General features: G+C 70.1%; 102 protein-coding genes, 3 pseudogenes and 2 riboswitches (2 of these 107 cut by a window edge). Of the genes and pseudogenes, 47 read left to right on the top strand and 58 right to left on the bottom strand.

Going from position 1 to position 112,684, the window contains the following annotated elements; translation table 11 throughout:
- Together ACZ68L_RS22325 and ACZ68L_RS22320 are read left to right on the top strand one after the other, a co-directional pair.
- Window positions 1-307 carry the 3' portion of a DDE-type integrase/transposase/recombinase gene (locus ACZ68L_RS22325; RefSeq protein ID WP_469579497.1) on the top strand. It extends 137 nt beyond the left edge of the window, so only the last 307 of its 444 coding nucleotides appear in the window; the start codon falls outside the window, past its left edge; it ends in the stop codon at window positions 305-307.
- Window positions 267-575 (top strand): integrase core domain-containing protein, encoded by a 309-nt coding sequence (locus ACZ68L_RS22320; RefSeq protein ID WP_469579495.1) that lies wholly within the window; start codon window positions 267-269, stop codon window positions 573-575. Before ACZ68L_RS22325 ends, ACZ68L_RS22320 begins: the two co-directional genes overlap by 41 nt.
- Window positions 576-905: 330 nt before the next feature.
- On the opposite strand, the gene ACZ68L_RS22315 is transcribed toward ACZ68L_RS22320, so the two are convergent.
- Window positions 906-1,871, bottom strand: coding sequence for a pirin family protein (locus ACZ68L_RS22315; RefSeq protein WP_469579492.1), 966 nt, complete (start codon window positions 1,869-1,871; stop codon window positions 906-908).
- Window positions 1,872-2,038: 167 nt separating this feature from the next.
- Between ACZ68L_RS22315 and ACZ68L_RS22310 the strand changes: the two genes are divergently transcribed.
- Entirely contained in the window at window positions 2,039-2,413 is a 375-nt protein-coding gene (locus ACZ68L_RS22310) for a tetratricopeptide repeat protein (protein ID WP_469579489.1), read from the top strand.
- Window positions 2,414-2,428: 15 nt separating this feature from the next.
- Here ACZ68L_RS22310 and ACZ68L_RS22305 read toward each other — a convergent pair.
- Both ACZ68L_RS22305 and ACZ68L_RS22300 read right to left on the bottom strand, forming a co-directional pair.
- Window positions 2,429-3,156, bottom strand: a pseudogene (locus ACZ68L_RS22305) (TetR/AcrR family transcriptional regulator).
- 60 nt (window positions 3,157-3,216) lie between these two features.
- Complete coding sequence (locus ACZ68L_RS22300) at window positions 3,217-3,963, bottom strand: SDR family oxidoreductase (RefSeq protein WP_469579486.1); 747 nt, start codon at window positions 3,961-3,963, stop codon at window positions 3,217-3,219.
- A gap of 228 nt (window positions 3,964-4,191) precedes the next feature.
- On the opposite strand from ACZ68L_RS22300, the gene ACZ68L_RS22295 reads away from it, so the two are divergent.
- Entirely contained in the window at window positions 4,192-4,701 is a 510-nt protein-coding gene (locus ACZ68L_RS22295) for a GNAT family N-acetyltransferase (protein WP_469579483.1), read from the top strand.
- A gap of 113 nt (window positions 4,702-4,814) precedes the next feature.
- On the opposite strand, the gene ACZ68L_RS22290 is transcribed toward ACZ68L_RS22295, so the two are convergent.
- Together ACZ68L_RS22290 and ACZ68L_RS22285 are read right to left on the bottom strand one after the other, a co-directional pair.
- Entirely contained in the window at window positions 4,815-5,585 is a 771-nt protein-coding gene (locus ACZ68L_RS22290; protein ID WP_469579481.1) for a CbtA family protein, read from the bottom strand.
- Between the two features lie 28 nt (window positions 5,586-5,613).
- Window positions 5,614-5,829, bottom strand: coding sequence for a CbtB domain-containing protein (locus ACZ68L_RS22285; protein ID WP_376270763.1), 216 nt, complete (start codon window positions 5,827-5,829; stop codon window positions 5,614-5,616).
- A 45-nt stretch (window positions 5,830-5,874) separates the two neighbouring features.
- Window positions 5,875-5,968, bottom strand: a riboswitch (adenosylcobalamin (AdoCbl) riboswitch).
- A gap of 122 nt (window positions 5,969-6,090) precedes the next feature.
- Between ACZ68L_RS22285 and ACZ68L_RS22280 the strand changes: the two genes are divergently transcribed.
- The gene (locus ACZ68L_RS22280; RefSeq protein WP_469579478.1) at window positions 6,091-6,720 is read left to right on the top strand and encodes a histidine phosphatase family protein; all 630 of its coding nucleotides are present in this window, start codon (window positions 6,091-6,093) and stop codon (window positions 6,718-6,720) included.
- 25 nt (window positions 6,721-6,745) lie between these two features.
- A riboswitch (cobalamin riboswitch) is annotated at window positions 6,746-6,963 on the top strand.
- A 165-nt stretch (window positions 6,964-7,128) separates the two neighbouring features.
- Window positions 7,129-9,453: a 5-methyltetrahydropteroyltriglutamate--homocysteine S-methyltransferase gene (gene metE / locus ACZ68L_RS22275; protein WP_469579476.1), complete on the top strand. Its 2,325-nt coding sequence runs from the start codon at window positions 7,129-7,131 to the stop codon at window positions 9,451-9,453.
- Window positions 9,454-9,851: 398 nt separating this feature from the next.
- On the opposite strand, the gene ACZ68L_RS22270 is transcribed toward metE, so the two are convergent.
- Window positions 9,852-11,294: a dihydrolipoyl dehydrogenase family protein gene (locus ACZ68L_RS22270; RefSeq protein ID WP_469579475.1), complete on the bottom strand. Its 1,443-nt coding sequence runs from the start codon at window positions 11,292-11,294 to the stop codon at window positions 9,852-9,854.
- A gap of 115 nt (window positions 11,295-11,409) precedes the next feature.
- On the opposite strand from ACZ68L_RS22270, the gene trxA reads away from it, so the two are divergent.
- Window positions 11,410-11,781 carry a thioredoxin gene (gene trxA / locus ACZ68L_RS22265; protein ID WP_469579474.1) on the top strand — a complete coding sequence of 124 codons (372 nt, stop codon included), beginning with the start codon at window positions 11,410-11,412 and terminating at the stop codon, window positions 11,779-11,781.
- Between the two features lie 79 nt (window positions 11,782-11,860).
- Here the strand turns inward: trxA and ACZ68L_RS22260 are convergent, their stop codons facing one another.
- Window positions 11,861-12,166, bottom strand: a complete 306-nt coding sequence (locus tag ACZ68L_RS22260) for a hypothetical protein (protein ID WP_469579471.1) — start codon at window positions 12,164-12,166, stop codon at window positions 11,861-11,863.
- Between the two features lie 63 nt (window positions 12,167-12,229).
- Window positions 12,230-13,252: a LacI family DNA-binding transcriptional regulator gene (locus tag ACZ68L_RS22255; protein ID WP_469579467.1), complete on the bottom strand. Its 1,023-nt coding sequence runs from the start codon at window positions 13,250-13,252 to the stop codon at window positions 12,230-12,232.
- Between the two features lie 273 nt (window positions 13,253-13,525).
- On the opposite strand from ACZ68L_RS22255, the gene ACZ68L_RS22250 reads away from it, so the two are divergent.
- The gene (locus tag ACZ68L_RS22250) at window positions 13,526-13,993 is read left to right on the top strand and encodes a type II toxin-antitoxin system PemK/MazF family toxin (RefSeq protein WP_469579464.1); all 468 of its coding nucleotides are present in this window, start codon (window positions 13,526-13,528) and stop codon (window positions 13,991-13,993) included.
- A 15-nt stretch (window positions 13,994-14,008) separates the two neighbouring features.
- Here the strand turns inward: ACZ68L_RS22250 and ACZ68L_RS22245 are convergent, their stop codons facing one another.
- Entirely contained in the window at window positions 14,009-14,845 is an 837-nt protein-coding gene (locus tag ACZ68L_RS22245) for a TIGR02452 family protein (protein WP_469579461.1), read from the bottom strand.
- 150 nt (window positions 14,846-14,995) lie between these two features.
- Here ACZ68L_RS22245 and egtA point away from each other — a divergent pair, with 150 nt between their 5' ends.
- Genes egtA through egtD form a run of 4 tightly spaced genes read left to right on the top strand, consistent with a single transcriptional unit; the run spans window position 14,996 to window position 19,369 of the window.
- A complete protein-coding gene (gene egtA / locus ACZ68L_RS22240; RefSeq protein ID WP_469579460.1) occupies window positions 14,996-16,312 on the top strand; it encodes an ergothioneine biosynthesis glutamate--cysteine ligase EgtA in 1,317 nt (438 codons plus the stop codon).
- Complete coding sequence (egtB, locus tag ACZ68L_RS22235; protein ID WP_469579459.1) at window positions 16,309-17,655, top strand: ergothioneine biosynthesis protein EgtB; 1,347 nt, start codon at window positions 16,309-16,311, stop codon at window positions 17,653-17,655. The genes egtA and egtB overlap by 4 nt, the downstream gene beginning before the upstream one ends.
- The gene (egtC, locus tag ACZ68L_RS22230; protein WP_469579458.1) at window positions 17,655-18,410 is read left to right on the top strand and encodes an ergothioneine biosynthesis protein EgtC; all 756 of its coding nucleotides are present in this window, start codon (window positions 17,655-17,657) and stop codon (window positions 18,408-18,410) included. The genes egtB and egtC overlap by 1 nt, the downstream gene beginning before the upstream one ends.
- The gene (gene egtD, locus ACZ68L_RS22225; RefSeq protein WP_469579457.1) at window positions 18,407-19,369 is read left to right on the top strand and encodes an L-histidine N(alpha)-methyltransferase; all 963 of its coding nucleotides are present in this window, start codon (window positions 18,407-18,409) and stop codon (window positions 19,367-19,369) included. The genes egtC and egtD overlap by 4 nt, the downstream gene beginning before the upstream one ends.
- Here egtD and ACZ68L_RS22220 read toward each other — a convergent pair.
- From ACZ68L_RS22220 to ACZ68L_RS22210, 3 genes are all read right to left on the bottom strand, one after another.
- A complete protein-coding gene (locus tag ACZ68L_RS22220; RefSeq protein ID WP_469579456.1) occupies window positions 19,312-20,199 on the bottom strand; it encodes a lysophospholipid acyltransferase family protein in 888 nt (295 codons plus the stop codon). The two genes, egtD and ACZ68L_RS22220, sit on opposite strands and share 58 nt — an antisense overlap.
- Window positions 20,196-21,014 carry a GNAT family N-acetyltransferase gene (locus ACZ68L_RS22215; RefSeq protein WP_469579455.1) on the bottom strand — a complete coding sequence of 273 codons (819 nt, stop codon included), beginning with the start codon at window positions 21,012-21,014 and terminating at the stop codon, window positions 20,196-20,198. The genes ACZ68L_RS22220 and ACZ68L_RS22215 overlap by 4 nt, the downstream gene beginning before the upstream one ends.
- Window positions 21,015-21,208: 194 nt before the next feature.
- Window positions 21,209-22,465, bottom strand: coding sequence for an extracellular solute-binding protein (locus ACZ68L_RS22210; protein ID WP_469579453.1), 1,257 nt, complete (start codon window positions 22,463-22,465; stop codon window positions 21,209-21,211).
- Between the two features lie 201 nt (window positions 22,466-22,666).
- Between ACZ68L_RS22210 and ACZ68L_RS22205 the strand changes: the two genes are divergently transcribed.
- Window positions 22,667-22,882, top strand: a complete 216-nt coding sequence (locus tag ACZ68L_RS22205) for a dodecin (RefSeq protein WP_351084395.1) — start codon at window positions 22,667-22,669, stop codon at window positions 22,880-22,882.
- Between the two features lie 72 nt (window positions 22,883-22,954).
- Here the strand turns inward: ACZ68L_RS22205 and ACZ68L_RS22200 are convergent, their stop codons facing one another.
- Both ACZ68L_RS22200 and ACZ68L_RS22195 read right to left on the bottom strand, forming a co-directional pair.
- Window positions 22,955-23,443, bottom strand: a complete 489-nt coding sequence (locus tag ACZ68L_RS22200) for a phosphatase domain-containing protein (protein ID WP_469579451.1) — start codon at window positions 23,441-23,443, stop codon at window positions 22,955-22,957.
- Window positions 23,444-23,456: 13 nt separating this feature from the next.
- Window positions 23,457-24,536: a hypothetical protein gene (locus ACZ68L_RS22195; RefSeq protein ID WP_469579449.1), complete on the bottom strand. Its 1,080-nt coding sequence runs from the start codon at window positions 24,534-24,536 to the stop codon at window positions 23,457-23,459.
- A 280-nt stretch (window positions 24,537-24,816) separates the two neighbouring features.
- Between ACZ68L_RS22195 and ACZ68L_RS22190 the strand changes: the two genes are divergently transcribed.
- From ACZ68L_RS22190 to ACZ68L_RS22180, 3 genes are all read left to right on the top strand, one after another.
- Window positions 24,817-26,187: a polysaccharide pyruvyl transferase family protein gene (locus ACZ68L_RS22190; protein ID WP_469579447.1), complete on the top strand. Its 1,371-nt coding sequence runs from the start codon at window positions 24,817-24,819 to the stop codon at window positions 26,185-26,187.
- A gap of 292 nt (window positions 26,188-26,479) precedes the next feature.
- Complete coding sequence (gene uvrA, locus ACZ68L_RS22185) at window positions 26,480-28,903, top strand: excinuclease ABC subunit UvrA (RefSeq protein ID WP_469579444.1); 2,424 nt, start codon at window positions 26,480-26,482, stop codon at window positions 28,901-28,903.
- A 238-nt stretch (window positions 28,904-29,141) separates the two neighbouring features.
- Window positions 29,142-30,905 carry a glycosyl hydrolase family 18 protein gene (locus ACZ68L_RS22180; RefSeq protein ID WP_469579442.1) on the top strand — a complete coding sequence of 588 codons (1,764 nt, stop codon included), beginning with the start codon at window positions 29,142-29,144 and terminating at the stop codon, window positions 30,903-30,905.
- A 72-nt stretch (window positions 30,906-30,977) separates the two neighbouring features.
- Here the strand turns inward: ACZ68L_RS22180 and ACZ68L_RS22175 are convergent, their stop codons facing one another.
- The 3 genes from ACZ68L_RS22175 to ACZ68L_RS22165 are packed head-to-tail and all read right to left on the bottom strand — an operon-like array spanning window position 30,978 to window position 34,379.
- Window positions 30,978-31,724 carry a succinate dehydrogenase/fumarate reductase iron-sulfur subunit gene (locus ACZ68L_RS22175; protein ID WP_072488934.1) on the bottom strand — a complete coding sequence of 249 codons (747 nt, stop codon included), beginning with the start codon at window positions 31,722-31,724 and terminating at the stop codon, window positions 30,978-30,980.
- Window positions 31,721-33,670, bottom strand: a complete 1,950-nt coding sequence (locus ACZ68L_RS22170; protein ID WP_469579440.1) for a fumarate reductase/succinate dehydrogenase flavoprotein subunit — start codon at window positions 33,668-33,670, stop codon at window positions 31,721-31,723. The genes ACZ68L_RS22175 and ACZ68L_RS22170 overlap by 4 nt, the downstream gene beginning before the upstream one ends.
- A 1-nt stretch (window position 33,671) precedes the next feature.
- Window positions 33,672-34,379: a succinate dehydrogenase gene (locus tag ACZ68L_RS22165; protein ID WP_469579438.1), complete on the bottom strand. Its 708-nt coding sequence runs from the start codon at window positions 34,377-34,379 to the stop codon at window positions 33,672-33,674.
- A gap of 95 nt (window positions 34,380-34,474) precedes the next feature.
- On the opposite strand from ACZ68L_RS22165, the gene ACZ68L_RS22160 reads away from it, so the two are divergent.
- Window positions 34,475-35,365: a LysR family transcriptional regulator gene (locus tag ACZ68L_RS22160; RefSeq protein ID WP_469579435.1), complete on the top strand. Its 891-nt coding sequence runs from the start codon at window positions 34,475-34,477 to the stop codon at window positions 35,363-35,365.
- A 49-nt stretch (window positions 35,366-35,414) separates the two neighbouring features.
- On the opposite strand, the gene ACZ68L_RS22155 is transcribed toward ACZ68L_RS22160, so the two are convergent.
- The 3 genes from ACZ68L_RS22155 to ACZ68L_RS22145 all read right to left on the bottom strand — a co-directional run bounded on the left by ACZ68L_RS22155 (window position 35,415) and on the right by ACZ68L_RS22145 (window position 39,053).
- Window positions 35,415-37,589 carry a putative bifunctional diguanylate cyclase/phosphodiesterase gene (locus tag ACZ68L_RS22155; protein ID WP_469579432.1) on the bottom strand — a complete coding sequence of 725 codons (2,175 nt, stop codon included), beginning with the start codon at window positions 37,587-37,589 and terminating at the stop codon, window positions 35,415-35,417.
- A complete protein-coding gene (locus ACZ68L_RS22150) occupies window positions 37,586-38,404 on the bottom strand; it encodes an SAM-dependent methyltransferase (RefSeq protein WP_469579431.1) in 819 nt (272 codons plus the stop codon). The genes ACZ68L_RS22155 and ACZ68L_RS22150 overlap by 4 nt, the downstream gene beginning before the upstream one ends.
- 394 nt (window positions 38,405-38,798) lie before the next feature.
- A complete protein-coding gene (locus ACZ68L_RS22145) occupies window positions 38,799-39,053 on the bottom strand; it encodes a hypothetical protein (protein WP_469579429.1) in 255 nt (84 codons plus the stop codon).
- A gap of 683 nt (window positions 39,054-39,736) precedes the next feature.
- Here ACZ68L_RS22145 and ACZ68L_RS22140 point away from each other — a divergent pair.
- The 4 genes from ACZ68L_RS22140 to ACZ68L_RS22125 all read left to right on the top strand — a co-directional run bounded on the left by ACZ68L_RS22140 (window position 39,737) and on the right by ACZ68L_RS22125 (window position 41,981).
- Window positions 39,737-39,868 carry a hypothetical protein gene (locus ACZ68L_RS22140; RefSeq protein ID WP_351084420.1) on the top strand — a complete coding sequence of 44 codons (132 nt, stop codon included), beginning with the start codon at window positions 39,737-39,739 and terminating at the stop codon, window positions 39,866-39,868.
- Between the two features lie 15 nt (window positions 39,869-39,883).
- Entirely contained in the window at window positions 39,884-40,651 is a 768-nt protein-coding gene (locus ACZ68L_RS22135) for a bestrophin-like domain (protein WP_469579427.1), read from the top strand.
- A 181-nt stretch (window positions 40,652-40,832) separates the two neighbouring features.
- Window positions 40,833-41,366, top strand: a complete 534-nt coding sequence (locus ACZ68L_RS22130) for a hypothetical protein (protein ID WP_469579425.1) — start codon at window positions 40,833-40,835, stop codon at window positions 41,364-41,366.
- Window positions 41,367-41,729: 363 nt separating this feature from the next.
- A complete protein-coding gene (locus ACZ68L_RS22125) occupies window positions 41,730-41,981 on the top strand; it encodes a hypothetical protein (protein WP_469579423.1) in 252 nt (83 codons plus the stop codon).
- On the opposite strand, the gene ACZ68L_RS22120 is transcribed toward ACZ68L_RS22125, so the two are convergent.
- Window positions 41,959-42,801, bottom strand: coding sequence for a polysaccharide deacetylase family protein (locus ACZ68L_RS22120; RefSeq protein ID WP_469579422.1), 843 nt, complete (start codon window positions 42,799-42,801; stop codon window positions 41,959-41,961). The two genes, ACZ68L_RS22125 and ACZ68L_RS22120, sit on opposite strands and share 23 nt — an antisense overlap.
- Before the next feature lie 165 nt (window positions 42,802-42,966).
- Between ACZ68L_RS22120 and ACZ68L_RS22115 the strand changes: the two genes are divergently transcribed.
- The 3 genes from ACZ68L_RS22115 (at window position 42,967) to ACZ68L_RS22105 (ending at window position 45,847) form a co-directional block, all read left to right on the top strand.
- A complete protein-coding gene (locus ACZ68L_RS22115) occupies window positions 42,967-43,428 on the top strand; it encodes a universal stress protein (RefSeq protein WP_361444688.1) in 462 nt (153 codons plus the stop codon).
- 109 nt (window positions 43,429-43,537) lie between these two features.
- Window positions 43,538-44,986, top strand: a complete 1,449-nt coding sequence (locus ACZ68L_RS22110; protein ID WP_469579420.1) for an amino acid permease — start codon at window positions 43,538-43,540, stop codon at window positions 44,984-44,986.
- 291 nt (window positions 44,987-45,277) lie between these two features.
- The gene (locus ACZ68L_RS22105) at window positions 45,278-45,847 is read left to right on the top strand and encodes a sigma-70 family RNA polymerase sigma factor (RefSeq protein WP_469579419.1); all 570 of its coding nucleotides are present in this window, start codon (window positions 45,278-45,280) and stop codon (window positions 45,845-45,847) included.
- On the opposite strand, the gene ACZ68L_RS22100 is transcribed toward ACZ68L_RS22105, so the two are convergent.
- Window positions 45,781-45,978, bottom strand: coding sequence for a zf-HC2 domain-containing protein (locus ACZ68L_RS22100; RefSeq protein ID WP_469579417.1), 198 nt, complete (start codon window positions 45,976-45,978; stop codon window positions 45,781-45,783). The two genes, ACZ68L_RS22105 and ACZ68L_RS22100, sit on opposite strands and share 67 nt — an antisense overlap.
- Window positions 45,979-46,103: 125 nt before the next feature.
- Between ACZ68L_RS22100 and ACZ68L_RS22095 the strand changes: the two genes are divergently transcribed.
- On the top strand, window positions 46,104-46,622 hold the full coding sequence (locus tag ACZ68L_RS22095) for a hypothetical protein (RefSeq protein ID WP_469579415.1): 519 nt from the start codon (window positions 46,104-46,106) through the stop codon (window positions 46,620-46,622).
- 19 nt (window positions 46,623-46,641) lie between these two features.
- Here ACZ68L_RS22095 and ACZ68L_RS22090 read toward each other — a convergent pair whose 3' ends face one another.
- From ACZ68L_RS22090 to ACZ68L_RS22045, 10 genes and pseudogenes are all read right to left on the bottom strand, one after another.
- A complete protein-coding gene (locus ACZ68L_RS22090; RefSeq protein ID WP_469579413.1) occupies window positions 46,642-47,862 on the bottom strand; it encodes a sensor histidine kinase in 1,221 nt (406 codons plus the stop codon).
- Entirely contained in the window at window positions 47,859-49,340 is a 1,482-nt protein-coding gene (locus tag ACZ68L_RS22085) for a sodium/solute symporter (RefSeq protein ID WP_469579412.1), read from the bottom strand. Before ACZ68L_RS22085 ends, ACZ68L_RS22090 begins: the two co-directional genes overlap by 4 nt.
- Window positions 49,337-49,699: a hypothetical protein gene (locus ACZ68L_RS22080; protein ID WP_361444668.1), complete on the bottom strand. Its 363-nt coding sequence runs from the start codon at window positions 49,697-49,699 to the stop codon at window positions 49,337-49,339. The genes ACZ68L_RS22085 and ACZ68L_RS22080 overlap by 4 nt, the downstream gene beginning before the upstream one ends.
- A 64-nt stretch (window positions 49,700-49,763) precedes the next feature.
- Window positions 49,764-50,516, bottom strand: a complete 753-nt coding sequence (locus tag ACZ68L_RS22075; RefSeq protein ID WP_469579409.1) for a LytR/AlgR family response regulator transcription factor — start codon at window positions 50,514-50,516, stop codon at window positions 49,764-49,766.
- 85 nt (window positions 50,517-50,601) lie between these two features.
- Window positions 50,602-50,872: pseudogene (locus ACZ68L_RS22070) on the bottom strand (DNA-formamidopyrimidine glycosylase family protein); the annotation flags it as partial.
- Between the two features lie 36 nt (window positions 50,873-50,908).
- Window positions 50,909-51,763, bottom strand: coding sequence for an amidohydrolase family protein (locus tag ACZ68L_RS22065; RefSeq protein WP_469579408.1), 855 nt, complete (start codon window positions 51,761-51,763; stop codon window positions 50,909-50,911).
- A 1-nt stretch (window position 51,764) separates the two neighbouring features.
- Window positions 51,765-52,076, bottom strand: coding sequence for an L-rhamnose mutarotase (locus tag ACZ68L_RS22060; RefSeq protein ID WP_469579406.1), 312 nt, complete (start codon window positions 52,074-52,076; stop codon window positions 51,765-51,767).
- A 1-nt stretch (window position 52,077) separates the two neighbouring features.
- A complete protein-coding gene (locus tag ACZ68L_RS22055; RefSeq protein ID WP_469579509.1) occupies window positions 52,078-53,064 on the bottom strand; it encodes an aldo/keto reductase in 987 nt (328 codons plus the stop codon).
- A 144-nt stretch (window positions 53,065-53,208) separates the two neighbouring features.
- Window positions 53,209-54,585 carry a wax ester/triacylglycerol synthase family O-acyltransferase gene (locus ACZ68L_RS22050; RefSeq protein ID WP_469579404.1) on the bottom strand — a complete coding sequence of 459 codons (1,377 nt, stop codon included), beginning with the start codon at window positions 54,583-54,585 and terminating at the stop codon, window positions 53,209-53,211.
- Window positions 54,586-54,705: 120 nt separating this feature from the next.
- Complete coding sequence (locus ACZ68L_RS22045; protein ID WP_469579403.1) at window positions 54,706-56,772, bottom strand: SpoIIE family protein phosphatase; 2,067 nt, start codon at window positions 56,770-56,772, stop codon at window positions 54,706-54,708.
- Between the two features lie 261 nt (window positions 56,773-57,033).
- Between ACZ68L_RS22045 and ACZ68L_RS22040 the strand changes: the two genes are divergently transcribed.
- Window positions 57,034-58,401 (top strand): FAD-dependent oxidoreductase, encoded by a 1,368-nt coding sequence (locus ACZ68L_RS22040; protein ID WP_469579401.1) that lies wholly within the window; start codon window positions 57,034-57,036, stop codon window positions 58,399-58,401.
- Window positions 58,402-58,495: 94 nt separating this feature from the next.
- Here the strand turns inward: ACZ68L_RS22040 and ACZ68L_RS22035 are convergent, their stop codons facing one another.
- Window positions 58,496-59,539, bottom strand: a complete 1,044-nt coding sequence (locus ACZ68L_RS22035) for a chitinase (RefSeq protein ID WP_469579399.1) — start codon at window positions 59,537-59,539, stop codon at window positions 58,496-58,498.
- 258 nt (window positions 59,540-59,797) lie between these two features.
- Here ACZ68L_RS22035 and ACZ68L_RS22030 point away from each other — a divergent pair, with 258 nt between their 5' ends.
- The 6 genes from ACZ68L_RS22030 to ACZ68L_RS22005 all read left to right on the top strand — a co-directional run bounded on the left by ACZ68L_RS22030 (window position 59,798) and on the right by ACZ68L_RS22005 (window position 66,345).
- The gene (locus ACZ68L_RS22030; protein WP_469579397.1) at window positions 59,798-60,853 is read left to right on the top strand and encodes an iron-siderophore ABC transporter substrate-binding protein; all 1,056 of its coding nucleotides are present in this window, start codon (window positions 59,798-59,800) and stop codon (window positions 60,851-60,853) included.
- A gap of 11 nt (window positions 60,854-60,864) precedes the next feature.
- Window positions 60,865-61,890: a FecCD family ABC transporter permease gene (locus ACZ68L_RS22025; protein WP_469579395.1), complete on the top strand. Its 1,026-nt coding sequence runs from the start codon at window positions 60,865-60,867 to the stop codon at window positions 61,888-61,890.
- 10 nt (window positions 61,891-61,900) lie between these two features.
- Entirely contained in the window at window positions 61,901-62,965 is a 1,065-nt protein-coding gene (locus ACZ68L_RS22020; RefSeq protein ID WP_469579393.1) for a FecCD family ABC transporter permease, read from the top strand.
- A 551-nt stretch (window positions 62,966-63,516) separates the two neighbouring features.
- Window positions 63,517-64,371 carry a YndJ family protein gene (locus tag ACZ68L_RS22015; RefSeq protein WP_469579391.1) on the top strand — a complete coding sequence of 285 codons (855 nt, stop codon included), beginning with the start codon at window positions 63,517-63,519 and terminating at the stop codon, window positions 64,369-64,371.
- Window positions 64,368-64,892 carry a DUF1990 family protein gene (locus tag ACZ68L_RS22010; protein ID WP_469579389.1) on the top strand — a complete coding sequence of 175 codons (525 nt, stop codon included), beginning with the start codon at window positions 64,368-64,370 and terminating at the stop codon, window positions 64,890-64,892. The genes ACZ68L_RS22015 and ACZ68L_RS22010 overlap by 4 nt, the downstream gene beginning before the upstream one ends.
- A gap of 37 nt (window positions 64,893-64,929) precedes the next feature.
- Window positions 64,930-66,345 (top strand): lipase maturation factor family protein, encoded by a 1,416-nt coding sequence (locus ACZ68L_RS22005; protein WP_469579388.1) that lies wholly within the window; start codon window positions 64,930-64,932, stop codon window positions 66,343-66,345.
- Window positions 66,346-66,357: 12 nt separating this feature from the next.
- Here ACZ68L_RS22005 and ACZ68L_RS22000 read toward each other — a convergent pair whose 3' ends face one another.
- From ACZ68L_RS22000 to ACZ68L_RS21955, 10 genes are all read right to left on the bottom strand, one after another.
- Window positions 66,358-68,724, bottom strand: a complete 2,367-nt coding sequence (locus ACZ68L_RS22000) for an alpha-L-fucosidase (protein WP_469579386.1) — start codon at window positions 68,722-68,724, stop codon at window positions 66,358-66,360.
- Between the two features lie 303 nt (window positions 68,725-69,027).
- Entirely contained in the window at window positions 69,028-70,377 is a 1,350-nt protein-coding gene (locus ACZ68L_RS21995) for an ammonium transporter (RefSeq protein WP_469579384.1), read from the bottom strand.
- Between the two features lie 44 nt (window positions 70,378-70,421).
- Complete coding sequence (locus tag ACZ68L_RS21990) at window positions 70,422-71,387, bottom strand: urease accessory protein UreD (RefSeq protein ID WP_469579383.1); 966 nt, start codon at window positions 71,385-71,387, stop codon at window positions 70,422-70,424.
- Window position 71,388: 1 nt separating this feature from the next.
- Window positions 71,389-72,009 carry an urease accessory protein UreG gene (ureG, locus tag ACZ68L_RS21985; protein WP_469579382.1) on the bottom strand — a complete coding sequence of 207 codons (621 nt, stop codon included), beginning with the start codon at window positions 72,007-72,009 and terminating at the stop codon, window positions 71,389-71,391.
- A 29-nt stretch (window positions 72,010-72,038) separates the two neighbouring features.
- On the bottom strand, window positions 72,039-72,809 hold the full coding sequence (locus ACZ68L_RS21980; RefSeq protein WP_469579379.1) for an urease accessory protein UreF: 771 nt from the start codon (window positions 72,807-72,809) through the stop codon (window positions 72,039-72,041).
- Window positions 72,810-72,816: 7 nt separating this feature from the next.
- Complete coding sequence (gene ureC / locus ACZ68L_RS21975; RefSeq protein ID WP_469579378.1) at window positions 72,817-74,541, bottom strand: urease subunit alpha; 1,725 nt, start codon at window positions 74,539-74,541, stop codon at window positions 72,817-72,819.
- Entirely contained in the window at window positions 74,541-75,110 is a 570-nt protein-coding gene (locus ACZ68L_RS21970) for an urease subunit beta (protein ID WP_469579376.1), read from the bottom strand. The genes ureC and ACZ68L_RS21970 overlap by 1 nt, the downstream gene beginning before the upstream one ends.
- Window positions 75,107-75,958, bottom strand: coding sequence for a cobalamin biosynthesis protein CbiX (locus ACZ68L_RS21965; RefSeq protein WP_469579374.1), 852 nt, complete (start codon window positions 75,956-75,958; stop codon window positions 75,107-75,109). The genes ACZ68L_RS21970 and ACZ68L_RS21965 overlap by 4 nt, the downstream gene beginning before the upstream one ends.
- A gap of 5 nt (window positions 75,959-75,963) precedes the next feature.
- Window positions 75,964-76,269, bottom strand: a complete 306-nt coding sequence (locus ACZ68L_RS21960) for an urease subunit gamma (protein WP_266750742.1) — start codon at window positions 76,267-76,269, stop codon at window positions 75,964-75,966.
- Between the two features lie 61 nt (window positions 76,270-76,330).
- A complete protein-coding gene (locus tag ACZ68L_RS21955; RefSeq protein WP_469579373.1) occupies window positions 76,331-77,293 on the bottom strand; it encodes an urea transporter in 963 nt (320 codons plus the stop codon).
- Between the two features lie 198 nt (window positions 77,294-77,491).
- Here ACZ68L_RS21955 and ACZ68L_RS21950 point away from each other — a divergent pair, with 198 nt between their 5' ends.
- Window positions 77,492-77,959, top strand: coding sequence for a fluoride efflux transporter FluC (locus ACZ68L_RS21950; protein ID WP_469579371.1), 468 nt, complete (start codon window positions 77,492-77,494; stop codon window positions 77,957-77,959).
- Window positions 77,959-78,333, top strand: coding sequence for a fluoride efflux transporter FluC (locus ACZ68L_RS21945; RefSeq protein WP_469579370.1), 375 nt, complete (start codon window positions 77,959-77,961; stop codon window positions 78,331-78,333). The genes ACZ68L_RS21950 and ACZ68L_RS21945 overlap by 1 nt, the downstream gene beginning before the upstream one ends.
- A gap of 91 nt (window positions 78,334-78,424) precedes the next feature.
- Here the strand turns inward: ACZ68L_RS21945 and ACZ68L_RS21940 are convergent, their stop codons facing one another.
- Window positions 78,425-78,601 (bottom strand): hypothetical protein, encoded by a 177-nt coding sequence (locus tag ACZ68L_RS21940; protein WP_361444592.1) that lies wholly within the window; start codon window positions 78,599-78,601, stop codon window positions 78,425-78,427.
- Between the two features lie 347 nt (window positions 78,602-78,948).
- Complete coding sequence (locus ACZ68L_RS21935) at window positions 78,949-80,433, bottom strand: SDR family NAD(P)-dependent oxidoreductase (protein WP_469579368.1); 1,485 nt, start codon at window positions 80,431-80,433, stop codon at window positions 78,949-78,951.
- 320 nt (window positions 80,434-80,753) lie between these two features.
- On the opposite strand from ACZ68L_RS21935, the gene ACZ68L_RS21930 reads away from it, so the two are divergent.
- From ACZ68L_RS21930 to ACZ68L_RS21920, 3 genes are all read left to right on the top strand, one after another.
- Entirely contained in the window at window positions 80,754-82,016 is a 1,263-nt protein-coding gene (locus ACZ68L_RS21930) for a PP2C family protein-serine/threonine phosphatase (RefSeq protein WP_469579366.1), read from the top strand.
- Entirely contained in the window at window positions 82,013-83,638 is a 1,626-nt protein-coding gene (locus ACZ68L_RS21925; RefSeq protein WP_469579364.1) for a sensor histidine kinase, read from the top strand. The genes ACZ68L_RS21930 and ACZ68L_RS21925 overlap by 4 nt, the downstream gene beginning before the upstream one ends.
- Before the next feature lie 99 nt (window positions 83,639-83,737).
- Window positions 83,738-84,193: an ATP-binding protein gene (locus ACZ68L_RS21920; protein WP_469579363.1), complete on the top strand. Its 456-nt coding sequence runs from the start codon at window positions 83,738-83,740 to the stop codon at window positions 84,191-84,193.
- A 191-nt stretch (window positions 84,194-84,384) separates the two neighbouring features.
- Here the strand turns inward: ACZ68L_RS21920 and ACZ68L_RS21915 are convergent, their stop codons facing one another.
- Both ACZ68L_RS21915 and ACZ68L_RS21910 read right to left on the bottom strand, forming a co-directional pair.
- On the bottom strand, window positions 84,385-86,994 hold the full coding sequence (locus tag ACZ68L_RS21915; protein WP_469579361.1) for a PA14 domain-containing protein: 2,610 nt from the start codon (window positions 86,992-86,994) through the stop codon (window positions 84,385-84,387).
- Between the two features lie 345 nt (window positions 86,995-87,339).
- Window positions 87,340-88,305 (bottom strand): phosphotransferase family protein, encoded by a 966-nt coding sequence (locus ACZ68L_RS21910; RefSeq protein WP_469579507.1) that lies wholly within the window; start codon window positions 88,303-88,305, stop codon window positions 87,340-87,342.
- Between the two features lie 492 nt (window positions 88,306-88,797).
- Between ACZ68L_RS21910 and ACZ68L_RS21905 the strand changes: the two genes are divergently transcribed.
- Window positions 88,798-90,444: an APC family permease gene (locus ACZ68L_RS21905; RefSeq protein ID WP_469579360.1), complete on the top strand. Its 1,647-nt coding sequence runs from the start codon at window positions 88,798-88,800 to the stop codon at window positions 90,442-90,444.
- Window positions 90,445-90,527: 83 nt separating this feature from the next.
- Here ACZ68L_RS21905 and ACZ68L_RS21900 read toward each other — a convergent pair whose 3' ends face one another.
- Window positions 90,528-91,211 carry a (2Fe-2S)-binding protein gene (locus ACZ68L_RS21900; RefSeq protein ID WP_469579359.1) on the bottom strand — a complete coding sequence of 228 codons (684 nt, stop codon included), beginning with the start codon at window positions 91,209-91,211 and terminating at the stop codon, window positions 90,528-90,530.
- 221 nt (window positions 91,212-91,432) lie between these two features.
- On the opposite strand from ACZ68L_RS21900, the gene ACZ68L_RS21895 reads away from it, so the two are divergent.
- Entirely contained in the window at window positions 91,433-92,605 is a 1,173-nt protein-coding gene (locus ACZ68L_RS21895; protein WP_469579357.1) for a DMT family transporter, read from the top strand.
- On the opposite strand, the gene ACZ68L_RS21890 is transcribed toward ACZ68L_RS21895, so the two are convergent.
- Window positions 92,575-93,897, bottom strand: coding sequence for a transglycosylase family protein (locus ACZ68L_RS21890; RefSeq protein ID WP_469579355.1), 1,323 nt, complete (start codon window positions 93,895-93,897; stop codon window positions 92,575-92,577). The genes ACZ68L_RS21895 and ACZ68L_RS21890 overlap by 31 nt on opposite strands.
- A 297-nt stretch (window positions 93,898-94,194) precedes the next feature.
- A complete protein-coding gene (locus tag ACZ68L_RS21885) occupies window positions 94,195-95,085 on the bottom strand; it encodes a sigma-70 family RNA polymerase sigma factor (protein ID WP_469579353.1) in 891 nt (296 codons plus the stop codon).
- 73 nt (window positions 95,086-95,158) lie between these two features.
- Between ACZ68L_RS21885 and ACZ68L_RS21880 the strand changes: the two genes are divergently transcribed.
- The 4 genes from ACZ68L_RS21880 to ACZ68L_RS21865 all read left to right on the top strand — a co-directional run bounded on the left by ACZ68L_RS21880 (window position 95,159) and on the right by ACZ68L_RS21865 (window position 99,664).
- Window positions 95,159-95,908 carry an FMN-dependent NADH-azoreductase gene (locus tag ACZ68L_RS21880; RefSeq protein WP_469579351.1) on the top strand — a complete coding sequence of 250 codons (750 nt, stop codon included), beginning with the start codon at window positions 95,159-95,161 and terminating at the stop codon, window positions 95,906-95,908.
- Window positions 95,909-96,023: 115 nt separating this feature from the next.
- On the top strand, window positions 96,024-97,466 hold the full coding sequence (gndA, locus tag ACZ68L_RS21875) for an NADP-dependent phosphogluconate dehydrogenase (protein ID WP_469579350.1): 1,443 nt from the start codon (window positions 96,024-96,026) through the stop codon (window positions 97,464-97,466).
- A 330-nt stretch (window positions 97,467-97,796) separates the two neighbouring features.
- Window positions 97,797-98,867, top strand: a complete 1,071-nt coding sequence (locus ACZ68L_RS21870) for a Dyp-type peroxidase (RefSeq protein ID WP_469579348.1) — start codon at window positions 97,797-97,799, stop codon at window positions 98,865-98,867.
- Window positions 98,867-99,664: a family 1 encapsulin nanocompartment shell protein gene (locus ACZ68L_RS21865; RefSeq protein WP_469579346.1), complete on the top strand. Its 798-nt coding sequence runs from the start codon at window positions 98,867-98,869 to the stop codon at window positions 99,662-99,664. Before ACZ68L_RS21870 ends, ACZ68L_RS21865 begins: the two co-directional genes overlap by 1 nt.
- A 7-nt stretch (window positions 99,665-99,671) precedes the next feature.
- Here the strand turns inward: ACZ68L_RS21865 and ACZ68L_RS21860 are convergent, their stop codons facing one another.
- On the bottom strand, window positions 99,672-101,084 hold the full coding sequence (locus tag ACZ68L_RS21860) for a M64 family metallopeptidase (RefSeq protein ID WP_469579345.1): 1,413 nt from the start codon (window positions 101,082-101,084) through the stop codon (window positions 99,672-99,674).
- Between the two features lie 205 nt (window positions 101,085-101,289).
- Between ACZ68L_RS21860 and ACZ68L_RS21855 the strand changes: the two genes are divergently transcribed.
- The gene (locus tag ACZ68L_RS21855; RefSeq protein WP_469579343.1) at window positions 101,290-102,882 is read left to right on the top strand and encodes a tetratricopeptide repeat protein; all 1,593 of its coding nucleotides are present in this window, start codon (window positions 101,290-101,292) and stop codon (window positions 102,880-102,882) included.
- An 842-nt stretch (window positions 102,883-103,724) separates the two neighbouring features.
- Here the strand turns inward: ACZ68L_RS21855 and ACZ68L_RS21850 are convergent.
- From ACZ68L_RS21850 to panD, 3 genes are read right to left on the bottom strand one after another with little or no spacing between them, the layout of a single operon-like run.
- Window positions 103,725-104,351: an aspartate/glutamate racemase family protein gene (locus tag ACZ68L_RS21850; RefSeq protein ID WP_469579341.1), complete on the bottom strand. Its 627-nt coding sequence runs from the start codon at window positions 104,349-104,351 to the stop codon at window positions 103,725-103,727.
- 33 nt (window positions 104,352-104,384) lie between these two features.
- A complete protein-coding gene (locus tag ACZ68L_RS21845; protein WP_469579339.1) occupies window positions 104,385-104,747 on the bottom strand; it encodes a GNAT family N-acetyltransferase in 363 nt (120 codons plus the stop codon).
- A 30-nt stretch (window positions 104,748-104,777) separates the two neighbouring features.
- Window positions 104,778-105,203 carry an aspartate 1-decarboxylase gene (gene panD, locus ACZ68L_RS21840; RefSeq protein ID WP_469579337.1) on the bottom strand — a complete coding sequence of 142 codons (426 nt, stop codon included), beginning with the start codon at window positions 105,201-105,203 and terminating at the stop codon, window positions 104,778-104,780.
- A 587-nt stretch (window positions 105,204-105,790) separates the two neighbouring features.
- On the opposite strand from panD, the gene ACZ68L_RS21835 reads away from it, so the two are divergent.
- Window positions 105,791-105,916 (top strand): hypothetical protein, encoded by a 126-nt coding sequence (locus ACZ68L_RS21835; protein ID WP_469579335.1) that lies wholly within the window; start codon window positions 105,791-105,793, stop codon window positions 105,914-105,916.
- Between the two features lie 178 nt (window positions 105,917-106,094).
- On the opposite strand, the gene ACZ68L_RS21830 is transcribed toward ACZ68L_RS21835, so the two are convergent.
- Both ACZ68L_RS21830 and ACZ68L_RS21825 read right to left on the bottom strand, forming a co-directional pair.
- Window positions 106,095-107,159, bottom strand: coding sequence for an SMP-30/gluconolactonase/LRE family protein (locus tag ACZ68L_RS21830; RefSeq protein ID WP_469579333.1), 1,065 nt, complete (start codon window positions 107,157-107,159; stop codon window positions 106,095-106,097).
- 194 nt (window positions 107,160-107,353) lie between these two features.
- The gene (locus ACZ68L_RS21825) at window positions 107,354-108,919 is read right to left on the bottom strand and encodes an AMP-binding protein (protein WP_469579332.1); all 1,566 of its coding nucleotides are present in this window, start codon (window positions 108,917-108,919) and stop codon (window positions 107,354-107,356) included.
- Between the two features lie 197 nt (window positions 108,920-109,116).
- Between ACZ68L_RS21825 and ACZ68L_RS21820 the strand changes: the two are divergent.
- A pseudogene (locus ACZ68L_RS21820) lies at window positions 109,117-109,857 on the top strand (SDR family NAD(P)-dependent oxidoreductase).
- Window positions 109,858-109,911: 54 nt separating this feature from the next.
- A complete protein-coding gene (locus tag ACZ68L_RS21815; RefSeq protein WP_469579330.1) occupies window positions 109,912-110,790 on the top strand; it encodes a cyclase family protein in 879 nt (292 codons plus the stop codon).
- 241 nt (window positions 110,791-111,031) lie between these two features.
- Here ACZ68L_RS21815 and ACZ68L_RS21810 read toward each other — a convergent pair whose 3' ends face one another.
- The gene (locus ACZ68L_RS21810) at window positions 111,032-111,706 is read right to left on the bottom strand and encodes a FadR/GntR family transcriptional regulator (RefSeq protein WP_469579329.1); all 675 of its coding nucleotides are present in this window, start codon (window positions 111,704-111,706) and stop codon (window positions 111,032-111,034) included.
- Between the two features lie 277 nt (window positions 111,707-111,983).
- Window positions 111,984-112,684, bottom strand: partial view of a TIGR03617 family F420-dependent LLM class oxidoreductase gene (locus ACZ68L_RS21805; protein ID WP_469579328.1) — the 3' portion only. 355 nt of this gene lie beyond the right edge of the window; only the last 701 of its 1,056 coding nucleotides appear in the window; its start codon lies beyond the right edge, outside the window; it ends in the stop codon at window positions 111,984-111,986.

The raw sequence follows: 112,684 nt of genomic DNA, 5'->3' as shown, positions 1-112,684 counted from the left end.
CGACCTGGTGTGGTGCGGGGACATGACGGAGATCGACACCGGCGAGGGAAAGCTGTATCTGGCCACGGTCATCGACCTGTTCTCCCGCCGCCTGCTCGGCTATGCGATGGGAGCCCGCCACGACGCCGACCTGGTCGTCGCTGCCCTGCACATGGCCGCGGCGACCCGCGGCGGGGACATCTGTGGTGTGATCTTCCACAGTGATCGCGGCAGCGAGCGCGGCCGCCTTCGCCGAGGTCTGCCGCCGGCACGGCATCCGCCGCAGCATGGGCCGGGTCGGCTCGAGCTTCGACAACGCCGTCAGTGAAGCTTTCAACAGCGTGCTCAAGGTCGAGTACGTCCACCGGCACACCTTCGCCACCCGCTCCGAGGCCCGAATCCGAATCGCGACCTGGATCACCGATTTCTACAACGCACGTCGGCTACACAGCGTGTGCGACTGGAAGAGCCCGATCGACTACGAACACGACTATTGGGCCGGCTTCACCGATAGACAGCACGGTCATAGGCGCGGCTCCGGGAAGCAGACGGTCAGCATTGTGGGATCACCACAACGCCCCGCTTGCCGTAGATGACTTCCCACCCCCGGTAGGCCATGCGCAATCACCGGCGCGCTCACTCCACCACCACAAGTCAGTAACGCCCCGGCCCCGTGGAGCCAGCCCGCTCATCACAGACAGCAGACCAGCCGGAACGCGAACCAGCGGAGCCTGACACCCCATCAGCTAAGTCAGCATTGAGTCAGCATTAGGTCTACTAAAGCTACTCACGCACGGCCACACCTTGGAATCCCGGCCTCGCGCGGCGGAAGCTTCCAGAGAGGCACGGAACCGATTCCGCTTTTGAGCAAGCAACCGAGCTGCACAACCAGGGCGCACGCTGGACCCCGACCACATCAATGCAGCTCAGCGCACCCTTCCCCGCGGTTTCAGCGCCACCGGCGGCAGTTCGGGAGCGGGGAGCCGGCCCCCGTCATAGCTGTCCACTTCCCCAAACCGGGCACTGTTCATCCAGTCCGCACGCGCCTGTGCGATATCCTCGTGTGACCGCCCGATGAAGTTCCACCACATCACGATCTCCTCCTCGAAGGGCTCGCCACCGAGCAGCATGAGGCCCGCCTCGGTGTCCGCGCGCAAGGGGAGTTCGGAACGGCCGCAGCCGAGGTAGAGCATGGAACCGGGCAGCACGGGTACGCCGTCGACCTCGGCCTGGCCGGACATCGAGAGCACCGCGTACTCGAAGTCCGGATCAAGCGGCAGGCGGGCCTCGGCACCGGCGGACAGGGACAGGTCGGCGCCGACGATCGGGGTGTAGGCGGTGCCGGGCGAAGTGGCGCCGTCGAGTTCACCGAGGATCAGGGTCGCGGTGAGGCCGGGCGCGGAGACGGTCGGCAGTTCGGTGTGGTGCTGGAAGTGCGGCTCGACGTTCCGGTGGGCGTCCGGCAGGGCGACCCAGAGCTGGGCGCCGTGGAGAAACCTCGCGTGGGACTTCGGGCTCTCCTCGGAGTGACTGATGGCCCGGCCGGAGGTCATCAGCCCCAGCTCGCGCGGGCGGATCGTCCGCAGGCTGCCGAGGCTGTCCCGGTGCAGGACCTCACCGTCATGCAGCCAGCTGACCGTCTGCAGACCCATGTGCGGGTGGGGCGGCACCTGCATTCCGGGCTCGCCGGCGATGTCGTCGGGACCGTAATGATCGACAAAGGCCCACGCGCCGACCATCCTGCGGCCCAGATTCGGCAGCAGTCTGCGTACCTCGGTGGACTCACCCAGCTGGACGTGGCGGGGGGTGAGGAGTTCCCGTACGGGCTCGGCGACGACGAAGCCCCGGCCTCCGCAGACGGAGAGTGCGGCCTGGCGATCGAGATTGCTCATGGCGCTCAACCTATTCCCGTGCGGGCCCGGGGTGCCGGTACCCACGCCGATACTTTAGTGGAATATTCAACTAGTGTGCCATGTTCGGGTCAGTGAAGCGTGGCCGGGCGTATGGCTGGGTCAGCGGCAGGGCGGGGCCGGGGACGGCCCGTGAACGAGGAGGTCAAGTGAGCGACACCTATTTCGAGTTCGGTACGGCCGCCGACCGTTGGGACCGTGCGCAGATGTTCTTCGAGGCGAAGGAGTACATGACTGCGGCCCGGATTCTGGAAGGGCTGGTCGAGGAGGTACCGGAGCAGGTCTCCCCGCGTCTGCTGCTGGCCCGGACCTACTACCACTCGGCGCGGCTCGGCAGGGCCGAGACGGAACTGCGGGCGGTTCTGGAGCGCGACCCGGTGGAGCCCTACGCCCGGCTGATGCTGGGCCGCACGCTTGAGCGTCAGGGACGGAGCGCGGAGGCGACCGGCCATCTGCGAATGGCGGCGGCATTCTCCGGAGACTTCGACTTCGACGTCGACGGGGACCGGAGGACCGGCGCCTGACGGTCGCGAGGGGTCTCAGCGGTCGCGAGGGGCGTTCGACAGACGGTTCAGCCATTCCGTCAGGAGGGCGCCCTCTGCCGCGGTGAGTCCCGGGTCGGGCGACTGCCGCAGCAGTGCGTTCAGCCGGGCCGCGGTGGCCGGCAAGTGTGGCTCGGACGCGGCGGCCCCCGCGTGGTCCGTGTCGGCGGCGGTGCCGGACACGTCCGGGGTGAAGACCGCGGCGTGCACGGCGTCGCGGACCCGTCGCGACATGCTCGCGTCGCCGAAGGTCGCGGGGCGGGCGACGAGCATCAGCGCCACGCCCACATGGGCCGACATCACCATTTGCGCGGCCAGCTCGGGAGCCATCCGGAGCTTGCCCACCGCCGCGGCCCGTTCCAGGTCCCTGGTGAGGATCTGGTGGGACTCCAGGGCCGCGGCCGGTGGGGTGCGCATGGCCGGTGAATTCATCAGCCGGTAGAGATTGGGGTTCTGCAGGGCGAACTCGACGTGACTGTCCCAGCCGTCGCGCGGGTCCTCGACGGGGTCCGCGCTCTCGCCACGCTGCCGCTTCGTCGCCAGGTACGTGTCGAAGCCGTGGTCCACCACCGCGGACAGCAGGCCTTCCTTGTCCCCGAAGTGGCGGTGGAGCGCCGGGGCCCCACCTGCGCGGCCTCGCACACGGCCCGGGTGGAGATGTCCCCGTTCGGGGACTCCGCGACCAGACGCGCCGCCACTTCCAGGATTCGTGCTCGTGTGCTCATCGCACGGACGCTATCAAGCGGATGAGGCGGGGCGACGGCGGGCGGCGTCACCCCCGCCGCTCAGACGATGCCGCCGTTGGCGCGCAGCACCTGACCGTTGACCCAGCGGGCCGGGCCGGCCAGGAAGGAGACCACCCCGGCGATGTCCTTGGGGGTGCCCAGCCGCTCCAGCGGTGGCTGACCGGCCAGCTTCGCGATGGTCTGCTCGTCCTTGCCGTCCAGGAACAGTGCGGTGGCGGTCGGTCCGGGTGCCACGGCGTTGACCGTGATGTCCCGCCCGCGCAGCTCCCGGGCAAGGATCAGGGTCACGGCCTCGACAGCGCCCTTGGTCGCGGCGTAGGCGCTGTAGCCGGGCATGGCCAGCGACAGCACGGAGCTGGAAAAGTTGATGACCGCCCCGCCCTCGCGCAGGCGGCGGGCCGCCTGCTGGTCGACGACGAACGTTCCGCGGATGTTGGTGCGGTACATCCGGTCCAGCGCCTCCAGGTCGGTGTCGACCAGCGGCGCCGGCGTCATGCCGCCGGCCGCGTGCACGACCACGTCGACTCCCCCGAAGGTTTCCTCGGCCGTGTCGAAAAGGGCCGAGACCGCGACCTCGTCGGCCACGTCGGCGCGGAAAGTGATGGCCTGGCCGCCCTCCTCGGTGATCGCCGCCGCCGCCGACTCGGCCTCGGTCCGGTTTCCCGCGTAGTTGATGACGACGGCGAAACCGTCCAACGCCAGCCGCTCGGCGCTCTCGCGGCCGATGCCCCGGGATCCCCCGGTGACGATCGCCACCCGGCGCGCGGTGGTGGGCTGCTCGCTCATGACGGTGCTCCCCGTTCCAGGCGGCTGGTGCGTTCACCAACCCGACGTGATCAACGCCAACACCAGGAAGTTAGCAACGCTACCTCGTTCGTAGCAGCGCTACGCGCAGCGCTCTCCCGGCCCCACAGGACCCCGCACGACCCCGTCCCGCCGCTCGCCGCTCGCCGGACACTCGTCCCGGACAATCCGGATGCCGTCCGCCCGCCCCTCGTGATACTTCACTCGGTCATGACCGATCTTGAGACTCCCCGCCTCCTGCTCCGCCTGATGAGCGCCTCCGACGCCTTGCGGGTAATGGCGGGCACACCGGGCGAGGGGGCCGACTGGGCGCCGGGATACCCGTCCGCCGGCGAGACGGCCGCGGCGGAGCGCTTCCTCGACGCCTGCGCGACGACGGGTGATCCCAGCCCGTTCGGCTCGTACGAGATATGTCGCCGTGAGGACGGAGTCGTGATCGGCGGGCTGGGATTCCACGGCGCCCCGGACGAGAACGGGCACGTCACGATCGGCTACGGCCTCGTTCCCTCGGTTCAGGGAAGGGGTTACGCCTCCGAGGCGCTGCGGGCGCTGCTGCTGTTCGCCCGCGAGCAGGGGGTGATCTGTGTCCACGGTGACACCGACCTGGACAACCTCGCGTCGCAGCACGTCATGACAGCCGTCGGCATGCGCCTGGTGAAGGAGGACGCGAAGCTGAAGTACTACCGGATCGACTGGGGTCGACAGGGCAAGGAGCAGTGAGTACGCGACCGTCCGTTCCCCGGGGACGGCCGCGCCTGGCAGGACGGCGGAACCCGCCGGGGAGGCTCCCGGCGGGTTCCGATGTCCGCTGGTGGTGAGTAGTGGTACGCCGGTCAGCCGGCTGCGGCGGCCCGGTTCGCCGTACCGCCTCCCGTCGCGACGGTGCCGGCCCTCGGTACGAGAAGCCGTTCCGTCAGGTGGCCGAAGACGAGACCAAAGGTCACCCAGAGGGTGGCCTGTACCGCGAGGGTGGCGAGCCGGAACTCCCAGAGCAGGGTAGCCGGGAAATCCCTTCCCACCTCGTTGAACGACGGCAGGAACGCATAGGCGACCCCGATCACGACCGCGTAGGCGGCCGATGCGGCGATCGTCGCGTTCCAGTTGCCCAGGCGGGGAGCCAGCCGCTTGCCGAGGATGACGGCGGCGACCGCCAGCAGCACACTGAGGGCGACCATCAGGAAGAACAGGGCGGTGCGGCGGCCGATGGTGTCGGGGTTGCCGACGGCCGGCGGGTTGGCCGGGTACTTCAGGAACGGCACGACGTACACCGTCAGCAGGGCGGCACCCGCGATCAGGGCCGCCGTGGCCCGTGGGCCGAATCGGCCGATCCGGCCCAGGGCGTAGCAGAAGACGAGGGCGGCGATCCCGCCGATCGCCACACCGAAGACGAGCACACCGGTGGCAAGACCCGCGGTGGACTGCACGGCGCGGCTGACGAGTTCCTCACCGCCGCCGTGGTCATGACTGTGCGACTCTTCGAGGGCGATGGCCGCGTCCACCCGGGACTCACCGAGCAGGTAGGCGACGAGCAGCGCGAGCGCGCCCGCGGCGAGGCCGGCCAGCATGCCGCGGACGAGCAGGGCTCTGACAGATATGGAGTTCATGAGGTCTTCCCCAGGATCGGACGGTACGTCAGTGGCAGGGGAAACCGAGGAGATGGCGACCGTCGTGGACCCACTCGTGGACACCCTCGCCGGAGATGACCGCGGTGGCGCCCTGTTCCGCGCCGACGAAGTACAGCAGTACGAGCATGAGGATGCCGAAGAAGACCGCCCAAGGGGCGATGGACTTCAGGGAGATGGGGGTGATCGCCGGTACGGCGGTGGCGGGGGCAGCACTCTGTGCCATGGCAGAACCTCCTGAGGGAACACGCGTCCCGATCGTGGTGCCTGAGACGAAGGTGCTGGGTCTGACTTCCCGTACGGGTACGGGTACACAGTGGCGCGACCGTGCCGGATTCTCACCGGACTTCCGTCACACCTTCGTCATGTCCGTCGGACGATACCTCCTGGGAGCGGGCAGGGCCACGGTCCCGTCGGCGGGGCCGCGACGCCCGCATGCCATGGTGAGCGCACGCGAGAGGCCACGGTTCAGGGAGTTGACCGGTTCATGACGGTACAGGTGATGCTGATCTCACCGGCACTCAACGCCGCGCTGCGCGAGGCCCGCTTCGACGACGACGCCGCGCTCGACGCGGCCGGGGCCCGGCGGGCCCGCGCCGCCGCGGCGGCGGTGCCCTCGGCCGATCGGTATGTGCGCGGGCCGTCCGAACGGTGTGCCGGGACCGCCGACGCGCTGGGGTTGCGCGCCAGGCCCGAACCCGCGGTCCGTGGCTGGGACATGGGCCGCTGGAGCGGGCGGCGGCTGGCCGAGGTGAGCGGCGTCGAGCCGGACGCGGTGTCGCTCTGGATGACCGATCCGTCGGCGGCCCCGCACGGCGGCGAATCGTTGCTGGAGTTCTGCGCCAGGATCGGCGGCCTGCTGGACTCACTGGAGTCCGGGTACGGCGAGGAGGGCGGCCGTGTGCTGGCGGTCGTCGAGCCCGCCGTGGTGCGGGCGGTGGTCGTACGGGCGCTCGCTCTGCCGGCGGAGGCGTTCTGGCGGCTGGATGTCGCCCCGCTCACCCTGACCGGACTCAGCGGTCGGTCGGGACGGTGGAACCTGCGCTGCGGTCAGCCGCTGTCCCCCGCTCCGCGGCACCGGCATCCTCGCTCCGCCACCACTCCCCGGGACAACTGAGGTGCCGGCGACCGTAGTCAGCGCATAGTCTGATGGGGCAGCTGGTTCGCCCTGTCCGCCAGACAGGCGCGTCGCAAGAGGGAACCCGGTGGGAATCCGGGACTGCCCCGCAGCGGTGAGTGGGAACGACCGCCGTCATCAAGCACTGGACCCGAGACGGGCTCCGGGAAGCGACGGCCAGTAGGTGTCTCGTACGCGAGACGTGCCCGCGAGTCCGAAGACCTGCCACTGCCCGTGCGCGTCGGACGCGCACGGTGATCCCGGTGACCTCGTGGGCGGGTCGGCGTACGGATCGGGCAGGGCAGGCGCGTCGGCACGACGCGACGGTTCGGTCCGCTCCGTCCTCCCTTCGCGCCTTCGGCACGTCCCGGGGTCGTACCAGGACACACGCTCGCGAAGGAGAGTTCCGTGACCAGCAAGTCCGCAGCCGCGGCAGCCCGGGCCACCGTGTACGGCTGTCCCCGCCAAGGGGGAGACCGGGAACTGAAGAGGGCCGTCGAGGGGTACTGGAAGGGCCGTGTCACCGCGGCCGGCCTGCGGGAGACCGCCGCCGGCCTGCGCCGCGCCAACTGGCTCCGGCTCGTCGACGACGGCATCCACGAGGTACCGACCGGTGACTTCTCGTACTACGACCACGTACTGGACACCAGCGTGATGGTGGGTGCCGTACCCGCCAGGCACCGCGACGCCGTCGAAGCCGACGGGCTGGACGGCTATTTCGCGATGGCGCGCGGTACGCAGGACGTGGCGCCGCTCGAAATGACCAAGTGGTTCGACACGAACTACCACTACCTGGTGCCGGAGCTCGGTCCCGACACTGTCTTCACCGCCGACTCCACCAAGCAGGTCGCGGAGTTCGAGGAGGCGCTGGCCCTCGGGCTCAGCCCCCGGCCGGTGCTCGTCGGCCCGGTGACATATCTGTTGCTGGCCAAGCCCGCTCCGGGCGTCGCCGCCGACTTCGAACCGCTGACCCTGCTCGACCGGCTGCTGCCGGTGTACGCGGAGGTGCTGGCCGATCTGCGCGCGGCCGGTGCCCGGTGGGTGCAGCTCGACGAGCCGGCCCTGGTCCAGGACCGCACCGCGGCGGAGCTCAGCGCCACCGCACACGCCTACCGTTGCCTCGGCGCGCTCACCGACCGGCCGCGACTCCTCGTCGCCTCCTATTTCGACCGGCTCGGCGAGGCCCTCGGCGTGCTGGCGAAGGCACCGGTCGACGGACTCGCACTCGACTTCACGGGCCCGGCGTCCGCCAACCTGCCGGATCTCGCCGCGGTCGGCGGTCTTCCGGGCAAGCGGCTGGTCGCCGGAGTCGTCGACGGCCGCAACGTATGGATCAACGACCACCAGCGGTCCCTGGCGACGCTCGGCACCCTGCTCGGTCTCGCCGACCGGGTCGATGTCGCGGCCTCCTGCTCCCTGCTGCACGTTCCCCTCGATGTGAACGCCGAGCGCGACCTCGATCCGCAGGTGGCCCGCTGGCTGGCCTTCGCCCGGCAGAAGTCCGCCGAGATCGCCACCCTGGCCAAGGGGCTCGCACAGGGCACGGACACGATCGCCGCCGAACTCGCCGCCAACCGTGCCGATCTGGCCTCGCGCAGCCGATCGGCGCTCACCCACGACCCGGCGGTACGGGCACGGGCCGCGGCCGTCACGGAGTCCGACGTGCGCCGCGAACCGTCGTATCCGCGGCGGGCGGCGGCCCAACGCGAGTGCCTGCGGCTTCCTCCGCTGCCCACCACCACGATCGGTTCGTTCCCCCAGACGGCCCAACTGCGCACCGCACGCGCCGATCTGCGGGCCGGACGCATCGACACCGCCACGTACGACAAGCGGATCGAGGCCGAGATCCAGGAGGTGCTGGCGTTCCAGGAGAAGGCGGGCATCGATGTGCTGGTGCACGGCGAGCCCGAACGCAACGACATGGTGCAGTACTTCGCCGAGCGGCTCACCGGCTACGTCGCCACCCGGCACGGCTGGGTCCAGTCGTACGGCACACGGTATGTCCGGCCGCCGATCCTGGCCGGGGACGTCTCCCGCCCGGAACCGATGACGGTCCGCTGGACGGCGTACGCGCGGTCGCTCACCGATCGGCCGGTCAAGGGCATGCTCACCGGTCCCGTCACCATGCTCGCCTGGTCCTTCGTCCGCGACGACCAGCCGCTCGGCGAGACCGCCCGCCAGGTCGCCCTCGCGCTGCGGGACGAGGTGAACGACCTTGAGACCGCGGGTGGTTGCGTCATCCAGGTCGACGAGCCCGCCCTGCGCGAGACACTGCCGCTGCGGGCCGCCGACCGCGCCGGGTATCTGGACTGGGCCACCGAGGCGTTCCGGCTGGCCACCAGTGGTGTCCGTGCTGACACCCAGATCCATACGCACATGTGTTACGCGGAATTCGGCGACATCCTCCGGGCCATCGCCGACCTGGATGCCGATGTGATCAGTCTGGAGGCGGCCCGTTCCCACATGCGGGTGGCCGACGAGCTGGCATCGGCCGGCTATCCGAGGGAGGTCGGTCCCGGCGTGTACGACATCCACTCCCCACGGGTGCCGAGCACAGGCGAGGCGGTCGCCCTGCTCCGTAAGGGACTCGAAGCGATTCCGGCCGAACGACTGTGGGTCAATCCCGACTGCGGCCTGAAGACGCGGGGCTGGCCCGAAGTGCGCGCCTCGCTGGAGAACCTGGTCTCGGCGGCCGTCGAGGTACGGGCCACGGTGGCCGGCACCGCCCACTGACCCGCGGCGCGGCCCGGGACGGGCACCCGTCCCGGGCCGCGCACAGCACGCCTCCGTGCAAGAAGCGTGGTCCGGACCAGAGCCTTGGCAGCCTCTTGGTCAGGCATGACATGATCGAGTTCGCACCTCACCCGGCGCCTGCTCGTGTCCGCCCTCCCCGTACTCGCTCCCGTCTCGGCCTCCTCCGGTCTCGCGGCCGAGGTACCCGTCCCCGAATCCCGGGCCGCTGCCGCGGCGGGGACGTTCACCGACGATTTCGACGGCGGGCGACCGCCGGGGGCGTGCCCCGGCCGACGTACGCGCCGCCGCCGCGCGGCGCGTACGTCGGCGCGTATGTCGGCGCGTATGTCGGCGCGTATGTCGGCGCGTATGTCGGCGTCCCGGGTGCGGGCGCGAGCTCACTCGTCCCGGTACGCCTCCAGCAGGCGGAGCCAGATCTCGCTGATCGTCGGATAGGAGGGGACGGCGTGCCACAGCCGGGCGATGGGGACCTCGCCCGCGACCGCGACCGTCGCCGAGTGCAGCAGTTCACCGATGCCCGGTCCGACGAAGGTGACACCGAGCAGGATCTCCCGGTCGAGGTCCACGATCATGCGGGCACGGCCCCGGTAGCCGTCCGCGTACAGGCCGGAGCCCGCCACGGCGGCGAGGTCGTGGTCGACGGCGCGTACGCGGTGTCCGGCCCGCTCGGCCTCGGCGAGGGTGAGACCGACCGAGGCCGCCTCGGGGTCGGTGAAGACGACCTGGGGGACGGCCGCGTGGTCGGCGGTGGCGGTGTGGGCGCCCCAGCGGTCGGTCTCCAGCGGCGGGACGCCCGCCGCGCGGGCGGCGATCGCGGCGCCCGCGATGCGTGCCTGGTACTTGCCCTGGTGCGTGAGGAGCGCGCGGTGGTTCACGTCGCCGACCGCGTAGAGCCAGCTGGTGCCGTCGACGAGGCAGCTGTCGTCGACGGTGAGCCAGGAGCCCGGTGTCAGGCCCACCGTTTCGAGGCCGAGGTCTTCGGTGCGCGGGGCTCGACCGGTGGCGAAGAGGATCTCGTCGGCCTCGACGCGATCACCGTCGACCAGCTCCACGACGACCGGCCCGTCCGGAGCCGTACGCCGAACGGCGGTGGCGGAGACTCCCGTACGGATGTCCGCGCCCGCCTCCGTCAGCGCCCGCGCGACCAGCTCTCCCGCGAAGGGTTCCATCTTCGGCAGGAGTCCCTTGCCGCGGATCAGCATCGTCACCCGGGCGCCGAGGGCCTGCCAGACCGTGGCCATCTCGGCCCCGACCACGCCTCCTCCGACGATCACGAGGCGGCCGGGCACCTTCTTGGCGCTCGTCGCCTCCCGGCTGGTCCAGGGGCGGGCCCCGTCGACGCCGGGCAGGGCGGGTACGACGGCACGGCTGCCCGTGCAGACGGCGACGGCCTGCCGGGCGGTGAGCCGGTGCTCCGTGCCGTCGGGGGCGGTGACGGAGACGGCCTTCTCGCCGGTGAGCCGGCCCTGGCCGCGGTAGAGGTCCGCTCCGGTACCCTCCAGCCAGGCGACCTGCCCGTCGTCCTTCCAGTGCGAGGCCTGGTCGTCGCGGTGAGCGAGGACCGCCGCTGAGTCCAGCGGTCCCTGTACGGCGTCGCTGAGGCCCGGGACATGGCGTGCGTCCGCACGGGCGACGACCGGTCGCAGCAGGGCCTTGCTGGGCATGCAGGCCCAGTACGAGCACTCGCCGCCGACAAGTTCCGTCTCGACGACCGCCGTGCTCAGTCCAGCGGCCCGCGCCCGGTCGGCGACGTTCTCACCCACCGGACCCGCTCCGATCACCACGACGTCGTACTCGGTGTTGAGGGATGCATCTGTCATGAGGACAGTCTGATCGCGGGTGTGCGCGGCGGCCACATGGGCAGGCGGAATAGCGCAGGTCCGGGCACCGTTGTGCCGGACAGGTCCGAGCGGGCACAGGAAGAGGTAACTGAGCATGAGCACCGTAGAGCTCACCAAGGAAAACTTCGATCAGGTCGTCAGTGACAACGAGTTCGTCCTGATCGACTTCTGGGCTTCCTGGTGCGGCCCGTGCCGGCAGTTCGCGCCGGTCTACGACGCGGCTTCGGAGCGCCACGACGACCTGGTCTTCGCCAAGGTCGACACGGAGGCGCAGCAGGAGCTGGCGGCGGCCTTCGAGATCCGTTCCATTCCCACGCTGATGATCGTCCGGGACAATGTGGCCGTGTTCGCACAGCCCGGCGCACTGCCGGAGGCGGCGCTGGAGGACGTCATCGGGCAGGCCAGGAAGCTGGACATGGACGAGGTCCGCAAGTCCGTCGAGGAGCAGCAGAAGGAACAGAAGTAGGCTCCGCGCGCCGCAGAAGCGGGGTGGGGGCCCGGTCGACGGCCGGGCCCCTTTCCGTGTCCGGAAGCGGGCTGCCCGGTCAGCCGTCCGCGTCGATCCCGGCGTCGCTCCGGGTGTTCTTCCCGGCGCCCTGCTCCTTGATCCGGACCGAGAGGCCGTAGTCCAACTCGGCACCGTCGACCAGCAGGGCCTCGACCGTGTGGGTCGCCGTGTCGATGTCCGCCACGATGCCTTCGCCCGCGTACCGGGGGTAGCCCGATGCCCCCGTCTCTCCGGTCGCCGCCACGACCGCCGAGCGGATGGCACCGCCTGGTTCGATGGCGTCGGTGGTGTCCTCGGCGAATTCGGGGACCAGCAGGATCTCGTAGCTCTGCGGATGGCTCATGGTCCTGACGCTAGGCAAGCGGCGCGTGGTGCGCACGTTGCCGCTCCGTGCGGATCCCGCTCCTCAGCTGGACTCGCGGTGGATGGCTCCGGCCCGCAGCAGGTCGTAACGCGCAGGGGCACCGCCGGGGTGCCGCACCAGTCGGTCCACGAGGTCCGCCAGCGGCTCCGCCGTGGCCAGCTCCATCCGCACGGTGCTGAGCCGGGGCCGCAGCAGTCTGCCGAGCATCAGGTCCTCGGCGCCCACCACGGCCGTCTCGCGGGGCACCTCGACACCCGTGTCCTGAAGGGCCCGCATCAGAAGCATCGCGTACTCGTCGTTGTACGCGAACACGGCGTCGAGGCCCAGGGTGCGCCAGCGGGCGGCCAGCCGGGCGGCGGACTCCTCCTCGTACCGCAGCGGCAGGGGTTCGATACGGGCTCCGTGGCTCTGGGCCGCCTGCCGGGCCCCGGCGAGCCGGGGCTCGGCGAACAGGGCGAGGCCGGTTTCCTCCGGCATGACCACTCCGATGCGACGCCTGCCGCGCTCCAGCAGATGTCCGATCGCCCGGATGCCGACCTCCCGTTGGTCCATGACCAGCGCGTGGGCACCGTCCACCGGCCGCGGGCCGAGCGTGATGACGGCCTTGGCTCCCGATCGCCTGAGTACCGCTATGCCTTGCGGGGTGAGGGCGATCGTGCCGGGCACGATGACGGCGACGGGGCGCAGTTCGGCCCAGACGCGGGGCGCGTCGTCGGCATCCAGGCTCGTGCTGCCGTACTGGACGACGGTGTAGTCCAGGCGTCGCAGCCCTGATTCCAGCTCGTGGAAGAAGTGGTGGTGGAGCGGCCCGGCCGGGAGGTTCACGCTGGGCAGCAACACCATGCGGGTGTGCCCGGCACGCAGACTGCGGGCCGCCGCGTGCGGTACGTAGCCGAGTTCGGCGGCCGCCGCCCTGACCCGGCGGCGGGTGGTCTCACTGATCCGTACGGTCGCGTTGTTGTTCAGGACGTACGACACGGTGGCGCGCGAGACCCCGGCGAGCCGTGCCACATCGGCACTGGTCGGAACGGGGCCTTCGGTGGGCTGATTCGATAACTGGCTCATGGCGTCGGGCAGTCTTCCAGACCCGTGCTCCATGGGTACGCCCCGGGGCATGGATGGCGCCTTGACGACGGGACACGACGGGGCGACGGGATGCCGGACCGGCCTGCCCGCCCCCGCCACGCGGACGGTACGTCACGGTGACGGATGGTCAGGGCGACGATGGTGTCGGCCTGTTCGGCGCGGGCGAGGTATCCGTCGATCACGGTGCGGGCCTGTTGTCCGCACCCCGGACCCGCTCCATGGGTTGGGCCGTACAGGTCCTACGGTGGGGGGATGACCCTTCAGCACCGTGACGACAGCACCGGCGGTACGGCCGAGTTCCCCGGCCGCACCGGCCCGACGGCGACGTGTGAGGCCGATCCGCGCGAGGTGGGCCCGGTCCGCACCTCGTACGCCCCCGACCGGGACGGCGATCCCGACCCCGGCGAGATCGTCTGGACGTGGGTTCCGTTCGAGGAGAACGACGGGCGCGGCAAGGACCGCCCCGTGCTGGTCGTGGCCCGCGAGGCGGCGGGCACGCTGCTCGCCGTACAGCTGTCCAGCAAGCAGCACGACCTGGACCGCGAGTGGGTGACGCTCGGGGCCGGACCGTGGGACAGCTCGGGCCGCCCGTCCTGGGCCGATCTGGACCGGGTGCTACGGGTGCACGAGGACGGGATGCGGCGTGAGGCGTGCGCGCTGGACCGGGACCGGTTCGATCTGGTCACCGGCCGCCTGCGGGAGCGCTACGGCTGGCACTGACCGCCTGCGGGAGCGCTACGGCGGGCACTGACCGCCGAACGTCCGGGCGAAGGCGGACCGGGTGGCGGATTCGGGGCTGCGGTCGAGGATCCCGAAGACGATCTGCTCGAAGTGGCCGTCGAACCGACCGCCGTCGAGGAGCAACGCCCGGAACGCACCGGCCACCTGCGCCGGATCGTTGCGGAACACACCGCACCCCCAGGCGCCCAGCACCAGTCTGCGGTACCCGCGCACGGCCGCGACCTCCAGCACCCGTTCCGCCCGGGACGCGAGCGCGGCGGGGATGCGGTGGGCCTCCTCGGGGGTGCGGCTGCGGATGACCCCGGCGTTGGGCGCCGGGGAGGTGAGGAAGCCCGCGGTGTACGGGGTGTCGAGCAGCCGGCCCCGATCGTCGCGGAACACCGGCACGCTGGGCGAATGAATCACCCGGTCGGTGTAGAAGGCGCTGCGTTCGGAGCGGTGGTGGGCGTAGTACTCCGGGGCACGCAGCAGCGTGGCGTACAAGGCCGAGCCCCGGCACAGGGCCTCCTCCTGGGCCTGCGCGCCGTTGAGGTATCCGCCGCCGGGATTGCGGGCGGAGGCGTAGTTCAGAACGACGACCTCGCCCGGCCCTTCGCCGGTCATCCGGCGCGCCGCGCACAGGCTGCTCTCACCGGTGACCTCGACGACCGGGGTGCGGTCGGAGTCGAGTGCCGCGACCGGCACCGGCTCGGGCCCGTACAGCCGGGTCCCCGAGAGTGCGGCGGTCAGCGCGCGCTCGATGCTCACCTCACGCCCCTCCTGCGTGCGGTAGCGGCCGGCCGCCACGATGGCCTCGGTCTCTCGCGCGATGCCGCGCAGCCGTGCGCTCATCGGTACTCCCCCGTGTGGTGCATACGGGGCATGCTCGGCGCTTCAGCGGCATGGATGCAACCGAATTTATGACGCACAGGGGCACTCTTGTGCGATCCACTCGTAAGGGTTTGGCTGGGACGGACGAACCGAGAACAAGGAGGCCCCGGCATGTCATCCGACACCCCCGGCCACGGTCCGCCCGGCCAGGCCCCGCCCCTCGGCGAGGGCGAGACGGAGGACTTACTGCGCTGCATCTGTTTCAAAACCGGGCCGCCCCGGACGGTCGGCGTTGAACTCGAATGGCTCATTCACCACCGGGATCAACCCCGCGTCCCCGTCCCCCACCACCGTCTCGACGCGGCCGCCGCGATCCTCCGGGCCCTGCCCCTGAGCGCGGCACTCACCTTCGAACCCGGCGGCCAGCTGGAGCTCAGCTCGCGCCCCGCCGACTCCCTGATGGCGTGCGTCGATGCCACCGCCGCCGATCTCGCCACCGTGCGTGACGCCCTGGACCGGGTGGATCTCGTACCGGTGGGGCTCGGCGTCGATCCGTGGCATCCCCCGCGCCGTCTGCTGCACGAGCCCCGTTACGACGCCATGGAGATCTCGTTCGACCGGTCGGGGCCGGCCGGCCGCGCCATGATGTGCACCACCGCATCCGTCCAGGTCTGTCTGGACGCGGGAGAGGAGGAACCGGGTCCGCTCGGCTACGCGCGGCGCTGGCAGCTGTGCCATCTGCTGGGCGCGGTACTGGTCGCGGTGTTCGCGAACTCTCCTCTCCAGTGCGGGCGCCCGACGCCGTGGCGGTCCACCCGGCAGTCGCTCTGGGCCGATCTCGACCCATGGCGCCCCCTGGCACCGTCCGGTCATCTGCCGCCCCGCGACGCCTGGGCCGCGCATGTCCTGGACACACCGGTGATGTGCGTCCGGGAGAACGAGGGGCCCTGGGCCGTGCCGGAGGGACTGACCTTCCGCGACTGGATCCGGACCGGCGTGCCGAGACCGCCGGTGCGCGACGACCTCGACTACCACATCAGCACTCTGTTCCCGCCCGTTCGCCCGCGCGGACATCTGGAGCTGCGCATGATCGACGCGCAGCACGGCGCCGACGGGTGGCTGGTGCCACTCGCCGTCACCACCGCTCTGTTCGACGACCCGGAGGCCGCCGAGACCGTGTACCGCACCGTCAAACCGCTGGCCGAGACGGCCGGGCCGTGGCCCGCGCCGCGCAATCCGCTCTGGACGGGCGCCGCCCGCGACGGCCTGACCGATCCGGAACTGCGGGCGGCGGCCACGGTCTGTTTCCGGCTCGCGCTGGAGGCGCTGCCCCGGATCGGCGCGACCACGGCGGTGCAGGAGGCGGTGGCGGACTTCAACGACCGCTACGTCGCCCGGGGCCGATGTCCCGCGGACGATCTTCCGAATCTGCTCGCGCCGGGTGAGGCGGGCGGCTCGGGCCACCACGTCGAGGGGCTCCTCTCATGACCGACTCCCCCGCACCCGCGTCGTCCGGCCCCACCGACGAGGCGGACACCGAGGCGCTCCGGCAGCGCGCACTCGCCGCACTGCTCACCGCGCGCGAACGCACCACGCTTCTCACCGACAGCGTGGACGACCATGAACTGACCTCCCAGCACTCACCGTTGATGTCTCCCCTGGTGTGGGACCTCGCGCACATCGGCAATCAGGAGGAGCTGTGGCTGCTGCGCGGGGTGGCCGGCAGGGAGGCGATGCGGCCGGAGATCGACGGGCTGTACGACGCCTTCGAGCATCCCCGGGCGACCCGCCCCTCGCTGCCGCTGCTGCCGCCCGCGGAGGCTCGCGCCTACGCCGCGGAGGTACGCGGACGCGCACTGGACGTACTCGACGGCACGGCGCTGCACGGCGATCTTCCGCTGGTTCGGGCCGGGTTCGCCTTCGGCATGATCGCCCAGCACGAACAGCAGCATGACGAAACGATGTTGATCACCCATCAGCTGCGATCGGGGCCCGCCGTCCTGACCGCGCCACTGCCCCCCGCCCCCACCGACACGACGGATCTCCCCGCCGAAGTCCTGCTCTCCGGCGGTCCGTTCACGATGGGCACGTCCACCGAACCCTGGGCGCTGGACAATGAGCGACCCGCCCATGTGCGCGACGTACCGGGCTTCTTCATCGACACGACGCCGGTCACCTGCGGCGCGTACCAGCGCTTCATCGAGGACGGCGGCTACACCGAGGAGCGCTGGTGGGCCCCCGAGGGGTGGGCGATGGTCCGTGAACACGAACTGACCGGTCCGCTGTTCTGGCACCGGGACGCCGGCCAGTGGCTGCGCCGCCGCTTCGGAGTGACCGAGCCGGTGCCCGGGAACGAGCCGGTGCTCCACGTCAGCTGGTACGAGGCGGACGCGTACGCCCGGTGGGCGGGGCGCCGGCTGCCCTCGGAAGCGGAGTGGGAGAAGGCGGCACGCCATGACCCGGCGTCGGGGCGTTCGCTGCGCTATCCGTGGGGCGACGAGGACCCGACCCCCGAGCGGGCCAACCTGGGCCAGCGCCATCTGCGGCCCGCCCCCGCCGGGGCGTACGCGGCCGGCCGGTCACCCCTCGGCGTGGGGCAGTTGATCGGTGACGTGTGGGAGTGGACGTCGAGCGACCTCCTGCCCTATCCGGGCTTCTCGGCTTTCCCGTACCGCGAGTACTCCGAGGTGTTCTTCGGTCCGGCCCACAAGGTGCTGCGCGGTGGTTCGTTCGCCGTGGACCCGGTGGCGTGCCGGGGTACGTTCCGCAACTGGGACCTGCCGGTGCGGCGTCAGATCTTCTCCGGATTCCGTACCGCGAGGGATATCTGATGTGCCGTCATATCGCCTATCTGGGGACTCCGGTCGCCCTGGGTGAACTGCTGACACGCCCGCCCCACAGCCTTGTGCGCCAGTCCTGGGCACCGAGGCACCAACGGTACGGGACCGTCAACGCCGACGGTTTCGGCGTCGGCTGGTACGCGGACGGCGATCCGGTGCCCGGACGCTACCGGCGCGAGGGTCCGGTCTGGGGCGATCAGGCATTCGCCGACCTGGCCAGAGTGGTGCGCAGTCCGGCGCTGCTCGCCGCGGTGCGCGACGCCACCGAGGCGGACGCCGACGGCGAGGCGGCAGCAGCGCCGTTCGCCGACGGACGGTTGCTGTTCAGCCACAACGGTATGGTGAGCGGCTGGCCCGGTTCCATGGCACCGCTCGCCGCCGCGCTGCCCCCGGCCGAACTGCTGACGCTCACCGCCCGCTGCGACTCGGCCCTGGTCTGGGCCCTCGTACGGCACCGGCTCGCCGACGGCGACGAACTGCCGCAAGCGGTGGCCGACACCGTGCTCGACGTGGCGGCGGCGGCGCCGGAGTCGCGGCTGAATCTCCTGCTCACCGATGGCACGGCGATCGTGGCGACGGCCTGGGGCGACACCCTGTGGTACCTCACGGAGCCCAACCTACGCACGGTCGTCGCCTCGGAGCCGTACGACGACGATCCGCACTGGCGCGCGGTCCCCGACCGGACGCTGCTGACCGCCACCCGTGCCGAAGTCCTGCTGACCCCGCTCAAGGAGCCCTCCGAGTGAGTCCCTTTCTGCTGACCCGCACCTTGCCCGTGGACGCCACGGACGCGGCGCTGCGCGCCGATGTCCTGCACGGCCTGACACGGCAACCGAAGACGCTGCCGCCCAAGTGGTTCTACGACGCGCACGGCAGTGAACTGTTCGAGGAGATCACCCGGCTTCCCGAGTACTACCCGACCCGCGCCGAGCGCGAGATCCTGATCGACCGCGCCGAGGAGATCGCCGGGGCGTCCGGGGCGCGGACCCTGATCGAGCTGGGGTCGGGATCGTCGGAGAAGACCCGGCACCTGTTGGACGCGTTGCCCGAGCTGCGCAGTTACGTACCGGTCGATGTGAGCGAGAGCGCGCTGCGCGGAGCCGCCGAGGCCCTGCTCGCGCAGCGGCCCGGTCTCTCTGTGCACGCCCTGATCGCCGACTTCACGGGCGGTCTCGCGTTGCCCGGCACCCCGGGGCCGCGGCTGATCGCGTTTCTGGGGGGCACGATCGGCAATCTTCTGCCCGCCGAGCGCTCGGTGTTCCTGAAATCGGTACGGTCGCTGCTCTCCCCCGGCGACGCGCTGCTGCTCGGCACGGATCTGGTGAAGGACGAGGAGGTGCTGGTCGCCGCGTACGACGACGCGGCCGGGGTGACGGCCGAGTTCAACAAGAACGTACTGAGGGTGGTGAACCGGGAGTTGGGCGCGGACTTCGAGCCGTCCGGTTTCGACCACGTGGCGCTGTGGGATCCGGCGCGGGAGTGGATCGAGATGCGGCTGCGGGCCCGTGAGGCGCTCACGGTGAAGATCCCCGACCTGGATCTGGTGGTGTCCTTCGAGGCCGGCGAGGAGTTGCGTACGGAGGTGTCGGCCAAGTTCCGCAAGGAGGGCGTGCGGGCCGAACTCGCCACGGCCGGCCTGAGGATGGATCAGTGGTGGACGGATTCCGCGGACCGGTTCGCGCTGTCGTTGGCGACGGCGGTCTGAGCGAGCCGGGCCAGGGCGCGACGGTCCGGCCCGCTGCCCGCCGGGATCGGTGGCAGGACGCGGATCTCGGCGGTCAGCCCCGCCGCCGTCACCACCCGCCACAGTGAGGCGATCAGCGGATCGTCGCCGACGAAGGCGGCCGCACCGGCCGGGGCGTCGTGCTCCGCCGGTGCGGAGCCGTCATGGCCGAACGGCCGGGCGGCGGCCGAGCCGCGCGGCGGCGGGGTGCGATAGCTGATGCGTACCGGCCGGACGGCGGTGTTCGCGTCGATCGCGGCCTGGAACACGGCGGGGCCGAACCTGCCGGCGCCGCGCCCGCACCAGGTGGTGCCCTCCGGGAAGACGACCACCCGTGAACCACCGCGCAGCGCCGCCGCGACGCGGCCCACTGTCGCGGGCAGTGCGCGCAACCGGTCGCGTTCCACGAAGAGCGTGCCGCCGGCGGCGGCGAGCCGGCCGAGCAGCGGCCAGTCGCGTATCTCGCTCTTGGCCAGCATCCGGCCGGGGAACACGGCCGCGACGAGCGGGATGTCCAGCCACGAGATGTGGTTCGCGACGACGAGTGCGCCCGGTGCGGCCGCCTCAGGCGCGCCGACGACCCGCACGCGCACCCCGAAGGCCCGCACGACCCCGTACGCCCAGTGCCGGATCAGCCTCTCCCGCGGCGCCGCGCCGAGCATCAGCGCGAACGGGGCACCCAGCGCCCCGGCCAGGACGAACGCGCACCCGGCGAGCAGCAGCGCCAGGGCCGCCGGCCGGCCCCGCACGCGGCCGTCGTGACGGGCGCAGGCGAGCGGGGTGCAGGGTGCGGTGGGCAGCCAGGGGTTCATCGCAGCGGGGCGAGGGCGAGGAAGTGGCGCAGATAGCGGGGGTCGGTGCGGCGCAGCGACAGCAGCACGTACAGGTCGGCGACGTTGAAGTCGGGGTCGTACGCGGGTGCGCCGCAGACCCATGCGCCCAGTCGCAGGTAGCCGCGGAGCAGGGGCGGGAGGGTGGCGAGTCCGGTGCGCACCGCTCCCCCTCCCTCGGCTCCGGCGGCGGTGGGCTGCCAGAGCCGGTGCGGAGTGACCCAGTGGTCCTCGGGTGCCAGGTACTTCGTCCGTACGGTCTCCCACGCCCCGGCCGCCGCGACGCCGCCGTCGGCGAGAGGGATCGAGCAGCAGCCGGCCAGCCAGTTGTGCCCGGTGCGTTCCATGTAGCGGGCGAGTCCGGCCCAGATCAGCGCGATGACTGCGCCGTCCCGGTGGGCGGGGTGGACGCAGGACCGGCCGACCTCCACCAGGTCGTCGCGGATCGGGCCGAGCCGTCCGAGGTCGAACTCGCTCTCCGCGTAGAGACGCCCGGCGATCCGTGCCCGGTCGGGCGGCAGCAGACGGTAGGTGGCGACGACATCGCCGGTGGTCTCCTCCCGTACCAGCAGATGGTCGCAGTACGCGTCGAACGCATCGCTGTCCAGGCCGGGTTCCGCGCCGTCCAGCCGGGCACCGAGCTCACCGGCGAAGACCTGGTGGCGCAGGCGCTGGGCGGCGCGCACCTCCTCCTGGTCCACGGCGAGGGATACCCGGTAGCGCGGCGGGGCGGGCGGGACGGGCTGCGCGGGAACGACGGGGGCGGCGGGGAGGGAGGTGACGGGCAGCGCGTTCATGACGGTCTCCGGGGACGGATCGGCAAGGGCGGCCGCCGGGCCGTCGCACTGCTGCGAAGGCCCGGCCCCTTACTTCTGCCGTGACCGGCTGGATTCGGCATGACCGCGTGGGAGAGTCGGGATGTGCGAAGGCTGAATCCCGGGTGTGCCCGGCCGGGGACCGGTATCCCGGCCGCGGACCGGAGCCGCGTGGGTCAGCCGCCCGCGAGCTGTTCGGTGATCTTCTCGGACGCGGCCTTCGCCTCCGCCTGCGGGTCGCCGCCCTCCAGGACCGCTGTCATGTACGGCTTGATCGGGTTGACGGCCTCGACATCCGCCCACTGCGGCGAATTGGGAGTCGCACGTCCCCTCGTGGCGCCCCGGGCCATCGCCGCGGTGCCTTCCTGACCCACGATGACACGTGCGAGACCGGGCTTGTTCGGCACGTAGCTCATGGCCTTCGCGAGCTCTTCCTGCCACTTCTGGCCGGCGAGCGCCTTGATCACATCGATGCCCGCGGCGCGCTGGCTCGCCTTCTCCGGCACGATCAGATCGGACCCGCCGGTGAAGACCGAGCCGGGAGACTTCGTGGTCTTGCCCGGGATCGGGAAGTAGCCCAGCTTTCCCTTGAGTTCAGGGTTCAGCTGTTCGATCTGCGCGGCGGTGCCGGGCACCGAGATGATCTGCGCGACGTCGCCCTTGGCGAAGACCTTGGCCTGCGGGGGCCTTTCCTCGTCCGCGTTCTTGGGGCCGTCACCGAGCGCCTGGAGTTGCTTGTAGAAGCTCATGCCCCTCAGCGCGTCGGGGCTGTCCAGGGCGCCTTCCCAGCTGCCGCCCCTCTCCTCGGCCAGTTCGCCGCCCTCGTCCCAGATGAATCCGGCGAGGACGTACCAGTTCTGGCCCGCGAGGTAGATGCCCTGGTTGCCGTTCCGGTTCAGCTGGGCACTGTCCGCGATCCACTCGTCCCGGGTCTTCGGCGGGCTGGTGATACCGGCCTGCTCGAAGAGGTCCTTGTTGTAGATCACCACTCGGTTGGCCGCGTACCAGGGAATGCCGTACTGGACGCCCTCGATGCTGCCCGGGTCGGCGAGACCCGGCAGCCACTCCTCGCTGCCGAGGTCGCGCACGGACTCCAGGGTGAGGTCGCTCAGTCCGCCGCTCTCCGCGTACTGGGAGACCTGGGTGTTGCCGACCTCGATGACGTCGGGGGTGTCCTTGCCCTTCAGCGCGTCAATGACCTTCGGGCCGATGCCACTCCAGCCCTGGATCTTGAACTCCAGTTCGATGGAAGGGTGCTCGTCCCGGTACGCCTTCGTGAAGCGCTCCAGAAAATCGGCGGACACGCTGTCCTTCATCAGCCAGACCGTGACCTTCTTGCTGCCGGACGCCTCCGAGCCCGAGACGAAGCCGCATCCGCCCAGCGCAAAGGTGGAAACGAGCGCGACGGCTCCGACGAGTATGCGGTTCTTCACCAGGTTCACCTTCTGCGAAACGGCACGACGAAATCGACGACCCGGTGTGGGGGACTGCGGGCGGCGCTCGCACGGGCGTGGCTGGATTTTGGTATGGACCATTGGTTTGGTCAAGGCCCGTTCATCACACATTCCGCACATCGACCCCTCGCGCACCCGGTCCGGGTGGGGCACCGTGGTAGAGAGGAGAGGAGACATAGCATGTCTAATCACACCTATCGGGTCACCGAGATCGTGGGAACCTCCCATGAAGGCGTCGACGACGCCATCCGCAGAGGCATCGCCAGAGCTTCGGAAACGTTGCACAATCTCGACTGGTTCGAGATCACGCAGGTTCGTGGAGAGATCAAGGATGGCCGAATCGAGCACTATCAGGTGGGCCTGAAAGTGGGCTTCCGACTCGACGAACCGAGCTGATCGGGCACGACGGCATCACGAGGGCATCACCACCGCGTCGGCTCGCCTCCGGCCGGTTCCGCAGGACGGGATTCAGGTTCGGCCCTCGCGCTCCTGCGCGTCCTTGAGCGTGGGCGACACCTTCGCCCAGCGGGCCCGCACCACGGCGAAACCGGCCTGCTCCGCCGCGTCGCAGACGAGTTCGTCGTCGTCGACCAGCATCCGCACCTCACGATCCCGGCCCAGCCGTCGCAGGATCTCCAGCTTCGTGTGCCGGGCGGGCCTGCGGTCGTCGTTGCGGCGCATGTACAACCTCCCTTCGGGCAGACCCTGTTCCGTCAGCCATGCGACGGTGTCGCGACGGCACCGCTCGGGCCGACCGGTGAGATACCTGATCTCGCAGTCCTCGGCGCTGCTCAGCGCCAGCCGGACGCCTTCGGGCAGCGGTGGGTCGTCGACTGCGGCGGAGAAGAAGCTGTTCCAGTCGCGCCGGGGCCCCTCCAGATAGTGCTGCCGGTGGCCGCTGTCGGCAAGCGTGCCGTCCAGGTCGAATACGGCCAGGGGCCGGTGGTCGCTTCTCACACTCCCCAGCAAATCAGACCAACGCCACTACCAGCAGCACCAGCACGACCACGCCTGCCACCACCGCGGCGACCCGCAGGGACAGGCGCCGTGACCAGATCGACAGGACCTCCGGCCCCTCGCGTCCGGGGAAGACGTAGAAGACGTGATCGGGATCGTCGGGGACGGTGACCGCGGCCGAATGCAGCCAGCCGATGTCGACGCGCCTGGCCACCTCACCCCGGCGCGGCGCCAGAGCCGATTCGACCTTCTTGAGATGGGCGGGGTCCAGGCCGTCGGGCAGCGGGTCACCGGCCGAGCTCAGAGTGACGCGCTTCCAGGCGCCGGTGCGGCCGGCCTGCTGCCTGAAGCGCAGCGGTGGCGCCGGCTCCGGCAGCTTCAACGAGGCCCGGTCGGGGGCCTGTCCGACCGATCCCCCGGTCCAGAGGGTGACCAGGCCCGTACCGCCGCAGGGACCGTGCTCCGTCGACCTCTCACCCGAGCAGACCGGGCAGACCCTGAAGCCGGTGTCATCGCACTTGGGACACCTCTTGGCACCCCATCCTCGACATTCCGGACAAGCGGTGCGCGGCTTGCGGCACTTCTCACAGGAGGTCCGACCGGCAGCTGACTTCTCCTGCGTCGAGCCGGACGGCGAGCGGTCCTTGCGGCGTTCGCCCGTGCCGTCGCACCAGGTGCACGGCTCGACGCCCTCGCAGGCCGGGCACACCGGGCCGATGTCGCAGCGCAGCCTTCCCTTGGCCCGGCAGCGCGAGCAGGCCTGCCGTCCGTCGTCACAGCCACAGGACACCGTTCTGACCGAGCCGCGGAGCACGAACTCCACCGTCCGCGACACCGTCGGGTCCTTCGGCGGATCGACCGGATGGTCGCGCAGATCACCTTCGTACTCGGGCCGCCGCGACGTGTCGTGCGTGCCGGGCCTGGACTGCGGCCGCGTGGTGCGGGTCTCCACGCAGCGGACGATGCACAGGTCGAGCATCGGGAGCCGGGTGATGTCGGCGCCGGCGCGCCGCAGTTGCGCCCCCTGCCCCGGTCGGCCGATGTGCCGGGCGACGGCTTCGAGGATGTCGTCCTCGGACAGTGCGTCGGCCATGACGGCGCTTCCACCTCCCCGGTAGGCGCGCCCGCGCGCGGAACGCAGCGTACGGCGGGGGCCGCCCGGCACTCAAGAGGGCGTCAGAAGGGCGTCGCCGACACCTCACGGGGCGGTCCCGAGGAGTCTCACCTCGGACCCCGCGGGTACCCGATCGCGCGCGGATGTGTGATCATGTCCTTACGTTCCGCGCAGATCGTAAAAGGTTGTACAGGATGCGCATGGAATCAAAAGCATTCGTAAAGCTATATTCAGGTTTGTGGCATCAAACGTTAACCATGTGAAGCGAATACTCCTGCGTTCAGGGAAGAGCCCCTACGACGTCGTCCCTGTCGAGCGCGCTCTCCACGAGGACGTGTTCGCCACCAACTCGGGCAACCTGATCTTCAGCGATGCCGCCCACAAGATCCTGGAGACGCCGGGCTCGGAAGTGGTGTCGAACGGCATCACCACCAGGGTCGCCGACGCCGACCGCATCAACAGCGAGTACGACGCCTTCGTCATCCCGCTCGCCAACGCCTTCCGGCCGTCCTTCGAGCGCCAACTGGAGCGTCTTACCCAGCTCATCTCGAAGCTCAAGATCCCGGTCGTCGTGCCGGGCGTGGGTGCCCAGACCGGCGTCAACTACTCCGCGGACCGGCTGCGCCCCATGCAGTCCACGGTCTACGCGTTCGTCTCCGCCGTGCTCGACCACAGCGCCTCGATCGGTGTGCGCGGGGAGTTCACCGAGCGGTATCTGCGGGACATGGGCTTCCGTGACGTGGACGTCATCGGCTGCCCCTCGATGTTCGTCAACGGCACCAGGCTCGACATCCGCGAGAGCGGCCGGACTCTCGGGCCCGACTCACGGATCTCCGTCAACGGATCGCACGACGCCGTGCGGAAGCACAAGCTCGGGCAGATCATCAACCGTGCCCACACCCGCTACCCGCATCTCCGGTTCATCGGCCAGAACCTCTCCGAAGCGCGTCAGCTGCACTGGCGCGACCTGTCCCATCAGAACGCCTCGCTGACCAACATCCCCACCCACCCCGACCACCCCATGTACCGGGAGGACAAGGTCCGCGTCTATGTCGATCCGGCCGCCTGGATGGATGACCTTCGGGGCTTCGACTTCTCCTTCGGCTCCCGGATCCACGGCAACATCGCGGCACTGCTGGCCGGCACGCCCGCCACTGTGCTCTGCGGCGACTCCCGGACGCTGGAGCTGTGCCGCTACTTCGACATCCCGCACCGGATGCTCGCCAAGGCCCCCTCCGATCTCGACCCTGCGGATCTCTACGCCGAGGCCGACTTCGGGCCGCTGACACGCGGTCACCAGGAGCGGTTCGACCGGTTCATGAACTTCCTGGACAAGAACGGCCTGGAGAACACCTTCACCCATGGGGACGGCGGTGCGGCCTTCGAGTCTCGGATGAGCGGGCTGGCCTTCCCTCCGGGCATCCGCCCATGGGTCGGCGCCGACGCCTCCACGATGAGCGCGCGCCTGGGCTGGCTCCAGTCCCAGCTGACGGACCTCACCGAGCAGAACAACCAGCTCAAGCGGAAGCTCGCGAAGAACTCCTCGGTGCCGGTCCAGCGCTCCACGTACCAGCGGGCCCGCAGTGTCGTCGGACGGCCCATCAAGCGCGCGCTGCGTCCGTCGCGCTAAGGACTTCGTCCGGATCAGGCCGGACGGCCTGATCCGGACGAAAGACCCTGGTCGCCCCTTCGTTCCTTCGTTCCTTCGCCCATTCGCCCCTGTCCGCCCCCGGGCCGTCGGCGGGCAACGGGCGGGGGGTCCATCCGTCGTCCGAGGCCGGTCCGTACAGGGCCCGTCTCCGGCTTTTGCGGCCCGCGCCCGGCGGCCTCGCCGCCTCCCGGACCACCTCCGACGCCTAGAATCGGAGTGTTTGTCCCCAGGCTGCCGCCTCTGCCCCGATCCGTACGGAGTCCACGCGCCCATGTCCACCCCCCACGATCCGTACGTCCGGGTGCGCGGCGCCCGTGAGCACAATCTCCAGGACATCTCGGTCGACATCCCGCGCGACACCCTCACCGTGTTCACCGGCGTCTCGGGCTCCGGGAAGTCCTCACTCGCGTTCGGCACGATCTACGCGGAGGCGCAGCGCCGCTATTTCGAGTCCGTCGCCCCGTACGCCCGTCGGCTGATCCATCAGGTCGGTGCGCCCGCGGTCGGCGAGATCACCGGGCTGCCGCCCGCCGTCTCGCTGGAGCAGCGCCGTTCGGCGCCCGGCGCCCGTTCCTCGGTCGGGACGGTCACCACGCTCTCCAACTCCCTGCGCATGCTGTTCTCGCGCGCCGGGACCTACCCACCCGGTGCCGAACGGCTGGACTCCGACTCCTTCTCGCCGAACACCGCAGCCGGGGCCTGCCCCGAGTGCCACGGTCTCGGCCGCATCCACCGCACCACCGAGGAACTACTGGTTCCCGACCCCTCGCTCTCGATCCGGGAAGGCGCGATCGCCGCCTGGCCCGGGGCCTGGCAGGGCAAGAACCTGCGCGATGTGCTGGACGCGCTGGGGTACGACATCGACCGCCCGTGGCGCGATCTGGACGCCGCGGACCGGGAGTGGATCCTGTTCACCGATGAGCAGCCTGTGGTGACGGTCCATCCGGTGCGGGAGGCGGGACGCATCCAACGCCCCTACCAGGGCACGTACATGAGCGCCCGCCGCTATGTGCTGCACACCTTCGCGGATTCCAAGAGCCGTACGCTGCGGGCCAAGGCCGAGCGCTTCCTGACCAGTGCCCCCTGCCCGGTCTGCGGTGGCGGCCGGCTGCGGCCGGAGGCGATGGCCGTCACCTTCGCCGGCCGTTCGATCGCCGAACTGGCCGCGCTTGCGCTCACCTCTCTCGCCGAGGTGCTGCGCACGGCGGGCGGGAGCGACACGGCACGGGTCCTGACGGCGGATCTGCTCGCCCGGATCGAGACGGTCACCGAACTCGGCCTCGGTTATCTCAGCCTCGATCGCACGGCTCCCACGCTGTCCTCCGGCGAGCTGCAACGGCTGCGCCTCGCCACCCAGCTGCGCTCCGGTCTGTTCGGTGTCGTCTATGTGCTGGACGAGCCGTCGGCCGGTCTGCACCCGGCGGACACCGAGTCGTTGCTGGGGGTGCTCGGCCGGCTGAAGGAGGCCGGGAACTCGGTCTTCGTCGTGGAGCATCAGATGGATGTGGTGCGCCGGGCGGACTGGCTGGTCGACGTGGGGCCGCTGGCCGGTGAGCACGGGGGCAGGGTGCTGCACAGCGGTCCGCCGGCCGGGCTCGCGGAGGTGACGGAGTCGGCGACCCGGCGCTTCCTCTTCGACGAGGGGCCCACTCCGGTGCGGCAGGTGCGTACACCGTCGGGGTGGCTGAAACTGAACGGCATCGACCGCCACAATGTGCGAGGGGTGGACGCCGAGTTCCCGCTGGGGGTGTTCACCGCCGTGACCGGCGTCTCAGGGTCGGGGAAGTCGACCCTGGTGGGTCAGGTCCTGGCCGGTGTGCTCGCCGACCGGCAGGTGTCCGCCGCCGCGGGTCCGCCCGCGGAGCTTCCCCCGCCCTGGTGCGCGTCGGCGGAGGGGCTGGAGGCGGTGGACCGCCTCGTGCAGGTCGACCAGAAGCCGATCGGCCGTACCCCCCGCTCCAATCTGGCCACGTACACCGGCCTCTTCGATGTCGTGCGGAAGCTGTTCACCGAGACGGACACGGCGCGCGAGCGCGGCTACAAGGCGGGACGGTTCTCCTTCAATGTCGCGGGCGGGCGGTGCGAGACCTGCCAGGGCGAGGGGTTCGTCTCCGTCGAGCTGCTCTTCCTGCCCAGTACGTACGCGCCCTGCCCGGACTGTCACGGTGCGCGGTACAACCCGGAGACCCTGGAGGTCACCCTGCGCGGCCTGGACATCGCGCAGGTCCTGGATCTGACGGTGGAGTCGGCGGCCGGTTTCTTCGCCGGGACGCCCGCCGCCGAGCGCAGTCTGCGGACGCTGCTCGAAGTCGGGCTCGGCTATCTGCGGCTCGGTCAGCCGGCCACGGAGCTGTCGGGCGGCGAGGCCCAGCGGATCAAGCTGGCCGCCGAGCTCCAGCGCACGCGCCGGGGCCACACCCTGTATCTGCTGGACGAGCCGACGACCGGGCTGCATCCCGCCGATGTCGAGGTGCTGATGCGGCAGTTGCACGGACTGGTGGACGCGGGCAACACCGTCGTGGTCGTGGAGCACGACATGGCGGTGGTGGCGGGCGCCGACCGGGTGATCGACCTCGGCCCCGGAGGCGGCGACCGGGGCGGCCGGATCGTGGCGACGGGATCGCCCACAGAGGTCGCGCACGCGGAGGGCAGCCGCACCGCGGCGTACCTCAGGGCCTCGCTCCGTCTGACCTGAGGATTCAACTCCCCTTCTGCCATGGAGAGTTGCCACATCAGGCAAGCAATGGGAAATGAAAAGGCAAAGAGCATTGACCGAAGGCTGGTCCAGACCAATCATGGGCATGCCTCACGGCCGCTCCATGCCGTGCGGCATGTGACCCCCGGCCGGGAATCACAGGAACGGGCCGCGCCCCTGACCGGGCGCGGCCGAGCCGTGCGATCCGCCCGTTGTCTCACCCCGCTGGGAGCACCCCATGAGACGTTCAAGAACACTCGGCACAGTCCTGAGTGTCCTGGCGACGACCATCGCCTCCGCCGGTCTGGTCCTCGGATCAGGCGTCGGCGCCGAGGCCGCCACGACCGCCGCCACTCCCCTGCCCGCGCACGTCTTCGCCCCGTACTTCGAGGCGTGGAACGGCGACAGCCCGGCCGCGCTCTCGCAGGCGTCCGGTGCCAAGTACCTGACCATGGCCTTCATCCAGACGGAGGCCCGCGGTTCCTGCACCCCGTACTGGAACGGCGATTCGAGCACCCCCATCGCCCAGTCCGAGTTCGGCGTCGACTTCACCACCATCCGGTCGCGCGGCGGCGATGTGATCCCGTCGTTCGGCGGATACACGGCCGACAACGGGGGCACCGAGATCGCCGACAGCTGTACGAACGTCGACTCCATCGCGGCAGCGTACGAAAAGGTCATCACGACCTACGACGTCTCCCGCCTCGACATGGACATCGAGGACAACTCCCTGGAGAACAGCGCCGGCGTCGACCGCCGCAACAAGGCGATCAAGAAGGTCCAGGACTGGGCCGCCGCCAACGGCCGCTCGGTGCAGATCTCCTACACCCTGCCCACCACCACGAGCGGACTCGCGGACAGTGGTCTGGCGGTGCTGGAGAACGCCGTGTCCAACGGCACCAAGGTCGACGTGGTGAACCTGATGACGTTCGACTACTACGACGGCGCCTCGCACAGCATGACGCAGGACACACAGACGGCGATCACCGGTCTGAAGGGCCAACTGGCCGGCCTCTACCCGTCGAAGACCGACGCCCAGCTGTGGGGCATGACCGGCATCATCGAGATGCCGGGCATCGACGACTACGGTCCGGCCGAGACGTTCACCACGGCCGACGCGACCTCGGTGTACAACTGGGCCGTCGCCAAGGGCGTCAGCACCCTGTCGTTCTGGGCGCTCCAGCGCGACAACGGAGGCTGCCCCGGCACCGGGGGCAGCGACACCTGCTCCGGGATCGCCCAGGACACCTGGTACTTCTCGCACACCTTCGCGCCGTTCACGAGCGGCGCGGGTCCGGTGACGGACGACTACTCGGTGGCCCTCGCACCCGGTTCGGCCACGGTCGCCCCCGGGGGCTCCACCACGGCGACCGTGAACACCGCGGTCACCTCCGGCAACGCCAAGACCGTGGCGCTGACGGCGAGCGGAGCTCCCGCGGGTGTGACAGCGACGCTCAGCCCGACCTCGGTCACCGCGGGGGGTACGTCGAAGCTGACGGTCAGCGCGTCGGCGTCCACGGCGCCCGGCACGTACAGGATCGATGTGACCGGCACGGCGGGCACACTCAGTCACGCGGCGGCCTTCACTCTGACGGTGTCGGGTCCGGGCGGTGGCACGGGCGCCCTGGTGAACGGTGACTTCGAGACGGGTTCGCTGAGCCCTTGGACCTGCGAGTCCGGTGGCTCGGTCGTCTCCACCCCGGTCCACGGCGGTTCGCACGCGCTCGCCGCGGCGGCCACCGCGTCGCAGACCGGCGAGTGCACGCAGACCCTCACCCTGTCCCCCAACACCAAGTACACGCTGAGCGGTTGGGCGCAGGGCAGCTACGGATACCTCGGGGTGCGCGGCGACGCGACCGCGAGCACCTGGGGCTCGTCGAGCGGCTACGCCAAGCAGTCGGTGGCGTTCACCACGGGGTCGACCGGGGCGGTGACCGTCTATCTGCACGGCTGGTACGGGCAGGGCGCGGTCTACGGCGACGACCTCTCCGTGACGTCCTGACCCGGCGGAACGGCTGAGACCTCCCGGCCCCGGAGGTGGGCGGCCTCCGGGGCCGGGAACTCGGCCGTTCGCTCAGCGACGCACCTTCCGGGTCGCCCGCAGCCACTCCTTGTTCATGGCCGAGATCGACGGCAGCGGAATGCCCTTCGGGCAGGCCGTGGCGCACTCCCCGGTGAGCGTGCAGCCTCCGAAGCCCTCGCTGTCCATCTGTCCGACCATGTCGAGGACCCGGGTCTCTCGCTCGGGAGCGCCCTGCGGCAGGACATTGAGGTGGTTGATCTTCGCCGAGGTGAAGAGCATCGCCGAGCCGTTGGGGCAGGCCGCGACACAGGCGCCGCAGCCGATGCACTCGGCGTGCTCGAAGGCGAAGTCGGCGTCCGGCTTGGGCACCGGTGTGGCGTGTGCCTCGGGGGCGGTGCCGGTCGGGGCGGAGATGTATCCGCCCGCCTGGATGATCCGGTCGAAGGCCGAGCGGTCCACGACCAGGTCCTTGACGACCGGGAAGGCCGAGGCGCGCCACGGTTCGATGTCGATCGTGTCGCCGTCCTCGAAGGACCGCATGTGGAGCTGGCACGTGGTGGTGCGTTCGGGGCCGTGGGCGTCGCCGTTGATGACGAGGCTGCAGGCGCCGCAGATGCCCTCGCGGCAGTCGTGGTCGAAGGCGACGGGGTCGTCGCCGGCGAGGATGAGTTCCTCGTTGAGGGTGTCGAGCATTTCCAGGAACGACATGTCCTGCGAGATGCCGTCCACCTCGTAGGTGGACATGGCGCCGGGGGCGTCGGCGTTCTTCTGGCGCCAGACGCGCAGGGTGAGCTTCATGCGTAGCTCCGCTGGGTGGGGTGGACGTACTCGAAGACGAGGTCTTCCTTGTGCAGGACGGGGGCCTCGCCGGTGCCGGAGAACTCCCAGGCGGCGGCGTAGGAGAACTCCTCGTCCCGGCGGGCGGCTTCGCCGTCCGGGGTCTGCGACTCCTCGCGGAAGTGGCCTCCGCAGGACTCCGCGCGGTGCAGGGCGTCGAGGCACATGAGCTCGGCGAGCTCCAGGTAGTCGACGACGCGGTTGGCCTTCTCCAGCGACTGGTTGAACTCGTCGCCGGTGCCGGGCACCTTGATGCGGCGCCAGAACTCCTCGCGGATCTGCGGGATCCGGTCGAGTGCCTTGCGCAGCCCCTCCTCGGTGCGGGCCATTCCGCAGTACTCCCACATGAGTTCACCGATCTCGCGGTGGAAGGAGTCGGGGGTGCGGTCGCCGTCGACGGAGAGCAGCAGGTTCAGCCGGTCCTCGGTGTCCGCGACGACCTCTTCGACGGCGGGGTGCGAGGCGTCGACCTCGTCGTGGTGGGGATTGCGGGCCAGGTAGTCGTTGATGGTCGACGGCAGGACGAAGTAGCCGTCGGCGAGGCCCTGCATCAGCGCGGAGGCGCCGAGCCGGTTGGCGCCGTGGTCGGAGAAGTTGGCCTCCCCGATCGCGAACAGGCCCGGGATCGTGGTCTGGAGGTCGTAGTCGACCCAGAGTCCGCCCATCGTGTAGTGCACGGCGGGGTAGATCCGCATCGGGGTCTCGTACGGGTTCTCCGCGGTGATCCGCGCGTACATGTCGAAGAGGTTGCCGTACTTCTCCTCGACCTTGGCCCTGCCCATCCGCTGGATGGCTTCGGCGAAGTCCAGGTAGACGCCCTGTCCGCCGGGGCCGACGCCGCGCCCCTCGTCGCAGACGTTCTTCGCGGCGCGGGAGGCGATGTCACGGGGGACGAGGTTGCCGAAGGCGGGGTAGATGCGCTCCAGGTAGTAGTCGCGCTCGTCCTCGGGGATCTCGTTCGCGGGGCGGTTGTCGCCCTTGGCCTTCGGCACCCAGATCCGGCCGTCGTTGCGCAGCGACTCGCTCATCAGGGTCAGCTTGGACTGGTGGTCACCGGTGCGCGGGATGCAGGTGGGGTGGATCTGGGTGAAGCAGGGGTTGGCGAAATAGGCGCCGCGGCGGTGCGCGCGCCAGACGGCGGTGGCGTTGGAGTTCATGGCGTTCGTCGACAGGTAGAAGACGTTGCCGTAGCCACCGCTGGCCAGGACGACCGCGTCGGCGAAGTAGGTGTCGATCTTCCCGGTGACGAGGTCGCGGGCGACGATGCCGCGGGCCTTGCCGTCGACGATGATCAGGTCGAGCATCTCGGTGCGGGCGTGCAGTTCGACGTTGCCCGCGGCGATCTGCCGGGACAGCGCCTGGTAGGCGCCGAGGAGGAGTTGCTGTCCCGTCTGGCCGCGGGCGTAGAACGTGCGGGAGACCTGGACGCCGCCGAAGGACCGGTTGTCGAGGAGGCCGCCGTACTCGCGGGCGAAGGGGACGCCCTGGGCGACGCACTGGTCGATGATCTCCACGGAGATCTGGGCGAGCCGGTGGACATTGGACTCGCGGGCCCGGAAGTCGCCGCCCTTGACCGTGTCGTAGAAGAGCCGGTGGATCGAGTCGCCGTCGTTGCGGTAGTTCTTCGCGGCGTTGATACCGCCCTGTGCGGCGACCGAGTGGGCGCGGCGGGGCGAGTCCTGGAAGCAGAACTGGACGACGTGGTAGCCCTGTTCGGCGAGGGTCGCGCCGGCCGAACCACCGGCGAGGCCGGTGCCGACGACGATGACGGTGTGCTTGCGGCGGTTGGCCGGGTTGACCAGCTTGGCCTGGAAGCGGCGGGTGTCCCAGCGTTCGGCGACGGGGCCTTCGGGGGCCTTGGTGTCGACGACGGGCGCGCCCGTGCGGTAGTGCGGGTAGTCGGTCATGTCAGCTCACGACTCCGGTCATGACGGCGACGGGTACGGAGATGAAGCCCACCGTCAGCACCAGTGCGAGGACGTTGGCGATGGTCTTGAGGAAGCGCTCACGGGTTGCCCGGCCCGCGCCGAGGGTCTGTGCGGCACTCCAGAACCCGTGCTGCACATGGAGTCCGAGGGCGAGCATGGCGACGATGTAGATCGTGTTGCCGTACCAGGTGGAGAAGGTGTCGACGACGTTCTGGTACGGGTGCCCGGACTGGAACCCGCCGGAGTGCACGGTGCCCGTCGTCAGGTCGAGGATGTGCCAGACGATGAACAGGGCGAGGATGATCCCGCCCCAGCGCATGGTCCGGGTGGCATAGCCGGCGCGCGGCTTCTTGTGGACGTACTTGGCGGGGCGCGCCCTGATGTCGCGACGGCTCAGCTGGTACGCGGAGACGGCGTGCAGCACCACGGCGAGGACGAGCACCACACGGACGATCCACAGGGCCCACTCGTAGTGCAGGAAGGGCTCCCCCATGGTCCGCAGCCAGTGCGCGTAATGGTTGAACTCGCCGGCCCCGAAGAAGATCTTCAGGTTGCCGACCATGTGGACGACCAAGTAGAGGAGCATGATCAGGCCACTCACGGCCATGATCGTCTTCTTGCCGACGGACGAGTCCCAGAGCGTACGCGTCATGGACGGCCGTCGGTCCGTCCGTGTTGCCAATGCCATGGACACGACGCTAGGGCCGAAGGGCCCCATCAGTCCAAGACATGGCGCGGCTCATGTTCATAGGCTTTGACTATCGACGCCGTTAGGCTGCCTGTATGCAATTCCAGCAGCTGATGTATTTCGTGGCCGTGGCGGAGACGCGGCACTTCACCCGTGCCGCCGAGGAGGTGCACGTCTCCCAGCCCTCGCTCTCCCAGCAGATCAGGGCGCTGGAGAACGAGCTGGGGGCGGAGCTCTTCAGCCGGGCCCGCGGCAACATCACCCTCACCGACGCGGGCGAGGCCCTGCTGCCGCTGGCCCGCCGCATCCTCGCGGACGCCGACACCGCACGCCACGAGGTGCAGGAGCTGGCGCAGCTGCGCCGGGGCCGGGTCAGGCTCGGGGCGACGCCCAGCCTCTGCACGGGCCTCCTGCCCGATGTGCTGCGCGCCTTCCATGACCGGCACCCGGGGATCCAGCTGCTGCTGGAGGAGGGCGGCTCGCTGGACCTCGTACGGGAGCTGGCACGCGGCGCACTCGATCTCGCCCTGGTCGTGCTGCCGCTGCCCGCCGCCTCCCCCGCGCTCACCACGGTCGAGCTGCTCCAGGAGGACCTGGTCGTGGTGTCCTCGGCGCGGGCGCCACGGCCCGGCCGGGGCGGGAGCGTGCGGATCGCCGACCTCCAGGGTGAATCACTGGTGATGTTCCGGCACGGCTACGACCTGCGCGAACTGACGGTCGCCGCCTGTCGCGCGGAGGGCTTCGAGCCGTCGTTCACGGTGGAGGGCGGGGAGATGGACGCGGTGCTCGGTTTCGTCCGGGCGGGACTCGGGATCGCGGTGGTGCCCAGCATGATCGCCGTCCGGGCCGGCCACGACCTGCGGACCACACCGCTGGCCCGGCCGGGCCTGCGGCGCACGATCGCACTCGCGCACCGCAGCGATGTGGCTCCGCCGCGCGCGGCACGCGAGCTGCAGAAGGTGCTGCTCGCCAGCCGGACGGACTGATCCGGCCCGTCCGGCCTGCGAGAACCGCGCCGACGCCCTCCGGCGTCGCTCACACCGCGTCGGCCAGCAGCAGCGAGTGGATCCGGTCGGGCGCCCCGGGACGGGCGTAGTACCACCCCTGCGCCGTGTCGCAGCCCAGATTCCGCAGCTGCTCCGCCTGGGCCCCGGTCTCCACGCCCTCCACCGTGACCGCGAGGTCCAGGCTGTGCGCCAGCGAGACGATTCCCTCGACGATCTTCATGTCGACCGGGTCCACCGGATGCTGCTGCATGCCCTGGGTGAAGGAACGGTCCAGCTTGAGCACGCTCACCGGGAGCCGACGCAGATTGGCCAGGTTCGAGTACCCGGTACCGAAGTCGTCGAGCGCTATGTCGACGCCCATCTCGGACAGTTGCCGCAGCGGCTTGAGCAGATCGTCGTCCGCACCGATGAGCGCGGACTCGGTGACCTCCAGGCACAGCGCCCCGGGGTCGAGCCCCGACCGCTCCAGGACGTCGACGGTCTCGGCGACCAGCCGCGGGTGGTGCAGCTGGGTCGGCGAGAGGTTGACGTTGATCCGCAGCGGACCGCCGTCACTGTGCCGCTCCTGCCAGAAATTGGCCTGACGCACGGATTCCTCCAGCACCCAGCGGCCGAGCGGCACGATCAGTCCGGTGTGCTCGGCGAGCGGGATGAACCGGTCGGGGCCGAGCACTCCGTGCTGCGGATGGCACCAGCGCACCAGCGCCTCCGCGCCGTGCACCGAGCCGTCGCCCAGATGCACCAGGGGCTGGTACTCGATGAAGAACTCACCGCGCTCCAGGGCCGCCGGCAGGGCCGTGGTCAGCCCGTGCCGGGTGATGGCGCGGGCGTCCGCCTCGGCGTCGGCGAGCTCGAAGCGGTTGCCGCCCGCCGACTTGGCCCGGTACATCGTGATGTCGGCGCTGCGCAGCACCTCGGCGGCGCTGCGTTCACCGGCGGGCCCTTCGACGACCCCGATGGAGCCGCGTACGGTCAGTTCACGGCCTTCCAGGCGGATCGGGGTGCTGAGCACACCGAGGATCCGGCAGGCCAGCTCGTCGACCTCCGTCCGGGTGTCGGGGCCCGTGGTCAGGGCCACGAACTCGTCGCCGCCGAGCCGTGCCACCATCTCGCCGGGCGCGGTCGCACAGCTCTGCAGCCGGTCGGCCACCTCGACCAACAGCCGGTCGCCCGACGCGTGACCGAGGCTGTCGTTGATGGCCTTGAAGCCGTCGAGGTCGAGATAGCACAGGCCGAAGCGGCTGCCGTCATCGGCTGAGAGCGCTTTCTCCAGCCGCTCGAAGAACAGCGTCCGGTTGGGCAGGCCGGTGAGCGCGTCGTGGGTGGCCTCGTACCGCAGCCGCAGGTTGAGCAGCCGACGCTCCGTGGTGTCCTCCAGCAGTGCCAGTTGGTACTCCGGTCTGCCCTCGGAGTCGCGCAGCAGCGAGACCGTCAGATTGGTCCACAGGACGGTGCCGTCGTTGCGGTAGTACGGCTTCTCGACCCGGTAGTGCTCGCGTTCGCCGCGTACCAGCTCGTTGTAGTACTTCCAGACCTGCGGCGAGTCCTCCGGGTGGACCCACTCATTGACCTTGTGGCTGCGCACATGGTGCTCCAGCCCGCCGAACATCCGGGTCAGGGTGTCATTGACCTCCAGCACATTGCCGTCCAGGTCGGCGATCCCGATGCCGACGGCCGCGTCCTTGAAGACGGCGCGGAAGCGTGCCTCCGTGGCATGCAGGGCCTGCTCGGCATGCGAGCGGGCGGTGAGTGCCGAGCGCGCGATGGCCTCCTGTTCGGCGAGGGTCCGCTCGCGCAGCGCCTGGGTGAAGCCGCCCGCGAGGGCATGCTGCATCCGGGCGCAGCGGGCTCTGCTGTCCTCGGTCGACAGCAGCGTCTCGCCGTTGCCGCCGCAGTAGAGCACGAGGTACGAGTCGACCACACCGAGCGTGCTGCTGAGCGCGTCCGGATCCGTGCAGTGCGCGGCGACGAGGGCGGCACCCACCTCGCTCGTGGGAGCCGCCTCGAAGGGCCGCGCGTGCAGGATGTCGCTGAGCGTACGGGCCAGCGGCAGCAGATGCTGTTCGAACTCCGGGCGCGTCATGGAGGTCGCCGTCGACGGGAAGATGGCCCGGCTCCAGATCGTGGCGAATCTCCGGAGCCGGTCCTCGGGGCCGTCGGGCTCCGTGTCGGGCGCTCCGGACGATTGGGCGGGAATGCTCACGCCTTGCGTCCCACTCCCGCGAAGCCCGAGAAGGCGAATGGATCCTCGTGCTCCGGCGCCAAAGGGGTGTCGGGGCGCCAGTTCGGCATCGGCACGAGTCCGGGCTCGACCATCTCGTACCCCTCGAAGAACCGGCCGATCTCGTCGCACGAACGCATGATCAGGGGGTTGCGGATGTTCTTGTAGACGTCGACCGTGCCGCCCGCCTCCTCCTGGGTGAGTGGAATCCCCTCGTACGACGCGTGGGTGATGACGACGAGGCTGCCGGGGGCGAGTGCCTCGCGCAGTTCGGTGAGCGCGCTCCGCGGGTCGTCGGAGTCCTCGATGAAGTGCAGTACGGCGACGAGGAGCAGAGCCACCGGACGCTTCAGGTCAAGCAGTTCGGAGATCTCCGGGCTCTTCACGATCTCCCGCGGGCGGCGCAGATCCGCGGCGGCGATCACCGCCCGGTCGTTTCCTTCGAGTACGGCCTGGCTGTGCGCGACCGCGACGGGGTCGTGATCGACATATGCCACCCGGGCCTCGGGGTCGGCCGCCTGCGCGACTTCGTGCACATTGCCGAAAGTCGGTATTCCGGAGCCGATGTCCAGAAACTGGGTGATGCCCTCGCTCACCGCATAACGCACGGCCCTGCGCATAAAGGCGCGATTCGCCTGCATGATCTTGGGGAGTCCCGGCATGAACTCCATCGCCTTGCGAGCCGCTTCCCGGTCCACCTCGAAATTGTGCGATCCGCCCAGATAGAAGTCGTACATGCGAGACACGCTCGGCACCGTGATGTCAGTGCCTTGCGGTGCCCAGGCGGGACGCTCCATCGATGTCTCCAACAAGTCGCCACGGCGATCCGGCCATGTTCATGGTCAGTGTTGTCCAGAGGCTACTGATCGACCGCCAGGAGAGCGAGCGGAAACGGAAATTAGCCGTCCGTTATTGGTCACACACCAGTGGCATGTGCGATCGACCTGTCGCTACGTGTGACATTCGGCGACGAACCGGCCGCACAGAGGCACTTCGGGCTACTCGGGGGGCACCCTCAGTTCGGCGACCGGGGCACCACGTACCATGTACTGCCGATGCCTTGGCCGTTGGTGTCTTCCGCGACTTCACCTCGCCGGTGAAGGTAAGGACCTGACAGCAGTGGACGGCTTGCCGTTCGCGTCCGCCGGGCCGATTGAAAGCGGCAAATCCCTTGGTGGTGACGCCTTGACGTCATTCATCGCAAAGGGGCGACGACCGTGTACTTCCGTCGACGGGACCCGTGCGGACCGAGTTCATCGACTGCGCCACATCCTTCTTGAAGCGATAGACCGTCCTGCCGTGCTTGTCGACGACAATGGCTCCGAGTTCTGGATCCTTCGCTGCCGAAAGCCCCGCGAGTTCACCGGGTTCGGCGCCGGCCGGACCTTCGGCGTTCACCGCGGGCTTCCCGTCGTGCGACGCGGACATGAACCGGCTGTCGCCCACCTGCGGCCCCTGGGCGGCGCCGGCCCGGCGCCGCTCCTCCCCTCACTCTGACCTCATGCCATCGTGAGCGCGAGGAGGGCCTCCGGCGCCCTCATGTGCGAGTTATTCCGTCGGCGAAACACGACAACTCCCCGTCGCTCCGGACTGATTGCGACCCGCAGCCGCTCATCCACGGCCCCGGGCACGGGTGGCGCCCCACTTTGTTCAACGCGTTCCCAGAATTTCCCTGAGCCGCAAACATCTGGCGCTCCATGTCCCCACCATCAGGGGAATCCGGTCCGCCCCCGGCGTGTGCCGCTACGGGCCGGAACATGCTCCCCGTCGTGTACGGATCACTCATAGGACGGCTCGCGGCGGCCGTCGTACTCCTCTGGCTGCCGACCGCCCCGACACCCGCGGTGGCGGACAACTGCGCGTACGCCTCCATCGGGGAGGACGGCGGGAGTTCGGCGGTCGCCGTGTCGGGCGACGGCCACTGTCACGCGGGCCCGGCGCCCAAGCCGACCCCACCGCCGAAACCGACGCCGCCACCCCCGCCACCCCCGCCACCACCACCGCCGCCGCCACCGCCTCCACCGCCGCCGACCCACGCGCCGCCGCCACCGGAACGGGAGCCTGTGCCACCGCCCCCTCCGCCCTCGCCCTCGCCCTCCGTACGCTCCACGCCTCTTGCGCCCCGGCCCGTGGCGCTCCCCACCTACCGCAAGCCGCCACGCAAGGTCCCGCGCCGCGGCACCTCCCTGGTCACCCTCACCCTCATGATCACGGCCCCCGCGGTGTTCGCTGTCGCCGTGCTGCGTCCCCGCTCCCGATGACCTTCGGAGGAAACCATGCCGGAATGGCTTGTTCTCGCCCTCGCCATGATCGCGGCCAGCGCCGTCGTCCTGACCATCGCCGTACTCAGCAACCGCCGGATCGCGGATGATGACGACCCGTCCGAGACGCCTGACGTCATCGAGTACATGACGATGATGATCGGCGTGGTCTACGCGATCGTGCTGGGTCTCGCCATCGCGGGCGTCTGGGAGGGCCGCGGCGCGGCCCAGGAGTACGTACGCCAGGAGGCCCAGGCCCTGCACGAGGTGAAGGCCCGCTCCGCCGTCTACCCGGCCGAGGTGCGTACGCGCATCCGCACCGATGTCGACGCCTACGTCCGTCACGTCCTCCACGACGAGTGGCGGTCCATGTCGGACCACGGCACCCTCACCGACGAGGGGGCCCGGCTCCTGGACCGGGTACGTGCCGACGTCACCGACTACCAGCCGAGGAACGACCACGAGGGGCAGGCATATCAGCCACTGGTCGATGAGGTCGCCGCGGCCGACGACGCCCGCAGCGGACGCGGCCAGAGTGCCGGTGCGACCATGCCGGGCGTGGTCTGGTTCGGACTGATCACCGGGGCGCTGGTGACCATCGGGCTGATCTTCACGCTGCAGATCCGCAGAACCTTCCGTGAACTGCTGCTGGCAGGCCTCTTCAGCGTTCTGATCGCCTTTCTGCTCTTCCTGATCTGGGACTTCGACTCCCCCTTCGGCCGGGGCATCTCGGCCACCTCGGCGCCGTTCCTCGATCTGTTCCCCGGGGCGGCTGGCGGATAGCCGTCCGCCGAAAGCCGACATGGGGGCGATGCGCCGCTCGGGGGAAACCGGTGCCCCGAGCGGCTCACTCGGATCGACGGAGAACAGTGCGACTTCTAGCGTTTGGCCCGTCGAGGTGCATTTCTGACGCTCTGTGGAAATCCGTTCCGCAACTGCTCCTCGGGGACCGGAGGATTCACCCATGCGCGCAATAGGTGTCGCACCCGTCGCCCTGCTCGGCGCCGCCGCACTCGTCCCGACCGCCGCGGCCGCGTCCGCGTACGCCGCGACGTCGACAGGCGCGTCCTCCGCGACCGGATACACCGTCACTCCGTCGGTGATCGCGCCGGGGAGCCAGGTCGTCCTGGCCGCCCGGGGGTGCTCCACAACCGCCACGGCCGGCTCCGGAGTGTTCGACACGGTCACCATCCCCAGAGGCGGAACCGCCGCGGCCACCGTCGACCGGAACGCACGACCTGGCGCCGCCTACGAAGTGACGTTCATCTGCAACACGTCACCGGACTCCACGGCGAAGGTCGGCCTCACGGTCGGTACGGCCTCCGGCGTACCCACCACCGGCGCTCCGGTCGCTCCGGCCGGTGTGAAGGGCCCACTCGGTGACGGCGTCGACAGGACGAACGCCGCGGAGGTCGCCGCCGGAACAGCGCTGGCGGTGGTCACGGCCAGCGCCGCCATCCATGTGGTGCGCCTGCGCAAGGAGAGCCGCCCGCACTGAGAACAGGGCAGTGCGGCCCGATACACCCGTCGTCCCGAGCCCTGTCGACAGGACCCGGGACGACGGGCGTATCGGATCGGCGCCACCCGTTCGCCCCTCCCCGATCGCCGCCCGCCGCCTCGCGCCCAAGGGCTGTCCCGTCATCCGTGGCGGATCAGCGCGCGGCGTCGGATGCGGTGCGTCGCAGGTCGCAGAGGCGTCCGCATACTGGAGGTGTGCGGACGTCCCGACAACGCGGCGAGGATGGGGCCTCCCCTGCTCGAGCGCAGCCGAGAGCTTGGGGAAGTAGCTGTCGTCGCGTGCGCGCCAGGAGGTACGGGCGACAGCCCTCAGCGTTCCAAGCGTCGCGACGAAGGGAGAACCATGGACCGGGGCAGTCGGCGAGCCGTACGGACCAGACCGTCACCGTGGGGTGCCGTCGCCCTGCTGGTGCTCACCGGCTTGGCGCTGGCGCAGAACGGCGCGGACTTCTCACTGGGCCCTCCCCGGTTGGCCGCCGCCCCGACCGAGTCCCGTCCGCCGGCCCCCGAAGGGCGCGTGGGAGACGTCGCCGCGACGCCGCGCCCGGCGACTCCGTCCGTCGGCCGCGCGCTCAGCGGCGCTGCGGCACCGTGATCCGGTAGCCGTCGTCGAGCAGTTCGGGGAGGTACCGCCGCAGCGCGGTCACGCTCTGCGAACGATTGCCTCCCGCGTCGTGCGACAGTACGACGACTCCGGGTGCCGCCCCTTCCCGGACCCTGCGGACGATCGTGCGGGCTCCCGGTTGGGTCCAGTCCAGCGTGTCGACGGTCCACGCCATCGGCTCCATCCCCAACTCGGCGCCGATCTCGAAGGAGTTCCGGTTCCACGCTCCGTACGGCGCCCGGAACCAGAGCGGCGCAGCACCGGTGACCTTTTCGAGCACCTCGCTGGTGCGGCCCATCTCGTCGTGGATGCCGGCCCGGGAGAGCTTGGTGACCAGAGGGTGCGTCCAGGTGTGGTTGCCGATGGTGTGACCGTCGGCGGCGATCGCCCGCACCAGGTCCTGGTTGTCGTGGGCCATCTCCCCGCAGAGGAAGAACATCGCTCGGACATCGTGTTCGCGCAGCGTGGCGAGGATGTGCGGGGTGTAGAGCGGGTCGGGGCCGTCGTCGAACGTGAGCACCATGGCGTGCCCGATCTCGGGCAGCTTCTCGAAGGGCCTGGTACGGACGGGCGGCGCCGCCGGCCGGAAGCGCGGCGGGGCGCCCGCGGTCATCGGTCGGAGCCGGTAGGCGGAGGGCCGCGCGCGGGGGGCGGACGGGGGTCCCGCGGCGCCCGCCGCGAGCGGTGCGGAGGTCCGGGACGGTGTTCCGGCCGGGTCTGCGGCGATCACACGCACGGCACCGGCCGTGCCGAGTCCGGCAGCCAGCCTCAGCAGCGTTCTGCGACCCGGCAGCCTCTGATCATTTTTCATGACCAACTGCTCGCACGTCCGTCAGCGCGCGCCGGTCAACGACACCGGCCGTGGGGGGTTTTGTACCCAATGGAGGGACGCACTCCGGAGCAACCGGCAGCCCCTTCCCAGGTCGCGCCGCATCCCGGGCCGGAACCGGCTCCGCGAGCGGATAGCCTCACTGCCGTGACTGACCAGCAGCCCCACCAGTTCGAACGTGGCACAGACGGCCCGAAAGTGATCGTCTCCGGCCTCGACGGGTCCGATTCGTCCATGCGTGCCGCGGCATACGCGGCAGGACTCGCCCGTCGGCAGGGAGCCATGCTCGCCCTCGTCTACGTCCAGCCCGTGCTGCCCGCCGGGGCCGCGCTCGGCGCACCGGTCGCCGACACGACCGGAGAGGTCGCGGAGGGGCTGGTGAACGAGATCCGGGAAGCGACGGCGCGGATGAAGGACATATGGGATGTGCGCTGGGAGTTCCACACCTTCCGCGGTGATCCCTACAACGGGCTCGTGACGGCGGCGGACGAGCTCAAGGCCGATGCCGTCGTGGTGGGAGCGTCGGAATCGGCCGGGCACCGGTTCATCGGATCGGTGGCCATCCGACTGGTGAAGGCGGGCCGTTGGCCCGTCACGGTAGTGCCGTAACCGTCGCGGAACCCACACCTCCGCCGGACGGCACGCCGTCTTTCGTCCCTGCCTCGCCTGGGCCATCATGAGCGCCCGTCAGGGACAGCCGTCAGCAGAGGGGTGACTCATGGCCAGGCTCCGAATGGGCGAGGGTGTGCTGCGCCGCAAGCCGATCGAACAGATCGACGAGACGAGGCCGACGGGGGATGTCACCACTCGTCTCACCAGATCGCTCGGGCTGTGGCAGCTCACGGCGATCGGCGTGGGCGGCATCATCGGCGCGGGCATCTTCACCCTCGCAGGCACGGTGGCGAACGGCACTGCGGGGCCCGCGGTCCTGCTCTCCTTCCTGATCGCGGGTGTGGCGAGCGCGGCAGCCGCGTTCAGTTACGCGGAGTTCGCGGGCCTGATCCCCAAGGCCGGTTCCGCCTACACCTACGGATACGCGGTGCTCGGCGAGCTGGTGGGCTGGTTCATCGGCTGGGACCTGCTGCTGGAGTACACGGCGATCGTCGCCGTCGTCGCGATCGGCATCTCCGGCTACTTCAGCTTTCTGCTCGGGGAGATGGGGCTCGAACTGCCGAAGTGGATGCTGGGCGCGCCGGGCACCGGGCCGGGCCATCGGGTCGACCTGTTCGCCGCGCTGCTCTGCCTGCTCGTGGCGTACCTCCTGACTCTCGGCATCAAGAACGCCGCCCGCTTCGAAACGATCGTCGTCGTTCTGAAGGTCCTGGTCGTCCTGCTGGTCATCGGCGTCGGCGTGTTCCATATCAACACCGCCAACTACCACCCGTTCTTCCCGTTCGGCGTGAGCGGCGCCTTCACCGGCGCGGCCACGGTGTTCTTCGCGGTGTTCGGGTACGACGCCATGTCGACGGCCGCCGAGGAGTCCAAGGACGCCCAGCGCCACATGCCGAAGGCGATCCTGTACTCCCTCGCCATCTCGATGGTGCTCTATGTGGCGGCGTGCCTGGTGCTCACGGGGATGCAGAGCTACAAGGACATCGACCCGGAATCAGGGTTCTCCACGGCCTTCAAGTCGGTCGGGCTCAGCGGGCTCGCCAATGTGATCGCGGTGGGCGCCGTCATCGGCATCCTCACCGTGATGTTCACCTTCATGCTCGGCGTGACCCGGGTGTGGTTCTCGATGAGCCGCGACGGGCTGCTGCCCAAGTGGTTCGCCAAGACCCATCCGACCCGGCACGTACCGACCCGGGTGACCTGGATCGTCGGCGCGGCTTCGGCCGTGATCGCCGGGTTCCTGCCGATCGGCGAGGCTGCCGAGCTGACGAACATCGGCATTCTGCTGGCGTTCGTGGTGGTGTGCATCGCGGTGATCGTGCTGCGTTACAAGCGGCCCGACCTGCCCCGTACGTTCCGCACCCCCGGCATGCCGTTCGTGCCGGCCCTGGGAGTGGTGTTCTCGGTCTGGCTGATCACCTTCCTGCAGTGGCAGACGTGGGTGCGCTTCGTGGTGTGGTTCCTGATCGGTCTGGTGGTCTATTTCGGCTACTCGTACCGGAAGTCGGAGATGGCGAGGACACCGGAGACGGGAACGGGGGCGGGAACGGGTTGATCCGTCGCCCCGTGCTCCGTCACCCCGTCCGCCGAGAGGACGGAGCGAAGGGCCGCCGGGGCGCTGCGACGGCCGCCCGACGCCCGTACGGACACCGCGCCGGCCATCGCGCGGTGGCCGTGCGCACCACCGCGCCGCCCGCCGCCCGACCGTTCACCGCACCATTCGCCGCACTGTGCGACCGCTCGTCGCACGGAGCCGCCCAGCGACTGTTCCTCGGCGCCCCGATGCGTTCGTATACGCCAGTCGGCAGCGAAGCGGCAGGGCCCACCACGGGGAAGGGCGTTCACGATGACCACCACGACGACCGATGAGCTGACCCTCGCGGATGTCCAGCGGGAACACGGCCCCGCCCTGTTCCACTTTCTGCTCGGGCTGACCTTCGGCGACCGGCAGCGGGCCGAGGATCTGCTCCAGGAGACGCTGGTGCGGGCCTGGCAGCATCCGGAGGCCTTCGACGCTCCGTACGACTCGATGCGGCCCTGGCTGTTCACCGTCGCGCGGCGCCTGGCGATCGATGCGCGCCGGTCGAGGCAGGCCAGGCCCACCGAGGTGGGTGACGTCGTGCTGGAGGCCGCCGCCGGCGAGGAGGACACCGCCGAGTCCACGGTCTCGGCCCTCGACGTGCGCGACGCGGTACGCACCCTCAGCCCGGAGCACCGCGCCGTCCTCGTCCAGATATATTTCCGCGGCCTCAGCGTGGGCGAGACGGCACGGATCCTCGGTGTTCCGGCGGGCACGGTCAAGTCCCGGTCCTACTACGCGCTGCGGCAGCTCTCCCGTAACCTGCCGGGTTACTCCAGCAGGTCCTCCACGCTCAGCAGGGCAAGCAGCGACGCGGCCTCCGCCACCTCCACGTAGTCGGCGGCGCAGCGGTCGCAGGACTGCAGATGGAGGGAGACCGTACGGGTCTCGCCGGCCGTGAGCGCATCGAGAACGTAGGCGCCGAGCAACTGCCGAACGTGCGGGCCCTCCCCGGGATCGGCGGTCATCGCATCCTCGTGTCGTGGTCGGGTCCGGTCGTGACGGATCCTGCCTTTCTGGCCACGCGGGGCGTGCTCCCCCGGTTCAATGCTCCGTGAAGCCCGGTGCCGAGAAGAGAAAGAGGCGAGACGGGATGCGCCCGGAACGTCAGGATGGAACGAGTGGGGGCGGGCTGCTGGTCCCGATGGCCTGGATGTACGCCGAGTACATCGCCGATGAGCTGCTGCGGACCGGTGATCTGATGGAGCCGTCCACGCTGGAGTACCGCGCGGGCCGCGACGCGCTCGCGCTCACCGTCTTCCTCTCCGACGACGGTGTAGCCGACGCCCTGCCCGCGGCCCGGATGGACGAGCTGCGGCTGCTGACCGCGTACGGGACGGCGTGGCGCGGCTGGGTCTGTGAGCGGCTCGACGCACTGGAGGCGTCCGCCGGGCCCGGGTCCGGCGGCGCGGACCCCGATCTGGCGCTGGCCCGCGTGGCCTGGCGGTGGCTGGAGGAGACCGAGCTGCTCGCGGCCGACCTCGACGCGATCGGTCCGCCGCCGTGGGAACCGGTGGGCGACGGGCCGGACGCGGACGAGACGGCCCAGGTGTGGACGCCCGCCTGGCAGCTGGGGCTGCCGCTGGGGCATCTGGCGATCCATCTGCACTGAACACCTCCCCGCCCGGTGATCAGGAACCGTGCACCCCCGCACGGTACTTGGGCAGCCGCACCGTGATCCTCATCCCTGCGCCGAGGCCCGTCTCGATGACGAGTCCGTAGTCGTCCCCGTACACCTGGCGCAGCCTTTCGTCGACGTTCAGCAGCCCGATCCCGGTGGAGTGGCCGCCCTCGCCGCGCAGGATGTGGCGCAGGCGTTCCGGGTCCATCCCCGCGCCGTCGTCCTCGATGACGACTTCGGCCTCGGACCCGGCGTCGAGTGCGCTGATGGTGATCCGGATGGGGGTCTCCCCCGCCCGGCCGGAGCCGAGGGGCCGGGGAGGGCCGACCGCTCCTTCGAGGCCGTGTTTGACCGCGTTCTCGACCAGGGGCTGGAGGCAGAGGAAGGGCAGGGCGACGGGCAGCACCTCGGGGGCGACCTGGAGCGTGACCGCGAGCCGTTCACCGAAGCGGGCCCTCACCAGCGCCAAGTACTGGTCGATGGAGTGCAGTTCGTCGGCGAGGGTGGTGAAGTCGCCGTGCCTGCGGAACGAGTAGCGCGTGAAGTCGGCGAATTCCAGCAGGAGTTCGCGGGCACGCTCGGGGTCGGTGCGGACGAACGAGGCGATGGCGGCGAGCGAGTTGAAGATGAAGTGCGGGGAGATCTGGGCCCGCAGCGCCCTGATCTCGGCCTCGATGAGCTGGGTGCGGGAACGGTCGAGCTCGGCCAGTTCCAGCTGTACGCAGACCCAGCGGGCCACCTCTCCGGCCGCTCTCGCCAGCACCGCGGATTCGCGTGGGGCGTAGGCGATGAGAGTGCCGAGGACCCGGTGGTCGACCGTGAGCGGTACGGCGACGGCCCAGCGCAGCGGGCAGTCGAGGTCGTCGCAGTCGCTGTGGAAGGCGGTGTCGCGGCCGCTGGCGAGGAGGCCCCGCACCTGGTCCATGACGTGCCGGCCGTGGTGTTCGCCCTCCCCGTCCCAGACCAGCACCCGGTCACGGTCGGTGAGACAGAGGGCGTCGGTGCCGAGCAACGAGCGGAGCCTGCGGGCGGACTTGCGGGCGCTCTCCTCGGTGAGTCCGGCGCGCAGGGGCGGCGCGGCGAGCGAGGCGGTGTGCAGGGTCTCGAAGGTGGCGTGCTCGACGGGGGTTCCGACATCGCTGGAGCGGACGGGGCGGGCAGTGCGGCGGCCGAGCAGGAAGCCGGCGCCCAGCAGCAGGAGGACGAGCACGGCGTATCCGGCCCCGGTCATCGGTGTCTCCCGGAGGTCAGCGCTTCCGGCAGGTGGAAGCGGGTCATGGCGGCGTTGGTGCCGGGAGGTATGCGGCCGGGTGTGGCGAGCGAGACCAGAACCATGGCGAGGAAGCCGACCGGCACCGACCAGACGGCGGGCCAGGCGAGCAGGGCGTGCGGCCAGCCCGGCGGGCGGACCGTGCCGCTGACGGTGATGGCGACGGACAGGAACGCGGAGCCGCCGCCGAGGAGCAGTCCGGCGACCGCGCCGGGCGGGGTGAGCCGCCGCCACCAGATGCCGAGGACCAGGAGCGGGCAGAAGGAGGACGCCGAGACGGCGAACGCCATGCCCACCGAGTCGGCCACCGGCACCCGGCTGACCATCAGCGAACCGGCCAGCGGTACGCACACGGCGAGGACGGTGGCCAGCCGGAAGTGCCGTACCCCGCGCGAGGGGAGCACGTCCTGGGTGATGACTCCGGCGACGGCCATCGTGAGCCCGGAGGCGGTCGACAGGAACGCCGCGAAGGCGCCGCCCGCGATGAGCGCGCCGAGCAGATCGCCGCCGAGCCCGCCGATGACCCGCTCGGGCAGCAGCAGCACCGCGGCGTCCGCGTCCCCGCCGTGGATCAGCTCGGGGGCGTACAGCCTGCCCAGGGCGCCGTAGACCGGTGGCAGCAGGTAGAACACGCCGACGAGGGCGAGGACGGCGACCGTCGTGCGACGGGCGTCGCGGCCGTTGGGGCTGGTGTAGAAGCGGACGACGACATGCGGCAGCCCCATGGTGCCGAGGAACGTCGCGACGATCAGCCCGTAGGTGGCGTACAGCGGATGGTCGGCGCGGAAGGCGGAGAGCTGCTCGTCGAAGGTGACCCGGGGCTGCCCGTCGCCCTGCCAGGCGAGCACGAGGAAGATCGCGGGGACGAGGAGCGCGGTCAGTTTCAGCCAGTACTGGAAGACCTGCACGAACGTGATGGAGCGCATGCCGCCCGCGGCGACGGCGAGGACGACGACGGACGCCACGAGCACATCACCGAGCCAGCCGGGCGCGCCGGTCAGGATCTTGAGCGTCAGTCCCGCGCCCTGGAGCTGCGGTACGAGGTACAGCCAGCCCGCCGCCACGACGAAGACGCTCACCAGCCGGCGCACCTGTCGCGACTCCAGCCGCCCCTCGGCGAAGTCGGGCAGGGTGTACGCCCCCGAGCGGCGCAGCGGCGCGGCGACGAAGACCAGCAGGACGAGATAGCCCGCGGTGTATCCGACCGGGTACCAGAGCATGTCCGGGCCGTGCACGAGCACCAGGCCCGCGATGCCGAGGAAGGAGGCGGCGGAGAGGTATTCGCCGCTGATCGCCGCGGCGTTGAGCCGGGGCCGCACGGTGCGCGAGGCGACGTAGAAGTCGGAGGTGGTGCGGGAGATGCGCAGCCCGAAACCGCCGACGAGGACGGTCGCGGCCACGACCACGGCGACGGCCGCCACCGCGTACGTACGGCTCACTGTGCGGAGCGGCCTTCCACGAGCCTGGCGAAGTCGCGTTCGTTGCGTTCGGCACGCCGCACGTACCACCAGGCGGTCAGGGTCAGCGGCGGATAGGCGGCGAATCCGAGGACCGCCCAGACGAGCGCGGCGCTGTGCAGTGCCTCGAAGACCAGCGGCAGCGTACCGACGACCACGGCGAGGACGGTGAAGGCGGTGAGTCCGGCGCGCAACTGGCCGCGCATCAGCGAACGGACGTACGCGCCGCCGAGTGCGGTCTGCTCGTCGATCTCCGACTGGGTGCGATAGCGGGGCAGCGGGCGGACCCGCCGGGGCTCCCCCGTCACCACTTCGCGCCGGGGCGCAGGCTCTGCGGACATGGGCCCGGAGTGTACGCAGCACCGGACCCCGTGGGAAGAGCCTGCGAACCCCGGTAGGTCCTGGTCAGCGGCCGGTCTGGCGCATCAGCAGATCGCGCAGCGCCCGGGTGTGGCGACGACTCACGGCGAGTTCCGCGGTGCCGATGCGCACGCTCATGCTGCCCGCGTCGAGACGGAGTTCGTCGATCCGGCCCAGCGCGACGAGATGGCGGCGGTGGATGCGTACGAATCCGCGCGAGCGCCAGCGTTCCTCCAGGGTGGTGAGGGGGACCCGGACGAGGTGGCTGCCGGTGGCGGTGTGCAGCCGGGCGTAGTCGCCCTGGGCCTCGGCGTAGGCGATGTCGTCGATCGGGATGAACCGGATCACGCCGCCGAGCTCCACCGGTATCTGGTCGTTGGCGGTGTCGAGCACGGGTGCGGAGCGGTCGCCGACCTGTTCGGCCACCCGGCGGACCGCCTCGGCGAGGCGTTCGCGGCGTACCGGCTTGAGGACGTAGTCGACGGCTTTGAGGTCGAAGGCGTGGACGGCGAAGCCCTCGTGCGCGGTGACGAAGACGATGAGAGGGGGCGCGGCGAATCCGGCCAGCAGCTGGGCGACGTCGAGGCCGGTGAGACCGGCCATGTGGATGTCGAGGAAGACGACGTCGATCGCGGACGGGTCCTCGGGTCCTGCCTCGACGGCGCTGCCGATGCGGCGCAGCGCCTCGGTGGCCCCGGTGGCGCCCTCGGCGCTGCGGATGCGGGGATCGGCGCGCAGGAGGTAGAGGAGTTCCTCCAGGGCGGGTTCTTCGTCGTCGACGGCGAGTACGCGCAGCATGGGGCGGAGTTTAGGACGTGCCGAGGGGTACGGGGCCTCGTGGTTCACCGCTTCTTTCCGTACCGGACGGCGGTGGCCCGGCGGCGCCGGGCCGGGTGCGGCGGACGCCCGCCGAATTCCATCGCAGCCGGCCGGCCCGCGCGAGATGGGGTGTCAGGTGCAGCGGGCCGACGCCGATGTCCGGGAACTTCCCGTGCCGGGCGATGTCCGTGACCCTGCCGCCGTGCAGTGCGGTGAGCGGTGGGTCGTAGGTCTTGAGGACGCTCACGTCGAGCGGCAGGACACGGGATCTCCCTGCCGACCGGGTGGTCGTCGAGGAAGACCCGCAGGGCTTCGGCCTCCGGCGGTTCGGGCATGGTTCCGGACTGCCGGAAGCATGGGCCGGACGCCTGTCAGATGCCGTACACACGCTCCGCCGTGGTGGCGAGGACACGGCGCCGCTCGTCCTCGGTGAGGGCGCCGAGCAGGGTGCGTGCCGTGTCGACGACCTCCTCGTACGTCGCGGCGAGCCGGCACACCGGCCAGTCCGAGCCGAACATCGTCCGGCTCGGTCCGAAGGCGTCCAGGACGGTGTCGGCGTACGGGCGCAGGTCGTTCACGGTCCAGGTGCGCACATCGGCCTCGGTGACCAGGCCGGAAAGCTTGCACACGGTGTTGGGGCGGGCGGCGAGCGCTCGGAGGTCGTCGGCCCAGGGACGCAGTTCACCGGCTGCGACAGGTGGCTTGCCGGCGTGGTCGAGCACGAAGGTCAGCTCGGGCAACAGGGCGGCGGCCTGGACGGTCGCGGGCAGCTGGTGGGCCCGGACGACGAGGTCGTAGACGAGTCCCGCGTCGGCGACGGCGCGCAGTCCGCGCCGGACGTCGGGGCGCAGCAGCCACTCGGGGTCGGGTTCGCCCTGGACCTGGTGGCGGATGCCGACGAGCCGGTCGCCGCCTGGGAGTTCACGCAGTGCGGCGAGGGTGTCCGCGACGTCCGGCGCCGTGAGGTCGCACCAGCCGACGACGCCCGCGACGAGATCGCTGTCATGGGCGAGGGCCAGGAATTCGGGGGTCTCCCCGGGCACGGTGACGGTCTGGACGAGGACGGTGGCGTACACCCCCGCGGCGCGCGCCTCGGGCTCCAGTTCGGCGAGGGTGAAGGTGCGCCGGATCGGGGCGAGTTCGTCGCCGGTGATCCATTCCTGGTCGCGCACCGACAAGTCCCAGACATGGTGATGGGCGTCGACGATCCGTTCCTGACCGGTCATGTCACAGCTCCCAGACGGCCGGCAGACCGGCTTCGGCGCCGTTCGACGAGTAGTCGTGCGCCACGTCGAGGAGTTCGGCCATCCTGGCCTGCCAGGCGACGTTGACGGGGAGTTTCTCCAGCTCGGCGAGGAGGGCGGCGTAGTCCTCGCAGTCGATGACGTGGAACAGATCGGTGCCGCTGCGCCAGATCGTCCAGGAGGTGGCGCCCGCCGCGCGGATCGCGGTGGTCAGCTCGGCGGGGACCTCGCGGTGGGCGGCCTCGTACTCCTCGACGCGGTCGGCACGGACCTTGGTGTGCAGGGCGATCCTCATGTCAGTGTCCGTCCTCGGTCAGCAGGCCCTCGGCGCGCAGGTCGTCCCAGAGTTCGTCCGGGATCTCCCGGCGGAGCAGGGCGGCGGCGTCGCGCACCTCGTCCGGGGAACGGGTGCCGACGAGCACTCCGGCGACGGCCGGGTGTGCCAGCGGGTAGTGGAGCGCGGCGGCCCGCAGCGGGACGCCGTGGCCCTCGGTGACGGCCTTCATGCGCAGCGCCCGGTCGAGCAGGGTGAGGGGCGCGACCGTGTAGTCGTACGTGGCACCGGCGCGCGGGTCGGCGAGCAGCCCGGAGTTGAAGACGCCGCCGACGACGACACTGCGGCCGCGGGCGGCCGCTTCGGGCAGCAGTTCGGACAGGGCGGACTGGTCGAGGAGCGTGTAGCGACCCGCGCAGAGCACGACGTCGACGTCGGTGTCGCGCAGGAAGCGGGTGAGCATCGCGGTCTGGTTCATTCCGGCGCCGATGGCGCCTACGACACCTTGTGCGCGCAGTTCCTCCAGTTGCGGATAGGCCTCGTGGAACGCGGTCTCCGCGTGGTCGTCCGGGTCGTGCAGATACGCGATGTCGATCCGGTCGAGACCCAGCCGATCCAGGCTGTCCTCGATGCTGCGGCGTACGCCGTCGGCGCTGAAGTCCCAGCGGCGGCGGTGGGTGGCCCGGACAGCGAAGCCCTCGGAGAGCCCGTCGGACATGTTCTCCGGGACGCCGCCGGGCAGCGGGTCGAGTACCCGTCCGACCTTGGTGGACAGCACGTAGGAGTCGCGGGGTCTGCCGCGCAGGGCCTCGCCGAGCCGTCGTTCGGAGAGTCCGAGGCCGTAGTGCGGCGCGGTGTCGAAGTAGCGGATGCCCTCGTCCCACGCGGCGTCGACGGCGGCCGCGGCCTGCGCGGGGTCGACGGCGCTGAAGAGATTGCCGATGGCGGCCGCTCCGAAGGACAGTTCGGTGACGTCGACCGCGCTGCTTCCCAGCCTGTTGCGCCGCATGCTTCCGCCGCCCTCCCCGATGATCGCTTTCTGCACAGAGCGAATATTCATCGGATCACTTGGGCACGTCAACACCCTGGGCACCATCAACTGCGGCGCCTTCTCAGAAATCTGTCCGACCTATGGCCGATCGAGGACAGTCTGTCAGGGAGGCGGCAACAGCGTGAGCAGGTGCGCCACCTCGTCGTCGGCACAGCCCGCCAGCCGGTCCAGATCGGGCAGCGCCTTGCCGTCGGCCACCAGTCCGACCCGCACCCGGCCGCCATAGGTGGACAGGGCGACGGCCAGGGACTGGCCGCGCGCCAGCGGCGCCATCGGGTAGACGGCGCGCAGCGGACAGCCGCCGAGCGAGAGGGCCGAGCGCGGCAGGGGCACGCTGGTGACCAGGACGTCGAAGAGCATCCTGGCCGCGTTCCCGGCGATCGGCGCGCCGAACCGGTGGGCCAGCGAGGGCAGCTGATCGGCGAGCACGGCGACCGCTCCGGCGCCCCGGAAGGGGCCCGCGGCCTTGTTCCGGTCCATGGCGGTGCGGACGGTTCGGAGCCGCTGCCAGGGATCGGGCTCGGAGACGGGGAGCCCGAGCAGATAGGCGGAGAGCTTGTTCCCGGTCGCGGCGGGCTGGCCCGGCCGTCGACGGGAGACCGGCACCAGGGCGCGCGGGTCCTCGGGGGGCAGCGCTTCGCCGCGCTCCAGCATCCAGCGGCGCAGCGCCCCGGCCACGACCGCGAGCAGGACGTCGTTGGTCGTCCCCCCGGCGGCCCGGCGGATGCGCTGGACGGCGGCGAGGTCCAGGTCCGCGGTGACCAGCCGCCGGGTACCGCTGGAACTCGCGGTGAGTGCGGGCGCTCCGCGCGGATCCAGGCGGCTCGCCCGGACCATGGAGGCACCGACCCCGAACGCCCGTCCGAGATCCTCGATCCGGCCCAGCGCGAGGCCGGCCACCTGGCGGGGGCCGGGCATCCAGGAGCGGGGCGGGACCGCACGCGGCCGACGGGAGGAGACGGCGCCGCGGGCGCGGCTCGCCAGCGGGGCGATCTCGTCGAAGATCCCGGCACCGATGGCGACGGCGCGCATCCCGTCGGCGAGCGCGTGGTGGAGCTTGACGAGTACGGCGAAGGGGCCGCCGTCCGCGCCCTCGACCAGATACATCTGCCAGGGAGGCAGGCCCCGTTCGAGCGGCCGCTCCATCAGCTCGCCGGCGAGCCGGGTGGCGCCCGCCATGAATCCGTCCTCGTCCCGCGACTCCACGCCGGTCAGCCGCACCCGCTCGATGTGCCGACGCACATCGAAGTCCTTGTCCACGAACCAGGCCGCGCCACCGACCGGCAGCAGCACGTCCTTGACGCGCATCCGCAGCCGGGGAATCGCGGCGGCGCGGGCGCCCAGCAGTTCCGCTACGTTCCCGGCGCCGACGCCGGGAGCCGGGGCGAACACGGCGAGCGCGCCGAGGTGCATCGGGTGGGCATCGGATTCGAGGTGCCAGAAGGCCAGATCGAGGGGTGCCAGTAGCTCAGTGCCCAACGGATCCTCATGTCATCGAAAGACAGACTGCCGGAGTCGCAGTCAATCGCTTGCGGTCGGTTACGGTCAAGCACTGACATGTTACGTTCTGTTACTGTCGGGTAATGCTCCGCGCTGCCGTCATTCACGTTCCGGAATGACGAATTCACACCAGACGCACTTGCCACTGCCGCGCGATTCCACGCCCCAGAGGTCCGCCAGCCGGTCCACCAGCATCAGCCCCCGCCCGGACACCCCGGCCTCCCCCGCGTCCCGGCGCCGGGGCAGCGCGCTGGACCGGTCCTCGACATCGACGCGCAGGCGGCGCTCGGGCCCGGTGAGCACCCGGATCGTGACGATCGCCCCGCCGTCGGTGTGCATCAGCGCGTTGGTGATCAGCTCGTCGGCGGCCAGCTCGACCTCGTCGGCCCGCGCCTTGGCACCCCAGGCACGTACGGCCGCCCTGATCATGTGCCGCGCGGAGCTCAGCGCCTCCGGGTCGCTCTGGGCGACATGCTGCTGGAGACGGCCGCCCGGCTGGGGCGCGTGAGCGACCTTACGGCCCAGCAGCAGGACCGCCACATCGTCCTCACCACCGCGGTCGTCGACCTCCTCGCAGAGCTTGTCGGCCAGCTTCTGCAGATCGTACGGACCGTCGCGCACCATGGACGTGAGCAGCTGCATGCCCTCGTCGAGATCGGCGCCGGGCAGCTCCACCAGGCCGTCGGTGAACAGCACCAGTGCCTGACCGGGGTCCAGCTCGACCGTGCTGACCGGGTATTCGAGCTGCCCGAACTCGGCCGAGAGGCCCAGCGGCAGCCCGCCCTCCGCAGGCAGCCTGCGGCAGCTGCGGTCGGTGTCGCGCAGCAGCGGATCGACATGGCCGGCCCGGACCAGTTGCACCACTCCGGTCGTCAGGTCGACCTCGGCGTAGGTGCAGGTCGCGAAGCGGTCGGTGTCCAGCTCATGGAGGAAGACGGAGGCCCTGGCCATCACCGTGGCGGGGCTGTGCCCCTCGGCGGCGTACGCGCGCAGCACGATACGGAGCTGCCCCATGACGGCCGCGGCGTGCGTGTCGTGACCCTGAACGTCCCCGATGACGGCCCCGACCCGGCCGCCGGGCAGCGGGATGACGTCGTACCAGTCGCCTCCGATGTCCCGGCCCAGCCGGGCCGATCGGTATCGCACGGCGACCTGTGCGCCGGGCACCTCGGGGATCCGGCGCGGCAGCATGGCCTGCTGGAGCCCCTCGGCGAGATCGTGCTCCTGCTCGTACAGCGTGGCCCGCTGCAGGCTCTGGGCGATGGAGCTGCCGAGCGCGACCAGGAGATTGCGTTCGTCACCGGTGAAGCCGTCCTTGTCGCTGTAGAGCAGGCCGATCGCGCCGATGGGCCTGGCCTGGGCGATCAGTGGCAGATAGGCGGCGGACGTGATGCCGAGGTGGCTGATGTGGGGCCAGAGAATGGGGTACGAGGTGGAGAAATCCGTGGCGGACTCGATGAAGCGGGGCATGAGCGTGCGCACCACTTCGCTCATCGGGTACGGCTCGTCCGTCCGGGTGTAGCGGGTACCGGGGACGAACGAGCCCTCCGGACCGTCCGCCACGAGACGGATGCGCCCGGACTCGATCAGCCCCACGACCAGGCTGGTCGCGCCGAGATGCGCCAGGCCCTGGGAGTTCTTCAGCACGTCGATGACGTCCCGGACCGTCCGGGCGTGGGCCAGTGCGGCCGTGGTGCTCTCCACCAGGCTGGTGCGGCGCCGCCGCTCCGCGTCCAGTTCGCGACGGGCGGTCGAGTCGGCGAGCTCCTGGGTGGCGTCGCGGACGATGCCGATGATGCGAAGAGGCCGGCCGGTCCTGTCGCGCTGGATGAAACCCTGCGTGTGCGTCCAGCGCAGCGTGCCGTCACGCCTCAGTATCCTGAAGTACGCGCCGTAGTTCCGCCGCCCGCTCTTGAGCGCCTGCGCGACCATGGCGTCGAGTCGCACACCTTCGTCCGGCGGCACTCGCGGGCCGAGCGACTCGGGCCGGCCGTCATACTCCCCGGCCCGCAGATCGAACACGTCGAGTGCGGGCCGGTCCATGTGCATGAGGCCGCTGTCGAGGTCCCAGTCGAAGCTGCCCATACGGTTCAGGGCGAGACTGAGATCCGGGTGGGCGGGCCAGTCGTCCGGGAGTGACAGGGCACCCGCTACCCGATCATCCATGCGGGCCACTCTGCCATCATTTGTCCGATTCTTCGAGCGAACCCGACGCCCCCGGAGGGAATCCCGTGCCGCTCGTCCGGGCGGACGCCGGACGCCCGCCGGACACCGCGCGGCAGCCCACCGGAGCGCCGGGAACCGGCGCCCGCCCAAAGGCCGCAGGTCAGAAGCGGCTACCGTGTCCTGTGGAGCACGGTAAGTCCATCCTTACTTCTACCCTGCGCCGCACTGCCCGCGTCAGCCCGTTCTAAGGACCTGCACCACATGACCCGCCCCGTCCGCGTCGCCATAGTCGGAGCCGGCCCCGCCGGTATCTACGCAGCGGACGCGCTGCTGAAATCCGAGGTCGCACAGGACCCGGGTGTTTCGATCGACCTGTTCGAGCGGATGCCCGCCCCCTTCGGCCTGATCCGTTACGGCGTGGCCCCCGACCACCCTCGGATCAAGGGCATCGTCCAGGCGCTCCATCAGGTGCTCGACAAGCCGCAGCTGCGACTGTTCGGCAACGTCGACTACCCCTGCGACATCGGCCTGGACGACCTGCGGTCCTTCTACGACGCGGTGATCTTCTCCACCGGCGCCGACGCGGACCGCGCGCTCGACATCCCCGGCAGCTCCCTGACCGGCTCCCACGGCGCGGCCGACTTCGTCTCCTGGTACGACGGGCACCCCGACGTGGCGCGCACCTGGCCCCTGGAGGCGGAGAAGGTCGCCGTGCTCGGGGTGGGCAATGTGGCCCTGGACGTGGCGCGCATGCTCGCCAAGACGGCGGACGAACTGCTGCCGACCGAGATACCCGCCAACGTCTACGGGGGCCTCAAGGCCAACAAGGCCCTGGAGGTGCACGTCTTCGGGCGTCGCGGTCCCGCGCAGGCCAAGTTCAGCCCGATGGAGCTGCGGGAGCTGGACCACTCACCGAACATCGAAGTCATCGTCAACCCCGAGGACATCGAGTACGACGCGGGATCGATCGAGACCCGGCGCGGCAACAAGCAGGCCAACATGGTCGCCTCTACGCTGGAGAACTGGGCCATCCGCGATGTCGGCGACCGGCCGCACAAGCTGTTCCTGCACTTCTTCGAGTCCCCGGTCGAGATCCTCGGCCAGGACGGCCGGGTCGTCGGCCTGCGCACCGAGCGGACCGAGCTGGACGGCACCGGGAACGTCAAGGGCACCGGGCACTTCACCGACTGGGACGTGCAGAGCGTCTACCGGGCGGTCGGCTACTACTCGCAGGAACTCCCGAAGCTCCCGTTCGACGTGGCCTCCGGCACCGTCCCGCATGCCGCGGGCCGGGTCCTCGACGGCGAGGGACCCATGCCGTCGGTGTATGTCACGGGGTGGATCAAGCGTGGCCCGGTCGGCCTGATCGGCCACACCAAGGGTGACGCGAACGAGACGGTCGCCTGCCTCCTGGACGACCATGTCTCGGGCCGGCTGCCCGCCCCCGAACGCCCCGAGCCGGAAGCCGTCACCGCTTTCCTGGAGGAGCGCGGCGTCCGCTACACCACTCGCGAGGGCTGGCACCGTCTGGACGCGCACGAGCAGGCCCTGGGAGCGGAGCAGGGACGCGAGAGGATCAAGGTCGTGGAGCGCGAGGCCATGCTGGACGCCTCCGAGCCCCGCTCCTGACGGCACGGCCCGGCGCCCCGGCCGACCGCCACCGCGGCCGGGTGGCTCCGTCCACCTCGACGGAGCCACCCGGCCGATGAATCGCTCAACGGCCCTACAGCGTCTTGACGTTGTCCCCGAACGTCCATCCCTTCGACCCGTCCCAGTTGAGCGACCAGGTCATCAGGCCCTTGAGGCTGTTGCCGTAGTGGTTCCACGCCTGCGTCACCTGACCGGTCGTCATGTGACCGCCTCCGGCGCCGGGCTGGGCGGGCAGCCCCGGAACCTGCTTGTCGTAGGGGACCTTGATGGTGGTGCCCTGGATGACAAGGCCCTTGTTCAGGCAGTCGGTCTGCGCGGTGAATCCTTCGACGGTGCCGGCGGAGTACGAGTCCCCCGCACATCCGTACATGCTGCCGTTGTAGTACTGCATGTTCAGCCACCACAGGCGGCCGTTGTCCGCGTACTTCTTCACGATCGGCAGGTAGGCACCCCAGATCGAGCCGTACGTGATGCTCCCGCCGGTGACGTAGGCCGTCTCCGGGGCCATCGTCAGACCGAAGTTCGAGGGCATCCGCGCGAGCACACCGTCGATGATGCGGATGAGGTTGGCCTGTGAGGTGGACAGCTGGTTGATATTGCCGCTGCCGGTCAGACCGGTCTCGATGTCGATGTCGATCCCGTCGAAGTTGTACTTCTTCAGAATCGGCACCACCGTCTCGACGAACCGGTCGGCGACCGCGCTGGAGCTGAGGTCGATCCCGGCGGTCGCGCCGCCGATGGACATCAGTGTGGTGAGTCCGGAGGCCTTCGCCTGGCACATCTCGGCGGGTGTGGGGACCTTCACGGTCGAGTCCATCCCGTCCTCCCACAGAACGGTGCCGTCCGAGAGGATGACGGGGAAGGCCGCGTTGATCACGTTGTAGCCGTGAGCCGTGATGCGGCTGTCGGTGACCGGGATCCAACCGAGCGGCGGGTGCACGCCGTTGGACGCGCCGTCCCAGTTCTCCCAGTACCCCTGGAGCACCTTGCCGGCGGGCTTCGACTTGACCGCGCACGTGTCCTCCTGCGCGGCGCTCGGCGTCGCGCCGACCAGCATCTGTACGACACATGCCGCCGCGAGGCCCAGCCCCAGCAGGCGCGATGTCCGACCGATCATGTTCCGTTCCCCTTCCCGGACGAATCGAACGATAAATGTCATGATCCTGACAAAACACCTCTTCACCGCGAGGCCCCGCGCGACGCGATCCGCCCAACGTAGGTTGGTCCAGACCTTTCGTCAATGGGTCCAGGCCGGCCAGGGGCCGGGCGCCGGAGGTCGGTTGTGAGCGCAACTCAACTTAGCTTAGGCTTACCTAAATCTTCGCACCCCGTGCGGGATCCGACCGCTCCGTTCATCAACCCCTGAGGAACACCCATGTCCCGGTTCACCCGCGTGCGTCGCCGGACGCTCGCCGCAACTGCCACCGCCGCAGCCTTCGTTCTCGTCCTCGGTGGCTGTTCGTCGGGCGACGACGGCAAGGAGACCTCCGGCGCATCCGGGAAGAGCAGTGGAGCGTTCCCCGTCTCCATCAAGAGCGCGCTCGGCACGGCGGAGATCAAGAAGCAGCCCGAACGGATCGTCACGCTCGGCCAGGGCTCGGCGGAGACCGCCATCGCGCTGGGCCACACTCCGGTGGGCATCGAGAGCTACGAGTGGGGAAGCGACAAGACGGGCTATCTGCCCTGGATCCACGAGGCGGTGGAGAAGAAGGGCGAGAAGCTGCCGACCCAGTTCAAGGGCGGCGAGGACATCGACTTCGAGGCCATCACCGAGCTGGCGCCGGACGTCATCCTCGCGCCGTGGTCCGGGATCACGCAGAAGCAGTACGACATCCTCAAGGACATAGCCCCCACCGTGGCCTACCCCGATCTGGCGTGGAGCACCGACTGGGACCAGCAGATCGGGATCATCGCCAAGGCGCTGGGACAGCCGGACAAGGCGAAGACCCTCATCTCGAAGATCGAGAAGCAGCTGTCCGACGCGGCGGCGACCCGGCCGAACTACAAGAAGTACAAGTTCTCCTACATCTACACCTCCGGCCCCGGCACCCTCGGCGTGTTCAAGCCCGAGGAGCAGCGCGTCAAGATGGTCTCCTCGCTCGGCCTCACCGTCGACCCGGTGGTGAACACCTTCAAGGAGACCAAGGGCACCGACTCGGCGCTCATCGGTCTGGAGAACGCCGAGAAGCTGAAGAACAGCCAACTGGTCTTCACCTTCTACACCGATGACAAGACCCGCAAGGAGATCGAGGCACAGCCGCTGTACGCGGCGATCCCCGCCGTCAAGAGCGGTGCCGTGGTCTCCAGCAAGGACAACTCCTTCGTCACCGCCTCCTCGATCATCAACCCGCTCACCGTGCCGTGGGTGATCGACCGTTACCTGCCGCTGATCGACAAGGCGGTCAAGGCCGCCGACGGCAGCCGGGGCTGACCGCCGCACACATGGCCGCCACCACACACGCGCCGCCGAGCGGCGCCGGCACCGCTCGGCGGGTGTACTGCGTCGTCGTCGCACTCGCGGTGCTCGTGCTCGCCGTGTTCGCGAGCGTCATGTTCGGCAGCCGGACCACCTCGTTCAGCGATGTGCTGAACGTGCTGTCCGGCACCGCCGACCCGAATGTCGCCACCATCGTCGAGAGCCGGTATCCGAGGACCGCGCTCGGTGTCCTCGCCGGCCTCTGCCTGGCCGTCGCGGGCACGCTCATGCAGGGAGTGACCCGCAATCCGCTGGCCGATCCCGGCCTCCTCGGGATCAACGCGGGCGCCTCCGCGAGCATCGTCACCGCGACGGCGTTCCTCGGGGCATCGGGCAGCAGGGACACCATGTGGTGGGCGCTGCCCGGTGCGCTGATCGCCGGTCTGCTCGTCCACGTGATCGGATCGGCGGGCTCGGGCGGCGGGCTGGTGCGGCTCGTGCTGGCCGGTGCGGTGCTCTCCGCCGTGCTGATGGCGTACATCCAGGCCGTGACACTGAGCCGGCCGAAGGTCTTCGACAGCTACCGGTACTGGGTCGTCGGCGCCCTCGGCGGCCGGGACTTCGATGTCTTCTGGTCCGTCCTGCCGTTCGCGGTGGCCGGTCTGCTGATAGCCGCTCTGCTGGGGCCCGGACTCAACGCGCTCGCACTCGGCGACTCGACGGCGGCATCGCTCGGGGCACATCCGGCCCTGGTGCGGGCGGGCGGGCTGCTCTCGGCCACGCTGCTGAGCGCCGCGGCGGCGGCGGCGGTCGGTCCGATCGCCTTCGTCGGCCTGGCCGTTCCGCATGTGGTGCGGGCCCTGGTCGGTGTCGAATTCCGGATGCAGATCCTGTTCTCGGCACTGGTCGGCCCCGCGCTGCTGCTCCTCGCGGATGTCGTGGGCCGTGTGGTCATGCGCCCGCAGGAGTTGATGGTCGGTGTCGTGACCGCGTTCATCGGCGCGCCCGCACTGCTGGTCGCCGTACGCAGGATGAGGGGGAACGCAGGATGAGGGGCAACGCATGACGTCGCATCAGACCGGATTCCGCATCTCCTCGCCGAGGGGATTCCTGAGGATCGGCCGGACCGTGGCGCTGCCGGTCCGCCGGGTGTCGGTGCTGACCGCCCTCCTGCTGTCCGTGCTGCTCGTGGTGGCCGCCGTCGCCACGCTCTCGTTCGGCCGGCTCGGCATTCCGCTCGCCGATCTCGCCGGGGCGCTGACCGGCGGGGCCGAGGGCAAGAACGCGTTCGTCCTGGAACACCTGCGCGGCCCACGCCTGGTGGTCGCTCTGGGAACGGGCGGGGCGCTCGGCCTTTCCGGCGCGCTGTTCCAGTCCGTCACCCGCAATCCGCTCGGCAGCCCCGATGTGATCGGCCTGGCGTCCGGTGCCGGGGCGGGCGCCGCGATCGTCGCGCTGATGTTCCCGGACAGCGTGCCGGTGGCACTCGGCGCGCTGCTCGGCGCCGTCCTCGCCATGGCACTGGTCTACGTGTCGACCGGTACCGGATTCCGCAACCCCGCCCGGCTCGTCGTCGCGGGGATCGGGGTGGCCGCGATCGGCACGGCGATCACGCAGTACGTCGTCTACGCCATGGAACGGGACCGGGCCGCCGTCCTCACCGCCTATGTCAACGGGAGTCTGTCGGCGCGGTCCTGGGACGACGCCACGACGATCTGGCTCGTGCTGCTCGTGGTGGCCCCGCTCACCGCGCTGATCGCGCGGCGGCTGGACGTCGGTGAGATGGGCGACGACATCGCCGGGGCGCTGGGGTCCGGGCCCCGCAGCACGAAGACGATCGCCGTCGTCCTCGCGATCGTGCTCTCGGCGGGCGCCGTCAGCGTCGCCGGACCCATCGCGTTCATCTCGCTGACGGCCCCGCAGATCGCCAAGCGGATCACCCGGGTCTCCGGCCCGCACCTGGTGCTGTCCGCGCTGACCGGCGCGCTGCTGCTGGTCCTCGCGGATCTCTGTGCCCAGCAACTGCCGCTGTTCGACAGTCTGCCCGTCGGCATCTACACGATGGCCATCGGAGGCGTGTACCTCGGCTGTCTGCTGATACGGGAGTGGCGCCGGGGCATTCTGTGAGGCCTGTCCGGGGCGTCACTCACCGCTGAAGCAGCTGCACGGCGCCACCGACACGCCCTCGCGGACGGCCCGTTCGTCGTCCTCCGTGGCCGTCGGGCCCAGGTCGCCCGCCCGCGGCGAGGGCGTGGACCGGACCGGGAAGCCGAGATGGAGGTCGTGGCCGATGTCGCCGGGGGTGCTCGTGCACCCTCCGGCGCGCAGATCGGTGGCGCCGTCGTCGAGGAACCGGGGGTCAGCCGGATCCCGCCGCAGCCCGCCTCGGCCCAGTGCTGTGACCGGAAAGGTTCACCGGCTCGCGACGCCCGGCACGGCACCTCGCCGCGTTGCCGCATCACCCGAGTGCGTCCGGCACGAGGCGATCCTCCGCCTCGCGACGCACCGCACCGGACGCCGCGAGCTTCCGGCAAACCTTTCCGGCCACAGCACCGGCTGCCCTGCCCGTTGGGCCGATCTCCGCAACCGCCTTCCCCACGGCTTCTCTTGAACGCGTTCAAGAGAAGCCGTAGAGTCCTCGACGAACACACTTGAACACGTTCAAGTCGGGGGGCTCGATGTCTGTACTGGTCGATCTGATCGTGATGCTGGGCATGCTCGTGGTGGTCCCCGCGGGGCTGCGGCTGGCAGGAGCGCCCGAGCTGGACCGGATGCGCCGTCTGTGGCCGCTCTTCGCCCTGCCCGGCGCCGTCGCTCTCTGGCTGCCGCGCGGCGTGCCGGCCACCGTCCTGGCGGCCTGCTACGCGCTCGGGGCCTTACTCCTGGCCCTGCATGCCCCTGCGCGGCTGCTCCACAACCGCGCGGACCCCGACGCGTCCGCCGTGGCACCCGCCGAGATCGCCCTGCTCACCGCCCTCGTCACCCCCTCGATCGCGGCCACCGCGCTGGTCGCCGAACGCTCGGGGCACACACTCTTCGGCTTCGGGCTCGGCATCCTCGCGCTCACCGTGCCGCACTTCCACTTCGCCGGATTCGCCGCCGCGCTCGTCGCGGGACTCGTCTGCCGGGTCGCCGACACCGCCGCGGGCAGGTTCGCCGCGCTGAGCGTCCCGCTGGGCACCCTGCTCGTCCTGATCGGCTACTTCGTCGGGGACTGGGCCGAGCTGGCCGGGGCGGTGGTCCTGACAGCGGGCATGTGGTCCGTCGCCCTCCTGACCTGGCAAGCGATCCGCGGCCGGCAACGGGACCGGATCACCCGGCTGCTGCTCGCCACCTCGTCCGCCGTGCTCGCGGTCACCATGGTGCTCGCACTGAGCTGGGCACTCGGCGAGGCCACCGGGCTCCCGCACCCCACACTGACCTGGATGGCCGCCACCCACGGTCTCGGCAACGCGCTGGGCTTCGCGCTCTGCTCGGTGCTCGCCTGGCAGAGGCTCCAGAACCCCACCGATCACGAAGGCAGGACCGCATGAGCGCCCTCAACTACTCCGAGGTCGGAGCCACCCGTCTGGGCCCGCTCCCCGACGGCTACCACCACCTCCACCACCGGACCCGGGTCGGTCGCGGCCGGGCCGATCTGGCGGCGGCGGGCGCGGCGGTCACCGACTGGCGCATGCATCGCGACAGCGGGGCCCGGGTCCACGCGTCGGCGGCCCGTGCCCAGGCCGGGGTCCTGGTCCGGGTGTCGCTCGGCGTCGGCCCGTTCCGGTTCACCGCACCCTGCCTGGTCATCTGGGCGGCGCACGAGAGCGATCGCATCGGATTCGGCTACGGAACACGCACGGGGCACCCGGAGCGTGGCGAGGAGTCCTTCGTGGTGGAGCTGGCGGACGACGGGACGGTGTGGTTCACCGTCATGGCGTTCAGCCGCCCGGCCGCCTGGTACGCCCGGCTCGCGGGGCCCGTCGTACCGGTGCTGCAGCGGTTGTACGCCCGGCGGCTCGGCACCACGCTGCGCCGGATCGTCGCCGAAGGGCGGAACGCGCGGCTCTGAGGGGCTGACCCGGGCCGTCGGCCCGATACTGGAAGCGATGGAGTGGTTCACCGCAGACGGGTACTGGCTCAGCCGGCTGATCTTCCAGCGGGCTCTCGCCGGTGTGTATCTGTTCGCCTTTCTCACCGCCGCGCTCCAGTTCCGGGCGCTGATCGGTGAACGGGGCATGCTGCCCGTGCCCGACTTCCTGCGGCGCACGGACTGGCGCAGCGCGCCCGGCCTCTTCCGGCTCCACTACTCCGACCGCTTCTTCGCCCTCGTCGCCTGGATGGGCTGCGCGCTCGCCGTCGCGTTGCTCGCGGGCGTGGACTCATACGTACCGCTCTGGGCGGCGATGCTGCTCTGGGCACTGCCCTGGGCTCTGTATCTGTCGATCGTCCAGGTCGGCCAGACCTGGTACGGCTTCGGCTGGGAGTCGTTGCTGCTGGAGACCGGCTTCCTCGCCGTCTTTCTCGGCAACGCGGACACGGCTCCACCGGTGCTGGTGCTGTGGCTGCTGCGCTGGGTGCTGTTCCGGGTGGAGTTCGGCGCCGGGCTGATCAAGATCCGTGGCGACGAGTGCTGGCGCAAGCTGACGTGCCTGTACTTCCACCACGAGACCCAGCCGATGCCGGGACCGCTGAGCTGGTTCTTCCACCGGCTGCCGAAGCCCGTCCACCGGGCCGAGGTGGCGGCCAACCACGTCACCCAACTCCTGGTACCGGTGCTCCTCTTCACTCCGCAGCCGGTGGCGAGCGCGGCGGCGGGGCTGATGATCGTCACCCAGTTGTGGCTGGTCCTCTCGGGGAACTTCGCCTGGCTGAACTGGGTGACGATCACCCTCGCCCTGTCCGCCGTCGACTGGTCCCTGTTCACCGAGCCGCCCGCACAGTCCGCGCCGCCCCTCTGGTACGAGATCGTCGTCATCGCGGTCACCGCGCTGGTGGTGTTCCTCAGCTACCGCCCGGCGCGCAATCTCGTCTCCCGCCGCCAGGTGATGAACCGCTCGTTCGACCCGCTGCATCTGGTCAATACCTACGGCGCGTTCGGGAGCATCAGCCGGCTGAGGCTGGAGGTCGTGGTCGAGGGCACGAAGGAGCGAGTGCTCCACGAGGGCACGGTCTGGCAGGAGTACGGATTCCGCGGCAAGCCCGGCGATCCGCGCCGGCTGCCGCGCCAGTTCGCCCCGTACCATCTGCGGCTCGACTGGCTGATGTGGTTCGCGGCACTCTCCCCCGCGTACGCGGGCCCCTGGTTCGGGCAGTTCGTGGAACGGCTGCTGGAGAACGACCGGGACACGCTGCGGCTGCTGCGTCACAACCCGTTCCCCGAGGCGCCGCCCACGCACGTCCGCGCCAGGGTGTACCGGTACCGGTACACGTCCTGGCGCGAACTGCGGGCCACCGGACGCTGGTGGCACCGCACCTACGTACGCGACTTCATGCCCCCCGTCTCGCTGAGGGCCGTCCCGTAGGTACCGCCCGGCTCAGCCCGACCAGGCGATCTTGAACACCCAGGCGTGCTTCCCGCTCCTGCGGGCCGCCGCCGGTACGTCGATCACCAGCGAGCCGCCCGTGGTGCGCCAGCCGAGCGGCCGGTCGTGACCGAGCAGGGTGACCCGGTCACCGCCGCGGATCGGCACCGGCGCCTCGACGGTCAGGGTGGAACCGGGCCGGGCCAGGGAGTGGATGTAGAAGGCATTGTCGGGCCGCACCGTGAACCGCAGGTCCTCGCCGAGCTGCGGCATCCGTGCCCAGTACGTGGTGTCGTAGATCGCCTCCCCGTTCGTCTTCAGCCACTCCCCCGCCTCGCGCAGCCTGCGCTGCATGATGTCGGGGATCGTGCCGTCGGCCCTCGGCCCGATGTCGAGCAGGAAGTTGCCGTTCTTGGAGACGATGTCGACGAGCGAGTGCACGATCTCCTCCGCCGTCATGTACTTCTCGTCCGGCGTCTGGGCGTTGTAGCCGTAGCTGTACGGGTCGAGGCCGCGGCTCGATTCCCACTTCGCGGTGACGATCTGGTCGTACGTCGTGTACTCGGGCGTCGTGAAGTCGTGCGGCCCGATCCCCGAACGGTTGTTGACGGTGACCTCGATCGGGCGGGCACGGTTCTTGGCGTGGTTGAAGTACTCCGCGAGCACGCGGTGACTGTCGTTGTCGCCGCCGATGTCGCACCAGAGGATCTCGGGGCCGTACCGGTGGATCAGCTCCAGCATCTGCGGGCCCTGGAACTGGGTGACGTAGTCCTTGCCCGCCGTGTACCCGGTGTACGGGACGGGCTCCAGGGTGTACGGATTGCGCGGGGCGTGGCCCATCCAGGGGTGGTCGGGGTTGAACCACTCGGGCACCGAGAAGTACAGCCCCGGGTGGAGTTCGGGGGTGTAGCGGCGCGAGGCGTCGAAGAGTTCCTTGACGAGGTCGCGCTTCGGCCCCATCTTGACGGCGTTGCGGTCGGAGAGCTTGGTGTCCCAGAGCGCGAAGCCCTCGTGGTGCTTCGAGGTGAGTACGTGGTACTGCGCACCCGCGTCCCGGAACAGCTCCACCCAGGAGCGCGGGTCGAAGCGCTCGGCGCGGAACCGCGGGATGAAGTCGTCGTAGGCGAAGGACTCTCCGTAGGTGTCGCGATGGTGGGTGTAGGTGGGGTTGTTGGGGTCCTGCATCTGGTTCCAGTACCACTCGGCGTACTGCGTGCCGACCGGAGCCCAGGCGGGTACCGAGTAGACCCCCCAGTGGATGAAGATCCCGAACTTGGCCGCCTGGAACCAGTACGGCGCCTGATGGGTGGAGAGGGATTCGTCGGTCGGGGCGTAGTCGGGGACGCCGAGGGTGAGCGAACGGCGGACGGTGGCGGCCTGCTGTCCGCGACCGCGGGCGACGACGTTGCCGTCCTGGGCGGTGCCGGGCGCGGTGCCGGGCCTGTTGCGGATGCCGATACGGACGCGGGCCTGGTCGCCGGGGGCGAGCCGGCTGATGCGGGCGGGTGCGACGGTACGGGCTCCGGGCACGTCCACGGCGAGCGTGAGGCCGTCCGCGGCGAGGATGCCGACCGTGCCCGCGTTGACGACGGTGGCCTCGACGCTCTGGGCGCCGGAGTCCAGCAACGAGGTGGTGGAGTGGGCGTCGCGCAGGGTCAACGCCCGCCCCTGGGCGGCTGGTTGGAGGGAGAGCGCGAAGATGTGCAGGGACGGCTTGCCGGCCTCGGCGGGCTGGGTGGTGGGCAGGGTGAGCGCGACGGCTTCCCTGGCCGGGTCGAGCGCGATCTCGCTGACGGCGATGGAGACCTGATGGCCGTCCTTGGCGCCGTCGGCCGTGTAGCGGTACGCGGCGGTGACGGCGCCGCTCCCCGAGTACCAGTCGGGGCCGCCGAGGACCGGGGTCGAGGTGGTGCCGTCGGCGTAGTGGACCGTGGCCCTGCCGGATGCGGCGCCGTAGCTGCACGCGGTGAGGAAGAGGCCGGAGAGGTAGCGGCCCGGCGGGAGGTCGATGCGCTGCCCGAGGGCGACGATGTTGTTCCTGACACCCGCTCCGGAGCCGGGGAAGAGAAACGCGGTGCCGTCGATGTTCCGTTCACCGGCGGGGAGTTCCTCGCCGGGGAAGGTGTAGCCGGAGCCGTCGAAGTTGCCGCCGCGGGCATCGGCGGTGTCGATGCCGTCGTTGTCGAACCAGCTGTCGAGGGGCACGGGGACGGCGGCGGGGACGGTGCCCCAGTCTCCGTCGTGGGCACCGGCCGCTGCGGGCGCTCGGGCGGCTCCGGTGCGCGGGGCCGCATCGGCGGTGGCGGGGATGAGCAGGGCGGCGCCGACTGCCGCCCCTGCCGTCATTCCGAGTACATGGCGTCTGGGAAGTTCGGTCATGACATCCGATGATTGGAGCACGAAGCGAACCTGTCAATGCAATCTTCCAGACAGAACGAAACCCGTACCCCACAACCATCCGATGACTAAGAGCGACCGGCACGTGGGGGGTGGGAGAAGGAGCGGGGCTGGGTGCGTGCAGCTGCAAGGCGGAGGAGGGAGGCAACGCGGAGTGTTGTCGACTGACGACAACGCCGCAGATGTGCGTGCCCAGCCCCGCGACGCCGCCCCCCATGTGCCGGTCGCTCTGAAGCGGATTCACGCCTGGGGCCGAACGATCCACGCCGGCCCCGGCCGGGTTCCCTATCTCGATTCCTCCCGGGCCCGCAGCAGCTTGGTGATCTGGCGGACGAGCTCGTCGTCGCTGGTCACGGCTTTGCCCGAGACCAAGGCGCCGAGGCGCTCGGCGGTCTGGAAGTCGTACGCGCGCTCCACCTCCGAACCCGGCACCTTGTCGTACTCGTCCTCGGCGCGGAAGCCGACGGTCAGCTGGACCACCTTCGCGATGAGCCAGGTGAGGATGAAGGAGAACGCGATCACGGAGACGATCGCGACGAGCTGTTTGCCCAACAGCCCCCAGCCGCCGCCGTAGAAGAGCCCCTTCCTGCCGCTGATGCGCGCGGTGGCGAACAGACCGACCATGATCAGTCCGATCAGCCCGCCGACACCGTGCACACCCACCACATCGAGCGTGTCGTCGACGTTGAAGCGGAACTTGAGCGTGATCGCGAAGGCACAGACCGCGCCCACGACGAGACCGGTGATCACCGCGCCGAGGGTGTTGATCTCACCGCAGGCCGGGGTGATGGCGACCATGCCGGCGACGGCCGAGGAGACGACGCCCATCGTGGTGACCGTGCCGGTGCGCCACTTCTCGACCAGCGGCCAGGTGATCATGGCGCCCGCGGCGCCGAGCTGGGTGTTGATGAAGGCGCCGGCCGCCGTGCCCTGGTCGCTCAGCGCGGAACCGGAGTTGAAGCCGAACCAGCCGAACCAGAGCAGCCCGACACCGATCACGACGAGTGGGATGTTGTTGGGCCGTTCCTCACGACGGGCGAAGTCGCGCGGCGCCCGCAGCACGAGCGCGACGGCGAGACCCGCGACGCCGGAGTTGAGTTCCACCGGCAGACCGCCGGCGAAGTCGAGCGCGCCGAGGTGCTTGACGATCCAGCCGTCCTGGTCGAACACCCAGTGCGCGAGCGGAATGTAGACGATGAGCAGCCACAGCACGACGAAGACGAGCCAGCCCTTCATCGTGGCACGGTCCGCGATCGAGCCGCTCACCAGCGCGACGGTGATGATCGCGAAGCCCATCTGGAACGTGCTGTAGACATACGTGGGGATGTGACCGGTCAGCGTGGTCAGCCCGATGTCGTGCATGAACACATGGTCGAGGTTGCCGATGAGTCCGGCGCCGCCGACGTCGGGGCCGAACGCCAGCGTGTATCCGATCGCCCACCAGACGAGCGTGCCGAAGGCGAGCGCGGCGAAGCTCATCTTGATCATCATCAGGATGTGCTTGGTGCGAACCATGCCGCCGTAGAAGAACGCCAGTCCCGGCGTCATCAGCAGCACCATGGCGGTGGCGGCGAGCAGCCAGGCGGTGTCGCCGGAATCGTACGCGGGTGGCATCGGCGCGGGAGCGGTGTTCATCTGTGGATACCTCGTAGGGGTGTGGGGGGGGCGGGTCGGTCGGGCTACGGTTTACGCAGGTCGGGTGCCGGATGCCCGGTGAGGAGCCGGTGCACGGACCGCCAGGCGGCGGCATGTGCGGCGGCGACCTCGACGGGGCGGTCGTCCAGGAGCCTGACCCAGGCGCCGCAGTCGCGCGGCAGCACGCTGACTCCGTACAGCACGCCGAGCCCGGCCAGCGCCTCGTGCAGGGTGTCGGCGATCTCGGTGGCCGGGACGCGGTCGGTGACCACGAACAGCGACGCGACGTGATCGTGCCCGGCGAAGACGCCCGGCCCGACGACGCCGTTGCCGGGCCCCTGCGCGCCCGGGGTCAGGCGCAGGGTGTCGATGGCGAGGAGGGTGCCGTCGGGCCGGGCGATGTGCAGGTCCGTGGCGAGGATCCGGTAGTCGTGGCGCTCGCCGCGGGCGAGCCGCCCGGCGGTGAGGGTGTCGCCGACGACCGCGGTGGCGCCGCTCGCGACCGTGACCTCGGTCCGTTGGTAGAACCGCGAGTCCTTGAAGGGGATCAGCGGGTCCGGCAGATACTCGACGTACGCGCCGGCCTCGGCCGTCAGATGAACGCGCTGGCTCGCGTAGTCGTGTTCCATCCGGAAGACCTTGGTGGCCGCCTGGGTGGTCAGATGCACCTGGGTGCCGGGACCGCAGCGGAAGTCCATCCGATAGCGGTCGGCCTGGGCGATGCCGCCGCCGGTCGCCATCAGATAGACGTGGCTCATCCCCGGCATGGCGGGGTCGATCCACAGCGGCCGCATGATCTGCAACGGGGTCTTCTGGTAGCGCTCGACGAGTTCGGTGCGCCCGCCCCGCACGGCGAAGGCCAGATCGAGGATCCCCACCTTGGCCGGGGAGCCGGGGGCGAGCGTATCGGGCACGGACGCCAGGGCCGCCACGTCCGGCGGGACACGGACCGCGGTGTAGTAGTCGGGGGCGAGACGGTCCGGGCCGGGGCGGGGCAGGGTGGGCCGCATGTCAGATCAGCGCCTTGCGGCGCGATTCGAGGTAGTCCGCGATGTGCCCGATGCCCACGCCGGTGAGGCAGTCGGTGAGAACCACCGGGCGGTCGTCACGGACCCGGTGGGCATCGGATTCCATGATGCCGATGTCGGTGCGCACATACTGCGCGATATCGATCTTGTTGATGACGAGCAGGTCGGAATCGGTGATGCCCGGCCCACGCTTGCGGGGCATCTTCTCGCCCTCGGCGGTGTCCAGGACGAAGAGGAAGAGATCGACGAGCGCGGGGCTGAAGGTGAGGGTGAGATTGTCGCCGCCGGACTCGTAGAGCAGCGTGTCGGTGTCGGGGAAGCGCTCCAGCATCTCGGCGCCCGCCGCCAGATTCATCGTCGGGTCGTCCCGCACGGCGGTGTGCGGGCAGGCGCCCGTCTCGACACCGACGACCCGCTCCGGTTCGAGGACTCCGTCGAGGGTGCGGCGGATGTGCTGGGCGTCCTCCTGCGTGTAGATGTCGTTGGTGACGACGCTGGGGTGATGACCGCGCTCGATCAGTACCGGTACCAGCGCCTCGATGAGCGCGGTCTTGCCGGATCCGACCGGTCCGCCGATGCCGACCCGCAGTACGTTGTCGTCCATGGTGCTCCTTGTTCGTGGGGGTGGTTGGATCAGCTGGCGAAGAGCCGGGCCTCGGCGCGTTCATGACGGCCCGACATGACGTCCGAGGCGAAGACGGTGGCGCCGACATCGGCGAGTTCGCGCCGCAGCGCGGCCTCGACCGCCACCTCGATGACGGGTGCGGCGCCCCGCAGCAGGGTCTGCGCCCTGCGGTGGTCGGTCAGCCGCAGTCTCAGGGCCGCTCCCGCGAAGCTGACGCAGAAGGCGAACAGGTCGGAGGCGACGGCCTGACGGACCGGCACACCGGTCGCCGCGTAGATGACCCCCGCTGCGACCGCCTGGGTTCCGGGTGCCTCCCGGCGTTCCACACGTGCGAAGTAGTCATCGATCTCGGGGCGGTCGAAGACTTCCTGGGCGAGGTCGAGAAGCTGCCGGCCGGTCCGGGTGGCGGCCTGACGCATCTCCCGGCCCAGCTTGGTGGCGAACAGATGCTCGTCGATTCCGGCCACGGCCTCCGGTTCGCCCGCCCGCGTCGCCCGGTGGGCGAGTGCGAGCGCGGTGGCGTCGGCCGGTCCGACACCGTGCAACAGCAGGTCTTCGAGCAGCGGCGACAGGCCGGCGGGGCCGACCGCCTTGGCCTGGGCGAAGCCCTCAAGGCTGTGCGACAGCGTGTAGAAGCCGCTCGGGAACGCCGAGTCGGTCAGCTGGAGGCTGACCAGCAGCGGTCCGAGCCCGGACCCGGGCGACCCGGCCCCGATGGCGGCGAGCTCCGTCGCGGTCGGGGCCGGGTCGCCCGGCATATCGCTCTCATCGCGGTACATCGAGCCCCTAGACCAGGAAGAACAGGTGGTTGAGGGGCAGTTCCTGGGCCGGGTCGATGGTGGCGACCTTGCCGTTGAGGGTGACCTTGAACGTTTCCGGGTCGACCTTGATGTCCGGCAGCGCGTCGTTGCGGACCATATTGTGCTTGCCGATGGTCCGGGTGCGGCTCACCGGCAGCACCTTGCGCTCCAGGCCCAGTTCGGCGGGGACCCCCGCGGCGATTCCGGCCTGGGACATGAAGGTGACGTGGGTGGCTTGCAGGGCCTTGCCGTACTGTCCGAACATCGGCCGGTAGATCACCGGCTGCGGGGTCGGCAATGAGGCGTTGGGGTCGCCCATCTGCGCCCAGGAGATGATGCCGCCCTTGATCACCATCTTCGGCTTGGCGCCGAAGGAGTGGATGGGCCAGAGCACGATGTCGGCGAGCTTGCCCTTCTCGATCGAGCCGATGTGGTCGGAGATCCCGGTGGCGACGGCCGGGTTGATGGTGATCTTCGCGAGATAGCGCAGCACCCGCTGGTTGTCGTTGCGGGCGGAGTCGCCCTCCAGCGTGCCGAGCTTGTCCTTGCAGTGGTGGGCGGTCTGGAACGCCCGGGTGACCGACTCGCCGACCCGGCCCATGGCCTGCGAGTCGGAGGAGAACATGCTGATCACCCCGAGGTCGTGCAGGACCGATTCGGCGGCGATGGTCTCAGCACGGACCCGGCTGTCGGCGAAGGAGACGTCTTCGGGGATGTCGTGGCTGAGGTGGTGACAGACCATGACCATGTCGAGCAGTTCGTCCACCGAGTTCTTGGTGTACGGAAGCGTGGGGTTGGTGGAGGACGGCAGGATGTTCGGCTCGCCCGCGACCCGCAGGATGTCCGGGGCGTGACCGCCGCCCGCGCCCTCGCTGTGGAAGGTGTGGATGGTGCGGCCGTCGATCGCGGAGCGGGTGTCCTCGAAGAAGCCGCTTTCGTTGAGGCTGTCCGTGTGGATGGCCACCTGGATGTCGTGCCGGTCCGCGACGCTCAGCGCGTTGTCGATCACGGCGGGGGTGGCGCCCCAGTCCTCGTGGACCTTCAGCGCGCAGGCCCCGGCGACGATCTGTTCGTCGAGCGCCTCCGGCAGGCTGCCGTTCCCCTTGCCCATGATGCCGAGGTTGACCGGGAAGGTCTCGGCGGCCTGGAGGAACCGGGCGATGTTGTACGGGCCGGGCGTGCAGGTGGTGCCGTTCGTGCCGTCGGACGGGCCGGTGCCACCGCCGATGAGGGTGGTGATGCCGTTGGTGAGCGCCTGCTCGGCCTGTTGCGGCGAGATCAGGTGGACGTGGGTGTCGATGGCGCCCGCGGTGGCGATGAGGTGCTCACCGGCGATGGCCTCCGTGCCGGGCCCGATGACCAGGTCCGGGTGCACGTTGTTCTGGGTCTGCGGGTTGCCCGACTTCCCGATGCCCGCGATGAACCCGTCCTTGATGCCGATGTCGCATTTGACGACGCCGACGACGGGGTCGATGACCACGACGTTGGTGATGACGGTGTCGAGCGCGCCCTGGGCGCTGGTGGCCTGTGGGTCCGAGGCCATGCCGTCACGCATGGTCTTGCCGCCGCCGTAGAGGACCTCGTCCCCGTACTGGCCCTCGCTGAAGTCCTTCTCGACCTCGACGACGAGGTTGGTGTCGGCGAGGTGGAAGCGGTCGCCGACCGTCGGGCCGAACATGTCGGTGTACTGCTTGCGCGGCAGGATGGGCATCAGTGCGAACCCTTCTTCTTCGGCTTGGAGTCCTTGGAGTCCTTGGAGTCCTTGGAGTCCTTGGAGTCCTTGGAGTCCTTGGAGTCCTTGGAGTCCTTGGAGTCCTTGGAGTCCTTGGAGTCCTTCGGGTTCTTCGGACTCCCTGCGTCCTTGGTGTTCCTTCTGCTCTTCGACGGTGTGCCGGAGTCGGCGTCGTTCCGGGCTCCCTGGAAGCCCTGCTCGATCGCCTTGCGGACGGCCTCGACCTTGGCCGGGTGGGATGCGAGGCTGCCGTTGAGCAACCCGCTGAAGCCGACGAGACGCCCGGTGCCGGCGTACGCGCACAGCTCCACCTCGCGGGTTCCGCCGGGTTCGATGCGCACGGAGGTTCCGGCGGGAATGTTGAGGTGCATGCCGAGCGCCTTCTGACGGTCGAACGACAGCGCCGAGTTCACCTCGAAGAAGTGGTAGTGCGACCCGACCTGGACCGCGCGGTCGCCGGTGTTGCTGACGGTGAGCTTGACAGTGCGGCGACCTGCGTTGATCTCGATCGGGTCCTTGCCGTAGAGGTATTTCTGACGGAACGTCATACGGTGCTCCTGGTGGCTGGGCCCGCACCCTTTACCTGCGGGTGCTGACGCGCGTACTGATGTGGGTGCGTGTGCGTGTGTGCATGTCCGTGACCACGGCCGTGGTCGTGGCCCTCGCCCGGCGGATGGGTGTGCGAGTGGCCGTGCTCGTCGGCGGCGGTCAGCCCGGTCGCGATGCCGTCGTCACCGCGCTCGCTCCACTTCCGCCGGGCATCGGCCACGCGCTCGGCGAGGACTCGGGCCAGCGCGGCGGGCGGCACCAGCGGACCGGCGCGTTCGACCCGCGTACCCGATACGTCCGGCACCTCGGGCGGTACGAACGCGGCCGGGAGCAGCACCACGCGGGAGGCGCCGAGCAGCCTGCAGCGCCGCACCCCCTCGACCGGATCGGGATCGCCACCGCCGAACGCGACCTCGACCAGGGCGTGACTGCCGAATCGGCGGACCAGACTCGCGACCCGGTACAGCTCGGCGTCCTCGAACGGATCACCGGACGGGGCGGTGACGAGCAGCGCCGCGGCATCGGGGGCGCGGACCGCGGCCGCGCGCAGCCAGGCGACCAGGTGCCCGGAAGTGCCGAACGGCTCGGCGAGCACGGTCCCGGATCGTTCGTCGGCGGGCAGCGCGCGCAGCGTACGGGCGGAGTCCGCGACGAGCTCCGGGTCACGGCCCAGCGTCATGGGGACGACGCACACCTCCTCGCCGCCGCGCCTCAGTCCGGCGACGCTCCGGAACAGCTCGCGTCCGCCGGGTACGACGGTCACCGCGGGATCCACCAGGCCGCGCAGCGCCTTCCCGTACGCGGCTTCATGCCCGCACACGGCGATCACCCGGCAGCGGTCGGACACCGGGCTCAGCCGCCGATGGGGTCGTGACAGGACACCAGCTTGGTGCCGTCCACGAAGGATGCCTCGACCTGCAGCAGCCCGAGCATGTCCCGTACGCCCGGCATGGTGTCGTCCTCGCTGACGATCTGGCGGCCGAGTTCCATGCAGTCGGCTACACTCCTGCCGTCCCGGGCGGCTTCCAGGATCGCTTCGGTGATCAGCGCGACGGACTCGCTGTAGTTGAGCTTGAGACCGCGGCCCTGGCGTTTACGGGCCAGGTCGGCCACGACGTACACCAGCAGTTTGTCGATCTCGCGAGGTGCGAGGTTCATCGTCAGTACCTTCCTCGGGGCTGTGCGGACAGGGGTGGGGAACGTCCGTGGGCGGGCGGGGTCAGTCGCTGCGGCGAAGGCGCGTCAGCAGCGGTACGGCTGCCATGAACGCCCAGGTCGTGAGGATGAACGGCCAGGTGAAGGTGTGGCCGCCGAACGACTTGAAGAAAGACGTCAGTGAGGCCGTGAGGCCGGTGGTGGCCGCGGCCCCGAAGAGCGCGTACGCCCCGTTCCACACCGTGTCGGTGAGAAAGACCGCGCCGATGGCGATGGCGACGAGAACAGCGTTGTATCCGTAGATGCCCTCGGCGATCAGCGCGGTGGGGGCACCGAGTGCCCAGGCCGCGACGATTCCCATGACGCTGCCGGCCGCCGCGTACAGCACCACGCGCACTCCGGCCAGAGCCAGGCCGACGAGCATGATGAGCCCGACGTACCACTCACCCACCAGGAAGATCTGCGACACATTGGTGAAGAAGGCGTGCCACAGGTGGTCCCACGAGATTCCGGTGTCCCCGGTGGTGACGCTGGAGACGGCCTTCGGGGCACCGTGCCAGACCCGGTGGAAGGACGGCGCCCCGAGCACCATGACGCCGGAGACCAGGCAGAACGGTGCGGTGAGCGCCGTCAGTCCGTAGGGGGCGAGCAGGTTGGTCAGCGCTGCCATCAGCAGGGTGCACATGATCGCGCCGACGACGGTGAGCACATAGGTGGCGGGGTGGTGTCCGAGCGAGGCGACCAGCGCGATGCCGGTGAGGCAGCCGCTGTAGCCCTGGAGGCCGAGGGCGATGCCCGACCGGTCCACACCCAGCGCGTAGGCGGTAGCCGTGGAGAGCATCGTGCCGAGCGTGGCGAACAGGCCGATCTGCCAGCCCGCGACCCACAGCCCGGCGAGGATGAACGCGCCCGTCCAGATCCCGGGTTGGAGGTCGACCTGCCCGACTCCACGCACCGATGCCAGGAGATAGGCGGTCGGCTGCCGGCTTTCGAGCCTGCGGACGGCATCCGGCTCGGCGATGGACAAGGCGGGCTCCAACGGTCGGGCGGAGAGGGCCGCTCTCATGACTGTGCGGAGCGGTCGAAGAACCACTCACCGCCATCCATACATATGACGGGCCTTTTTTCCCCTTATGAGCCGTTCGGTAGATCCATTCGAGTGCGGACCCGAGTCGTTCAGCGTGCTGGGGGTCCCGCATCCGGCGGCGCTCATTACGTTCGCCGAATGTCCCCGAAGATGGCGCTTCACCGTTTCACCCACCCCGATCACCATCCCGGCGTGCAGCTCACCGTCGTCGCGGTCGTCGCGGTCGGCGGCGCCGCGGGGACTGCGGCCCGCCGCGGCGCCGAACTCCTGTGGCCGACCGGCCCCTCGGCGTTCCCCTGGACGAGCCTGCTGGTCAACGTGGTGGGCTGCTTCCTCATGGGTGTCCTGATGGTCACCGTGAAACTGCGATTTCCCGGCGCGCCCCGTCTGATCAGCCCGCTCCTGGGCACCGGCCTGCTCGGCGGGTTCACCTCGTTCTCGCTCTACACGGACGACGTCCGGCAGCTGTTCGAGGCCGACCGGGCCGGCTACGCGGTCGGCTACCTGCTGCTGACGGTCGTGGCCGCGTCGGCCGCCGTGACGGCGGGAGCGTTCGCCACCCACCTCGCCTTCGGGCGCGACCACCGCACACAGGACGGCGCCTGATGCTCGACTGGCTGCTCGTACTCGCCGGCGGGCTGGTCGGCGCGCCCCTTCGCTACCTGCTCGGGGTGGATGCCAAGTTCCGCCTTCACACCGTCTTTCCGTGGGGCACGTTCGCGGCCAATGCCGGTGCGGCCCTGCTCCTGGGCTTCCTCGCCGAGGCGGTGACCCGAGGGGAACTCGGACCCCGGCTCCAGCTCCTGCTCGCCACCGGATTCTGCGGCGCCCTGTCGACGTGGTCGACGTTCTCCTACGAGCTGCTGACCTTCACCTCGGCTCGCCGTCCGGGCATCGCGGCCGGCTATCTGGTGCTGACCGTCGGCGCGGGCGTCGGGCTCTCGTTCGCCGGGGCCGCGGTGGCGGACACGGTCCTGTGACCGGCGGACGCGCCGGAACGACCGAGCTCCGGCCCGCCCCTTGCGGGAGGCGGGCCGGAGCTCGGGGGTGAAGCGGTCGGACGCGAAGCGGTCAGTCGATGCCGGGCAGGATGTGCGGCTCGGCGAGGTCCTCCTCGTAGCCGGCCAGCCGGATCGGCGCGGACCTGGCCCAGACCTCGATGTTGCGGAGCTTCTCGGGCCTGCGGGCCCGCTCTCCGTATCGTTCGGCCGAAGGCTTCTCGTGCTTCGTCAGTTCTGGTGTCGTCACCGCGCACTCCTTTGTGTCGCGTAGCCCCGGGCGTCGCCGGCACCCCGGCCTCATTACCAGGAGTCGGCCACCCGCGAGGGGCGGGGGAAGGAACAGTACGGTCGCGGTGGCGCCGGGTACGGGACGGGACGGCGACTTGGTTGACAAGCCTGTCCCAGGACGGTCGGGGAGGGTTCGTGGACTCCTCGATGACGTCCGTTCACATCAGAGTAACCAAATGAGCGCGTTCCCGCTCGATGGAATGTGTGCTCTAGGTCACTTTCAGCCACCGGATAGGGAAAAGACCCGGCCAGGAGGGGTTCCCGACCGGGTCCATGACCCCGCGCGCACGCCGCGCCGCCCGTTGCCTACCAGTTGGCGGGCGCGTAGTCCTTGAGGAAGCAGCCGTACAGTTCCTCGCCCCCCTCGCCGCGCACGATCGGGTCGTAGACGCGGGCGGCGCCGTCGACCAGGTCGAGCGGGGCGTGGAAGCCCTCCTCGGCGAGGCGGATCTTGTCGGGGTGCGGGCGCTCGTCGGTGATCCAGCCGGTGTCGACCGCGGTCATCAGGATGCCGTCCTTCTCGAACATCTCCTGGGCGCTGGTGCGGGTGAGCATGTTCAGCGCGGCCTTGGCCATGTTGGTGTGCGGATGGCCCGCGCCCTTGTAGCCGCGGCTGAACACGCCTTCCATCGCCGAGACGTTGACCACGTAGGCGCGCTTGGCGGCGGTCGCCGCCATCGCCGGGCGGAGCCGGCTGATCAGGATGAACGGAGCGGTGGAATTGCAGAGCTGGACTTCCAGCAGCTCGATCGGCTCGACCTCGTCGACCGTCTGGATCCAGGTGTTGGTGTCATGCAGATCGGGCACGAGACCGCCCGCGTCGATCGCCGTTCCGGCGGCGATCCGCTCCAGGGACGCAGACCCGGTGACCAGGGCGAGCTCGGTCACGTCCTGCGCGCTCAGGCCCTCCTTGCGGGCGGCGGGCAGCGCCGCGACCCGGTCGACGGTGCCACTGCCGAAGGTGCCGATGACCTCGGCGGCGGGCAGTTCGCCCGCCGGAAGAGGAGCGGACTCGGCGTGGACCAGTTCGCTGTACGCGTTGGCGGAGCGGCGCACCGTCTGCGCCGCGTTGTTGATCAGAATGTCCAGCGGGCCCTCGGCGGCGACCGAGTCCGCGAGCGCGACGACCTGGGCCGGGTCGCGCAGATCGATGCCGACGATCTTCAGCCGGTGGATCCACTCGTCGCTGTCCGGCATCGCCTTGAAGCGACGGATCGCGTCGTTGGGGAAACGCGTGGTGATGGTGGTGTGCGCGCCGTCGCGCAGCAGCCGAAGCGCGATGTACATGCCGATCTTCGCGCGACCGCCGGTGAGGAGCGCGCGGCGGCCGGTGAGGTCGGTCCGCGCGTCGCGGCGCGCTCGGTTCTCCTGGGCGCACTGCTGACAGAGCTGGTGGTAGAACGCGTCCACCTCGACGTACCGGGTCTTGCAGATGTAGCAGGACCGGGGGCGCTGCAGGACGCCCGCGATCTCGGCACGGGCCGAGGACGACGGCAGGATCCCCTGTGTCTCGTCGTCGATGCGGTCGGCCGAGCCGGTCGCGGTGGCCTCGGTGACGGACTTGTCGTGCGCGGTCTTGGCGGCGCGGCGCTCCTGACGGCGGCGCTGCTTCACGGTCCGGTAGATCCCGGCCGTGGCACGGCGCACGGCGATGGCGTCGGGGTGGTCGACCTCGATGGTGTCGAGGTCGTCGAGCACGCTCAGGCAGACGGCCAGCCGCTCCGGGTCGATACCGGGACCGAACTCCTCAGTACCGGGAGCGAGCTCCGGGCTGTCCTCTGTCACCGTCATTGCCGTTCCTCTGTCACTCGTCTCTCGTGGCGCCGACCGCCGTACCGGGTCCTGTCGGGCCGAACGCCCCGGTCAAGTCTGCCATGCACCTGATGCTGCTCCGTTCGTGTGGCGTGTCCCGCGAGGTACCCCGTGGTGCGCCGGGCGCGTCATCGCGTGACTTCACGTGACTTCACGTGACTTCACGTGACTTCGCGAGGGCCGAACCGCTCCGCCTCGCGGGTTCCTCCACGGTTCGGTCACATATGCTTCCCTGCGATACGGCCGGAGCCGGGCCGTACCGGTCCGTACACAGGGGGTGGACAGTGGCCGAGCCCCCCATGGGCGGATCCCCAGCACAGCCCGTACAGCCCGTGCGTCCGGCCGCCGTCCCCGTACAGAACGGGCGTCCCCCGGCCGACAGCGGTTCCGTCTGGGATGTCGATGCCGTGATCCTGCTCGTCGAGGACGACGCCGGTGACGCGCTCCTCGTCGAGGAGATGCTCGCGGACAGTGAGCTCGACTCGGCGTTGACCTGGTGCAGGACGCTGACGGAGGCGCGCCGCTTCCTGGCCGGCTGCCGGACCCCGTGCTGTGTCCTGCTCGATCTCCACCTGTCCGACGGGTACGGCCTGGACGCCGTCACCCGGATCGTGGAGTCGGCGCCCGATGCGGCCATCGTGGTGCTGACCGGCAGGTCCGAGGCCGATACGGGCCTGTCTGCCGTGGCGACCGGTGCCCAGGACTATCTCGTCAAGGGCCGGCTCGATCCGGAGGCACTGGGGCGTTCGGTCCGCTACGCCCTCCAGCGCAAGCAGGTCGAGCGGGCCGCCGCCGCGTTGCGCGCCAACCGGCTGATGGCTCAGGAGAACGCCCGCCTGGAACGCGGTCTGCTGCCCGTGCCCCTGCTGCACGACGACTCCTTCGAAGCGGTGGCGCGGTACGCACCGGGCCGGGCGCAGGCCCTGCTCAGCGGTGACTTCTACGACGTGGTGCAGACCTCCGACGGCACGGTGCACGCGGTGATCGGCGACGTGTCGGGGCACGGGGCGGCCGAGGCGGCGCTCGGTGTCTGTCTGCGGGTGGCGTGGCGCACGACGGTGCTGTGCGCCACCGGTCAGGCCGAACAGGTCCGGCTGCTGGAGGAGATCCTCGTCGCCGAACGCTCCGACCCTCATGTCTTCGCCACCGTCACCTCACTGGTCTTCACACCGGAAAGACGCCGAGTGCGGGTGGTGCGGGCCGGTCACCCCGGCCTGCTGCTGCGCGGAGGTGCCCGGGTGAGCTGGATCGAGCCCGAGCCGGGCATGGCGCTGGGACTGCTGCCGGGGACGGGGCGCTGGAGCGTCTCGGAGCTGTCGCTGCCCGGGGACGGCCGGATCGTCCTCTTCACGGACGGCCTCTTCGAAGGGCGTACGGGGCCGAGAACCCGGCTCGGCGAGGACGGGCTGCTCGCCATGGCCCGCCGACACGGGTCACTGGCGGCCCGCGCCTTTGTGGACACCCTGGTCGACGAGGCCGCCCTGGCCGCGTCCCCGTACGGCGGCCTCGCCGACGACGTGGCCGTGCTCCACCTGGGCTGGGGGCGGGAGGAGCCGCGATGAGGGGCCGGGAAGCGCCACCGGGCCCCCGCCGCCGTCCGACCGCCCGTCTGTCGGTCCAGAACCGGGTCCATCTGATTCTCGCCGTCTTCGTGCTGGTCGTCTGTGCCGGACTGACCGTCGGTGGTCTCGTGCTGGCCCGGATATCCGACTGCACCACCGAACTGGTGGACCGGATACAGCCGGCGCGCTCGTCGTCGTTCCAACTGCAGAACGCCCTGCTGGACCAGGAGACCGGGGTCCGCGGATACGCGCTCACCGGTGATTCGACGTTCCTTCGGCCGTACGAGGCGGGGATGCGGGACGAGAAGCTGCGGCTGGCCAGAGTGCGCGCGCTGGTCGGGAACGAGCAGCCCTTCGCCCGCGATCTCGACCGGATCGCCGCTGCCGCGCGGGAGTGGCGCAGCGTGCACGCCGAGCCGCTGGTCGCCGCGGTCCGGCAGGACGGCCCCGCGTCCGAGTCCTCCGCCCCGATCCGGCGGAGCAACCGCGAATTCGACACCCTGCGGCGGCTGTACGCCACCCAGCAGGCACACCTCGACGTGGCGCGCGACCGGGCTCGCGCCGATCTGAGCACGGCCCGCACCACCCGCGACCAGGTGCTGATCTCGTTGGTCCTGGGCTTTCTGCTCGCGGTCCTCTCGCTGAGTCTGCTGCTGAACCGGATGGTGGGCCGGCCGCTGAGCCGGCTGACCGCCGCCTCCGAGACAGTCAGCTCGGGGGAGTTCCACCATCGGATCGAGGTGGACGGCCCGTCCGATGTGCGGGCGGTGGCGGCGGCCGTGGAGGACATGCGCCGCCGTATCGTCGAGGAGCTGGCCGAGTCCAGGGAGCGCGAGACGCTGCTGGCGGACCAGACGCGGGAGCTGCGCCGGTCCAATGGAGAGCTGGAGCAGTTCGCCTATGTGGCCTCGCACGATCTGCAGGAGCCGCTGCGCAAGGTCGCCGCGTTCTGCCGGCTTCTGGAGAAACGGTACGGCGCGCAGCTCGACGACCGGGCGCGGCAGTACATCGACTACGCGGTCGACGGCGCCGGGCGGATGCAGGTGCTGATCGACGATCTGCTCACCTTCTCCCGTACGGGCCGGGTGCACGAGAAGTGGAAGCCGGTCGGCCTCGACCGGACCCTCGACCGCGCGCTGGCCAATCTCGCGCTGGTCGTCGAGGAGTCCGGTGCGACGGTCGTACGGGAGGGGCCGCTGCCCGAGGTGACCGGGGACGCGACGGCGCTCGCCATGGTCTGGCAGAACCTGATCGGCAACGCGGTGAAGTTCCGCCGCCCCGACGTGCCGTGCCGGATCACGGTCGGCTGCGCGCGGGAGGGCGACGACTGGCACTTCCGGGTGGCGGACAACGGCATCGGAATCGCGTCGGAGTCAGCGCAGGACGTCTTCGTCATCTTCCAGCGACTGCACAGCAGGGACGAGTACGAGGGCACGGGCATCGGTCTGGCCCTGTGCCGGAAGATCGTGGAGTTCCACGGCGGCCGGATCCGGCTGGACCCGGAGACCGCCGAGGGCGCCTGCGTCCGCTTCACCCTTCCCGTCGCTCCCGCCCTGCCGGCGCACCCGACGGCAGAACCGCTCGCCGTGGATCCTTCCGCCGCAAGGCACGGCCATGGCTGAGATCTGCCGGGTTCTCCCCGGAGTGGGACCGTTCGTCGCGGGTAGGCGAACGGCGAGAAGCTGTCAACGAACACCCCTGCGTCGCCCTGGCTGGAGCACATGAACGAACAGGCCACCTCCCGACCGGCCGGTCACCCCTCCCCGGACCGGCCCACGGAGGTTCTGCACAGCGCCGAGGTGTTCGACGGCGAGCCCGGCTGCATCGCGCAGGCCCGGGAGCTGGCCGACCGCTTCCTGGTCCGGCTGGCCGCCGAATGGCTCGCGGTGTTCGGCGAACACACCCGCAGCGATCTGATGCTGGCCGTGAGCGAGCTGGTCACCAATGCCGACCGCTACAGTCAGGGCCCGTATCTGCTGGAGCTGGAGGGCACCGCGGAACGCGTCAGCGTGACGGTGTACGACAGCAGCACGGCCCTGCCGCTGTTCTACTCGCCCGATCCCACACGCCCCGGTGGCCACGGCATGGAGATCGTCGTGGCGCTGTGCGACCGGCTGACCGCCGAGCGCGTACCGGTGGGCAAACGCATCCGGGCCGAGTTCGAGCTGAGCAGCTGAGCTGTGGGGCGGGCGGGACGCCGCCCGCCCCACGACCACGGTCGGTCCGGTGCCTCGGGTGTCCGCGGCCGAGAGGCCGTTGCCGGGGGCGTACTCGTTCCTGGTTTCCCGGTGATCCGGGCCAGAGGTGCGGACGGACATGTTCCGGCCCGTCCGGGACGGGCCGGAACGGGCCGGAGCGCTGTCACGGATCAGGTGGTGGGACACCCCGCCACGACCGGGTTCGACGCGTCGCGGACGAGCGCCTCCTGTGCCGCCCTGATGCGTTCGACATCGGGCTTGACGATCCGGCGGTCGTACGTGAGAAGCCCGTTCAACTCCCCCTCGACATCCGAGATCTGGGTGTATACGGCGCCGTTGCTGCCCTGGCAGGCGAGCTTTCGCACCTCGTCGAGCCGGGCGAGATAGTCGTCGGTGTAGGTGGCCGGGTCGACCGCGATGTACGACTGCTGTACGGCCCAGGCGTGCCCCGGTACGGCCAGGCCGAGCCCGCCGTACTCCCCGCTGACCAGGGCGCGTCTCCCGTCGGGCCGCGGAAGAGCGGGGCTCGGGTAGCCGTGCGCGTCGGCGATGTCACCGTTGCCGCCGTCCACTGCGCCGCAGCAGTTGAGGCCGCTCATGTTGTTGACCAGCCGGGTCGGGTCCCAGGACTTGGCCTGTTCGGCGACGCGGGCCTGGTCGTACTGGCCCCAGCCCTCGTTGAAGGTGACCCACATGACGACGGACGGGTGGCTGGAGTGTTCGTCGATCATCTCCTTCATCTCGCGCTCGTACTCGGCTCGCGCGGCGGCGGACGGGTTGACGGTGTTCATCGCGGGCATGTCCTGCCAGACCAGCAGGCCCAGCCTGTCCGCCCAGTAGAACCAGCGGTCGGGCTCGACCTTGATGTGCTTGCGGACGGAGTTGAACCCCATCGCCTTGTGCATCCTCAGGTCGTACGCCAGCGCTTCGTCGGTGGGTGCGGTGTGCAGACCGTCGGGCCAGAAACCCTGGTCGAGGGTGGCCATCAGGAAGACCGGCTTGCCGTTGAGCACGGTGCGCGGGGTGCCGTTCACCTTGTCGACGGCGATGGACCGCATCCCGAAGTAGCTGCCGACCCGGTCCGAACCTACGGTGACCTTCAGCCGGTACAGATGCGGATCGTTCGCGGACCACAGATGCGGGTCGGGCACACCGAGGTCGAGTGCGGCCCCGGTACGTCCGCTGACACTCCCGACCTTGCGGTTCCCGTCGTAGGCGGTGGCCGTGACCGGCACCCCGTCCCGTACGCCGCGCACCTCGACGGCCACCTTCTCGCCCGTCACGTCGGGGGTGAGCTTCAGCGAGTCCGCGTGATCGGCGGCGACGGGCTCCATCCACACGGTCTGCCAGATCCCGGACGACGGCGTGTACCAGATGCCGCTGGGATCGAGGCGCTGCTTGCCCATCGGCGGGTTCTCACCGTTCGAGGAATCGGTCGGGTCGTGGACACCGACGATCAGCTCCTGGTTACGGCCGGGCTTCAGCGCATCGGTGATGTCCGCGCTGAACTTGTCGTAGCCGCCCTGGTGCTCGGCGACCTTCCTGCCGTTGACGTAGACCTCGGACTGCCAGTCGACGGCCCCGAAGTTCAGCCGAAGACGCCGGCCGGATCCGACCTTCCAGTCCTTGGGTACGGTGAAGGTGCGGCGATACCACATCCGGTCCTCGTGCCGCTCGATCCCCGAGAGCTGCGACTCGACCGGATAGGGGACGAGGATCTTCTCACCGAGCTTCCTGCCGACCGGGGGCCGCTCCCCCGCCCTTGCCGGGGCGAACTCCCAGGAGCCGTTGAGGTTCTGCCAGTTGTCGCGGGTGAGCTGGGGTCGCGGGTACTCGGGCAGCGCGTTGTGCGGGCCCACCTCATCGGCCCACCCGGTACGCAGTTCGTACCTGGAGCGGTTGGGCCCGCTGGACCAGAAGGCGCCGACGGGCTTGCCGTCGTCCCCCGCCAGGGCCCCGGCACCGTCGTAGCGGACATCGGCGAGCCCCCTGGCGTCACCGTTCTTGTTGCCGACGACCGGCTCCTTGAGCGCGACGGTGAGGCTGCGCGGGTCGGCCGGGTCCGCCTTGACGGCGCCGAGCGGCCATGTGGCACCGCCGATCACGGCGTCGAGATGGTTGGCCAGCCCGGCGGGCAGGGGAGCGAGCTTCTGCGCGAAGTCCAGCTTGAGGCTGCGCCCGTCGGCGAGCACCGTGGCGGCGATGGCCCCGTCGTACGCGAAGTCGTCGGGCAGCCGGAAGGCGGACTGCGGCACCGGCACCTTGCTGCCACCGGGTTCGGTCCACTTCAGATGCAGGTTGGACCCTCCTTGGTGCTCGAAGAACTCGACCTTGAGGTCGTAGGCCTTGCCTGCGGTCAACTCGACCGGCCGCGAGGTCTGTTCGACCTCCCAGTCGTCGACCCAGTGGTCGATGACCGGCTTCCCGTCGATCCACAGCCGGAAGCCGTTGTCCCCGATCATCGAGAAGACATGCGCACCGGTCTTCTCCGGAACGATCTTTCCGGTCCAGCGGATGCTGACGTCGTCGCTCTGCCCGGTCGCCGAAACCAACCGCGGCTCAAGCGTGGGGAAGTCGATGTCGGGGTCGAATCCGGTGGCCTTGAGCTGCCCGAAGTCGAAGGCGCCGGGGGCGGTATGCGTGTAGTACTCGCCCTTCAGCCCATGCACTTCACCGGTGCTCCCGGGGTCCGGGACGGCCGAAGCGGCGGGCACGGCGGACAGGCCGGCGGCGCCGAGAACGGCAGCGAGAAGTAGAACCAGTTTCTTTCTGATGCGCACGGATCCTCCTTGTCGAGGAAAGGTGGCGGCTCGTTGCAGCAGGATGTACAACGTTGGAAGGAACGGCAGTTGGCATGACAGCACGACACCCGTCGGGCTGTCCAGGTGCATGACAAGTCGGAAGCGGTCCGCCTCGCCCGCCGCCCGGCGCGGACACCGCACCCACCCGACCGGCCGCCGCGCCGGTCGTCGGTGTGCCCCGGCACAGCCGATGGGTTCGGGCAGCCCAGGGGCTCTCGTCCGGATCGTGCCGAGCTGGCGTGCCCCGGGGTCCCCGCACGAGTTGTCCTGTTCGAGGCATCGTTCGGGGTCGTGCTCGGGGAACGGGTGAGACGCCGCAGGTGTTCAGGCGTAGACCAGTTCCAGCGCCTTCTTCAGGTTGTACTCGGCGATACCTGCCATGAACGCCCGGCCGGGGAAGTCCCCGTCGAGCAGCCGTAGTGGACCGGCCGTCAGCGACAGACGCTGCGCGAGCATGTAGAGCGCGAGCCGGTCCTCGTCCAGTCCGTCCACCTCCAGCAGCCGGTAGGCGGCGTGCAGGCGGATCCGCAGAAAGACGTGCTCCCACTCGACGTCGAAGTACATCAAGCCCTCGATGTCGATCGCCACGGGGTTCCCGCTCGTGTCCACCAGCACGTGGTCGGGCCCCAGTTCACCGTGCACGACCGCGTACTGTGCGCGAGGCCGCACCGCCGCCGCCAGATCCAGCAGCCGCTCCTCCAGCCGGTCGCGGGCACCCGCGATCCGCGGATCACGCGACGCCGCCTCGGCAAGGTCCCGCAGCGCACGGTCCAGGACGCCCCCCTCGCACGACGTCCCACGCGCCGTACCTCCCCCGTCGATCAGCGCCACTTTGCCGTACCTGGAGACCCGGTGACGCCGCATCGCCTCAAGCGCCTCCCCGAGCCGGGCCATGACCGGGGCCGCCGCGCCCGGGTCGCGCGCGAGCAGCTCCTCCACGTTCTCCCCCGGAACGTCCTCGACGATCGCGAGGTCGGCCGGACAGTGGGCGTGGTCGCGGTCGCGGTCGACGAGACGGATGGCGGGGACGCGGACGCCGAGCACGTCCAGCCGCGCGTGCGCGGCCTCGAACAGGTCGACCCCGAGGCCGGGCGCGAACGGGTCGGTGAGGTCGTCGTCCCCCTCGGCCGCCGGCCAGTAGTTCTCGGCGTCATCCCACACATAGGCGATCGCAGTCGTCGCGTCATCCATCACCAGGCGGTATACGCCCTTCTTGCTGCCGCCCGCGACCCGCTCGACCGCCTCCAGTCGCCGCCCGCCGCCCAGCGCGGCCCGCGCCGCACCCGCCAATTGCTCCCGTGTCTCTTCGCTGGGTGCCACGTTCCGAACCACCTCTCCGTCACGACGGCGCCGGCCACACCACCGACGGTGCCTGCCCACCCCGGTGCGGACGCCGCGAAACTCAACTCAGCAACTGAAATATCCAGTGCCGGTGGGCGGGATCTTCGCGTCGTCGAGCAGGTCAGAGCCTGCGGCCATCCGGTGCCAGGCCCGTTTGAGTGTGTGCTCCGTTGTCTGCATGGGCGTCAGTATGCGGCCGGGCACTGACACGACTGTCTCCGACGGCAGGGCCACTGCGGCTGCTCGACGGCCTCCCGGTCGAAGTCCTCGGGCGGAGTCACGGAAATCCGCGCGGGCGACGGTCCCGGGTGCGACCCGAGTGGCGCAACTTTCGCGTGTACCCGGAACGATTCACCGGGTTCGGGGCATCTTGTTGTGGTCCCCAGAGGCACGTCTACACCCCCACGCCTCATCCCCGCCGGAGCAAGGGGTGCATGCACCATGCGGATGTCCAAGCCGGTCGCGCCCACGGCGCCCACGAATCCGGGCCTCAAGCGGGACATCGGGCTGATCGGTCTCATCTGGACCTCGGAGGGGTCCATCATCGGGTCCGGCTGGCTGTTCGGCGCACTGTTCGCCGCACAGGCGGCCGGCACGGCGGCGCTCATCTCCTGGGGAATCGGCGCGCTCGCCATCATCGTGCTGGCCTTCGTCCACGCCGAACTGGGAGCCATGTACCCGGTCGCGGGCGGTACCGCCCGCTTCCCGCATTACGCCTTCGGCAGCGCCGCCGGCGCGTCCTTCGGATGGTTCTCGTGGCTCCAGGCCGTCACCGTGGCGCCGATCGAGGTCATGGCGTCGCTGAACTATCTCAGCGTCCACGCCCCCTGGGTACAGACCGGCAAGAATCATCTGACACCCGCGGGATACGGGCTGGCCGTCGCGTTCATGGCGTTCTTCGTCGTCGTCAACTTCCTCGGCATCAAATGGCTCGCCCACACCAACAGCGTGGCGACGTGGTGGAAGGTGGCCGTCCCCGTCTTCACCATCATCGTTCTGGCCGCCACCACATTCCACAGCGCCAACTTCGGCTACCAGGGCTTCGCCCCCTTCGGCGCCAAGGGCGTGCTCTCCGCCATCAGCACCAGCGGCATCATCTTCGCGCTGCTCGGCTTCGAGCAGGCCGACCAACTGGCGGGCGAGAGCCGCAATCCCGCCAAGGACATCCCACGGGCGGTCATCGGTTCGATTCTCATCGGCGTCCTCGTCTATGTGGCACTTCAGGTCGTCTTCATCGCCGCCCTGCCGCACAGCGCGTTCGTCCACGGCTGGGCCGACCTCACCTTCAGTGGAAAGGCGGGCCCGTTCGCCGGGCTCGCCACATCCGTCGGACTCGGCTGGCTCGCCACGCTGCTGTACATCGACGCGGTCGTGTCACCGTCCGGTACGGGCCTGATCTACACCACGGCCACCTCACGGGTCTCCTACGGACTGTCCCGCAACGGCTACGTCCCGGTGGTCTTCGAGCGCACCACCAAGCGCGGCGTCCCGTGGTTCAGCCTGCTTTTCGCCTTCGTGATCGGACTCATCGTGTTCCTGCCGTTCCCCACGTGGCAGAAGCTGGTCGGCTTCGTCACGTCCGCGAGTGTGCTGATGTACGCGGGGGCACCGCTGGCCTTCGGATGCCTGCGCAAACAGGACCCGGACCGGCCCCGTCCGTACCGGCTGCGCGGGGGGATGTTCTGGGCACCCGTGGCCTTCATCGTCTCGAATCTGATCATCTACTGGGCGGGCTGGGACACCCTGTGGCGACTCGGTGTGGCCATCGTGCTCGGCTATCTACTGCTGGGCGGCTCCGCCCTGCTCAAGCTCAACCCGGAGGTTCCGCACATGGACTGGCGATCCGCGCAGTGGCTGCCGGTGTACCTCGTGGGCATGGGTCTGATCTCCTGGCAGGGCGGTTTCTGCAGCACGGGCCCGGCATCGTCCGCATCCTGCGGCGCGACCGACGCGCTGCCGCTGTGGTGGGACATCGTCCTCGTCGCCGCCTTCAGTCTGGTGATCTACTTCTGGGCCCAGGCCGTCCGTCTCCCGGCCGAGGAGACCCAGGAATACATCGGCTCCGTCGAGGTGGTCCCCGGCGGGTGACCCGGCCCCCCGGGCTTCCGGCCGCGGGCGGCGTCGGGGCTCGGCGGTGCTGCGGCCCGTGGGCGTCGCGGCTCGTGGGCGTGTCAGGCGCTCTCGAAGACGCAGTCGCCGCACAGGCCGCCCGCCGGGCAGCGGTAGTACAGGCAGCAACTACGACGGCGGAACGCCGCGTCGTGCGGGCCGCCGGTATTCCGCAGGTCCGGATGGTCGAACAGTTCGGCGACCAGCGCGCGGGCCCGGATCGACACGTCGGGGCGGCGATGCGTACCGGCCCAGGCGACCAGTTCACGCAGGGCCCCTGCCAGCGCCGAGCCCGCGTTGCCCCACAGCAGCCGGTCCGACACGGGGCCGTCCCGCTGGATCGCCTCGGCGAGGGGAACGAGATGGCCGTACTGGACGGCTGCCCGGATCCGGTCGGCCGTGGCGGGCAGCATCGCGGCGGAGCTCAGCCACAGGTCGTCGGGGGTGGTGTGCCGTGGATCCCAGTGCAGGGCATCGGGAGAAAGGACGGGGAAGCGTCCGGTCAGGGCCGCCGGACCGAGCGCGACGGACCAGAGGCGGGCGGCCAGCCCCAGGTGTGCGATGGAGGCGGCGACCCTCCGCTCGGAGGTACCGAGCCGGTCGCCGACGGCGTCGATACGAGCCGTGAGCTGTGCGGACTCCCCCGCGTACAACAGGGCCAGCGGCCGGTGCGCCCCGTCGGGCGGTGCGGATGTCCGGAGTGCGAAGAATCCGGCCGGCGAGTGGGCCGCAGGCTCGTCCGTCACGCTGCTCCTTCCCGGCTCCCCGCCGTCACCCCGATGACATCGCGGGCACCCGGAGTGCCGCGCCCCGGCCCTCACCGTACCCCCTCGGAATGATCGTTCCGGGTCCCTCGGAGGGACGACTACCGTCGGGAGGAGGACACTGGGACTAGTCCCGTACTACCAAGGCAGTACGCCGGATTGCCGCCTCAAGGACGACGACGCAGCCACTTTGAAGAGACATCGTGGTGTACATGAGTTCCCTTGCGCTGTCCGTGCTTCTGTCACTGGTCTCCGCGGTCGCCTACGCGGCCGGGGCGATCGTCCAGGAGCGCGTGGCCACAGCTGGAGACGGCCGCTCGTTCGCCCCCCTGCGCAACCCCGTCTGGTGGTCCGCCGTGGCGCTGAACGGCGTGGGGGCGGTGCTGCATGTGGTGGCGTTGGCCTACGGTCCGCTCAGCCTCGTCCAGCCGCTCGGTGCGCTGACCATCGTCTTCGCCCTGCCGATGGCGGCGCTCTTCGTGCGCCGCCGGGCGGGGGCGACCGCGTGGCGCGGAGCGATCATGGCGGCCGTCGGTCTGGCGGGACTGCTCGCGCTCACCGGGAACACCGAATCGCACACCCTGAGCGGCCCGGACCAGCTGATGCTCGCCGGAGTGACGCTCGGCGTGGTCGCGGCGCTCTTCCTGATCGCCAAGGGAGTGCACCGGCCGGTGGTGAGGAGCGTGGTCCTGGCGGGGGGCGCGGGTGTGGCCTTCGGTATCGCCTCGGTGTTCACAAAGACGGTGGCGGTGCAGTGGTCCTCCGGTGCGGCGGGCGCCGGGGTGACGGCATTGCTGGCGATCGCGGTGTTCGCGTCCGCCGGGCTACTGCTCTCCCAGGCCGCGTACCGAGGTGCCGGGCTGACCGCGCCACTGGCCACCGTGACCGTGGTGAACCCGGTGATAGCCGCCGCCGTCGGCATCACCCTGTTCGATGAGCGGTTCCGGCACGGTACGGCGGGCACGATGCTCGCCCTGGCCTGCGGGGTGGTCGCCGCGGGTGGGCTGATACTGCTGACGACGGAACGACTGGGCGCGGAGCAGCGCGCCGGGCAGCGGGCCGCAAGCACGCACCCGGTCGTCCCGGGCGACGTGGCATGCCCGGAGGACCAGACGGTAGTGGCACGTCACGAGCCCGCACCGTCGACGCCCGCCGGGGCCCTCGAAGGCGTTGCCGAAAGGTCCGCGGCAGCCCCGGCACTGCACCTGACGATGCCGCTGAAGCGTCGGCTCGGACAGGTGGAGTTCGCGCCGGATCGCTCTTCGCGTTCCCGCTCCGCACTGCTGGGCGGCACGTCGGTGGGGTCCGCCGCGCCGGTTGATCCGGACGCCCCCCGGGGCGCCGTTCAGACGCTGACGCCGCCCGCTCTGAGGTAGGACAGCGGGTCGACGTCCGAGCCGTAGTCGGGGCCGGTACGGACCTCGAAGTGCAGGTGGGGACCGGTGACGTTCCCGGTGGAGCCGGAGCGCGCGATCCGCTGTCCGGCGGTGACCTGCCGGCCTTCACGGACGTGAAGCGCGGACAGATGCGCGTACTGGCTGTACTTGCCGTCGCTGTGCCGGATCACGATCTGGTACCCGTACGCCCCCGCCCAGCCTGCCGATACGACTGTGCCGGAACCCACCGCCTTCACCGAGGTACCGGTCGGGACGGGGAAGTCCACACCGGTGTGATAGCCGCTGGCCCAGGAACCGGCCTGGTGGTACGGGGTGCCGATGCCCGCCGCGACCGGCGCGACGAGGCCGGAGTGCTTCTGGGCCCGCTCCGGTTTGTGGACCTCGGCCCTCTTCGGCTGTGACTTCGGCTTCGCGCTCTGGTGGTGCGGCTTCGCGGGCTCGTGCCGGGGCGTGGCCGCTTGCTGCTTCGGTGGGGTCGTCCGGTGCTGCGGCTTCGCCTTCTCGTGCGGTGCGGTCACCGCCTGCGTCTTCGGTTTCGTCTTCGGTTTCGGCTTCGTCGCCGAGACCGAACCCGCCTGGGAACCCGTCCTCGGTGCCCGGGACGCGTCCAGGCTCAGGCGCTGCCCAGGAAGGATGAGATCCGGATCGGCGCCCACGACCTCGCGGTTCGTCGCGTACAGATGCTGCCAGCCGCCCCGGACGTGCTCGGTCGCCGCGATGGCGGAGAGTGAGTCACCACGGGCCACGGTGTACATCTCACGCCGGCCGGGCACGGTGGTCGGCGTGGCGGTCGCGGACGTCCGCTTCGTCTCGGGCTTTCCGGCGGTGGCCTTCCCCGGCACTTTGGCGTGCCCGGTCCGCTCCGACTGCGGGCTGATGTCGGGGGCGGCCCCGCCGCTGGTCAGCCCCGCCCGGGTCGAGCAGTGCGGCCAGGCGCCCGGCCCCTGCCCTTCCAGCACCTTCTCCGCGACCGCTATCTGCTGCCCCTTGGTGGCCAGATCGGCGCGCGGGGCGTAGACCGTGCCTCCGTAGGCAGCCCACGTCGAGCGGGTGAACTGCAGGCCGCCGAAGTAACCGTTGCCACTGTTGATGTGCCAGTTGCCGGTGGACTCGCAGGCGGCAACCTTCTCCCAGACGTCCGTCGAGGCTGCGCCTGCCGAGGCGGCCGCGATGAGCGGGAGCGCGATGCCCGCACCTCCGGCGGTGACCGTGAGCGAGGCACGGTTGAGCCGGCCGGGCTGGTATCTGCGGTGCCGTCCGTTTGCGGCCATGACTTGGCTCCCCCACTGGCAGTAGGACACGTCGCAAGCGCCCAACTTATGTGCAGACAAAGGCCGATGACAAGACAGCGAGGACAGCCCACCCGTCACGCACGGCTCAGGAAACGCTGCCGTCCGGCTTTCACGTCTCAGGGATCTGCAACGAGCGGCCGGAACGCCCCGGCCACTGCCTCCTGACCAGTGAACGAAGTCCTTGACCACCCCGAGGCCGAGCCCGAGATCCTGGAGCCGAATCCCGGTCGGAGTCCGCCGGGGGCGGTCCAGGCCGGCGGTAAGGACTGTCGCCCGTCAGTCGAGGACGGCGAGGCTGAGCCGTCGGAGGCGCGCCGGGTCGGCGATCACCTCGTACGCGGCGATCCTGTCGTTCTCGACGATGAAGGTGAGCGCGAACAACAGCCGTCCGCGCGGGGCCACGACGACTCCCACCGCACCGTCGACCAGGGCGAGTTCCGCGAGCCGGGACCTTCGGGCCAGTGCGGCGGTCCCCTCCGCCACGGCCCGCGCGCCGCGGACCACGGTCGCTCCGCCCGGCGGCAGGGCGGCGGGATCGGCGCGGCGCACCACGTCGGGGGCCAGCACGGCGAGGATCGCGCTGAGGTCACCGGCCCGCGCGGCGGCGAGGAACGCCGAGACGACCTGTCGGTTCCGGGCGAGCTCTGCCGCCGGGACCACCGGCCTGCCCCGCACCTTGTGGCGCGCGCGGCTGGCAAGCTTCTTCGTGGCGACCGGCGTGCGCTCCACGATCGGCGCGATCTGGTCGAACGGCACGGCGTACATGTCGTGGAGCACGAACGCGACCCGTTCGGCGGGGCCCAGCGCATCCAGCACGACGAGCAGAGCCCGGCTCACCGAGTCGGCCAGCAATGCCTCGTCCTCCGGATCTGCCCGGGGGTTCGCCCGCACGGGGTTCGCGATGTGGTCGAGCGTTTCCTGCGCGGTCAGGTCCTCCCGCCGCGAGCTGCGGGAACGCAGCATGTCGAGGCAGATACGGGTCACCACGGTCCGGAGCCAGCCGCCCAGGTTGTCCACTTCGCCGGCGTCGATCCGGCCGAGCCGGAGCCATGCCTCCTGCACGGCGTCATCGGCCTCGTCCAACGACCCGAGCATCCGGTAGGCGATTGCCCGCAGTCTGCCGCGCTGCGTCTCGAAACGTTCCGCCAGCCCGTCGCGCTCGTCCACCGGTCACCTTTCTCCGTCCCGCCCCGTCAGCTCTCTTGACGAACGCAACGTAGCCGAAGTGACTGGAGAAGCGATGACGTCCCTGCTGCACCTGGATTCCAGTGCCAATCTTTCCGGCGAATCCCTCAGCAGACAGCTGACCTCGCTGTTCGCGGAGACCTGGCGTGCCGTGCACGGCACGGCCTGCTACCGGTACCGGGATCTGGCCGCCGCCCCGGTGCCGCCGCTGGGCACCGCCTACTGCTCGCTCGGCCGGCGCGTGGAGCGACACGGCCTCGTCCCGCCGGCCGAAGTGGACGCTCTGGTCGAGAGCCCGGCCGAGAAGCGGGAGTGGGCACTGACCCGCCCGTTCGTCTCCGAACTGCTGGCGGCCGACACCGTGCTGATCGGCGCCCCGATGTACAACTACTCGGTGGCCGCCTCCCTGAAGGCGTGGATCGACCGGGTGGGCTTTCCCGGGGCTCTCACCGACCCGGACACCGGGGAGAGCCTGCTGCGGGGTACGCGGGTCGTGGTGATCACCACACACGGCGGTTCCTACGGTCCGGGCACCCCACGCGAGGCATGGGACTTCCAAACGCCCTACCTTCGGACGTACTTCGGCGGGCTCGGCGTGGCGAACGAGGACCTGAGCTTCGTCGGCGTCGAGATGACCATGGCCGGACTCGTCCCGCACCTGGCCCGATTCCGGCCGATGGCGGCGCGTTCGCTCGCCGCGGCGCGGGCCGAGGTGACCGCACTGGCCACGGCCGCGCCCCGCCCGCCGATTCCCGCCGTCGGTGGGACTGCGCCGATGGCAACCCAGCTCGGGGCTTCGGACTGATCCCGTCCGGCCGGACCGCTTGCGTCCATACGGCCCATGCCGAGCAGGCCGTCACCGCGCTCCCTGTCCATACTGGAGAACCCGGCATTCCCGACACAGATTGCAGAGCAGACAGATGAGCGGCACTGCGCAGATCGGCGTCACAGGCCTCGCGGTCATGGGCCGCAATCTCGCTCGAAACTTCGCGCGCAACGGCTTCACGGTCGCCGTGCACAACCGGACGACCGCGAAGACGGACGCTCTCGTCGAGGAGTTCGGCAACGAGGGCTCCTTCGTGGCCGCACGGACACCGGAGGAGTTCGTCGCGGCGCTGGAACGTCCGCGCCGGCTGGTCATCATGGTCAAGGCGGGCGATCCGACGGACGCCGTGATCCAGGAGTTCGCCCCGCTCCTGGAGGAGGGCGACGTCATCATCGACGGTGGCAACGCGCACTTCGAGGACACCCGCCGCCGCGAGAAGCAGCTGCGCGAGCGCGGCATCCATTTCGTGGGCGTCGGCATCTCGGGCGGCGAGGAGGGCGCGCTGAACGGGCCGAGCATCATGCCGGGCGGCTCGGCCGAGTCGTACGCGTCGCTGGGGCCGCTGCTGGAGAAGATCGCCGCGAAGGCGAAGGACGGCACCCCGTGCACCACCCATATCGGTCCCGACGGGGCCGGGCACTTCGTGAAGATGGTCCACAACGGCATCGAGTACGCGGACATGCAGCTGATCGCGGAGGCGTACGACCTGCTGCGCACCGTCGCCGGCTACTCCCCCGCGAAGATCGCCGAGACCTTCCGCGGCTGGAACACCGGCCGTCTCGACTCGTATCTGATCGAGATCACGGCGGAGGTCCTGTCCCATACCGACGCCGCCACCCAAAAGCCCTTCGTCGACGTCGTGCAGGACCGGGCGGAACAGAAGGGCACGGGCCGCTGGACGGTCCAGATCGCGCTGGATCTGGGAGTGCCCGTCTCCGGGATCGCGGAGGCCGTCTTCGCCCGCTCGCTGTCCGGCCACGCGGATCTGCGCGAGGCGGCGCAAGGTCTGGCGGGTCCGTCGGCCACGGCGCTCGGCGAGGCCGAGGCCGCCGCCTTCGCCGACCGGGTGGAGCAGGCGCTGTACGCGTCCAAGATCGTCTCGTACACCCAGGGGTTCCATCAGATCCGAGTGGGCAGCGAAGCGTACGACTGGAACATCGACCTCGGCGCGGTGGCGGCGATCTGGCGGGCGGGGTGCATCATCCGGGCGGCGTTCCTGGACCGGATCCGCGCGGCCTACGACGCCCGCCCCGACCTGCTCAGCCTACTCTCCGACGAGCAGTTCGCGGCGGAGATCGGCGCGGCGCAGGACGACTGGCGGACAGTGGTCACCGAGGCGGTGCGGCAGGGGGTGCCGACACCCGGATTCGCGGCCGCGCTCTCGTACTACGACGGACTGCGCGCGGACCGGCTGCCCGCGGCGCTCACCCAGGGACAGCGCGACTTCTTCGGTGCGCACACGTATCGGCGCACCGACCGAGAGGGCTCCTTCCACACGCTCTGGGGCGGCGACCGCTCCGAGGTCGGGGTGGGCTGAGGCACAGGGCACCGGGGCGCGCCGGCTCCACCACGGCGGGCGACGCCCCTCCGGTTCGCTGCCCAGCGCGCCGATCGGGGCAGGAGCTGTCCGATCGGCCGGAAAGGGCGCGCGGCGTCATGCCCGTGCCCTCCCGGACGCCGGTGTCGCGGATCGTCATGCCCCTCGATACCCGAACGCGGGACGTCGATACCCCGGCGGTCGCCCGGTCGGATGCCCCGGAGTGCGGCATTGCCGTGCGTGTGCGTAAGTGGCAACGGGGCCTGTTGTCGCCCCCCGCACCGCGAGCCGTTGCCGTTCCATACCGCTGACGCCCCATGGAGCCCCTGTATGCCCGACGCCACGACGGATCCGGTCACTGCGCAGCCCGTCGTCACGCCGCTGACCAGTGCGGCCCTGATCCTGGTCGCCACGATCGAGCCCGGTGGCGAGGCCGTCGTGCGCGGGGTGCTGCCGGATCTTCCGGCGATCGCCCGCTCCGTCGGATTCCGGTTCCCGGTCACCGAACTGGTCCCCGTGACCGGCTTCGGCTCCCACGCCTGGGACCGGCTGTTCGCGGGCCCCCGGCCCGCGGGGCTCCACCCGTTCCAGGAACTGCGCGGTGCCCGCCACCATGCTCCGGCGACCGCGGGGGACCTGCTGTTCCACATCCGGGCCGAGCGGATGGACGTGTGCTACGAGTGGGCGTCCCAGCTCCTCGACCGGCTCGGCGGGTCGGTGAAGGTCGTCGACGAGACGCAGGGGTTCCGCTACTTCGACCGCCGGGATCTGCTCGGCTTCGTCGACGGCACCGAGAACCCCGTGGGGGCGGACGCGCGGTCGGCGGCCCTGATCGGCGCCGAGGATCCGCAGTTCGCGGGCGGCAGTTACGTCATCGTGCAGAAGTACCTGCACGATCTCGCGTCCTGGAACGTGCTGAGCACCGAGGCGCAGGAACGCGTCATCGGCCGTACGAAGTTCACCGACATTGAGCTCTCCGACGACGTCAAGCCCGCCGACTCGCATGTCGCCCTCAACACCATCACCGACCCCGACGGCTCGGAACGCGAGATCCTGCGGGCCAACATGCCGTTCGGCAGCTTCGAACAGGGCGAGTTCGGCACCTACTTCATCGGCTACGCCGCCGACCCGGGCGTGACCGAGCAGATGCTCCGCAACATGTTCCTCGGTAATCCGCCCGGCACGTACGACCGCATCCTCGACTTCTCGACAGCGGTCACCGGCACACTCTTCTATGTCCCCGGCGCCGACTTCTTCGACGCCCCGCCGCCGTCGCCCGCGGTGACCGCAGCCGAGACCCTGCCGGGACCGGCGTCCGCGCCGGTGGCGCGGACCCCGGTCCCGGTCCGTTCGGACGACGGTTCGCTGCGCATCGGCAGCCTGCAAGGAAGCGCCCAGTGATGAACAACCTCCACCGCGAACTCGCCCCTGTCACGGAATCCGCCTGGGACCAGATCGAAGAAGAGGCCCGGCGCACCTTCAGCCGCCATCTGGCGGGCCGCCGTGTCGTCGATGTCACCGGTCCGGACGGCCCCGAGCTGGCGGCCGTCGGCGACGGTCATCTGCGGGACATCGATCCCCCCACGCCGGATGTGTTCGCCAGGGCCCGTACCTCGATGCCCGTCATCGACTGGCGGGTGCCGTTCACCGTGACCCGGTCGGCCGTGGACGACGTCGAGCGCGGTTCCGACGACAGCGACTGGCAGCCCGTCAAGGACGCGGCCCGCACCTGCGCGTTCGCCGAGGACATGACGATCATCGACGGGTACGCGTCGGCGGGCATCACCGGACTGCGGGACGGCTCCTCGCACGCACCGCTGCCGTTGCCGGCCGACGCCCGCGACTATCCGGCCGCCGTCAGCCAGGCGCTGACCCAGCTGCGGCTGGCCGGCGTCGACGGGCCGTACCGGCTGTTGCTCGGTGCGGACGCCTTCACCGAGGCGACCGAGACTTCCGACCACGGCTACCCGGTGGCCACGCATCTGACCCGGCTGCTCGACGACCAGATCCTGTGGGCCCCCGCCGTCACGGGCGGTGTGCTGCTGTCCACCCGTGGCGGCGACTTCGAGCTGCGTCTGGGCCAGGATCTGTCGATCGGCTATCTGGACCACGACGCGAGCAGCATCCGGCTCTACTTCCATCAGGCGTTCACCTTCCGGATGCTGACGCCCGAGGCCGTCGTCCCGATCATCGCCTGAGGACCTGCTACCGGTGCCCGGTCGCCGCGACGCGCCAGGTGAGGGTCTCGGTGGCCAGGGCACGGACCGCGGGATCGCGGATGGCGTCGGTGCGGTCGACGGCCTCGGCGGTCACCCTGTGGCCGCGGCCGTCCGCACGGACACCGAGCGAGGCCGGGGTGACGGAGGTACGCCCTCGGGCGAAGACCCTTTCGACGCCGTCGACGTACCAGCGCAGATCGGTCCTGGCGAGACCGGCGGCGGCGCCGGGCCGGTGCGTGTGGGGCTTGGTGCCGGCAGTCCCGAGGCCCGCGAGGGTCACCGTGATACGACGGCCCTGACCTACGGCGGCCTCCCTGTCGACAGTGCTGCTCAGCGCGTTGCCCGCGCGGTAGAACCCCGCGATCATCGCCTCCCGTCCGGGCAGGTTGAACTCGGTGTTGCTCAGCTCACGCATGATCGATGAGCCGGTCGGCCGGTGGATTCCGAACGGGTAGTAGGCGCTTCCCTCGTACGTGCCCACCGTGCCGCCCGCCGGGTCGCTCCGTCCCAGCCAGCGGTACCACTTCGCGCGCTGCTCGGTGAGCTGCGCCGGCGTGTACGTGGTGGAGTTGATTCCGCCGGGCTCGCCTCCGGTCCAGGTGCCGTACGCGTCGTACGTGTACTCGTCGTCGAGCAGACCCACCGAGTGCCCGATCTCATGAGCGGCGATCAGGCTCGACGAGGCGTGGTCGGAGGAGAGCGTGGAGACCCCGTTGAAGGGGTACCCCTCGGCCTGCAGCCCGGAGTACCCCGCTCCTCCGTACTTGGTGGAGTTGGCGATCACCACCACGAGGTCGGCCGCCGGGGCCTTCGCGGCGTAGGCGGCCACCTTGTCGACGTCGGTGCAGATCAGCCGCTCGGTGTCCGCGCACCAGAAGTAGCTGCCGAGTGCGGTGTCCCGGACGCTGTCCGCTCCGGGATCGCCGCTGATGCCGGATTCGCGGGAGACGGCGTCGACGGTCCAGACGTTGAACAGGCCCTGGTAGCTCTTGTACGGCTCCAGGGCGGTGATGTCGGCCCATTTGGCGGTGGCGTCCGTGTGGAAGTCGTCCTGCTGGTCCGCCGTGTAGCCGTCCCCGATGATCACGACGTCCAGTCGGTCGTCGGCGGGGCCGGTCACGGCGTGTCGGCCCACCGTACCGTCGACGGCGGCCCCGGCAGCGCTCAGCGGGGCGGCGGTGCCGCTGCCCCGCTGAGCGGAGGTGGTCGCGGGCACCTCCACGGTCCTGCCCGGGCCGCCGGGGTCGGGGAAGTACTCGGCCTGGACGCGTCGGCCGCCGTCGCGGTCCGCGGCGGTGACCGACGCGGAGGCGGGTGCGACGGCCGCCGCCAGGAGACCGACGAGAACGATTCCCGCCACCGTTCCCGCTGTTCGGCGCGCGTGGGGGCGTATGCGCATGGACAACTCCTTCAGGTCCTGGGGTACTTCTGACTCTCCGTCGCCACATAACTCATGAGTTAAGTCGACTTAAGATGCCGCTTAACATAGAAGCGTGCGGCGTTCCCAACAAGACCAGGACGCCCGGTGGTTGAGGCAGCCAACCGGGCATTTACGATGCATGGGCCACATTTCGAGGCCGGGCGAGACGGAAGGGCGGGGCGCGATGGACGAGAAGCGCACAGCGGGACGAGGAGTCGGCGCCTTCTCCGGAGACGGGCCGCACGACGCCCACACCCTCAACTCCCCGGACGGACGGGACAGCGCGCACGTACCGTCCGCCCCCCGCGGACGGAGCGGCGCGCAGGGACCGGACGGCACGCCCTCGCCGGGCTCCCCGCACGGGCCTTGCGGCGACCCCGGTGCCATCGGGCTACGCGTACAACGACTGCGCGCCGAATGCGGCCTGACTCAGCGTCAACTCGCCGAGCCCGCGTACACCGCGGCCTACGTCTCCACTCTGGAGGCGGGCCGGGTGCGCCCGTCGGAAGCGGCCGTGCGCCATCTCGCGGATCGGCTCGGCGTGACGCACGAGGAGCTGGCGACGGGCCGCCCCGCCCATCTCGCCACCGATCTGCGGCTGAGACTCGTGGAGGCCCAGCGGACGCTGGCCACCGGTGTCGCCGAGGACGCAATCGCCGCCTACTCCCGGCTGCTCGACGAGGCCGAGAGGCACGGTCTCGACGAGGAACGCGCCACGGCGCTCCTCGGGCTCGGCCAGTGTGCTCTGGAGACCGGCGATCTGTCCGTGGCCCGTGAGCACTTCGAGGCCGCGGAGCAACTCCTCTCCGACGCACCGCTCCCCCGGCGCGCCCCGGCCGTCCGCGGCCGGGCGGTCGCGCATCTCCTGGCGGGCGAACTCCGGTACGCCTGCTACCTGCTGGAGAGCGCCATCGACGAGCTGAACTCCTCCGGGCTGCAGGACCCGGGCGCGCTCGTACTGTTGTACACGGCCGCGATCGCCCCGTACATGGACATGGGCGCCCACGCCCGCGCCGCACAGGCGGGTGAGCTCGCGCTGGCTCTCGCGCCGCAGGTGTCCGATCCCGAACTGGTCGCCGGACTGCACCGAAGCGTCGCCCGCACACTCATCGCGGCGGGCCGCACCACGGAGGCGGATGCCGCCCTCGCGAAGGCGGCCGAGATCTACCAGCAGCTCCAGATCCGTACGGAGATGGCGCACTGCCACTGGATGCGCGGTTACGTACGCGCGCAGGACGGCGACCTGTCCGGCGCCGAGACCGAACTGTGCGCCGCCCGCGACATGCTGGCGTCGAAGCGGGCCGCCCTGTACACGGCGCAGGTCGAGGTGGAGCTGGCCGACGTACTGCGCCGAAGCGGCAAGACGGCCGAGGCCCGCGAACTGCTGCACCGGCTCCTGGGCGAACTGCACCCCGAACGGGGATCGGTCCACGCCGGTGGCGCGCACCGGCTGCTCGGCCTCGTCCACGAGGATCAGGGCGATCTCGAAGCCGCCGAGGAACACTACGTCACGGCGTTGGCCCTGCTGGAACGGGCGGGCGCGGCAGGCGATCTCGCGGACATCTGCCGGCTTCTGGGAGATCTGTTGCGACGCCTCGGCCGTACCGAAGCGGCGATGGACGCGTACCGGACCGGACTCGGGCACCGCGCCTCACCCGGCAGCACCACACTGGGACCGGCGCCGGTACGGCCGCCCACGGCCCGGGTTCCGTCCGACGGGGCCGGACCGTCGGCCCAGCACGCCCCCGCACCGGGAACGCCCCGGCTGCCCGGGTGAACGGACGGCGCTCGCCGCGCCGGAGGCAAGGGTCCACGTCCGGCCGGACGGCCGGTTCGGGACGGTGAGGGCTGGCCCGGGGTCGTTCGGGCTCGTTCGGGCCGGGGAACAACCCCACGATTTCGACGGCGGTACGGGGCAGCGGACCGCCGCGCGCGGTTTCGTCGTCGGACTGCGCGACCGCGGATGCGATGCACCTCTCGTCCCGCCGGGGGACGTGGCGTGGACAGCGGCCCACGTACGGAAGGGCGAGATCACCGAGGGCCGACAGCAGCACGGTCGGGACCAGGACGATCACTGAGGGCCGACGGCCCCGGACGGCTTCAGCATCGTGACCGGCAGGAGGCGAACAGGGCCGGAACCGTCGAGATCACGGCCCGGCTGTACGGCGATCTGCCGGCCGAGGACCTGGCAGCGCCCGGCCGCGTGCTCACCGAGGTCACCGCGCGGGCGAACGCAGCCCTGGCAGGAATCCGAGACGCGCCGCCGGCGCGCGCCGGCCCCGTTGAACACACCCGGGCACGGTCATCCGGCCGGCTGGGGTGACGGCTGCGGTTCCGGCGTGGGCGGCTGCGGAATCGGATCCGGCGAGGGGCCGGGCGGAACGGGTCCGGGCGGCGGTGGCGGCGGCTCCGGAAGCGGTGACGGCGGCCCGGGCATCGGTCCGGGAGTGGGAGCCGGGGGTACGGGGTCGGGGTACGGATCGGACATCGCGGGGCCTCCGAACGGTTCGGGGTGGATCTCCTTCCACCGTCTCCCGGAGCGGCTGCCCGCGCCCGGTGAGTCCATGCGTAAGGGTTCGGGATGCTCCGCCCGAGGCCTTCCGCGCCCCGTCCGGCGGATCAGCGCGCCGCAGCGACCGCAGCAAAGAGGCCAGGCCGGGGGCTGGAGAGCACCGGGATCCGGGTGGCCGTCCGGGGAACCGCGTCAGCCATCGACGCCTGGGCCAGCACGATCACATCGGCCTCCGTCACCGCGTCGGCCGCGGCCGCGATCAGGTCCAGATAGCCATCGCGGTCACCGGCTTCGAAGCACGCCCAGGCCCCGTCGACCACAACGGTACGGACCTCGACGGACCGCTCCCCCGCCTCCTCGGCCAGCAGTGCGAGCGTCGGTGCCAGAGTGCCGGTGATCGCGGCGAGAACCACCACGCGCCCCCGTCGCGCGGCATCGGCCGCCATCGGACGGTCGACACGCAACACGGGGACGCCGATCGCCGCCGAGGCCGATTCCGCGACCGCGCCGATCGTCGAACACGTGCAGAGCACGGCGGAGGCCCCCTCGGCGACGACGCCCGCGAGCAGCGCCCGGATCTCGCCCGACACCGCTTCGGGGCCCGATTCCCTGGCCCGGAGCAGCAGACCCTCGTCCACGAGATGGCGCAGGGCCAGTCCGGGATGCTCCGCGTCCCGGAGGGCGTCGAAGACAGGAACGTGGACCGGGGAGGTGTGCAGCAGTGCGAGCGTCACCGTCCGAACGGTACAGCCCCCGGCCGCCGCGGTTCAGTACAGCTCGGGTCGGGACATGAGCTGCTTCTTCGCCCGCTCCACCAGTTCCGCCGACGCCTCGGGGGCCTTGTCGGGGTGGCGCTCCGCCCACTTCGCGGCGTACGGGCAGAGCGGGACGACGGGCACGCCCCCGCGTCCCGCCATGTTGTAGAACTCCTGGACGAGAGCACCCGCGATGCCCTTGCCCTCGTGGCCGGGTTCGACGACGGTGTGCACGGCGACCAGCGCGGCCGGCTCGCCGTCCATCACGAAGTACGCGATGACTCCGACGGCCTTGCCGCTCTCGTGGGCGAGCAGGTTGCCGCTCGCCCGGTCGTCGCGGATGTCGAGTCCGATCCGGTGGGTCTGTTCGGCCATGACGGGTGCTCCTTCAGCGGTCGAGCCGGTTCAGCGCGCCGAGGCGACGGCGTGCGGGCTCCGTTCGGTGGCGGTGCTGGGCACGGGCTCGGAGGCGTCGGCGCCGATCCCGACCATACGGTTGCCGGAGTCGACGTGCACGACGCGCGGGATCATGCGGCGGGCCTCGACGTCGTCGGCCTGGGCGTAGCTGATCAGGATGACCAGGTCACCGGGGTAGACGAGGTGGGCGGCGGCGCCGTTGATGCCGATGACGCCGGAGCCGCGCTCGCCCTCGATGACATACGTCTCCAGGCGGGCACCGTTGTCGATGTCGACGATGTGCACCAGCTCACCGGGCAACAGATCCGCGGCCTCCATCAGCTCGGCATCGACGGTCACAGAACCGACATAGTGCAGATCGGCCTGGGTGACGGTGGCTCGATGGATCTTTGACTTGAGCATGGTACGCATCATCGGGGTACTCCTGAACCTAGGCTCCCTGCCTGCGATTTTGCAGGTCAAGGGCGATTTTTCTACCCTACAGCGAGTCGCATGTCCGGGCAGCGTTCCCCAGGTCTTTCAGGACTTATGCTGACCCCTTGCCGACTTTCCTGATGCATCGTCAGGCAAGGTCGGGAGAGCTCATCGCCCCCATCACGCCCCCGCCGTGGCGACGATGCAAGCCTACGCAACACCCCTCGCGGGCCCTCCGTGACTACCGTCACTGCGACATCTCGCGGCAATCCCCCTGCCCCATTGGAGTCGCCGACGGCTGGACAGGACCTAGCCAAACCGGCGTTTCTCGTGACCGTTGTTGTCGCCCGCAGGTGACGCTTGGCAGTGGTACGTGGCGGGCACTCCCTGGCCCCAGTCCCTCACCCACCGTCCTGACCTGCACCGGGCCACAAGCCACCTCGCCCGCCTCGATCTCACCCTCGCAGCCTGACCGAATCAGCCACCCGGCTCTCAGGGTCCGCTTCCATAGGCTGAGGAAGGACACGGCGTTTCTCTGCTTGATCGGACTTGTGATTCGACACCCCAACTCTGACGGAGGACGGCGTGTGCGCAAAAACTTCCTCGCCCTCACCACCCCCCTCGACTTCAGCCACCGATGTCACACCACCAACCACAACATCGGCACACCCAATCGCTCCTACGCCAACAAGCACCGCAGCTGGTCCCCATAGCCACCTGCGCGAGCAGTGTGGTCTTGGTAGCGATCCAGACGTCGAGGTCGTCACGGCTGGCGGGCGAGCATACGAGGCCGACCACACCCCCTGCTGCCCGCCCGCCAGCCCGCGATCATGCTTCGAGCACGGAGAAACTCCCGCTCATCGAGCAGGGGATCCCTTGGCCACCACGCGCTCAGGCTCCCCCGCCGTTGGACTGTGGGATCCCCGGTGCGAGGGAACGGAACTTGTAGATGTAGCCGCCGTTGTCGCCGCCTACGGTGATGTATCCGTCGGTCGTGCCCGGCCTGATCACCAGGTTGCTGACGAGCGGTTCCGACTTGGGCTCCTGCGGGACGACGATCGTGGCGATCAGGTCTCCGCCCGAGTTCCACACGAGGATCTTCCCGGCGCCGATCACCACCTGGTAGACGTTGCCGGCCGAGTCGACGGAGTTCGAATCGAAGCCGTGGAGACCGGTGCCGGCGGACATCCCCACGCTGCCCGCGACGACGCTCTTGCCGTCGGGCGCCAGTGTGAAGTGGTCCTCCCGGCCGAGGCTGTACTCGCCGACCCACAGGCCGGAGAAGTCCGGGGTGAACGAGATGCCATTGGGAGCGGACAGGCCGCCCTGCAGAACGATCGGGTGGGTGCCGTCGGGGTTGAGACGCACCACCCGGCCGATCGGGTCCCACGGGGAGCCCTGGTAGTCGGCGATGTACATGCCCCCCGCCTTGTCGAAGGCGATGTCGTCGGGCACCATCGACCGGCCGTCCACCGACCCCGAGAAGACCGTCGTGAAGCCCGTGCCGTCGGGGTTGAGCCGATCGATCTTCCCGTTGTCGAAGTCGGTGACGTAGAGCTTCCCGTCGGCGGGGCTGAACTGCAGGGAGGAGAAACGGCTCGTGGCGTCGGTGTAGACAGGCGTGACGGCCTTGGTGCGCAGGTCGAACTCGAGGATCTTGGGCTGTCCCGCCGGAGCGGTGAAGTTGACGAAGTACAGATGGCCGTTGGGCCCGAAGGCGGGGCCCTCCAGCACGGTCGCGTGCCCGAATGCAGACGGCGGGTCCAGAGGCGCCACCTTTGCGACCTCGGTCGCCCGGATCACGGGCACCGGCGGTGTTCTCCGCCCCTCGTCGGAGGCCGGGGCAGCGCCGCGTCCTTCGGCCGTCGGCGCAGCGGTCGTGACCGCTGCGCCGCCGATGAGCAGGGCCACCACGAAGGCGGCCGCGAGTATGAGCGGTCTCCTGACCTTGATCACAGTTCCTCCCGATCCGCGGCCATGCTCCGAGCGGCCGGCGCCCGATCCGGTATCGGGCACTGTCGCGTATGGCGGCGGGCTGTTGGGTTGTAGGGTTGTTGGTCATCCGGCACGATCGGGCCCGTTGGGGGCTGTTGATCGCAGCGGCTGGTCCCGACAGCCGGTGGGTGCTGGTGGAACCGTGCCGCCGTCGTTCACGGTGCCTGCCGCAAGCGGGCATGTGCGGCTCGCTCCCGCAACAGCGCCTTCTGGATCTTCCCGGTCGATGTCCTGGGCAGCTCACCGAAGATCACTCGGTGCGGTGCTTTGAATCTCGCGATCCTGTCCCGCACGAATGCGACCAGTTCTGCCTCTCCGATCGCAGCGTTGGCCCGGAGGGCGACGTACGCGATCGGCACCTCACCCCACTTCGGGTGCGGTGCGCCGACGACCGCGGCCTCCAGCACCGCCGGGTGCTCGGCGAGTGCGTTCTCCACTTCTACCGAGGTGATGTTCTCCCCGCCGGAGATGATGACGTCCTTGGCCCTGTCGCGCAGTTCGACGTAGCCGTCCGGATGCATGACGCCGAGGTCGCCCGAACGGAACCAACCGTCGACCGTCGTCGCGGCCTCGGTCGCCTCCTCGTCTCGGTAGTAGCCGAGCATCACGTCATTCCCGCGCAATACGATCTCGCCGAGCGTCATGCCATCGGCCCGCACATCCGTGCCAGAGGAATCGACCACCCGCAGCGGTTCGGCGATGATGTTCGCGATGCCCTGCCGCGCCATCAACGGGGCGCGCTGTTCGAGCGGCAGATCCCGCCACTCCGGCTGCCAGTCGCACACGACGGCCGGGCCGAAGGTCTCGGTGAGTCCGTAGAGATGGCGGACTTCGATGCCGAGCGTGCTCATCCTGGCGAGCAGTGCCGGCCAAGGCGGCGCACCTCCCACGAACACCTGAACCGGACGGGGGACGGGTGCTGCCGCGGCAGGGTCCTCGGCCAGCATCGCCAGAACGGTGGGCGCTGCGCAGAAGTGGGTGACGCCGCTCTCGCGGATGGCATGCCAGATGTCGGGCGGGTTCACCTTGCGCAGGCAGTGGTGCACCCCTCCGGCCGCGGTCACCGCCCATGGGAAGCACCAGCCGTTGGTGTGGAACATCGGCAGTGTCCACAGATAGCGTGCGGACGTGTCCAGCTTGGCGTGGTAGGCCATCGCCAACGCCTGGAGGTAGGCGCCACGGTGGTGGCACATCACGCCCTTCGGTCGTCCGGTCGTACCGCTGGTGTAGTTGATCGACAGCAGGGATCTCTCGTCGCTTACCTCCCTCGCCTGCGGGACTGCGTCCACCAGCAGGGACTCGTACTCGTCCTGCGGCTGACCCGAGTTGATCACTTTCGGTCGGATCGCACTGTGCTTCAAAGCCTCGGACAGCACGTCACGGCATGCGGCGTCGACGATCACCACGTGCGCCCCACTGTGGTCGAGGATGTAGGCGATCTCGGCAGGTGCGAGCCTGGTGTTGAGCGCCACGAGTACTGCGCCGGCCAGCGGCACCCCGTAGTGCGCTTCGAGCAGCACATGGGTGTTGGGGGCGAGGACCGCGACCCGGTCCCCGGGCTGCACTCCGTACCCCGCCAGCACCCCGGCCAACGCCTGTACCCGTTGCCAGAGTTCGGCATAGGAGTAACGCAGTTCGCCGTCGACGACCGCAGGCCGATCCGCGAACACCTTGGCGGCACGCTCGGCGAACACGACCGGCGTCAATTCAGAGAAGACCATCCCGTTCATCGTTCCTCGTCCGTCCTTCAAGGGGGATCGCTGTCGCGCTGCTTGCAGCCGGATCGGAGACAGAAGAAAGAGTATCCTCTTTAGGTGGGAGACACAACGAACCTGTCACGCAGCAGGCATCATTGGCAGCGCTTCAGGCGCCATCCGATTAGATCTGGACCTACCAGCCGAGTAATCAGTACACTGAAATGATGCTGAGCAACATGGGATTCACAGAGGGCAGTTGCGTCGTGATCTCCGGTGCGGGCAGCGGGATCGGCAGGGCCGTCGCGCTCGGCGCCGCTGAACTGGGGCTCGCCGTAGCGGTGTGGGACATCGACGGCAACGCCGCCGCCGGCGTGGCCGAACCGGTCGAGCACTCGGGTGGGCGGGCGCTCGCGGTCCAGGTGGATGCGTCGGATCGCCAGTCCGTCGAATCGGCGTGGGACCGTACCTTGGAGTGGGGCACGCCGGGCTTGCTGGTGAACAACGCCGGGCCACCGAGCAGTGCTCCCCAACCGTTCACATCGGGAATCATCGGCGTGCTCGGGATGGTCGAGCTCGTCACCACCTCCTGGCTGGATCGGGTTCGAGGTCAGGCGAAGGCCGTGGTGAACATCGCGTCCATCGCCGGCACCGCAATCGGTGGCGGAGTCGACTGATACTCGGCGGGGAAGGCCGGCGTCATCGGTTACACGCGATACCTTGCCGCCGCCGCTCCGTTCGGGGTACGGGTGAACGCGGTCGCGCCAGGCCTCGTCGTCACACCGCGGATGAAGGACTTCCTTCCGTCCGAGCCGGGGCGGCGCATGGTTGCGCGGACCCCGCGTGGCGTTCCCGTCCAGCCGCACGAGATCGCCGCGCCGGCACTCTTCCTGTTGTCCCCACTGGCCACGGCGATCACCGGCACGGTATTGACGGCCGATGCCGGCATGTCCGTCACGACCTGATCCACAGCAGCGTTCGGAACCACCTCTCCAGCGACTCGCGAAAAGGATGTCCCCATGAACTCGCCGATCCGGCCGCACCAGGGCACAGACGATCTTCTCCGCAATCTCGGTATCCCTACCAGGGGCGCAGTGTATGACCTGTCATCGGGCTGGTGGCGGCATATGCCCACTTTCGACGGCTATCCTCGCTTCGAGGTCGTCACCTACAACTCGCCGCAAGGCCAACGAGCGGCTCAACGGTTTCCGTTCGACGATCCGGATGAGAATCAGGTCGGTTTCGGCTATGTCTCCGAACTCGTGTCGGGAAGTCTGCACACCGGGACGCATATCGACGCGCTCTGCCATGTCACCTGCGGGGCGAATGACGAATGGCATGGCGGTGTGTCAGCCAACGAAGCACTGGGAGATCACGGTGCCGAACGCGATGACGCGGCAGAGTTGGCCCCCATCATCGGAAGAGGAGTGCTGCTGGACGTTCCCGGAGCCCTCGGCCTCGAGGTTCTACCGCCGCACTTCGCAATCGGTGAACAGCACCTGCGGCGGGCAGCGGATGCCGCCGAGATCTCGATCCGGGACGGGGACGTCGTACTGGTTCGAACGGGACAGATGAAGTTCTGGCCCGATGTCGACCGGATCCGGAAGTACAGCGGTGGCAGTGGTGTCGCGCTGGACGGAGCACAGTGGCTCGTGTCGCAGGGTGCTCGCTATGTGGGCGCGGACACCATGTCCTTCGAGGTGAGGCCGTCTTCGGTGCCCGGAAATCAACTCCCGGTGCACTTGTACCTCCTCCACGAGCAGGGGATCCACATCATGGAATGGGTCAACTGCGAAGGCCTGGCGGCCGACGCCGTCTCCCAATTCCTCTTTGTGGGCCTGCCACTCACCATCAGCGGCGGCACGGGGTCGCCGCTCCGGCCCGTCGCCGTGGCCTGATCGGACAACCAGGCTCGTCAACTCGCGACAACCTGACCCACGGAACCGACAGGAGAGCCGGAAATGGCCTGTGGCAAGTCGCGCCGCGGATGACGGCCTACAGCGGCCCCGGCTGATCGAAATGCGCTGGGCGCGCCTCCTCTGCTGCCGATCCAACGGCTGCCGACCAGACCGGCCTGCAGCCGTTGCCACGCAGCGCAGGGGCCCATTCCTCCTACTCGTCCTCCAGGAGCGCCGCGATCTACTCGTCCTCCAGGAGCGCCGCGATGGCTTGCAGGTGCCGGCGCATCCGGTGTTGCGCGAACGGAACGTCACCGGCCACGATCGCCGCCACGATCGCTTGGTGCGCCGCATGGGACTCGGCTGCGGCATTGCGATGCCCCTCGTCCGGCCGGTCGTCGGACTCCCATTCGTGCTGCACCATGTCTTCGTCGAGCTGAGCCAGCACCTCGACGAAGAGCGTGATTGCCGGATTGCCGGCCAGTTCGGCGATCACGCGATGGAGATTCCGCGCGTGTCCGAGTGTCACGCCTCGGTCCATCAACTCCTGCTCGGTGTCGAGCGCCTTCGTCAGGCTGGTGATGCCTCGCTCTGTCAGCCTCTCGGTCGCCGCGGTGACACCTGCGAGTTCGAGGGCCATCCTCGCCTCGAAGAGCTGCCGACGGCTGACAGCCGCGTGCCGGAGATAGACTCGCGCGGCATCGCGGACGATGCCAGGATCCGGTTCGGTGACGACGAGGCCGCCTCCCGGCCCACGCCGCATGCGCGCCATCTGATGATGCTCGACGAGCCGCACGGCCTCGCGGAACACCGCTCGACTCACACCGTAGCGTTCGATCAGATCCCGTTCGGATCCCAGAACCGACCCGGTGCGCCAACCCTCCTTCATGATGTCCTTCTCGATCAGCCCCGCCACGGTTTCGGCGAGCCGCTGACTCCCCCGCCCAGCAGGTGCGGAGCAGTTGTTCCCGTCATCTGTCATGGACAAGACCTGTCCCCGTCTGAGTATCGGTGCCCCGCTACACGTCGGTGCTGATAGAGCACACTCTTTCTTCGGACCATAATAGACCCGACCACGGAGCAGGCTGGCGGAGCCGATCGATTCAAGCCGAATGAGTGGCCTCATTCTCCACCAGGGATTGCGGCATCGACTCTGGCCGGGGTGAGCCGACCGGCCTGTGCCGGTCACGGAGTCAACCGTTGCGGATACCGTCGAGGACTTCCAGCGCGAGCGCCAGGTCGGACTCGGCGGCCAGCGATACCGACACCCTGTGGTAGACGCCGGTGTAGCGTTCGCGGATCAGCCGACCCGCCTCCGCAGGCGTCTCTGCGACCACGGCGAAGGCGTGCAGTACATCGTCGTCGATGAGTTGCCCCATCTCCTTCCAGCGCCCCTGCAGCGACAGCGCGTGCAGCTCCTCCTGGAGCGCGCCCCAGCCGTGGTGCTCCAGCACGGTCCGGTACGCCGGTGTGGAGCCGTAGAAGGCGAGGCGCTCGCGGATGCCGGCACGGTTGTGCTCGTACTCCTGCTCGGTGCGGCCCGTGACGGTGAGCACGCTGCCGGCGATCTCGAAAGGCCGCCTGGTCCACGGCGCCCCCTCGGTCTCGGCCTTGGCGCGGGCCTCCAGCACCCCGGGGGCGAGCTGCTCGGTGATGTACGGCGCCGTGCTGAACGGGTGACAGATGACACCGTCGCCGACCTCGCCGGCCGCGGCGGCCATCAGCGGTCCCACGGCCGCGATGAGCACGAGGGGCGCACCCTGCTCCAGCGGGCCGGGGTCGAACGTCGGGTTCATCATGGTGTGGGTGTAGAACTCACCCCGGAAATCGAGCTTTTCACCGGTCTGCCAGCAGTCCCAGATCGTACGGGTGGCGGCGACGAACTCCTTCATGC

It is taken from the genome of Streptomyces sp. NPDC104309, assembly GCF_055584025.1.
This window is presented reverse-complemented; position numbering and strand designations above follow the sequence as displayed.

Bases quoted from the DNA above. Each gene is read 5' to 3' on its own strand.
- ACZ68L_RS22095 (WP_469579415.1), top strand. From the start codon at position 46,104: ATGCGCCCGGAACGTCAGGATGGAACGAGTGGGGGCGGGCTGCTGGTC.
- ACZ68L_RS22290 (WP_469579481.1), bottom strand. From the start codon at position 5,585: ATGAACTCCATATCTGTCAGAGCCCTGCTCGTCCGCGGCATGCTGGCC.
- ACZ68L_RS22100 (WP_469579417.1), bottom strand. From the start codon at position 45,978: ATGACCGCCGATCCCGGGGAGGGCCCGCACGTTCGGCAGTTGCTCGGC.
- ACZ68L_RS21815 (WP_469579330.1), top strand. From the start codon at position 109,912: ATGAACTCGCCGATCCGGCCGCACCAGGGCACAGACGATCTTCTCCGC.
- ACZ68L_RS22080 (WP_361444668.1), bottom strand. From the start codon at position 49,699: ATGTCCGCAGAGCCTGCGCCCCGGCGCGAAGTGGTGACGGGGGAGCCC.
- ACZ68L_RS22250 (WP_469579464.1), top strand. From the start codon at position 13,526: ATGACCCTTCAGCACCGTGACGACAGCACCGGCGGTACGGCCGAGTTC.
- ACZ68L_RS22065 (WP_469579408.1), bottom strand. From the start codon at position 51,763: ATGACCGGTCAGGAACGGATCGTCGACGCCCATCACCATGTCTGGGAC.
- ACZ68L_RS22005 (WP_469579388.1), top strand. From the start codon at position 64,930: ATGGAGTGGTTCACCGCAGACGGGTACTGGCTCAGCCGGCTGATCTTC.
- ACZ68L_RS22205 (WP_351084395.1), top strand. From the start codon at position 22,667: ATGTCTAATCACACCTATCGGGTCACCGAGATCGTGGGAACCTCCCAT.
- ACZ68L_RS22165 (WP_469579438.1), bottom strand. From the start codon at position 34,379: ATGGCATTGGCAACACGGACGGACCGACGGCCGTCCATGACGCGTACG.
- ACZ68L_RS21845 (WP_469579339.1), bottom strand. From the start codon at position 104,747: ATGGCCGAACAGACCCACCGGATCGGACTCGACATCCGCGACGACCGG.
- ACZ68L_RS22105 (WP_469579419.1), top strand. From the start codon at position 45,278: ATGACCACCACGACGACCGATGAGCTGACCCTCGCGGATGTCCAGCGG.
- ACZ68L_RS21935 (WP_469579368.1), bottom strand. From the start codon at position 80,433: ATGACGGTGACAGAGGACAGCCCGGAGCTCGCTCCCGGTACTGAGGAG.
- ACZ68L_RS22195 (WP_469579449.1), bottom strand. From the start codon at position 24,536: ATGGCCGACGCACTGTCCGAGGACGACATCCTCGAAGCCGTCGCCCGG.
- ACZ68L_RS22135 (WP_469579427.1), top strand. From the start codon at position 39,884: ATGCCGGAATGGCTTGTTCTCGCCCTCGCCATGATCGCGGCCAGCGCC.
- ACZ68L_RS22020 (WP_469579393.1), top strand. From the start codon at position 61,901: ATGACGTCGCATCAGACCGGATTCCGCATCTCCTCGCCGAGGGGATTC.
- ACZ68L_RS22040 (WP_469579401.1), top strand. From the start codon at position 57,034: ATGACCCGCCCCGTCCGCGTCGCCATAGTCGGAGCCGGCCCCGCCGGT.
- egtB (WP_469579459.1), top strand. From the start codon at position 16,309: ATGACCGACTCCCCCGCACCCGCGTCGTCCGGCCCCACCGACGAGGCG.
- ACZ68L_RS22000 (WP_469579386.1), bottom strand. From the start codon at position 68,724: ATGACCGAACTTCCCAGACGCCATGTACTCGGAATGACGGCAGGGGCG.
- ACZ68L_RS21950 (WP_469579371.1), top strand. From the start codon at position 77,492: ATGTCCCCGAAGATGGCGCTTCACCGTTTCACCCACCCCGATCACCAT.
- ACZ68L_RS22180 (WP_469579442.1), top strand. From the start codon at position 29,142: ATGAGACGTTCAAGAACACTCGGCACAGTCCTGAGTGTCCTGGCGACG.
- ACZ68L_RS22055 (WP_469579509.1), bottom strand. From the start codon at position 53,064: ATGCGGCGCAACAGGCTGGGAAGCAGCGCGGTCGACGTCACCGAACTG.
- ACZ68L_RS22130 (WP_469579425.1), top strand. From the start codon at position 40,833: ATGCGCGCAATAGGTGTCGCACCCGTCGCCCTGCTCGGCGCCGCCGCA.
- ACZ68L_RS22295 (WP_469579483.1), top strand. From the start codon at position 4,192: ATGACCGATCTTGAGACTCCCCGCCTCCTGCTCCGCCTGATGAGCGCC.
- ACZ68L_RS22170 (WP_469579440.1), bottom strand. From the start codon at position 33,670: ATGACCGACTACCCGCACTACCGCACGGGCGCGCCCGTCGTCGACACC.
- ACZ68L_RS22300 (WP_469579486.1), bottom strand. From the start codon at position 3,963: ATGAGCGAGCAGCCCACCACCGCGCGCCGGGTGGCGATCGTCACCGGG.
- ACZ68L_RS22270 (WP_469579475.1), bottom strand. From the start codon at position 11,294: ATGACAGATGCATCCCTCAACACCGAGTACGACGTCGTGGTGATCGGA.
- ACZ68L_RS21990 (WP_469579383.1), bottom strand. From the start codon at position 71,387: ATGCGGCCCACCCTGCCCCGCCCCGGCCCGGACCGTCTCGCCCCCGAC.
- ACZ68L_RS22315 (WP_469579492.1), bottom strand. From the start codon at position 1,871: ATGAGCAATCTCGATCGCCAGGCCGCACTCTCCGTCTGCGGAGGCCGG.
- ACZ68L_RS22030 (WP_469579397.1), top strand. From the start codon at position 59,798: ATGTCCCGGTTCACCCGCGTGCGTCGCCGGACGCTCGCCGCAACTGCC.
- ACZ68L_RS22320 (WP_469579495.1), top strand. From the start codon at position 267: ATGGGCCGGGTCGGCTCGAGCTTCGACAACGCCGTCAGTGAAGCTTTC.
- ACZ68L_RS22060 (WP_469579406.1), bottom strand. From the start codon at position 52,076: ATGAGGATCGCCCTGCACACCAAGGTCCGTGCCGACCGCGTCGAGGAG.
- panD (WP_469579337.1), bottom strand. From the start codon at position 105,203: ATGATGCGTACCATGCTCAAGTCAAAGATCCATCGAGCCACCGTCACC.
- ACZ68L_RS22215 (WP_469579455.1), bottom strand. From the start codon at position 21,014: ATGAACGCGCTGCCCGTCACCTCCCTCCCCGCCGCCCCCGTCGTTCCC.
- ACZ68L_RS21920 (WP_469579363.1), top strand. From the start codon at position 83,738: ATGAACGAACAGGCCACCTCCCGACCGGCCGGTCACCCCTCCCCGGAC.
- egtC (WP_469579458.1), top strand. From the start codon at position 17,655: ATGTGCCGTCATATCGCCTATCTGGGGACTCCGGTCGCCCTGGGTGAA.
- ACZ68L_RS22245 (WP_469579461.1), bottom strand. From the start codon at position 14,845: ATGAGCGCACGGCTGCGCGGCATCGCGCGAGAGACCGAGGCCATCGTG.
- ACZ68L_RS21870 (WP_469579348.1), top strand. From the start codon at position 97,797: ATGCCCGACGCCACGACGGATCCGGTCACTGCGCAGCCCGTCGTCACG.
- ACZ68L_RS21995 (WP_469579384.1), bottom strand. From the start codon at position 70,377: ATGAACACCGCTCCCGCGCCGATGCCACCCGCGTACGATTCCGGCGAC.
- ureC (WP_469579378.1), bottom strand. From the start codon at position 74,541: ATGCCCATCCTGCCGCGCAAGCAGTACACCGACATGTTCGGCCCGACG.
- ACZ68L_RS21855 (WP_469579343.1), top strand. From the start codon at position 101,290: ATGGACGAGAAGCGCACAGCGGGACGAGGAGTCGGCGCCTTCTCCGGA.
- trxA (WP_469579474.1), top strand. From the start codon at position 11,410: ATGAGCACCGTAGAGCTCACCAAGGAAAACTTCGATCAGGTCGTCAGT.
- ACZ68L_RS21860 (WP_469579345.1), bottom strand. From the start codon at position 101,084: ATGCGCATACGCCCCCACGCGCGCCGAACAGCGGGAACGGTGGCGGGA.
- ACZ68L_RS21970 (WP_469579376.1), bottom strand. From the start codon at position 75,110: ATGACGTTCCGTCAGAAATACCTCTACGGCAAGGACCCGATCGAGATC.
- ACZ68L_RS22090 (WP_469579413.1), bottom strand. From the start codon at position 47,862: ATGACCGGGGCCGGATACGCCGTGCTCGTCCTCCTGCTGCTGGGCGCC.
- ACZ68L_RS22015 (WP_469579391.1), top strand. From the start codon at position 63,517: ATGTCTGTACTGGTCGATCTGATCGTGATGCTGGGCATGCTCGTGGTG.
- ACZ68L_RS22010 (WP_469579389.1), top strand. From the start codon at position 64,368: ATGAGCGCCCTCAACTACTCCGAGGTCGGAGCCACCCGTCTGGGCCCG.
- ACZ68L_RS21925 (WP_469579364.1), top strand. From the start codon at position 82,013: ATGAGGGGCCGGGAAGCGCCACCGGGCCCCCGCCGCCGTCCGACCGCC.
- ACZ68L_RS22260 (WP_469579471.1), bottom strand. From the start codon at position 12,166: ATGAGCCATCCGCAGAGCTACGAGATCCTGCTGGTCCCCGAATTCGCC.
- ACZ68L_RS21930 (WP_469579366.1), top strand. From the start codon at position 80,754: ATGGGCGGATCCCCAGCACAGCCCGTACAGCCCGTGCGTCCGGCCGCC.
- ACZ68L_RS22045 (WP_469579403.1), bottom strand. From the start codon at position 56,772: ATGGATGATCGGGTAGCGGGTGCCCTGTCACTCCCGGACGACTGGCCC.
- ureG (WP_469579382.1), bottom strand. From the start codon at position 72,009: ATGGACGACAACGTACTGCGGGTCGGCATCGGCGGACCGGTCGGATCC.
- ACZ68L_RS22255 (WP_469579467.1), bottom strand. From the start codon at position 13,252: ATGAGCCAGTTATCGAATCAGCCCACCGAAGGCCCCGTTCCGACCAGT.
- ACZ68L_RS22125 (WP_469579423.1), top strand. From the start codon at position 41,730: ATGGACCGGGGCAGTCGGCGAGCCGTACGGACCAGACCGTCACCGTGG.
- ACZ68L_RS22160 (WP_469579435.1), top strand. From the start codon at position 34,475: ATGCAATTCCAGCAGCTGATGTATTTCGTGGCCGTGGCGGAGACGCGG.
- ACZ68L_RS21865 (WP_469579346.1), top strand. From the start codon at position 98,867: ATGAACAACCTCCACCGCGAACTCGCCCCTGTCACGGAATCCGCCTGG.
- ACZ68L_RS22220 (WP_469579456.1), bottom strand. From the start codon at position 20,199: ATGAACCCCTGGCTGCCCACCGCACCCTGCACCCCGCTCGCCTGCGCC.
- ACZ68L_RS22120 (WP_469579422.1), bottom strand. From the start codon at position 42,801: ATGAAAAATGATCAGAGGCTGCCGGGTCGCAGAACGCTGCTGAGGCTG.
- ACZ68L_RS21980 (WP_469579379.1), bottom strand. From the start codon at position 72,809: ATGTACCGCGATGAGAGCGATATGCCGGGCGACCCGGCCCCGACCGCG.
- ACZ68L_RS22025 (WP_469579395.1), top strand. From the start codon at position 60,865: ATGGCCGCCACCACACACGCGCCGCCGAGCGGCGCCGGCACCGCTCGG.
- gndA (WP_469579350.1), top strand. From the start codon at position 96,024: ATGAGCGGCACTGCGCAGATCGGCGTCACAGGCCTCGCGGTCATGGGC.
- ACZ68L_RS21825 (WP_469579332.1), bottom strand. From the start codon at position 108,919: ATGGTCTTCTCTGAATTGACGCCGGTCGTGTTCGCCGAGCGTGCCGCC.
- ACZ68L_RS22285 (WP_376270763.1), bottom strand. From the start codon at position 5,829: ATGGCACAGAGTGCTGCCCCCGCCACCGCCGTACCGGCGATCACCCCC.
- ACZ68L_RS21890 (WP_469579355.1), bottom strand. From the start codon at position 93,897: ATGGCCGCAAACGGACGGCACCGCAGATACCAGCCCGGCCGGCTCAAC.
- ACZ68L_RS21945 (WP_469579370.1), top strand. From the start codon at position 77,959: ATGCTCGACTGGCTGCTCGTACTCGCCGGCGGGCTGGTCGGCGCGCCC.
- ACZ68L_RS22280 (WP_469579478.1), top strand. From the start codon at position 6,091: ATGACGGTACAGGTGATGCTGATCTCACCGGCACTCAACGCCGCGCTG.
- egtA (WP_469579460.1), top strand. From the start codon at position 14,996: ATGTCATCCGACACCCCCGGCCACGGTCCGCCCGGCCAGGCCCCGCCC.
- ACZ68L_RS21880 (WP_469579351.1), top strand. From the start codon at position 95,159: ATGACGTCCCTGCTGCACCTGGATTCCAGTGCCAATCTTTCCGGCGAA.
- ACZ68L_RS22150 (WP_469579431.1), bottom strand. From the start codon at position 38,404: ATGGAGCGTCCCGCCTGGGCACCGCAAGGCACTGACATCACGGTGCCG.
- ACZ68L_RS22175 (WP_072488934.1), bottom strand. From the start codon at position 31,724: ATGAAGCTCACCCTGCGCGTCTGGCGCCAGAAGAACGCCGACGCCCCC.
- ACZ68L_RS22110 (WP_469579420.1), top strand. From the start codon at position 43,538: ATGGCCAGGCTCCGAATGGGCGAGGGTGTGCTGCGCCGCAAGCCGATC.
- ACZ68L_RS22035 (WP_469579399.1), bottom strand. From the start codon at position 59,539: ATGATCGGTCGGACATCGCGCCTGCTGGGGCTGGGCCTCGCGGCGGCA.
- ACZ68L_RS22075 (WP_469579409.1), bottom strand. From the start codon at position 50,516: ATGCTGCGCGTACTCGCCGTCGACGACGAAGAACCCGCCCTGGAGGAA.
- ACZ68L_RS21905 (WP_469579360.1), top strand. From the start codon at position 88,798: ATGCGGATGTCCAAGCCGGTCGCGCCCACGGCGCCCACGAATCCGGGC.
- ACZ68L_RS21960 (WP_266750742.1), bottom strand. From the start codon at position 76,269: ATGAACCTCGCACCTCGCGAGATCGACAAACTGCTGGTGTACGTCGTG.
- uvrA (WP_469579444.1), top strand. From the start codon at position 26,480: ATGTCCACCCCCCACGATCCGTACGTCCGGGTGCGCGGCGCCCGTGAG.